The organism is Pseudarthrobacter chlorophenolicus, from assembly GCF_000962805.1.
Taxonomy (GTDB): domain Bacteria; phylum Actinomycetota; class Actinomycetes; order Actinomycetales; family Micrococcaceae; genus Arthrobacter; species Arthrobacter chlorophenolicus_A.
In genome coordinates, this window is sequence record NZ_JZTW01000001.1 from 169594 (window position 1) to 284936 (window position 115343).

Annotated in this window: 99 protein-coding genes (2 of these 99 only partly in view); 66 read left to right on the forward strand and 33 right to left on the reverse strand. The window is 66.6% G+C overall.

Features of this window, described 5'->3' with window-relative positions; translation table 11 throughout:
* A protein-coding gene (locus UC32_RS20175; protein ID WP_082071845.1) for a tyrosine-protein kinase domain-containing protein crosses the window boundary here: on the reverse strand, window positions 1–102 show its start. It extends 1413 nt beyond the left edge of the window; the window shows 102 of its 1515 coding nt (coding positions 1–102); it begins with the start codon at window positions 100–102; its stop codon lies off the left edge, out of view.
* 941 nt (window positions 103–1043) lie between these two features.
* Between UC32_RS20175 and UC32_RS00795 the strand changes: the two genes are divergently transcribed.
* The 7 genes from UC32_RS00795 to UC32_RS20665 all read left to right on the forward strand — a co-directional run bounded on the left by UC32_RS00795 (window position 1044) and on the right by UC32_RS20665 (window position 9831).
* Window positions 1044–2291, forward strand: a complete 1248-nt coding sequence (locus UC32_RS00795) for a MinD/ParA family ATP-binding protein (RefSeq protein WP_082071846.1) — start codon at window positions 1044–1046, stop codon at window positions 2289–2291.
* A 486-nt stretch (window positions 2292–2777) separates the two neighbouring features.
* On the forward strand, window positions 2778–4805 hold the full coding sequence (locus UC32_RS00800; RefSeq protein ID WP_045729400.1) for a cellulose biosynthesis cyclic di-GMP-binding regulatory protein BcsB: 2028 nt from the start codon (window positions 2778–2780) through the stop codon (window positions 4803–4805).
* Complete coding sequence (locus UC32_RS00805; RefSeq protein ID WP_045729401.1) at window positions 4795–6492, forward strand: glycosyltransferase family 39 protein; 1698 nt, start codon at window positions 4795–4797, stop codon at window positions 6490–6492. The genes UC32_RS00800 and UC32_RS00805 overlap by 11 nt, the downstream gene beginning before the upstream one ends.
* Window positions 6492–8486, forward strand: coding sequence for a glycosyltransferase (locus UC32_RS00810; RefSeq protein WP_052690489.1), 1995 nt, complete (start codon window positions 6492–6494; stop codon window positions 8484–8486). The genes UC32_RS00805 and UC32_RS00810 overlap by 1 nt, the downstream gene beginning before the upstream one ends.
* Window positions 8483–8872, forward strand: a complete 390-nt coding sequence (locus UC32_RS00815) for an Hpt domain-containing protein (protein ID WP_045729824.1) — start codon at window positions 8483–8485, stop codon at window positions 8870–8872. Before UC32_RS00810 ends, UC32_RS00815 begins: the two co-directional genes overlap by 4 nt.
* A gap of 95 nt (window positions 8873–8967) precedes the next feature.
* The gene (locus tag UC32_RS20660; protein WP_161797251.1) at window positions 8968–9114 is read left to right on the forward strand and encodes a hypothetical protein; all 147 of its coding nucleotides are present in this window, start codon (window positions 8968–8970) and stop codon (window positions 9112–9114) included.
* A gap of 564 nt (window positions 9115–9678) precedes the next feature.
* Window positions 9679–9831, forward strand: coding sequence for a hypothetical protein (locus UC32_RS20665; protein WP_161797252.1), 153 nt, complete (start codon window positions 9679–9681; stop codon window positions 9829–9831).
* A gap of 114 nt (window positions 9832–9945) precedes the next feature.
* On the opposite strand, the gene UC32_RS00820 is transcribed toward UC32_RS20665, so the two are convergent.
* A complete protein-coding gene (locus UC32_RS00820; protein ID WP_045729402.1) occupies window positions 9946–10344 on the reverse strand; it encodes a hypothetical protein in 399 nt (132 codons plus the stop codon).
* Between the two features lie 191 nt (window positions 10345–10535).
* Between UC32_RS00820 and UC32_RS00825 the strand changes: the two genes are divergently transcribed.
* Window positions 10536–11333 (forward strand): response regulator transcription factor, encoded by a 798-nt coding sequence (locus UC32_RS00825; RefSeq protein WP_045729403.1) that lies wholly within the window; start codon window positions 10536–10538, stop codon window positions 11331–11333.
* A 17-nt stretch (window positions 11334–11350) separates the two neighbouring features.
* On the opposite strand, the gene UC32_RS00830 is transcribed toward UC32_RS00825, so the two are convergent.
* The 3 genes from UC32_RS00830 to UC32_RS00840 all read right to left on the reverse strand — a co-directional run bounded on the left by UC32_RS00830 (window position 11351) and on the right by UC32_RS00840 (window position 13142).
* On the reverse strand, window positions 11351–11746 hold the full coding sequence (locus tag UC32_RS00830) for an Hpt domain-containing protein (protein WP_045729404.1): 396 nt from the start codon (window positions 11744–11746) through the stop codon (window positions 11351–11353).
* Window positions 11743–12426, reverse strand: a complete 684-nt coding sequence (locus tag UC32_RS00835; RefSeq protein WP_045729405.1) for a signal peptidase I — start codon at window positions 12424–12426, stop codon at window positions 11743–11745. Before UC32_RS00835 ends, UC32_RS00830 begins: the two co-directional genes overlap by 4 nt.
* A 95-nt stretch (window positions 12427–12521) precedes the next feature.
* Window positions 12522–13142, reverse strand: coding sequence for a TasA family protein (locus UC32_RS00840; protein WP_045729406.1), 621 nt, complete (start codon window positions 13140–13142; stop codon window positions 12522–12524).
* A gap of 405 nt (window positions 13143–13547) precedes the next feature.
* On the opposite strand from UC32_RS00840, the gene UC32_RS00845 reads away from it, so the two are divergent.
* Window positions 13548–14231, forward strand: coding sequence for a hypothetical protein (locus UC32_RS00845; protein ID WP_045729407.1), 684 nt, complete (start codon window positions 13548–13550; stop codon window positions 14229–14231).
* 6 nt (window positions 14232–14237) lie between these two features.
* The gene (locus tag UC32_RS00850) at window positions 14238–16721 is read left to right on the forward strand and encodes a hypothetical protein (protein ID WP_052690490.1); all 2484 of its coding nucleotides are present in this window, start codon (window positions 14238–14240) and stop codon (window positions 16719–16721) included.
* A gap of 407 nt (window positions 16722–17128) precedes the next feature.
* Here the strand turns inward: UC32_RS00850 and UC32_RS00855 are convergent, their stop codons facing one another.
* The 6 genes from UC32_RS00855 to UC32_RS00880 form a co-directional block, all read right to left on the reverse strand.
* Window positions 17129–19225 (reverse strand): Ig-like domain-containing protein, encoded by a 2097-nt coding sequence (locus UC32_RS00855; protein WP_045729408.1) that lies wholly within the window; start codon window positions 19223–19225, stop codon window positions 17129–17131.
* Complete coding sequence (locus UC32_RS00860; RefSeq protein WP_045729409.1) at window positions 19222–19713, reverse strand: hypothetical protein; 492 nt, start codon at window positions 19711–19713, stop codon at window positions 19222–19224. The genes UC32_RS00855 and UC32_RS00860 overlap by 4 nt, the downstream gene beginning before the upstream one ends.
* Window position 19714: 1 nt before the next feature.
* Window positions 19715–20851 (reverse strand): COG1470 family protein, encoded by a 1137-nt coding sequence (locus tag UC32_RS00865; RefSeq protein ID WP_045729410.1) that lies wholly within the window; start codon window positions 20849–20851, stop codon window positions 19715–19717.
* A 79-nt stretch (window positions 20852–20930) separates the two neighbouring features.
* Entirely contained in the window at window positions 20931–21383 is a 453-nt protein-coding gene (locus UC32_RS00870; protein WP_045729411.1) for a hypothetical protein, read from the reverse strand.
* Between the two features lie 290 nt (window positions 21384–21673).
* A complete protein-coding gene (locus UC32_RS00875; RefSeq protein WP_045729826.1) occupies window positions 21674–22138 on the reverse strand; it encodes an Lrp/AsnC family transcriptional regulator in 465 nt (154 codons plus the stop codon).
* 161 nt (window positions 22139–22299) lie between these two features.
* Window positions 22300–22764, reverse strand: a complete 465-nt coding sequence (locus UC32_RS00880) for an Hpt domain-containing protein (RefSeq protein WP_235423549.1) — start codon at window positions 22762–22764, stop codon at window positions 22300–22302.
* 454 nt (window positions 22765–23218) lie between these two features.
* Between UC32_RS00880 and UC32_RS00885 the strand changes: the two genes are divergently transcribed.
* Entirely contained in the window at window positions 23219–24439 is a 1221-nt protein-coding gene (locus UC32_RS00885; protein ID WP_235423550.1) for a DUF4832 domain-containing protein, read from the forward strand.
* Between the two features lie 39 nt (window positions 24440–24478).
* Here UC32_RS00885 and galE read toward each other — a convergent pair whose 3' ends face one another.
* From galE to UC32_RS00905, 4 genes are all read right to left on the reverse strand, one after another.
* Window positions 24479–25507 (reverse strand): UDP-glucose 4-epimerase GalE, encoded by a 1029-nt coding sequence (gene galE, locus UC32_RS00890; RefSeq protein WP_045729829.1) that lies wholly within the window; start codon window positions 25505–25507, stop codon window positions 24479–24481.
* Window positions 25503–26585, reverse strand: coding sequence for a putative glycoside hydrolase (locus UC32_RS00895; protein ID WP_045729412.1), 1083 nt, complete (start codon window positions 26583–26585; stop codon window positions 25503–25505). Before UC32_RS00895 ends, galE begins: the two co-directional genes overlap by 5 nt.
* On the reverse strand, window positions 26582–28288 hold the full coding sequence (pelF, locus tag UC32_RS00900; protein WP_152642523.1) for a GT4 family glycosyltransferase PelF: 1707 nt from the start codon (window positions 28286–28288) through the stop codon (window positions 26582–26584). The genes UC32_RS00895 and pelF overlap by 4 nt, the downstream gene beginning before the upstream one ends.
* A gap of 68 nt (window positions 28289–28356) precedes the next feature.
* Window positions 28357–29772 carry a hypothetical protein gene (locus UC32_RS00905; RefSeq protein ID WP_045729413.1) on the reverse strand — a complete coding sequence of 472 codons (1416 nt, stop codon included), beginning with the start codon at window positions 29770–29772 and terminating at the stop codon, window positions 28357–28359.
* A gap of 827 nt (window positions 29773–30599) precedes the next feature.
* On the opposite strand from UC32_RS00905, the gene galU reads away from it, so the two are divergent.
* The 6 genes from galU to UC32_RS00935 all read left to right on the forward strand — a co-directional run bounded on the left by galU (window position 30600) and on the right by UC32_RS00935 (window position 37352).
* The gene (gene galU / locus UC32_RS00910) at window positions 30600–31490 is read left to right on the forward strand and encodes a UTP--glucose-1-phosphate uridylyltransferase GalU (RefSeq protein ID WP_045729414.1); all 891 of its coding nucleotides are present in this window, start codon (window positions 30600–30602) and stop codon (window positions 31488–31490) included.
* Window positions 31491–31663: 173 nt separating this feature from the next.
* Complete coding sequence (locus tag UC32_RS00915; RefSeq protein WP_045729415.1) at window positions 31664–32497, forward strand: response regulator transcription factor; 834 nt, start codon at window positions 31664–31666, stop codon at window positions 32495–32497.
* Window positions 32498–32500: 3 nt separating this feature from the next.
* Window positions 32501–32788: a S1 family peptidase gene (locus UC32_RS21140; protein ID WP_082071847.1), complete on the forward strand. Its 288-nt coding sequence runs from the start codon at window positions 32501–32503 to the stop codon at window positions 32786–32788.
* Between the two features lie 642 nt (window positions 32789–33430).
* A complete protein-coding gene (locus tag UC32_RS00925) occupies window positions 33431–34660 on the forward strand; it encodes a thiamine pyrophosphate-dependent dehydrogenase E1 component subunit alpha (RefSeq protein WP_045729417.1) in 1230 nt (409 codons plus the stop codon).
* Complete coding sequence (locus tag UC32_RS00930; RefSeq protein WP_045729418.1) at window positions 34657–35769, forward strand: alpha-ketoacid dehydrogenase subunit beta; 1113 nt, start codon at window positions 34657–34659, stop codon at window positions 35767–35769. The genes UC32_RS00925 and UC32_RS00930 overlap by 4 nt, the downstream gene beginning before the upstream one ends.
* A 5-nt stretch (window positions 35770–35774) precedes the next feature.
* Window positions 35775–37352, forward strand: a complete 1578-nt coding sequence (locus UC32_RS00935; protein WP_045729419.1) for a dihydrolipoamide acetyltransferase family protein — start codon at window positions 35775–35777, stop codon at window positions 37350–37352.
* A 204-nt stretch (window positions 37353–37556) separates the two neighbouring features.
* Here UC32_RS00935 and UC32_RS00940 read toward each other — a convergent pair whose 3' ends face one another.
* A complete protein-coding gene (locus UC32_RS00940; protein ID WP_052690492.1) occupies window positions 37557–38891 on the reverse strand; it encodes a NosD domain-containing protein in 1335 nt (444 codons plus the stop codon).
* Between the two features lie 274 nt (window positions 38892–39165).
* Here UC32_RS00940 and UC32_RS00945 point away from each other — a divergent pair, with 274 nt between their 5' ends.
* The 12 genes from UC32_RS00945 (at window position 39166) to UC32_RS01000 (ending at window position 54411) form a co-directional block, all read left to right on the forward strand.
* Entirely contained in the window at window positions 39166–40443 is a 1278-nt protein-coding gene (locus UC32_RS00945) for an ABC transporter substrate-binding protein (protein ID WP_045729420.1), read from the forward strand.
* Between the two features lie 66 nt (window positions 40444–40509).
* Window positions 40510–41397, forward strand: a complete 888-nt coding sequence (locus UC32_RS00950; RefSeq protein ID WP_045729421.1) for a carbohydrate ABC transporter permease — start codon at window positions 40510–40512, stop codon at window positions 41395–41397.
* Complete coding sequence (locus UC32_RS00955) at window positions 41397–42347, forward strand: carbohydrate ABC transporter permease (RefSeq protein WP_045729422.1); 951 nt, start codon at window positions 41397–41399, stop codon at window positions 42345–42347. The genes UC32_RS00950 and UC32_RS00955 overlap by 1 nt, the downstream gene beginning before the upstream one ends.
* Before the next feature lie 31 nt (window positions 42348–42378).
* The gene (locus UC32_RS00960; protein WP_045729423.1) at window positions 42379–43431 is read left to right on the forward strand and encodes a LacI family DNA-binding transcriptional regulator; all 1053 of its coding nucleotides are present in this window, start codon (window positions 42379–42381) and stop codon (window positions 43429–43431) included.
* A 38-nt stretch (window positions 43432–43469) separates the two neighbouring features.
* A complete protein-coding gene (locus tag UC32_RS00965; protein ID WP_045729424.1) occupies window positions 43470–45050 on the forward strand; it encodes a glycoside hydrolase family 32 protein in 1581 nt (526 codons plus the stop codon).
* 31 nt (window positions 45051–45081) lie between these two features.
* The gene (locus UC32_RS00970; protein WP_045729425.1) at window positions 45082–46032 is read left to right on the forward strand and encodes a carbohydrate kinase family protein; all 951 of its coding nucleotides are present in this window, start codon (window positions 45082–45084) and stop codon (window positions 46030–46032) included.
* A 23-nt stretch (window positions 46033–46055) separates the two neighbouring features.
* On the forward strand, window positions 46056–47408 hold the full coding sequence (locus tag UC32_RS00975; RefSeq protein WP_045729426.1) for a NosD domain-containing protein: 1353 nt from the start codon (window positions 46056–46058) through the stop codon (window positions 47406–47408).
* Between the two features lie 55 nt (window positions 47409–47463).
* On the forward strand, window positions 47464–48516 hold the full coding sequence (locus UC32_RS00980; protein ID WP_045729427.1) for a LacI family DNA-binding transcriptional regulator: 1053 nt from the start codon (window positions 47464–47466) through the stop codon (window positions 48514–48516).
* Between the two features lie 217 nt (window positions 48517–48733).
* Window positions 48734–49549, forward strand: a complete 816-nt coding sequence (locus tag UC32_RS00985) for an MBL fold metallo-hydrolase (protein WP_045729428.1) — start codon at window positions 48734–48736, stop codon at window positions 49547–49549.
* A gap of 160 nt (window positions 49550–49709) precedes the next feature.
* The gene (locus tag UC32_RS00990) at window positions 49710–50468 is read left to right on the forward strand and encodes a hypothetical protein (protein WP_152642524.1); all 759 of its coding nucleotides are present in this window, start codon (window positions 49710–49712) and stop codon (window positions 50466–50468) included.
* 475 nt (window positions 50469–50943) lie between these two features.
* The gene (locus tag UC32_RS19990) at window positions 50944–53133 is read left to right on the forward strand and encodes an RCC1 domain-containing protein (RefSeq protein WP_161797253.1); all 2190 of its coding nucleotides are present in this window, start codon (window positions 50944–50946) and stop codon (window positions 53131–53133) included.
* Window positions 53134–53478: 345 nt separating this feature from the next.
* The gene (locus tag UC32_RS01000; protein WP_045729430.1) at window positions 53479–54411 is read left to right on the forward strand and encodes a lipid kinase; all 933 of its coding nucleotides are present in this window, start codon (window positions 53479–53481) and stop codon (window positions 54409–54411) included.
* 83 nt (window positions 54412–54494) lie between these two features.
* On the opposite strand, the gene UC32_RS01005 is transcribed toward UC32_RS01000, so the two are convergent.
* Window positions 54495–54779: a hypothetical protein gene (locus UC32_RS01005; protein WP_045729833.1), complete on the reverse strand. Its 285-nt coding sequence runs from the start codon at window positions 54777–54779 to the stop codon at window positions 54495–54497.
* A gap of 191 nt (window positions 54780–54970) precedes the next feature.
* On the opposite strand from UC32_RS01005, the gene UC32_RS01010 reads away from it, so the two are divergent.
* The 4 genes from UC32_RS01010 (at window position 54971) to UC32_RS01025 (ending at window position 58028) form a co-directional block, all read left to right on the forward strand.
* Window positions 54971–55345, forward strand: a complete 375-nt coding sequence (locus UC32_RS01010; RefSeq protein WP_045729431.1) for a GntR family transcriptional regulator — start codon at window positions 54971–54973, stop codon at window positions 55343–55345.
* A 22-nt stretch (window positions 55346–55367) separates the two neighbouring features.
* Window positions 55368–56315, forward strand: a complete 948-nt coding sequence (locus UC32_RS01015; RefSeq protein ID WP_045729432.1) for an ABC transporter ATP-binding protein — start codon at window positions 55368–55370, stop codon at window positions 56313–56315.
* Window positions 56312–57052, forward strand: coding sequence for a hypothetical protein (locus UC32_RS01020; RefSeq protein ID WP_045729433.1), 741 nt, complete (start codon window positions 56312–56314; stop codon window positions 57050–57052). Before UC32_RS01015 ends, UC32_RS01020 begins: the two co-directional genes overlap by 4 nt.
* Before the next feature lie 133 nt (window positions 57053–57185).
* Window positions 57186–58028, forward strand: coding sequence for an SGNH/GDSL hydrolase family protein (locus tag UC32_RS01025; protein ID WP_235423552.1), 843 nt, complete (start codon window positions 57186–57188; stop codon window positions 58026–58028).
* A gap of 485 nt (window positions 58029–58513) precedes the next feature.
* On the opposite strand, the gene UC32_RS01030 is transcribed toward UC32_RS01025, so the two are convergent.
* A complete protein-coding gene (locus tag UC32_RS01030) occupies window positions 58514–59755 on the reverse strand; it encodes an amidohydrolase (protein ID WP_045729435.1) in 1242 nt (413 codons plus the stop codon).
* Window positions 59756–59858: 103 nt separating this feature from the next.
* Between UC32_RS01030 and UC32_RS01035 the strand changes: the two genes are divergently transcribed.
* From UC32_RS01035 to UC32_RS01050, 4 genes are all read left to right on the forward strand, one after another.
* Window positions 59859–60077, forward strand: a complete 219-nt coding sequence (locus UC32_RS01035; protein ID WP_235423553.1) for a three-helix bundle dimerization domain-containing protein — start codon at window positions 59859–59861, stop codon at window positions 60075–60077.
* A gap of 591 nt (window positions 60078–60668) precedes the next feature.
* Window positions 60669–63494: a S8 family peptidase gene (locus UC32_RS19995; RefSeq protein ID WP_052690494.1), complete on the forward strand. Its 2826-nt coding sequence runs from the start codon at window positions 60669–60671 to the stop codon at window positions 63492–63494.
* Window positions 63495–63558: 64 nt separating this feature from the next.
* Window positions 63559–64794: an acyltransferase family protein gene (locus UC32_RS01045; protein ID WP_268747939.1), complete on the forward strand. Its 1236-nt coding sequence runs from the start codon at window positions 63559–63561 to the stop codon at window positions 64792–64794.
* A 127-nt stretch (window positions 64795–64921) separates the two neighbouring features.
* Window positions 64922–65467, forward strand: a complete 546-nt coding sequence (locus UC32_RS01050) for a YceI family protein (RefSeq protein ID WP_015938040.1) — start codon at window positions 64922–64924, stop codon at window positions 65465–65467.
* Between the two features lie 80 nt (window positions 65468–65547).
* Here UC32_RS01050 and UC32_RS01055 read toward each other — a convergent pair whose 3' ends face one another.
* Entirely contained in the window at window positions 65548–67224 is a 1677-nt protein-coding gene (locus UC32_RS01055; RefSeq protein ID WP_235423555.1) for a sensor histidine kinase, read from the reverse strand.
* Between the two features lie 179 nt (window positions 67225–67403).
* On the opposite strand from UC32_RS01055, the gene UC32_RS20670 reads away from it, so the two are divergent.
* A complete protein-coding gene (locus tag UC32_RS20670; protein WP_161797254.1) occupies window positions 67404–67541 on the forward strand; it encodes a hypothetical protein in 138 nt (45 codons plus the stop codon).
* A 343-nt stretch (window positions 67542–67884) separates the two neighbouring features.
* On the opposite strand, the gene UC32_RS01060 is transcribed toward UC32_RS20670, so the two are convergent.
* Window positions 67885–68646 (reverse strand): ANTAR domain-containing protein, encoded by a 762-nt coding sequence (locus tag UC32_RS01060; RefSeq protein WP_235423556.1) that lies wholly within the window; start codon window positions 68644–68646, stop codon window positions 67885–67887.
* Between the two features lie 203 nt (window positions 68647–68849).
* Here UC32_RS01060 and UC32_RS01065 point away from each other — a divergent pair, with 203 nt between their 5' ends.
* Window positions 68850–70118: a glycoside hydrolase family 26 protein gene (locus UC32_RS01065; RefSeq protein ID WP_045729440.1), complete on the forward strand. Its 1269-nt coding sequence runs from the start codon at window positions 68850–68852 to the stop codon at window positions 70116–70118.
* A gap of 112 nt (window positions 70119–70230) precedes the next feature.
* The gene (locus UC32_RS01070) at window positions 70231–70947 is read left to right on the forward strand and encodes a hypothetical protein (RefSeq protein WP_152642526.1); all 717 of its coding nucleotides are present in this window, start codon (window positions 70231–70233) and stop codon (window positions 70945–70947) included.
* 6 nt (window positions 70948–70953) lie between these two features.
* On the opposite strand, the gene UC32_RS01075 is transcribed toward UC32_RS01070, so the two are convergent.
* Window positions 70954–71700, reverse strand: a complete 747-nt coding sequence (locus UC32_RS01075) for an SDR family oxidoreductase (RefSeq protein WP_045729442.1) — start codon at window positions 71698–71700, stop codon at window positions 70954–70956.
* 111 nt (window positions 71701–71811) lie between these two features.
* Here UC32_RS01075 and UC32_RS01080 point away from each other — a divergent pair, with 111 nt between their 5' ends.
* Window positions 71812–73194 (forward strand): MFS transporter, encoded by a 1383-nt coding sequence (locus tag UC32_RS01080; protein WP_045729443.1) that lies wholly within the window; start codon window positions 71812–71814, stop codon window positions 73192–73194.
* 8 nt (window positions 73195–73202) lie between these two features.
* Here the strand turns inward: UC32_RS01080 and UC32_RS01085 are convergent, their stop codons facing one another.
* From UC32_RS01085 to UC32_RS01100, 4 genes are all read right to left on the reverse strand, one after another.
* On the reverse strand, window positions 73203–78365 hold the full coding sequence (locus UC32_RS01085; RefSeq protein ID WP_052690495.1) for a peroxidase family protein: 5163 nt from the start codon (window positions 78363–78365) through the stop codon (window positions 73203–73205).
* 103 nt (window positions 78366–78468) lie between these two features.
* Window positions 78469–78993: a hypothetical protein gene (locus UC32_RS01090; protein WP_045729445.1), complete on the reverse strand. Its 525-nt coding sequence runs from the start codon at window positions 78991–78993 to the stop codon at window positions 78469–78471.
* A gap of 112 nt (window positions 78994–79105) precedes the next feature.
* The gene (locus tag UC32_RS01095) at window positions 79106–79804 is read right to left on the reverse strand and encodes a response regulator transcription factor (protein WP_045729446.1); all 699 of its coding nucleotides are present in this window, start codon (window positions 79802–79804) and stop codon (window positions 79106–79108) included.
* Window positions 79789–81339, reverse strand: coding sequence for a sensor histidine kinase (locus tag UC32_RS01100; protein WP_045729447.1), 1551 nt, complete (start codon window positions 81337–81339; stop codon window positions 79789–79791). Before UC32_RS01100 ends, UC32_RS01095 begins: the two co-directional genes overlap by 16 nt.
* 390 nt (window positions 81340–81729) lie before the next feature.
* On the opposite strand from UC32_RS01100, the gene UC32_RS01105 reads away from it, so the two are divergent.
* Window positions 81730–83082 (forward strand): BTAD domain-containing putative transcriptional regulator, encoded by a 1353-nt coding sequence (locus tag UC32_RS01105; protein ID WP_235423557.1) that lies wholly within the window; start codon window positions 81730–81732, stop codon window positions 83080–83082.
* A 16-nt stretch (window positions 83083–83098) separates the two neighbouring features.
* Window positions 83099–84508 (forward strand): sensor histidine kinase, encoded by a 1410-nt coding sequence (locus UC32_RS01110; RefSeq protein WP_052690496.1) that lies wholly within the window; start codon window positions 83099–83101, stop codon window positions 84506–84508.
* Between the two features lie 138 nt (window positions 84509–84646).
* Here the strand turns inward: UC32_RS01110 and UC32_RS01115 are convergent, their stop codons facing one another.
* Window positions 84647–86971: a fibronectin type III domain-containing protein gene (locus UC32_RS01115; RefSeq protein ID WP_235423558.1), complete on the reverse strand. Its 2325-nt coding sequence runs from the start codon at window positions 86969–86971 to the stop codon at window positions 84647–84649.
* 144 nt (window positions 86972–87115) lie between these two features.
* On the opposite strand from UC32_RS01115, the gene UC32_RS01120 reads away from it, so the two are divergent.
* The 4 genes from UC32_RS01120 (at window position 87116) to UC32_RS01135 (ending at window position 90453) form a co-directional block, all read left to right on the forward strand.
* On the forward strand, window positions 87116–87628 hold the full coding sequence (locus UC32_RS01120) for a hypothetical protein (protein WP_045729449.1): 513 nt from the start codon (window positions 87116–87118) through the stop codon (window positions 87626–87628).
* A 114-nt stretch (window positions 87629–87742) separates the two neighbouring features.
* Window positions 87743–89353, forward strand: coding sequence for a multicopper oxidase family protein (locus UC32_RS01125; RefSeq protein ID WP_045729450.1), 1611 nt, complete (start codon window positions 87743–87745; stop codon window positions 89351–89353).
* A complete protein-coding gene (lepB, locus tag UC32_RS01130) occupies window positions 89350–89910 on the forward strand; it encodes a signal peptidase I (protein WP_235423559.1) in 561 nt (186 codons plus the stop codon). Before UC32_RS01125 ends, lepB begins: the two co-directional genes overlap by 4 nt.
* Window positions 89911–90048: 138 nt before the next feature.
* The gene (locus UC32_RS01135) at window positions 90049–90453 is read left to right on the forward strand and encodes an Hpt domain-containing protein (protein ID WP_045729451.1); all 405 of its coding nucleotides are present in this window, start codon (window positions 90049–90051) and stop codon (window positions 90451–90453) included.
* A 31-nt stretch (window positions 90454–90484) separates the two neighbouring features.
* Here the strand turns inward: UC32_RS01135 and aztA are convergent, their stop codons facing one another.
* Window positions 90485–91138 carry a zinc ABC transporter ATP-binding protein AztA gene (gene aztA / locus UC32_RS01140; RefSeq protein ID WP_045729452.1) on the reverse strand — a complete coding sequence of 218 codons (654 nt, stop codon included), beginning with the start codon at window positions 91136–91138 and terminating at the stop codon, window positions 90485–90487.
* 47 nt (window positions 91139–91185) lie between these two features.
* Between aztA and aztB the strand changes: the two genes are divergently transcribed.
* From aztB to UC32_RS01170, 6 genes are all read left to right on the forward strand, one after another.
* A complete protein-coding gene (aztB, locus tag UC32_RS01145; RefSeq protein ID WP_045729453.1) occupies window positions 91186–92091 on the forward strand; it encodes a zinc ABC transporter permease AztB in 906 nt (301 codons plus the stop codon).
* Complete coding sequence (locus UC32_RS01150) at window positions 92069–93286, forward strand: hypothetical protein (protein ID WP_045729454.1); 1218 nt, start codon at window positions 92069–92071, stop codon at window positions 93284–93286. The genes aztB and UC32_RS01150 overlap by 23 nt, the downstream gene beginning before the upstream one ends.
* A complete protein-coding gene (gene aztC / locus UC32_RS01155; RefSeq protein ID WP_152642527.1) occupies window positions 93283–94260 on the forward strand; it encodes a zinc ABC transporter substrate-binding protein AztC in 978 nt (325 codons plus the stop codon). Before UC32_RS01150 ends, aztC begins: the two co-directional genes overlap by 4 nt.
* 67 nt (window positions 94261–94327) lie before the next feature.
* Window positions 94328–95539: a zinc metallochaperone AztD gene (gene aztD, locus UC32_RS01160; RefSeq protein WP_045729455.1), complete on the forward strand. Its 1212-nt coding sequence runs from the start codon at window positions 94328–94330 to the stop codon at window positions 95537–95539.
* A gap of 149 nt (window positions 95540–95688) precedes the next feature.
* Complete coding sequence (locus UC32_RS01165; protein WP_045729456.1) at window positions 95689–96519, forward strand: alpha/beta fold hydrolase; 831 nt, start codon at window positions 95689–95691, stop codon at window positions 96517–96519.
* Window positions 96516–98294 carry a GGDEF and EAL domain-containing protein gene (locus UC32_RS01170; RefSeq protein ID WP_045729457.1) on the forward strand — a complete coding sequence of 593 codons (1779 nt, stop codon included), beginning with the start codon at window positions 96516–96518 and terminating at the stop codon, window positions 98292–98294. The genes UC32_RS01165 and UC32_RS01170 overlap by 4 nt, the downstream gene beginning before the upstream one ends.
* Window positions 98295–98428: 134 nt before the next feature.
* On the opposite strand, the gene UC32_RS01175 is transcribed toward UC32_RS01170, so the two are convergent.
* Window positions 98429–98752 (reverse strand): hypothetical protein, encoded by a 324-nt coding sequence (locus UC32_RS01175; protein ID WP_015938013.1) that lies wholly within the window; start codon window positions 98750–98752, stop codon window positions 98429–98431.
* Window positions 98753–98906: 154 nt separating this feature from the next.
* Entirely contained in the window at window positions 98907–99272 is a 366-nt protein-coding gene (locus UC32_RS01180) for a hypothetical protein (protein WP_045729458.1), read from the reverse strand.
* A 186-nt stretch (window positions 99273–99458) separates the two neighbouring features.
* Here UC32_RS01180 and UC32_RS01185 point away from each other — a divergent pair, with 186 nt between their 5' ends.
* From UC32_RS01185 to UC32_RS01225, 9 genes are all read left to right on the forward strand, one after another.
* Window positions 99459–99884: a hypothetical protein gene (locus UC32_RS01185; RefSeq protein WP_045729459.1), complete on the forward strand. Its 426-nt coding sequence runs from the start codon at window positions 99459–99461 to the stop codon at window positions 99882–99884.
* A 65-nt stretch (window positions 99885–99949) separates the two neighbouring features.
* Window positions 99950–101167 (forward strand): MFS transporter, encoded by a 1218-nt coding sequence (locus UC32_RS01190; RefSeq protein WP_045729460.1) that lies wholly within the window; start codon window positions 99950–99952, stop codon window positions 101165–101167.
* A gap of 87 nt (window positions 101168–101254) precedes the next feature.
* Complete coding sequence (locus UC32_RS01195; protein WP_045729839.1) at window positions 101255–102469, forward strand: FAD-dependent oxidoreductase; 1215 nt, start codon at window positions 101255–101257, stop codon at window positions 102467–102469.
* A 53-nt stretch (window positions 102470–102522) separates the two neighbouring features.
* Window positions 102523–103239, forward strand: coding sequence for an esterase/lipase family protein (locus UC32_RS01200; RefSeq protein ID WP_045729461.1), 717 nt, complete (start codon window positions 102523–102525; stop codon window positions 103237–103239).
* Window positions 103240–103410: 171 nt separating this feature from the next.
* Window positions 103411–103956, forward strand: a complete 546-nt coding sequence (locus UC32_RS01205) for an alternate-type signal peptide domain-containing protein (RefSeq protein WP_045729462.1) — start codon at window positions 103411–103413, stop codon at window positions 103954–103956.
* Between the two features lie 70 nt (window positions 103957–104026).
* The gene (locus UC32_RS01210; RefSeq protein ID WP_045729463.1) at window positions 104027–104632 is read left to right on the forward strand and encodes a hypothetical protein; all 606 of its coding nucleotides are present in this window, start codon (window positions 104027–104029) and stop codon (window positions 104630–104632) included.
* On the forward strand, window positions 104622–105275 hold the full coding sequence (locus tag UC32_RS01215) for a signal peptidase I (protein WP_045729464.1): 654 nt from the start codon (window positions 104622–104624) through the stop codon (window positions 105273–105275). The genes UC32_RS01210 and UC32_RS01215 overlap by 11 nt, the downstream gene beginning before the upstream one ends.
* Entirely contained in the window at window positions 105276–105761 is a 486-nt protein-coding gene (locus UC32_RS01220; RefSeq protein ID WP_045729465.1) for a hypothetical protein, read from the forward strand. It abuts the gene before it with no gap.
* Window positions 105762–106224: 463 nt separating this feature from the next.
* Window positions 106225–106551, forward strand: a complete 327-nt coding sequence (locus UC32_RS01225; protein WP_045729840.1) for a hypothetical protein — start codon at window positions 106225–106227, stop codon at window positions 106549–106551.
* 23 nt (window positions 106552–106574) lie between these two features.
* Here the strand turns inward: UC32_RS01225 and UC32_RS01230 are convergent, their stop codons facing one another.
* From UC32_RS01230 to UC32_RS01245, 4 genes are all read right to left on the reverse strand, one after another.
* The gene (locus UC32_RS01230; protein ID WP_045729466.1) at window positions 106575–107465 is read right to left on the reverse strand and encodes a phosphatase PAP2 family protein; all 891 of its coding nucleotides are present in this window, start codon (window positions 107463–107465) and stop codon (window positions 106575–106577) included.
* Between the two features lie 68 nt (window positions 107466–107533).
* Window positions 107534–108703: an MFS transporter gene (locus UC32_RS01235; RefSeq protein ID WP_045729467.1), complete on the reverse strand. Its 1170-nt coding sequence runs from the start codon at window positions 108701–108703 to the stop codon at window positions 107534–107536.
* A gap of 21 nt (window positions 108704–108724) precedes the next feature.
* Window positions 108725–109234: an SRPBCC family protein gene (locus tag UC32_RS01240; protein ID WP_045729468.1), complete on the reverse strand. Its 510-nt coding sequence runs from the start codon at window positions 109232–109234 to the stop codon at window positions 108725–108727.
* Window positions 109235–109246: 12 nt separating this feature from the next.
* Window positions 109247–109588 carry an ArsR/SmtB family transcription factor gene (locus UC32_RS01245; RefSeq protein WP_045729469.1) on the reverse strand — a complete coding sequence of 114 codons (342 nt, stop codon included), beginning with the start codon at window positions 109586–109588 and terminating at the stop codon, window positions 109247–109249.
* A 126-nt stretch (window positions 109589–109714) separates the two neighbouring features.
* On the opposite strand from UC32_RS01245, the gene UC32_RS01250 reads away from it, so the two are divergent.
* The 4 genes from UC32_RS01250 to menD all read left to right on the forward strand — a co-directional run.
* Window positions 109715–110731 (forward strand): magnesium and cobalt transport protein CorA, encoded by a 1017-nt coding sequence (locus UC32_RS01250; protein WP_045729470.1) that lies wholly within the window; start codon window positions 109715–109717, stop codon window positions 110729–110731.
* Window positions 110732–110793: 62 nt separating this feature from the next.
* A complete protein-coding gene (locus UC32_RS01255) occupies window positions 110794–111795 on the forward strand; it encodes an o-succinylbenzoate synthase (protein WP_045729471.1) in 1002 nt (333 codons plus the stop codon).
* A gap of 165 nt (window positions 111796–111960) precedes the next feature.
* On the forward strand, window positions 111961–114030 hold the full coding sequence (locus tag UC32_RS01260) for a PhoX family protein (RefSeq protein WP_045729472.1): 2070 nt from the start codon (window positions 111961–111963) through the stop codon (window positions 114028–114030).
* 106 nt (window positions 114031–114136) lie between these two features.
* On the forward strand, window positions 114137–115343 hold the 5' portion of the coding sequence (menD, locus tag UC32_RS01265) for a 2-succinyl-5-enolpyruvyl-6-hydroxy-3-cyclohexene-1-carboxylic-acid synthase (RefSeq protein ID WP_200896290.1). The gene runs 584 nt beyond the window's last position; the window shows 1207 of its 1791 coding nt (coding positions 1–1207); the start codon lies at window positions 114137–114139; its stop codon lies off the right edge, out of view.

Genomic DNA, 115343 nt, shown 5'->3' on the forward strand with positions numbered 1-115343 from the left:
CATTATTGAAGCAACGCCCCCTGCTAGCAGCCCCGCTAACGCTAATGCAACGATCAGCAGCCAGTTGCGCCGCAAGATGCGCAGGTAGTCGCTAAGATTCAATCTTGTCCCCCTGATTACAATGCCTTGGCCATGCTCGCAGCTCGAGCGCCAGTAGGTGTCCGGTCTGGCCAATTGTACCGGCGCGATTGGTCGCGGCTGTACCGTCCGCCGTGCGCTTCCACAGATATGTCAAGATACGACCCTAGCCCGGGCTATTCGCTGATGAATACCGCCCGTGCGTGTGGATTGCGAGGCAATCGTAATCCAGTGGCTCATGGCGAGCGACCATGGCGGCTGCGAAGTAAGCGGGCGGAGCATGTTCTGCTCTAGATTCTCCGCCGCGGGCCAGACGGATCGAACGGTGAGTGGTGAAGTCGAGAGAAGCCTCGGCCAGGGGGGCGCTGCGGCGGTCTGAAAGGAGTCATCCATAGCTACTTTCAAGCGTTTCTCAGTCAATATTTGCTTTAGTTCACCCGCGACCTGCCCTCAACACCGACATGACATAACTTGTCAATTAGGATGTCACGTGCTTAGGTGACGTCAGTGAGGGGCCGGCGAACGAGGGGAGCATCCGTTCGCCGTTTGTTGCCACATGCTGCGGCTCAAGCGCCGTCCACTCGGGATCCCCACCCGTCCTGAACTCAAAAAGAAACAGAGCTGACATGCCGTATGTCGACATCAATCCGCACAAGGGCCGTCCGAAATGGGTTGGCTACACAATTTTGTGCGTCCTCCTATTTCTGAGTATTGGCGTTGTGACGGCGGCTTTGACGGTCCACTGAACCGACAGCCTTGCTGTTCACGCTGCAGACAGCACCTAGACTTACTCTTTGAACTAGTGCTGCATAACAGTTTGCCGATCGTCCGGGGGGACAGACATGCCACAACCGGCGGATCAGAATGCAGGCGCCCCAGGAGAAGATGCAGGGCAGCCGCAACTGCGCCGACGCCGCGACATTCGTCGTGCCGATGGCTCGCTTGAGGATGCCTGGACAGGAACCATGCCAGCCGTAACCCCCAACACGCCTCGCAAGAACGACGCCGGAGGGCCTGCGACGCGCCGCTCGTCCTGGGCGGAAGCAGCCGCAGCGGCCGACGCAGCTAAGCCCGCTGCGGCCGGGCCTGCGGCGCCGACGCGGCCACCGGTTTCCGCGCTGTCTGCAATCCAATCGGACGCGCCTATTTCCGCCGTTCCCAATGGTTCCACTGCTACCGATGCCGTTCAGGAAGTCTCCTTGCGGTCGTCAGATGCTACTCCTGAGACTCCGTCATTTCGTCGAAGCCGCCCAACAGTGGCTGACGCCATCGCAGGCAGCCCTGCGCCGGACTTCATCAGCTCGCCCGGGCTGTTCGTCAAGGAGCAAAAACCGCGGCCTGTGGGCGGTTTCCGCGGCGCCATGTACAAGCTGACCGGGGGTTCCTGGAACATGGGACCTGGGCCCAAGCAGCGCCAGGAAGACGAATTGGCCCGCCGGATTTCACGTCAGCTGCAGGGCAGCTACAATACCGCCATCCTGAGCCTCAAGGGCGGCATCGGCAAGACCTCCACCACAGTCGGAGTCGGCCTCACACTTGCTGAGTTCCGCGGCGATGCGCCCTGTGCCATCGATGCCAACCCGGACTCGGGCGACCTCGTGGAGCGCGCCTTGGGAGAGGGCATTTACCAGCAGGCCAGTCCGCGGACCATCACAGACCTGCTCGACAACATAGAGTCCATCGACTCCTTGACCGCGCTTGCCCGGTACATGCACCACGCCGGCCGGCTGCACCTCATTGCGGGGGAGCAGGACCCGGAAGTCTCGGACTCGCTCACCGCTGAGGAGTACCTGCGGATCCGCAAGCTCATCTCCGGCTACTACTCCGTGGCTCTGACCGACTGCGGCACGGGCGTGACGCACAACGCTATGAGCGGAATCCTGCAGTCGGCGGACAACCTCGTCATCGCCGCAGGCTACGCGGTGTCAGGTGCGAAGCGTGCCCGCAGCACCCTGCAATGGCTGGCTGGCCACGGGTATGAGGACCTGGCCCGGAACGCCATCGTGGTGATCACCGACAAGGACGAAGTATCGTCCCGCGTGGACAAGGACGCTATCGAGGACCACCTGGCCGGTATCTGCCGCCAGCTCATCGCGGTTCCCCACGACCGGGGCGTTGCTGACGGAGACCTGGTGACCCTCGACGTCCTCAAGCCCGAAACCCGCCGTGCGTACAAGGAAATCGCCGCCGCCATCGTGGACGGGTACCGCTAGGACTCAAAGCCGCAACTTCTCCGTAAGGCCCTGTCTCGTTGCTTGCTATCTTCCTGCGTCATGTGCTCAGCAGGTAGTCCGGAACTACAAATACAGGTAGCTTCTACGGTTCAAACCTGCCGAAGCAGCAACATACCCTGCGGGAATGCTGCTTACGCTAATTCGAATTATGGGGCTAGGGCCGAAGTGTCGGTTCTGTGGTGAAGCGTTCAGGCGTAACCCGCCGCCCACCTTCTGCTCTCGGGCTTGCCTAGAGACGTGGCAATACCAGCAAGCCCACTTTCCCGACGGAATAAAACTACCTAGCAAAGGGGAACTCAAGCGGATGACGAATAATACGCATTCCGCTCCCATCGCGAAATAGTGCACGTCCACGTTCCAGACATTCAGAAGCTAAGCCACGTGACCAGCCCCGCCACAGCTTCTTGACCAAGTCTTGAGCGTAGGCACGGCCCTCCCTTGAACTGGCCCGCCGAAGCTTAGGGGATGCTCTCACGTCTCAGGGCAGGGAGCGCCGTGCTCACCTGCGCCTCCCTGCTTGCCACCGGCCTCCTCCTCGCGGCACCTGCCGCGAATGCCGCCACCCCCGCAGCGGCCAAAGCCGGCGTCCCCGCCTCGCACACCGACGGCACGGCAGCCCCGGCGTCCACCGCTTCCGTCTCAGCCCTGCCCGGCCAGACCGGGCAGCAGCTCTCCCTGCACTTGGCAGACGGACTCAACCCCACCCGCGTCACCGGCACCATCGCCGTCGCCGGGCAGGCCGTCCAGGGCACCATCCGCGTCACCGCCAAGGGACGCACCCTCCTCGAAGCCCCCGCCGGCGCGGCCCTCACCCTGGACGCCCCCGTCACCGCGGCGGACCTCACTGACCACGAGCTGGTCCTGAATCTGGACTACCTCCCCGCCGTCCAGAACGTCTGCACCGCCGCCCAGTCCGCCGCCACCCTCAGCAAGGTGGCCCTCACCACCAGCGGCGCCGAGGCCGCCCCCGCCACCGTGGCCGAATTCCTGGCCCCCTCCGCGCCTGCCGTCCTCATCCCGGTGCCGGCCAATCCGCCGTCGGACGTTTCCGCCGCCATCCTGGCCGCCGCCGCTGCCATGGCCCACCGCTACCCGGACGCCACCCTCACCCTGGTCCCCGAACCGGACGCCGCTGCCCGGGCAGCCGCCCTGCCCTCCGGCTCCCGGATTATCACCATCGCCGCCGCGACGCCGGAAGAGCAGGACGCCGTCAGCACCACCCTCACCACCGAATCCGGCCGCCCCGCCCTGGCCCTCACCGGCCATGGCGAGGAACTCCGCAGCGCTGCCCAGGCACTGGCCAACACCAAATCAGCCCTGGCCGATTCCACTACCGTCACCGGCATGACCGCTACCGTCCCCGCGGCCGCCGGGCCCGAACAGACCCTCGCGGACCTCGGCGCCAACACCATCAAACTGGCCGGCTACGGCACCCAGGAAACCTACCTGGGCGTCAACCAGTCCCAGTTCGGCGGCCCCGTCTCCGCCGTGACCCTCCACCTCAGCGGCACCCACACTGCCGTGCCCGCCGGGGGACAGGCAGCCCTCTCCGTCTACTGGAACGACTACCTGCTCAGCTCCCACACCCTGGACGGCGACTCCTTCGACCTCACCGCCAGCGTCCCCGCCGGGCAGATCCAGTCCCGCAACGGCCTGCGCCTGCGCCTCACCGCCCTCCCCGCCGGCGGCGACTGCTCCGGCCCCGCCGGCCTGCTCCCCATGGAACTCACCGTGGACACCACCGGCAGCAAACTCACCGCCGAACGCGGCCACTCCCTCAAGCCCGGTTTCGCCCGCTTCCCCCAGGTCCTGGGCAGCACCCTCCCCATAGCGTTCGACGACGGCGCCACCGCCCAGGAGAACACCATCAGCGCCGCCGCGCTCGCCTTCGCCCTGCAGCGCGACTCCGCAGGGCTCCTGGACGTCCGCCTCACCGACGCCGCCGGCCTCCTGGACTCCAGCGACTCCGGCCTCCTGGTGGGCGCCACCGCGGAAACGGCCGAGAAAGTAGCGGCACCGCTCCGCCTGGCCGGCTTCCGCACCGTAGCTGCCCGCGACATCGAATTCGGCGTGGGCACCACCGCCCCCTACGGCGTCCTGGAAGGGTTCGAACAGAACGGCCGCAACCTCCTGCTCCTGGGCGGCTGGGCCCCCGAGAACGCCACCGGCGCCACCACTGCCGGTACCCTGCAGGGCAGCCTGGCCGCCCACGTGCAGCAGCAGCCCGGGGGCTGGAGCGCTCTCTCCCGGAACCTGCTGGTCACCCAGACCACCGGCGACCCTGTCCTGCTCGAAAGCAACGCCATCACGCCCCAGGCCGAAGTGACGGACGGGTTCCGGCCCCTGGCCCTCTGGATAGTTGCGGCCGCCGCCGTGCTGCTGCTCGCCTTCACGGCACGCGTCCTCCTGCGCCGCCGGCACAAGCGGCACGCCGGCGCCTACGCCGAGGCCCGGGAACAGGCCGCCGCCGCGGACACCCCCAGTGGCCAGTAGCCTCCAGGCCCCGCCGGCTAGGCGGGCCGCCCCGGTCACGGACGGTGTGGGGGAGCGGGCCCCGTGGCCGGCCCGCACCTGGGCGTCCCTCGGTGCCCCGGTGGCCGGCCGCCACGTCCCCGGCACCGCCGTGATCGCCGGGGCCGCGGCCGTGGTGGGCTTCCTCGCCTGCCTCTACACCACCAGCTCCGGCAGCAACCTGGACTACTCGGACGCCCAAAGCCACCTCACCATCGCCCGCCGCGTGTTCGACAGCAAAGCCCCCGGCTTCGAACAGCTGGGCACCGTGTGGCTGCCCTTGCCGCACCTGCTCCTGATGCCGTTCATCATCAACCTCTGGATGTTCAGCACCGGCTGGGGCGCCTGCATCCTGGGCATCCTGGCCCTGGCCGCCACCACCTCCGGGCTCTACCGGATCTCCGCGCGCCTGGGCTACGGCCGGGCCGGGCGGCTCGCCGCCGTGCTGGTGGTCCTGGCCAACCCGGCAATCCTCTACACGTACACCACCGCCCTCACCGAACCCGTGCTTCTCATGTGCCTGGTGGCCGGCATGGCCGGGCTGGCGCACTGGGCCACCAGCCGCCGCCGGATGAGCGCCGGCGAGCTCGCCGTGTTCGCCGGCATCCCGTCCGGCGCCGCGGTGCTCTCCCGCTACGAGGGCTGGGCGCTGGTGCTCACCGGCACCCTGTTCGTCCTCATCACCGAGCTGCGCCGCTCCGGACAGGTCCCCGAAGCCCTCAAAATGGCATCCGGCTACGCCATGGTCCCCGCCGCAGCCGTGCTCTGGTGGCTCTCCTACAACTGGGCCATCTACGGCAACCCGCTGGAATTCATGTTCGGCCAGTACTCCGCCTACGCGCAGCAGAAGAACATCACCGACGGCGGACTGCTCCCCACCAAGGGCAACCTGGGGCTGACCCTCTGGACCTTCCACTGGTCACTGTTCGAAACCCTGGGCGTGGTGGTGCTCGCCGCAGCCGCGTGCGGAGCCGTAGTGGTGGTGTTCCGCCGGGGCCTCGCCACCGGCACCCTGCTGATCGCCGTCACGGGCAGCGCCTACGCGTTCGCTCTGGTGAGCCTGTACCTGGGGCAGACCGCCATCAACAATGACCACTCCCTCCCCAGCACTTGGTGGAACAACCGCTTCGCCCTCACCGCACTGCCCCTGGCCGCCGTGCTGGTGGCGGCGTTCGTGCACGAGGCGACGCGCCGCCGTCGTACGCGTTCCCTGGTGGCCGCCGCACTCCTGCTGGCCCTTGCCGCGCAGAACGCGTGGTGGCTGCAGGATCCCGCCGGCCGCCTGGCCATCCTGGCCGAGGGGCGCATGTCCCACGAGTCCAACACCGATTCGTTCGCCGCCGCCCGCTGGCTGAAGGACCATTACCGCGGCGGCGGGATCCTCATGGACGAAAGCGCCCGCGGGAACGCGGTCCTTCCCACCATGGGCATCCCGCTGGGCAACATCTACAACCGCGCCTCCGGCGACCACTTCGCCCCGGCGCTCGAGGAACCCGCCCGGTACGCCGAATGGGTGTTCGTGAACGTGGAGGCCGGCGCCGGGCCGCAGGACTCCGGCTTCACGGACCTGGTGTACCAGGCCATCAGCGCGGACCCCACCTTCAACTCCCGCTACGCGGTGGCATTCAGCAGCCCCACCCACCGGATCTACGAAAGGACGGTGGACTGATGTCCGAGGCAGTACCGGTTCTCGACCCGCCCGGATCCGTCCCCGGGCCGCTGGCTGCTGGCCCGGGGCGGCAGTCGCTCGCGCTGGGCCAGACCCTGCTCCAGGCCGGTCTCATCACCCCGGAGCAGCTGGACCGTGCCCTGCTGCGCGCCGCCACCGAGGGCGGCCTGCTGGGCCGGCACATCATCCTCGAAACCGGGCTGAACCGCCGGCACGTCTACGAGGTCCTGGCCGAGCAGTGGGACGCGCCTCTGGTGGACCTGGTGTCCCACCCGTCGGATGATGCGCTGCTGGAACGGTTGAGGTTCAGTGAGGTGTCCGAGCCCGGCTGGCTGCCGTGGCACCTGGCGGACGGCGTGCTGACGGTGGCCACCGCCGTGAAGCCCAGTGAGGAGATCCGCGCTGCCGCCATGCGGGCCACCGGCGCCACGGACGTGGTGTTCCGGACCACCACCGACTGGGACATCAACCACTCCATCCAGCGGGCCTTCCGCAACCACCTGCTTTACGAATCCGCCGAACGGCTGGCCGAAGAACTGCCGGACGGCTCGGCCCGGACCGCGCTGACCCTGTGGCAGCGGCTCCTGCCTGCCGTGCTCCTTAGCGCCCTGCTGGCCGGGCTGGCGCTGAATGCCTTGCTGACCACCATCGTGCTGCTCACCGCCGTGAACGTGGTGTTCCTGGTGAGCATCGGGTTCAAGACCGTCGCCAGCCTGCGGCAGCCGTTCGACGCGCTGCATGACCGGTCCGCGGCGAAGGCCCGTGCCCGGGAGTTCCGCCGCCGCGGACTGCCCGTGGAGGAGGTTGCCCGGATTGCTGACGCGGACCTGCCCGTGTACACCATCCTCATCCCGGTGTTCCGTGAGGCCAACATCATCGACAAGCTCCTGGGCAACCTGGGCCAGCTGGACTACCCCCGGTCAAAGCTGGACGTGCTGGTGCTGCTGGAGGAGGACGACACCGAAACCATCGAGGCCGCCAAACGCTCCCGGCCGCCGGAGTACGTGCGGATCCTGGTGGTGCCCCGCGGCGAGCCGCAGACCAAGCCGCGGGCCTGCAACTACGGGCTCACGTTCGCCCGGGGCGAGTACGTGGTGATTTTCGACGCCGAGGACCGGCCCGATCCCGGCCAGCTCCGCGCCGCCATCGATGCTTTCCGGCAGGACGCTTTCGAGCGGCAGTACCTGGACCCGGACCGCCGGCCGCTGATCTGTGTGCAGGCCGCCCTGAACTACTTCAACGCGGACCAGAACGTCCTCACCCGGCTGTTCACCATCGAGTACACCCACTGGTTCGATTCCATGCTCCCGGGCCTGGACCGTTCCGGCATCCCGCTGCCGCTGGGCGGCACGTCCAACCACTTCGATACCCGGCTGCTGCGGCTGGTGGGCGCCTGGGACCCGTGGAACGTGACGGAAGATGCGGACCTGGGGCTGCGCGCCGCCGTCGAAGGCTACCGCGTGGGCGTCATCAACTCCACCACGTGGGAGGAGGCCTGCTCGCAGGTGCCTGCGTGGATCAAGCAGCGCACCCGCTGGATCAAGGGCTACATGGTCACCGCCGCCGTAAACACCCGCAACACGCTCCGGTACGTCCAGCGCACCGGGGTGGCCGGCGCCGTGGGGTTCCTGGGCCTGATCCTGGGGACCCCGCTGGCGTTCCTGGCCTACCCGCTGGTGCTGGGCTTCACCATCGTCACCTACGTGGGGTACAACTTCGTGGGCCTGGTCCTGCCGGAGTGGCTGCTGGTGGGCGGGGTGGTGTCCATGCTGTTCGGCAACGCCATGATGATCGTGGTGTCCGGGGTGGCCACCTGGCGGCGGCACGGGTGGCGGATCGCCATCTTCGCACTGCTGAACCCGGCGTACTGGGTGCTGCACTCGGTGGCTGCGTGGCGCGCCGCCTGGCAGATGCTCACCAGCCCGCACAAGTGGGAGAAGACCCCGCACGGGCTGGACGAGGAGTATCACGACGACGGGCGGTGGTCCGCATGAACGGGCACCTTCTCGTCCATGGCCTCCCCGTCCTTGACCCGGCGTGCATCCGGGAGATGGGGGAGGAGCTGGACCACGCTTCGGCCCTGACGTTCCTGTCCGCCTACCTCGACTTCCTCCCGGAACGGCTGGCCACCCTCTGCGCCGCCGTTGCGCTTGAGGACGGAGCGGCCGCCATGGACCGGGTCCTGAGCCTGAAGGTTTCCTCCACGATGGTGGGTGCCTGCCGGCTTTCGGCGCTCGCCGAGGCGCTGCAGGGGCTGGTGTGCACGGGCAACTGGGCAGCCGCGGAACCACTGCTGGCTGAGCTGGCAGCCTCCGTGACGGCCGTGCTCGCAGCCGGCCGGGCCGCCGTCGGGACCTTTCAGCCCATCCGGACGGGATAACGATATCTGCCAATCGAATGACTAGATTTGTCAAAAGTGCTGTCACGTGGTTGGGTACTTTCAAATGAGGATCACTACAATCAACGGAGTCTGCCGTGGCTTTGACTGACTATGCCCTCGCGCTGGCCGCACTGCTTGGCACGCTGCTGGTCCCTTTCGCTGTCCTGTACCAAGTGCTGCGGCTCAAGCGCCGCACGCTCCGGATCCCCGTCCGGACCGCGCCCCGAGGCAAAAACCGCTGACCATGCCGTATGTCGACATCAACCCCCACAAAGCCCGCCCCAAGTGGATCGGTTACACCATCCTCACCGTCCTGCTGGTCCTCACCGTCGCCGTGGTGACGGCCGCCCTCACGCACCACTGAACACCGAAGGCACCGCCCTCCCTCGAACTGGCCCGCGGAACCACTGCTGGCTGAGCTGGCGGCCTCCGTGACGGCCGTGCTCGCCGCCGGCCGGGCCGCCGTCGGCCGCTCTGACTCCCTCGGGTGACGCTCCCGGCCGTTCCCCTAGGGTGCCTGGGGCCTCCCCGTTTTCGACGCGCTACCTCGTTTTCGACGCTGTGATGCGCTGGCGCCCCGGATATCTGGGGCGCGATGGCGCAGATGCGCATCGAGAATGGGTCTGCGCGTCGGAAAAGGGACTGCGCCTGCCATGGTGCGATGCCCCTGCAGCCGTTGCGCCGCCGTCGGACATCCTGCCGTCAGGAACCGTGCCGGGGCCGGGTGCGAGTAGGTATTACTTGCCTGGAAAGTGGGGTATCGCTCCACTGGTCACAGACGCGGACCGGGCGCTTAGCCTTCATCCATGCTGAGAATCGTGAAGCAGATTCTGCGACCCAAGCCCACCTGCCGGTACTGCGGGCTGGCCCTGCTCCCCACGCCGGCTGCGGTGTTCTGCTCCCGCGACTGCTATGACAGCTACCAGTACTGGGGCGACGCGTCAGCGCACCGGCCATAGCCCGTAGGGCGCACCTGCGTTTGCGCTGCCCATGCCCGTTTTCGCTGCGGAAGTTCTTTGACGCACCCCCTATCCGGGCCGCGGTCTCGAATGTGCGCGTCGATGGCCGCAAGGTCAGCAGGTGTAGGTACCCCGGTAGGGCGAGCCGGTCCAGGTCCCCACGAGGGCGCTGAGTTCATAGGTGAACGTGCCGTTCCGGAGCGAGGAGGCTTTGGTCATGCTCACCGTGTTCCCGGTGAAGGACTGGGTCTGTGAGGTGCCATCTGGTGCGATGACGGTGAGCTGGTAGGCCGTGGCCCGCGCAACCTTGCCGTAGCTGGTGACGTTGATGGTGGAGCCGAACGGCCGGGTGGTATCGCAGGAATACGTGCCGGCAATGCTGCCCGGGGCCGGGATGACGTAGGTGGACGCGGAGAGCGGCGCCGTGGCGGTGGCCCTGAACGCGGCCTGGGCCATGGCCGGGGTGGCTGCCAGGAAAAGGGCCACAATCAAACCGGCAAGCAGACGGCCCATATGCCGTGCTGCGCCTGAATGCCTTGACCTGCCCATGTCCCGCTGGTGCCTTCCGTTGTGGTTGCTTGATTCAATTCTGGGCCACGCGCTTCAACACCGGCCGGGGGATAGTTCAAGGTTTCTTCAAGAATGCCCGCGAGTCCCCGTCATCGTGGCAGGTTAGGGCCGCCTTATCTGGAATGCTAGGCACCATGGGACATGAATCCGCCAACCGCAGGGCCGTTGTTGTTGAAGACGACAAAGACATCCAGATGCTGCTGAACAGGACACTCAGCATGCAGGGCTTTGATGTGGTGGTGGCCGGAAACGGCATGGACGGTCTGGCCCGGATCCGGGAACATCAGCCGGAACTGATCACCCTGGACCTCAATCTCCCGGACCTGGACGGGACCGAAGTGTGCCGGCGCCTGCGCGAGTTCTCCGACGCCTACGTAGTGATGATCACCGCCCGCGTGGAGGAGATCGACGAGCTCCTGGGGCTGCAGATCGGCGCCGACGACTTTGTGACCAAGCCCTTCAGCCCCCGGTCCCTGGGCGCGCGCATCACCGCCATGTTCCGGCGTCCCCGGAACGGAGCGCCCGACGGCGGCACTGCAGCGGTTGCCGGGCCGGCGGCCTCGGAAGTGGATCAGTCAGCGACGCCCGCCCAGGCTGCCACGGTTGCCGAGGGGGATGCGGCGAGCGTTCACGGGTCCGTGAGCGTGGATACCGAGTCGCGCACCGTCCACGTGGCCGGCAACGAGGTGGTGCTGACCCGGACCGAATTCGACCTGCTGGCCGCGTTCATGGGGGCGCCACGCAGGGTGTGGACCAAGGAATCCCTGCTGCGTCGGGTGTGGGGGGATGAGTGGGCCACGGACGAACACCTCGTGGAAGTGCACATCGGCAACCTGCGGCGGAAGATCCGCGCGGGAGGCTCCGAGGCACAGATTATCCGCACTGTGCGGGGCGTGGGCTACGGCCTGGTGCCGCCGTCGTCCCTGTCCTGACGCTCCCGTCCTGACGGCTACTGCCCGGCGAGCATTTCTTCGATGGCGGCGGACACTGCTGCGGCGTCCGCGCTGAGCCGTGCCGCAACATCCCGGGCTGCTTCCAGCGATCCGGTTTTGAGGTGCTGGTTAATGAGCCCGGCATCGCGGACCAGCTGGCGGGCTCCGACCATCGCGGCCGACGAACCCAGGGACAGCGCTGCCGTGCGTGCGGCCTGCACCCGGGTGTCCGCCAGCGGGGCTTCGATGGCCTCCACCCTTCCCGGCAGCATCTCCACGAACACTGCCGCGAATTCGGCGGCCGCCTGCGGTGAGGCGAGCTGATCGGCCAGGTCGGTGAGGCAGGACCTGTCCAGGATGGCGCCGTCTGCCTGCCCGGTGGGGTCCGGGGCGTCCGCAGCGACTTTACTCATGAGGGGATAGTAGCGGGAACCGCCGTGCCCTGCGCAGGACTGGAGGATTCTTCTTTGGGCTCCTTGGGCTTCGACCAGATGCTGGTCAGCAGCAGCACGACCAGCACTGCCGGCGCGCCGTAGAGGAGTACCTTGCCTACCACCGGGGAGCGGAGGGCGCGGATGGCATCGCCAAGGTGCGGGATGACGGCCACGGTGGTGAACGCGTGGTCCTCGGCCAGCGTGGCGTTCCAGGGGTCCGCGCCGTTGTTGGCGTCGCCCTTGGTCTGGATGGTGGTGGAGACGCCGGCGCGGGTCACGTCGGTGATGCGGTGGGTCTCGATCCGCTGGTCCTCCACGGGGATGTGGTATGTGACGATGTCGCCCACCTTGAGGTCAGCAACGGGGGTGGGAACGCTGACCACCACGTCGCCCGGGTTGATCAGCGGCGACATGGAACCGGTCAGCATGGTTGAGGTCTGGTAGCCGAAGACGCGGGGCCCGACTGCCAGGAAGAGGAAAGCGGCCGCTGCCACCACCATGATGCCCACCATCAGGACCCTGCCGGCCAGTTTGGCGGCTTTCTTCGCTGCGCCGTTTACGGAACGGGCCGTTGCGGTGCTGCTGGTGCTGGCGCTGCGGTGCGAGGGCGTGGCGGCGGCGCGTCGCCGTCCGGGGTAGGACTGTGCTTGCGTGGTCATGATGCCCTCGGTTCAGGTGTGGTGGGGTTATTGATTCCGCGGCGCGGATGCCTGGGCATCCGCGCCGCCGTGCGGAACGGCTTTGTGCGGAGTGGTTACTTGCTGGTGGCGGTGCGCTGGGTGCCGGTGAAGCTGAAGCCGACGGTGCTGGACAGGCCCTGGAAGGAGTTGTCAGCGGCGGCCGGCAGCGTGACGGTGACGCGGAGGTTGTCAGCAGCGGCCGAGGTGACGGAGTTCAGGCCGGTCAGCGCCATGTTGGCACCCACCACTGCGCGGGGAGCGAGGACCTGGGTGACCGTGCCGGAGCAGGTGTAGGTGAAGGCGGGGGAGGTGCCGGCTTCGGTCCACGGGACGGAGCAGGCGTCGACGGTCAGCTGGAGGCCTGCCGCGGTGTCCGTGTCCAGCTTGGACGACGGCGTCGCTGCCGTGGTCAGGGTGATGGCGGAGAGGTTCTGGTTGCCCGTGTTGGAGAGGGTCACGGCGCGCTGGACGGTGTCGCCGGCAACCAGGCCACTTGCTGCGACGCTGAGGCGGTTCGCAGCGGTGCCGGTGGCGCCGAGGGCCACGTTGACGGTGCCGGAGGCCACGGTCTCGCTGGCGCTGGTGGTGGAGGTGAAGGCACCGTAGGTACCCAGGCCTGCAACGGATGCTGCGGCGGCAACCAGGGCGGTGGAAGCGAGGACCTTGCCGGTGGTGGACTTGAGGTTGAGACCCATGATGGTGATCCGTTTCGTGATGGCCGGCCTGTGCGGCCTGCGGACTGTTTGCCAGCCCCATCGGCTGACAACAACAACTTTCCCGCCCCAGTTTCAAGGCCAACCGGGCACCACTGACAAGAAAAGTTCAAGACTCGTTCAAGTTCCCGGAAGTCCCTCAGGTTGTCCTCAATGAGGGCCGCCGGCCGTGCCGTTTCCGCTGCTCAGGGTCGTTTGCGCTGCGCGTGTGCGTTGACGCTGCGCAGATTCGTTGACGCACCCCCTATCTGGGCCGCGACATCGAATATGCGGGTCGAAAGTGGATACAGCTTCCCTTCGCAAAACTGCTAATCATGCTTACTATTGTGGAGCGCGGGCTGCCCGCTGGGGGCAGAGCCCCCGCGCTGCACCGGAGGTTTTTCAAGCATGGACAACCAGATGCGTCCCCTTACCGACGACGAACTGCTGCAGGAGCAGGCCACCGCCCTGCCGGACAAGGAAGTGGCATCGGTCCTCGACCTGAACGCTGACCTGGATCTGGGCATCAACGCCGCTGCCCCCATCGACCTGGCAGTCGCCGCCAACGCCAACGTTGCCGCTCCCATCGACGCCGCAGCCTCGGCCAACATCCTTTCCTACGGTTCGGACGCGCAGGCCCTGTCAACCCAGGACGCGGCCATTGACCAGGGCATTACCGCTGACGCCAACGCCGACTCCCAGCAGGACAGCGTGATCGGGCAGGGCGACGGCGCAACAGACACGGGCGCAGCGGGCGCCACCGACGCCGGCACCACGGATGGCGCGGTGTCTGCTCTGCCCGGCACCGATGCCGTCACCGACCCCGTGACCGATGCGGCCGGCGCCCTCAACGGCAACCTGCTGAATGTGGACGTGAACCTGGACGCAGACGCAGCCATCGCCGCTCCCATCAACGGCGCTGTGGCAGCGAACGCCAACGTGGCCGCACCAATCGACGCCGCCGTGGCTGCCAACATCGGCTCCATCGACAGCCAGGCGTACGCCATCTCGGATCAGAGCGCCACCATCTCGCAGCACATCGACGGCGCGGCCAATGCCACCGCCGGCCAGCAGTCCGACCTGCAGCAGTAAGCCAACGTGACCCAGACCCACGGCGGGCCGGCTCCCGAAGCCGGCCCGCCGCCGTCGTACGCTGCCGTTGCCCAGGAACCGTCCGGCCAACGGACGACGGCGGGCGCCCACCTTCCCGCCCGCGCCGACGGCGTCCAGCTGCTGGGCACCGCAGAGGGGTCCGGCTACCGCGAACCGCCCGCCCTGGTGCGCCGCGCCGACGGCCAGACCCTGCAGCTGACCAGGCTCCTGTACCTGGTGCTGGAGGCTGCCGACGGGACGCAGGACCTCGAGGGCATCGCCCGGCACGTCAGCGAAAGCTCCGGGCGGCTGGTCAGCGCGGACAACGTGCGGACCCTGATGGACTCGCAGTTGTTGCCGATGGGCGTGCTCCGGCTCGCGGACGGCAGCCAGCCCGAGGTCAGGAAGTCCAACCCGCTGCTGGGCCTGCGGTTCCGCTACATCGTGTCCGATCCCGAGCGCACGCGCAGGATCACCGCCCCGTTCGCCGTGCTGTTCCACCCGCTGCTGATGGTGGCCGTGACGGTTGCGTTCCTGGCCGCGTGCTGGTGGGTGCTCATGGTCAAGGGCCTTGGCTCGGCCACGCATGAGGCTTTCGAACAGCCCGCCCTCCTGCTGCTGATCCTCGCCGTCACCATCCTGTCCGCAGGATTCCACGAATTCGGCCACGCCGCCGCCACCCGCAAGGGCGGTGCAACACCGGGAGCCATGGGCGCCGGGCTGTACCTGCTGTGGCCGGCGTTCTTCACAGACGTCACCGATTCCTACCGGTTGGGCCGCGGCGGCAGGATCCGCACGGACCTGGGTGGCCTCTACTTCAACGCCATCGTTGCCGTGGCCATCATGGGGCTGTGGTGGGCCACCGGTTTCGACGCGCTGCTGCTGGTGGTGGTCACGCAGATCCTGCAGATGGTCCGCCAGCTGATCCCGCTGGTGAAGTACGACGGCTACCACATCCTGGCCGACGCCACCGGCGTCCCGGACCTCTTCCAGCGCATCAAACCAACGCTCCTGGGGATCCTGCCCTGGCGGTGGGGGAACCCTGAAAGCAAGGTACTCAAGCCGTGGGCACGGGCCGTGGTCACCGTATGGGTGCTGGTAACCGTCCCTGTGCTGCTGTTCAGCATGGTGATGATGGTGCTGTCCCTGCCGCGGCTGCTGGCCACAGGATGGGCCAGTGTGGGCAAGCAGCAGGAGATGCTGCTGGCGTCGCTCGCCGATGGGGATGTTTTAGGCGCAGCCGTGCGGGCTGTGGCCATAGTCATCGTGGCCATCCCGGTACTGGGCCTGCTGTACATCGTGGTGCGGCTGTTGCGGCAGCTGGTCACCGGGTTGTGGACGAAAACCCGCGGCAAGGCGCTGCAGCGGACAGCTGCCATGGCTTTGGTTGGTGTGTTGCTGGGCGGGCTCGCCTGGGCATGGTGGCCCGACGGCGGGACGTACCGTCCGGTGCAGGCGTACGAACGCGGGACGCTGGGCGATGCCACCCGCGCCATCCTGCCTGCCCGCGACTTGGGTGAGCTCCGGCAGGGCGGAACCGGGCAGACCGTTGCGCTGTGGCCGGCCGGCGCCGCGAAGCCCACGCGGGACAACCCGCAGCTGAGCATGGTGCTGGTGCCGGTACGGGCGGATTCGTCCGGGACTGCTGGGAGTGACGGCGGTGGGGCTGACGCTGCTTCGGATGCTGCGCCCGCTGCACCGTCCTGGGTGTTCCCGTTCGACCGGCCTGCCGCCCCGGAAGCCGACGGAAACCAGGCGCTCGCCGTCAACACCACGGACGGCTCCGTTGCCTACAGCGTGGCGTTCGCGCTGGTGTGGGCGGAGGACGGGGCTCCCGTCACCACAGCCAACGAGGCCTACGCGTTCGCCAACTGTTCCGGCTGCGCTGCGGTTGCCGTGGGATTCCAGGTGGTGCTGGTGGTGGGGCAGACGGATGTGATCGTGCCGGAGAACCTGTCGGCGGCGGCCAACTACAACTGCCTGGACTGCCTCACCTACGCGCTGGCCAGCCAGCTGGTCATCACGCTCGACGGGCCGCTGGACGGGGACAGCAAGCAGCAGCTTGAAGCGCTGTGGGCGCAGATTGCCGAGTACGGACGGAACCTCCGCAACGTCCCGCTCTCCGAAATCCAGGCCACCCTCAACGGCTTCAAGGAGCAGATCACGGCCATCGTGAAGGGCTCTCCGGCTGCGGACGGAACGTCGGTGGCCACTACTCCGCCGACTGGTGGGGCCAGTGCTGGGCCCAGTGGCGGCCCTTCTTCCGGGCCCACGGTGTCACCCGGCTCCGGCCGCCCAACGGCACCGGCCGGTGCACCTGCCGAAACGTTCGCCCCCGCCCCGGCCGCGACACCCGTACCCACGGCCCCAGCGACCCAGCCGGCGGGAGGCGGGCAGCCGACGTCGTCCGTGGACAATGCGCCACCTGCACCCACCGTGGCGCCTGGGGAAGGAGCGACGCCCGTGCCTGTACCTACCGCCAACGGGTGACGACGCACTACCTCACTTTCGACGCGCATGTTCGTTCTCGCACCCTCTATCTGGGCCGCGATGACGAGTGTGCGGGTCGAAAGTGGATACAGCTTCCAGCCAACGCCGGGCGCAACAGGATCACGCCACCGTGGCGTAGGGGTCCTAACGGGACCGGCGACTGGGGGAGTCATCGCGGCGCATATTCAGTTACGCTGCGCATGTTCGTCCTCGCACCCCCTATCTGGGCCGCGATGACGAGTGTGCGGGTCGAAAGTGGATACAGCTTCCAGCCACAGCCGACTGGACGGCGGATCTACACGCAGCCCGCCCGGTTAAAGGCGGGTGGCCCTGCAGTCTTTGGGACTGCAGGGCCACTGGTTTTAACGGTCCGTTAGAGTGCTGAGCCCGTTGCTGGCACGAGTCGGTCAGAACGTGGTTTGGGCAATCGTTGGGTTGCTGGTGCCCAGCGGGTTCCCGGCCAGGTCTGTGAGACCGGACAGCGGCGGGGAATACGAGGGGGACCCTTGGGTCGGGTTGGCGACATTTCCGGAGGCGACGCCAAATCGCAGTGTCAGTACTTTGCCCGAGGAGTCCCATGAAAGGGTCGAAACGTTATTGCCATTGCCGGAGAACGTGACAGCCGTTGATCCTACGTAGTCGGCCCCCAGCAGGACGGTTCCCAAGTCAAGGCCCGTGCAGCTGCTGCTTGTGAAGCTGACCGCGTCGTTGGCTGTATTGGCGCCGTTGGACAGGGTTATCGTCCCTGTCAGGGAGCCCCCATTCCAGCCGGGGCAGAACTTGGCGGGATCCATGGCCTCGGAGAACGAGATCGCTAGAAGGTCTCCTCTGTCCAGACCGGCTTTGTTTCCATTTGTGCCTGTGATGCCGGTGAGAGTTGGCGGCACGGTGTCCTTAGTGGTGGTGCCCGACGCGGTGGCTGTGGTGTTGTTGCCCGCCGCGTCCGTGGCGGACGCCGTGTAGGTGAGGGTGCCATCGGCCAGAGAAGAAATGTCCACCGTGGTGGACCATGCTGTCCCCGAGGGCGTGACCTGGGACATCACCGATTTTACGGCGGAGTCCCTGACGGTGACCGTCACGGCAATTCCGGCCTCCACAGTGCCGTTTACCTTACTGCTGCCGCTGGCAAACAGCGGTGCTGTAATGGTCACAGCCGGCGCCACGGTGTCCTTCGCATTAGTGACGGTGGCGGCCGCACTGGTGTTGCCTGCGGAGTCGGTGACCGTGACCGTGTACGTCACGGTGCCGTCCTTGAGCGACGCGAGGTTGAGGTTCGCGGACCAGGTGCCGTCGCTGGCCGTGGCGGTGCCCGTGGCAGGCTGGGCCGAGCCCGGGCTGGTGGCGGAGACCTTCACTGTTGCCCCGGTCTCCGCGGTACCCGAAATCCGCACCGAGGAGGCGGTGGCAATGTTCACGTAGGCCGGCACGCCCAGGGACTGTGCCGCCGCCGGGGCCACGGTGTCCTTCACGCTCGAGGCCGTCCTTGCAGCGCTGACATTGCCAGCTGCGTCGGTTGCGGTAGCCGAATAGGTAACTGTGCCCTGGTCCAGGCTGCCGAGGTTCAGCGTGGCGGACCAGTTGCCGCTGCCGTCCGCCGTGGCGGTCACGGGCGCTGCGGAGTGCACCACCCCCGCATCGGCGGCCGTCAGCGTGATCTTCGCCCCCGGCTCCGTGGTGCCGGAAACGGGCACCGCGGCGGCGTTGGCCAGGTTCACGTAGGCCGGCACCGTCAGGACCGGTGCTGCCGGCGCCTGCGTATCGATCCGCACGGTCAGGGTCCGGGCGGACCCGGCGTTGCCCACCTTGTCGGTCGCGAAGTATGACACGGTGTGCGTCCCGTCCCCGCTGACCGGGACGCTGGTGACGGCGCCGCCCACCGTCTGCTGCGCGCCGCCGTCGACCACATACGAGATGGAGGCGACGCCGGAACCTGACGCGCCGTCGTCGGCCGTGATGCCCACCGTGACGGGGCTGGAACTGTTCCATCCCGCGGTGTTGGGGGTGGGCGAGATGCCCGAAACGGTGGCCACGGGGGCGTTCGCGTCGTTGCTGGTGCCCGTGCTGCGGGGGCTTTCGACGCCGGTCCACAGGGCGATGGCCGGGGTGACCGTGTAGTACCAGATCCCGCCCTGCACGTTCTGTTCCGTGCAGCTGAGAGTGGTCACCGTGCCGGCGCAGCCGCCGGTGCCCGGGATGCCGGTGCCGCCCGAAGCTGCCGCGTAGCGGGTGACGGTGTAGCCCGTGGCGGCCCGCCCGTTGACGGTGGTCCCGCCTGCCCACGTGACGGACAGGGAAGATCCGCTGGCGGACACCGCCGGCTTGGAACCGGGCGTCAGGGCGTCGGCGGCTGCGGCGGCGTTGCTGGTGGTGGTGGAGGCCCAGAACGCGTAGGCCGCTGAGCCGGTGCCCAGCAGCAACAGGAACGCAGCGACAAACCAGGCCACGGTCAGCTTCCGCGGCCGACGGCCCCGGAGCAGCGCAGGGACGCGTGTTGCGAGGCTCATTTGCGCACCTCCACCGTCACGGGAAGGTTGAACGTTGCGCCCTGGCAGGCTGCAAGGGAGGTGGTGTCCATGGCGGCTGCTCCGGGGAGGGTAATGAGCGCTGACGAGTTCGCGGCAACGGAGGGGGCGGGGGAGATTGGCGCTGCCGGGCCGGTGAAGGTGACTCCGGTGATGGTGCAGCCGGAATGGGCGGCATCGGCCACTGCGGGGCCCGTGCCGGTGACGCGGTAGACCTGCACCGCATACGGGTTGGGGTTGGTGAGCCGGAGGACGACGTCGGCGCTGCCGCCCGGATAGAGGGCGTTCTTGGGGTTGTCGCCGGCCACGAGGGCATCCACGGCGACCGTTTGCATGGCGGCAGCCGCTGCGGACCCGTTGCCGGTTCCCGTGGTGGTCCAGTAGGCGTAGGCCGTTCCTGCGCCGGCGGTAATCAGGATTCCGGCGAGGGCCGCCGTTTTGAGGCGCTTTGTTCTTGTGGTGGTCCTCATCTCAGTTCCCCTGTCCTGATCCTGAGTAGGCGAGCTGGAGGGTTGCGCCTTTGCAGCCGTCCTGGTTGGCGGACGTGTCCAGCATTCCCACCCGCGGCCAGGCGGACTGCGCCACGCGGAGCCCGGACAGGGTTCCGCCGGCGGCGGGGACGGTCAGCGGGTAGGGCCCGCTGTACTGGGCGACGGCGAAATCGGCCGGCGTGCAGGCCAGGTTCCTGGCAACGGCGTCCGCGTTCCGGGTAACACCAGCGACGGCGACGGACAGGTTGGTCAGCGACAGCGACTTGTTGATGGGATTGCTGATCTGCAGGTCCAGGGCCGCTGACGTGCCCGGGGAGAGGGTGCCGGGGACCTTCCCGGAGATGGCGAACTGTTTGACGGTGGAGTCCAGGACCAGCTGGACGTTTGCGTAGGCATACTGTGCTTTCCCGGCGGCGTCTTTGCCGGTTCCCACCAGGTAGAGGTTGGACGTTCCGGTGGGGGAGGCTGCGGTGGTGGCCACTTGCAGGGTGGTGGAACTGCCGGTGGCCGGGTTGGGTGAGAACTGGGCCGTGGCGCCTGCCGGGAGGCCGCCAAGGACGCTGAAGCTGACCGGGCCGCTGAAGTTGTTGCGGGCCAATTGCAGGCTGTACACCGCGGTGGCTCCGGGCGGGATGGTCACGGAATCCGGCGTGGCCGCCACGGAGAAGGCGCTGGTCATCTTGTAGTTCACGGTGAGGCTGGCGTCCACGTTGCCGGAGACTTTTCCGCTGCTGCCGGTGATGGTGACCGGACTGGTGCCGGCCGGGGTGGTGGTGGCGGTTGCTGCCGTCAGGGCGGCCGTTGCCGTGCCGCCGGAGGCCAGTGTGACGGATTGCGGTGTGAAGGCACCGCTGGCGCCTGCCGGAAGTCCCGCCGCCGCCAGGTTGACCGCCCCGCTGAAACCGCCCGTGGACGTGACAGTCACGGTGTAGGCGGCGGACTGTCCCTGTTGGACGGACTGGCTGGCGGGGGAGACCTGTACGGTGATGCCCGGCTTCGGGTTGTTCGAGGCTGCAATGAGCGCCCCCGCGCTGCCCAGCAGCAGCACCAGCGCAATCAGCGCTCCCTTGACTGCCGCCCGCCTGCGGCGCCGCGGCCGTCCGTCCTGATTGTGCACCCCGTGCCCCTTCCCATTCGGTGCAAATGACGGCAAGCCGGGGACGGGGTTTTCACCCATCCCCGGCCCGCTCGCATGCTTACTTGCTGGTGACGTTTACGGTGATCGTGGCGCCCTTGCAGGCATCCTGGTTCGTGGCGAGATCGTTGAACGTCAGGGTGCCCTTGCCCAAGTCTGCTCCGGTTGCCCCAGCGCTGACCGCGGTGGAAGCAGCCGGGGCTGTGATATCGAACCAAGCAGGAAGGCAGGCCGCATTACTCGTTGCAACGGTTGCTGCGAGGGAACCGACAACGGTGCTGGAAGTGTTGGGGTTGTCCGCCGTGTACGTCACTTCCCGTGTTTCTCCGGGTGCGATGTCCTTCGAGAACGCGGTGTGCAGGACCACGTCCTTCGTGCCGGAGGACGCTGCTGCGGAACCCGTACCGGAGCCGTTGGTGCTCCAGTAGGCGTACGCGGCACCACCGCCGGCTGCCAGCAGGGCAGCGGACACGGCAACAGCGGCGACTTTGTTCTTCTTGGTCATAGGGCGCATGGAAAGACTCCTTGTGAATGTGATTGAGAACCCGTTCCCCCATTGGTGGCTCCATCCAGGTGCCTTCCGGTGGATCGATGACCCAATATTTGCCGGGCGCCCCGGGGCCCAACAACACGTACCGGTACGCGATTATTTGGGCGCGGTCCGGCACGGGTACTTGATTCCTGGCCCGGCTACTCGCGTTCTCCGCTGTACTCGGACTGGCCCGCCGAACCCCGCGCCCCGCCGTTGTTGGGCTCCAGAGGCGAGCAAGTAGCGCCCCGGTGCCTTCGGCGCACGAGCCCGGGCTAGCGCGTATCCACGTCCTCGAACACCAGGAACGTCTGGGTATCCAGCACCCCCGGCATGGACTGCAGTTGGTCAAAGATGACCCGGCGGAGGTCGATGTTGTCCACGGCGCGGACCAGCAGGATGACGTCGAAGTCGCCGCCCACCAAGGCGATGTGGTGCACCTCCGGAATGGCGCCCAACTGGTCCCGCAGTTCCCGCCAGGAATCCTGCTTCAGCTTCAGCGTGACGTACGCCGAGGATTTCAGCCCGGCCTTGATGGGATCCACCAAGGCCGTGAACCGGGACAGCACGCCCTCGGACGTGAGCCGGTTGATCCGGGTATAGGCATGCGCCCGGGAGATGTGGACGTTCTCCGCCACCTGCGTCACGGACATCCGGCCGTCCCGGGTCAGCTCCGCAATGATGCTCCGGTCAATGTCATCAAGCTCCGCCGGTTCATCTCTGCCGTCCCTTGCCGCCATCCCGTCCACAACCCCTGCCGTAAGCCAGCTCACATGTACAAATCGTCTCCCAGTCTAGGCATTCACTAAGCAGCTCTGCACGGTTGCCGGTGATGCGGGATACGAAACCTGCCACCGGTCCGCCGCCGGACGGAATAGTGACTACCCAGGAACCGGAGCTGTCAGCGTCGAAGCGGGTTCGCATGCCGGGACGTGAGGCTGTGGACGGTCTCCCTGCTGCCCCGGGTGATGGGTGCCAGGAACGTAGCTGCAAGCTGCGGCAGCGCCACCGCCGGGTCGGCAGCCACGGCCTTACGACGCAGCCCGGTTTCCAACTGCCTTGCCAGGAAGGCCAGCTGCTCCGCGCCCACCATCTGGCTGGACGTCTTCAGGCTCAGGACCGCATCGAAGGAATCCGCAAGGTCACCCGAGACCAGGGCAGCGCGCAGCCGTTCCACCCTGTGGGGGAGGCATTGGATGAAGTTGGCCACGAACACCGGGGTGTACACGGCGTCTTCCTCCAGGTCTGCCTCTAACCGGTCCAGCACCGAGTGGTCCACCGCCGGCCGGGCATCCGCCACGCGGGCCAGGGCTTTCTGCTCCAGCTGGGACTTCAGGCCGGGGGACTGGGATTGTGTGGGGGTCATGCGTACTGCCTCGGGGTAGGTGTGGGTCCGGAAAAAAGTTCCCGGAAAAAGATCGGGAAACCCATGGGGAAACGGTGGTCTGCGGCTTTAGGATCAGTGCCACGTAGTGAGTTTGAAGCGCCGCACTGGGAGTGGCGTTGGAGGTACCTGGTCTTACTGATGTTTTTCACTGCTTGGTCTCATTGGGTGCTTGGCACCGGGTTTTCAGGGGGAAATTCAATTGGATACATTGACGTACCGTGTGCGCGGTAAAAGGCGTGGCCACAGGCTCTTCATTGCGGTGTTCCTCTCCTGCGTTGCGGCGGCAGCGCTGTTGATCATTCCTTCCAGATCAGCGGCTCCTCCGGCCGAAGCAGCGGATCCGCCGGGTGAGTGGGCTACCCTGGCCGCCGGACCTGTCCCGGCGAGCAGTCCCCTTGCAGGTTTCGTTCCGTACGCCGGCAGTTACACCGGGGTGCCCCATTCCATGGAGTGGTTCTACGTGCCGGTCAGCTCCGTAGTGACCGGACCGGGCACGTACAACTGGTCAGGATTTGAATCGCAGCTGAACGCCATCGCCGGGCGCGGCCACCAGTCGGTCTTCAGGTTCTACCTTGACTATCCGGGAAAGCCTTCCGGTGTCCCCGCGTACCTCCTGAACACCGGCCTCGCCACCCACACCTACTGGGACCACGGGAACGGCGGGATCAGCGTCTCCCCGAACTACGACGACCCCCGCCTGCTGGACGCCATGGACGGTTTCATCGCCGCCCTGGGGTCCCGTTACAACGGCGATCCGCGGATCGGGTTCATCCAGATGGGCCTCCTGGGCTTCTGGGGCGAATGGCACACCTACCCGCACGACGGGTGGGCGTCCCCCGAGAACTGGCTCGCATCCCCCGCCTCCCAGCAGCGCGTGCTGCAGGCCTACACGAAGGCCTTCACCAAAACCAAGCTCCAGGTCAGGTACCCGGACGCCGCCAACAGCAGCCTGAACGTGGGCTACCACGACGATTCCTTCGCCGTGAGCACGTTGCCGGGGCCAGGGTGGCACTTCATGGACAAGATGGCGCAGGCCGGCGCCACCCAGAAATGGCTCACCCAGCCGGTGGGCGGAGAACTCCGGCCCGAAATCCAGCACTGCATTTTCGACGCTCCCATGCTCTGCCCCGTGGTGGAAAGCGGTGCCGACAACAAGTTCACGGACAGCGTGCAGGCCACCCACGCCTCCTGGCTTCTCAACCAGCACGCCTTCAGCCCCGGTTACTCGGGACAGGCGCTCAGCAACGCCACCGCCGCGGCCCAGTCCCTGGGCTACCGGTTCCACGCGACATCCTTCGCCGTCACCCGCGGAACCGTGGCCGGCCAGAGCGACGTCAGTGTCATGGTCAGCAACGTGGGGGTGGCACCTTTCTATTACGACTGGCCGGTGCAGATCGCAGCTGTGGACGACGCTGGAAACATAGCCAGGACCTGGTCCACATCATGGAAGCTCACCGCCGTGAAGCCCGGGATGACGGTCCAGTGGAAGTCGCCGGTCAGTGCCAGCGGGCTGGCCCCCGGCAACTACACCCTGCTGGTGCGCGCCGTAAACCCACTCGCCAACGGAGTGCCCCTGCGCTTCGCCAACGCCTCGCAGGACCAGACCAAGGCCGGCTGGCTGACCCTGGGCCGGAAGTACCTCCCTGCTCCCTGAACGCCCGACGGCGGCAGGCAAGTTACGCCGTCGGGCGCCTCATGCAGGCAGGGCCTTCGCCCGGTACCCGTCCGGGTTGTGCTGCTGCCAGCGCCACGCGTCCGCGCACATGCTCTCCAGCGTCTCCGACGCCTTCCACCCCAGGTCGCGGAAGGCGCTGGAGGGATCGGCCAGGCTGACCGGCGCGTCGCCCGGGCGGCGGTCCACCAGCTCGTAGGGCACGCTGGTGCCGGAGGCGGCCTCGAATGCGTGGATGATTTCCAGCACCGAGTAGCCGCGTCCGGTCCCAAGGTTCCACGTGTGCAGCCCCGGGTGCCCGGACAGGTAGTCCAACGCGGCTGCGTGGCCTGCGGCGAGGTCCATGACGTGAATGTAGTCGCGGACCCCTGTCCCGTCAGCGGTGGGGTAGTCGTTGCCGAAGACGCTGACCTTGTCCCTGCGGCCCACCGCCACCTGGGTGACGAAGGGGAAGAGGTTGTTGGGCGGGCCCTGCGGGTCTTCGCCGATGAGCCCTGAAGGGTGGGCGCCCACGGGGTTGAAGTAGCGCAGCAGCGCAATCCTCCACCGGCTGTCCGCCGCCTGCAGATCCACCAGGATCTCTTCAATGTGCTGCTTGGTCCGGCCGTACGGGTTGGTGGCCCGCAGCGGGAAGTCCTCGCGCAGTGGCATCTGGGGGTTGGCGCCATACACGGTGGCGGAGGAACTGAACACCAGGTTCCGGATGCCGTAGGCGTCCATGGTCTCCAGGAGGGTCAGGGTTCCGCTGACGTTGTTGCCGTAATAGCGCAGCGGCTGGTCCACGGACTCGCCCACGGCCTTGTACCCGGCGAAATGGATGACCGACTCAATATCGTCCTGGTCGAAGATCCGCTCGAGGCAGGACCTGTCGGCGATGTCCCCTTCAACGAAGGCGATCTCCCGTCCGGTCAGTTTCTCTACGCGCAGCAGTGATTCCGAGAGGGAATTGCTGAGGTTGTCGATGACGGTGATGTCGTGCCCGGCTTCGAGGAGCCGCAGGATGGTGTGCGATCCGATGTACCCGCAGCCGCCGGTGATGAGAATCCTAATTGTTCTGTCCTCGCTGATAGATGACGCCCCGCTGTGCCTGCAGGACCACTGATGACGGGGCCGGGTTCCCGGCGGCATCCGCTAAGCCGGCCGGCACCTTGACCTTGTGGCGGCGGCGGCCGTCCTGGTTGAAGTTCACGGCCGCCCAGCCGTTGCTGAATTCCCGGGACCAGACGTGGTTGCGGCCCTTGGGCTCTTCCGCCGGACTGCCCAGGCTCCAGTCGAGCTCGGGGATGTGCTGGGTGCGGCTGTAATCGTCATGGGCTGTTGCCGAATACGATCCGCGGCCGGCGCCGAAGATCCAGAAGGCCGCCAGCCCGTACGTGAAGTTGGGATGGGAGTCATCCCCGTCGGTGGGAACGCGCAGGATGGACAGGCCGGGGCCTTCCACCTGCGGCAGCTGGGCCTCGGCGGTCCGGGGATCGAAAAGGTTCTTCGGTCCGTAACCCAGCCATACCTCTTCGAAACCCCCGCCATAGGCGGCGTGCGAGGCCCAACGCCCGGGCCGCCGTCGTGATTCCGCAATGTTGGGCACCAGGATTTTCCCCACGCCGTTCAGTGACCGGCCGGCGGCATGCACCAGCAGGTCCAGCCCGTCCCTGAGCTCGGCCATGGACGTCGCTTCCCGGATGGGAAGGTTCAGCTGGTAGTAGTCCTCGAAGACGTCGTTATCAGCCATCACCCCGTCGAACGGTGAATCCGCAAGCTCCGCGGTGACATTCCGGACCCAGCGCTCGCGGTACCCGGCGTCCCGGACATTCATCTGCCAGTGCCCGCCGTAGCCGTTCCACTGGATCCGGGAACCGTCCAGCCGGGTGGCGAACCAGTCCCCGCCCTGGTCCTCGGCCTCCTGATGGCTGACACCGGAGCTGTACACCGGGCCGGGCTCGTAATCGCGGGTGGAGGACAGGCATTTGTAGCACAGCACTGTCATATCCGGGCGGAGCCGCTTCAGCTCCGCTGCCGCGTCCGTCTCCCAGGGCTGCAGGATGGCCGCGCGGTAGTGTTCCGCCGCGAAGGCCAGCTGGTCCGGGGTGATCGGATCGCCGTACCTGATCCAGGCGCCGACCCCGCTCACAGCTCTGCCGGAACCTTGTCGTCGATGAGCTCAGCCATATCGTCGGCGACCGGGAGATCGCCCAGGGCACGGTAGATCTGGTTGTACGAGGACATGACCTCGTGCATCTGGAAGAGCTCCTGGACCCGGGTGCGGGCATTGGCTGCATACGCGGCGTACTCGTCCAGGTTGCCGATCACTGCCTGGATCCCGTCAGCCATCTGGTGGACATCGCCCGGGGTGACGGTTTCGCCGCAGGGGCCGATGGTGCGCCCGTCCGGGGTGATGAGGTTGTCCGCGATCTGCTGGGCAACGCCTCCCACGTCCGAACCCACGGTGGGGATGCCGGCCGCCATGGCCTCGAGGATGACGATGGGCTGGCCCTCGTTGTAGCTGGGCAGCACCAGGAGGTCGAACTGGTCCAGCATGTCCCGCACGTGGACCGTGCCGTGGATGGTGACGTGGTCCATGAGGCCCAGCGCCTCGATCTTTGCGAGGCACGCCTCGTAGTATTCGGGCACGTGCTCGGTGGGGCCCAGGACGTCCAGGTGGATGTTGGGGTAGCCGCGGTCCCTCAGGATTTCGAGGCTGGAGAGAAGGTCAAGCAGACCCTTGATGGGCACCACGCGGGCGATGTAGACAAGGTGCCAGACGTAGTCCGAGCCTTCCTTTTCCATCGTGGCCAGCGCCTGCCGCCGGGCACGGTACTTGTCATCGAACTCCTCGATGACCATGCCATTGGGCACCACCACTGACTTGTCGATGTCCGTGCCCAGGCGGGCAGCCTCGGTGATGGCACTGGGGTACAGGTAGGTGATCAGCCGGGCGCTGGGATAGCAGAAGCGGCCCATTTCGGTCCACCACGCCATCCAGGCGCGCTGCTCCGCGGTGACGTCGAAGGTCCGGTAATCGTCTTCCGTGATGGACAGGGCCATGTTCCGGTCCAGCAGGGTGTTGACGGTGTCGCGGACGTAGAGGTTGTGTTCAGTCAGCAGGAAGGACGTGTCATGGTCCCGTGCCGCTGCGGCCCCGAGCAGCGAGGCGTAGCCGGTGGTGTGGGCGTGATAGACGCTGGCGCGCGGCATGGTCTCACCCAGCACGGCGAACGCCAGCGAGAAGAAGTTCCGCAACGTCCAGAACGAGTTGGCCAGGGAGAGATCCAGTTGGGGCATGCGCACCTGCAGCGCCTCCATGAATTCCCGGGACCCCAGCAGTGCCCAGAGCGGGTACTTCCGGGTGCGCTCGTTCAGGCCCTCATCGATCAGCTCCCACAGTCCCTCAACGTCGCCGTATTCCGAGAGCGCATAGATGGAGTCGAAGAGCCGGTGGGAGAGCTGCTCGCGCTGCTGGGACGTCATGCCCAGGTCCTTGGCTGACACCGAAAGGAAATCCTGCCGGTGCTCTTCCATGCTGAGGAACACGGTGCGGACCCAGCGGACGTTGGGCGGCATGCCGTAGAGGTCTGTCGACGGCGACTTGGAATCCCAGGCGATATGGATGATGCCGTAGCTCAGGTCCGGGTTATGGGTCACGATGTCGTGGACCACTGCGGACACCCCGCCCTTGAGGAAAGGGTAGGTGGACTCCATGACGATGGCTACGTCAACGTCTTCGTACTCAGGCTTTGCGGCCGGCGCCGGTCCGGAAGCCCGCAGCGGCAGGACGTCCTTGGGCAGTGTCTTCGGGCTTTTCAGTGTCGAGTACAAAATGTTCCCCTTATGCATTCTGGTAATCAGGCGTTTGGTGGTGCTGCTGGGTGGTTGGTGCTGGTGTGTGGTGACCGTTGCGGCGGTTACCAGGTGGTGGCGTGGCGCCAGAAGAGCGTGTACTCCGGCTGGCTCCAGTGCTGCCTGTAGAACATCCAGGCAATGACAATCAAGATGAAGTCCACGGCGCCGAGCAGCAGGTAGCTTCCTGATGCTCCGGTCAGGGGACCGAAGAGTCCGCCTGCCACGAACGCGAGGACACAGACGGCCAGGTGGACGGCCCCAAGGAGCTGCGGTGTCACCTTCTCGCCGATGAAGTCGAGTTCGTAGCTCAGGAGGGTGAGGACCATGAAGCCCCAGGACGCAGCCGAAGCCGCCACCGCAAGCACTGTCTGTGCCGGGTCGACGCCGGCCATCACCAGTGAGACGGCCAGCGTCAGGAGCGCGGCGATGGCGCCCGTGAGCAACACGGACCGGTCAACCACACGGGTGAGCCGGCCGGAACTGCCCTTGAGGGAGCTGATGGGGGCTTCGGCGATGTCTTTGTGGAGCCGGCCCAGGGCCTTGTCCACGGTGGGGGCCAGCTGGACGAAGTAGTAGTTGTAGGCCACCACGGCGGGCAGCATCGCGGCGAACACTGCGACGACGTTGAAGTCGCCTTTGGTCACGGCGAACAGGGCGAACTTGTCAGCCCACAAGACGGCGCCCATGAAGATGCCGCGGACCAGGTCCTGGCCCACCACGCGCATGCTGAGGCGCTGGACGAAGCCAAGGTGGCGGAGTCCGCTGCGCATGGCAATGATCTGGGTGAGGGTGCCCACCAGCGGCGGCAGCCACCAGGTGGTGGGGGAGATAAAGAGGGCAGCAGCGTAGCCGGACCAGGCGATGGCCCACAGGCCCCGGCGGTTGGCCACGTTGGCCAGGACGAGCGACTGGACGAACAGCAGGTGGAGGACACACAGGATGACGTAGTCCAGCATGACTGTTGCGGACCACCCGGTGGCCAGCCACATGGGAACGGCGAAGGCGGCAATCAGGGGCAGCGTTTGCAGGAAAATGGTGGGCCAGTACTGGCAGAACCGCTGGGTAATGGCGGCAAGGTCCCGCGCAGCCATGAGGTCACCCAGCACACGGTAGATGGGAAGGCACGCTGCCTGCGCCATCCACGGGACGGTAATCGAGGACGCGAGCACCACCAGGGTCAGCGGCACCCCGTCCACGTCCACGGCAGCCATGGTGGGGCTGACCAGCGGGTAGACGATGTTCAGCAGCAGGACGGGGGACAAGTACAGGAGTAGCTGGGCGCCCAGGCGCTCAGTGGCGCGCTGGTTGCCGTAGCGGTCCCGCCCGGCGACGCCCGGCCTGAGGATCAGGGCCAGGGCCAGGAGTGCCGGGAGGACGGCTGCCAAGAAGACGGGCAACTGGGAGCCGGTGGCAAAGAACTGGACGGCGAAGGGTACACAAGCCGACAACACCAGTCCCGCGAGAATGATCATGGACATTTGACGGGCATACGTATCTTGCAGCAAGGACTTCAAAAGATGTGGTTCTTTCCTCTAGGTCTGGCAATGACGGCCTGGGGGCCACGGCGGCGGACCGCAGCGGTGCTGCGGCCTTGTTGTTCAGGGCATGAAAATGCCCGCCCGTCTGTCTTCAATGACAGGCCAGGCAGGCGCTTGACGATTCAACTGATGGTCACCGGCAGGTAGGGCAGGTGACGGAGTCGACGACGGACTGGGGGGCCAACCCGGTCTCAGGGAGCTGGCTTCCGCCGTCGACTCCAGCTGGAGCCCGGCCACTGCGGAGGAGGCCGGAAAATGAACAATCCCAATTACACAAGCGAACGCAATGAATTCGCACGGGTAGCGGGTACTCAATTTTCGAAATGGCACTACTTGGTTCCCTGAATACCCAGCAAACCAGTGAATTCTCAGCTTCTTCTCTCAAGCGGCTCAAGAATTGATAAACGTGCGGCCTACTTCTCAGGATTTCCTCAGCGAGCTGGCAAAACGCAGTCAGAGCCACATCGCCGCAGGTCAGGCTGGTTTGATGGGCTCCAGCGCAGTCGCGGCCGCGCGCAGACTGTACTGCATGGCATCAATCTGGCCGAATTCGCGTCCATATTATTCGGCGTGATTAAAATCTCTTAATGTGTGGTTCGACGGCGCGCGGAAGGTGCCTCCGCGGTGGGATAAGCCGCCTGACAAGGAAAAATCTATCGACTTTAGTAGTTGCCATGAGGCGGCAGTGAGATTAAATGTGAAGTAGTTCATTTTCAGGCCATTGTTTGACTTTGCCGTCCTGCCGGATGCGTTTATAGGGTTCTCCCATGACTAACGGAAGAGCTGTTACCAAAGCCGTCATTCCTGCTGCCGGATTGGGAACTCGCTTCCTTCCCGCCACCAAGGCGATGCCGAAGGAGATGTTGCCGGTGGTTGACCGTCCGGCCATCCAGTACGTGGTGGAAGAGGCCATCAAATCCGGCCTGGACGATGTCCTGATGATTACGGGCCGCAGCAAGCGCGCCCTCGAAGACCACTTCGACCGCGCACCCGGCCTGGAGCGCCTGCTGGAACAGAAGGGCGACAAGGACCGGCTGCAGTCCATCCAGGCCGCTTCTGAGCTGGGTCCCATCCACTACGTGCGCCAGGGGGAGGCCAAAGGCCTCGGCCATGCGGTGCTGTGCGCCAAGCAGCACGTAGGCGATGAGCCGTTTGCCGTGCTGCTCGGGGATGACCTCATAGATGAGGCTGAGGACCTGCTGACCACGATGATCGAGGTGCAGCAAAAGACCGGCGGCTCGGTGATTGCCCTGATCGAGGTGGACCCGTCGCAGATCAGTGCCTACGGCTGCGCGGACATCACGGCCGTTGAGGGTGAGGACTTTGTCCGGGTGAACAGCCTGGTGGAGAAGCCGGCTGTTGCCGATGCGCCCTCCAACCTGGCCGTCATCGGCCGATACGTGCTGCACCCGTCCGTGTTCGGGGTGCTGGAGAACACCGCGCCTGGGCGTGGCAACGAAATCCAGCTGACGGATGCGCTCCAGACCCTGGCCGCCGGCGAAGGCGAAGGCTCCGGCGTCTACGGTGTGGTGTTTAAGGGCCGCCGCTTTGATACCGGCGACAAACTCAGCTACCTGAAGGCCGTCATCACCCTTGCATCAGAGCGGGTGGAATTCGGTGAGGACCTGAAGGCCTGGATGAAGGATTTCATTAACTGAGACATCCAAAGTAGTAACCATCCGCAGGAAGCGCGGCGCCGAATGCGTATGGAAAGGCCGGCAGCGGGCTCAGCCCCTGCCTGCCTGTATGTTGAGGCGGCAGCCGAAGGCAGCAGGGAAGGACGCGTTTGATCAGACCCTAGCCAGGGGCTCCATGACATAGGGGGGGGATTTTGGGGGAGCGCGGCGTTGCTGTGGTTATCGAGGATGATGGCGCTATCCGGGCATCGTTGACGGAGGTTCTGAGGCAGTCCGGTTTTTCCGTGCATCCGACGTCATCGGGCTCTGAAGGACTTGCAAGGGTTGTTGAGTACAAACCGGACATCGTCACCGTTGATATTGGCCTGCCCGACTTTGACGGCATAGAGGTCTCCCGGCGCATCAGGACCTTCAGCGACGCGTACGTGATCATCATCAGCAGGCGCGCGGACGAAGCGGACGCGCTCATGGGGTTTGAGGCAGGTGCCGACGACTACCTCATTAAGCCCTTCCGGACGCGCGAGCTTAAAGCACGCGTCAGGGCGATGTTCCGCAGGCCGAGGATCATTGTCCCTCCCGCCAGGCAGCAACTTCCCGCGGCCCGTCAGGTTCGCCCCGGGGCCGCCCTCGTTCCGGAGGTCCTGGGTTTGGTGGCCGCTCCTGAGGGGGCGCGTGATCTCGGGCATCCCGCCCAGCCCACGGGCAAAATCGATTTTGCACACCGTGGACTGACCCTTCACGAGGGCACCCGGCAGGTTGCGGTTGACGGTGTTGCCGTCAGCCTGACGCGGAGCCAGTTCGACATCCTCCTGGTCCTCATGGAAAACGGGCGGACCATCCAGACCAAGGCGGACCTGGTCCGGCGGCTCCGCAACGATCCCTACCACACCGGGTCTTTTGTTAGTGCGAAAGAGGAGCGCGCCGTGGAGGTGCAGGTCAGCAACCTCCGCAAGCGGCTCGGCGAGACCACCAGGAGGCCGCGGTGGATCGAAACGGTGCATGGTGTGGGATACCGCATGACCCCCTAGCGGCTGGTTACAGCCGTCGGATACCCACTTGGCGGCGAGCTCACCACCACTAGGGGCAAAGTGGTGAGGTACGGGACCGATCCGTTCAATTCGTCGCCCTTTCAAATGATGTGCAACAGCGCACCGATTGAACACGGGAGCTCAGGCAGTCCGCTCGTCGACTCTTCAGGAAGCATCGTGGGCGTTGCGTACGCGGGTGGAGGCGGGGACTTCGTCGCCGTTCCCGTGGAAGCGCTCAATGAAGTTCTCAGGGATCCGTCCAAGTTCAGCAACAAAACGTCCTGCGAATGAGCGCGTGTCCGTACTGGGCGAGATGCGGGCAGACTGCCGCCGTACTGGGGGACCCTGGGGCAGGCCTTCCCGAACGCTTGAATACAGCTCGTGATGGCTGTGGTCAGGACGCTATGTCAGGCTCTCGAATACCATCGTGGCCTGGATGCGGTCACCGCCGCCAAGTCCCTTACTGCCGCTGCTGGACGTGGTTATGGTGTGAAGCCGGTATCCCTTAGCTGCCTGAGCATTGATGGTGCTCTCCAATGAAGTGAGGTTCCCGGATCCGGTTCCCCAAAGCTTCTCCTTGAGGATTACTTGCAGGACTACATACTGCATTGCGCTAGGTCCTTTCTCGACGGTGCGTTGGTTGTGCTGTTCGACGACGTCGCCGTTCCACGTAGCGTAAGCGAGGTAGGAAGGGGCAGGCTGTCAACGTGCCGCTGCCCGTCTAGAACTTTTGGAAACAGTGGAACCCCCACCCGCGCTCAGGCCCGGCGCCATTTCGTCCACAACCCGGCCCGTAAGCCAGCTCACATTTACAGATCGTCTCTCAGATCACTGCTCCAGATGCATCTTCTCCACGATTCCCGCAGGTGCTGGATACGAAACCAGCCACAGGTCGATACTTGGAAGGAATAGTGGCAACAGAAGGACGGACCAATGACGATCTCCGCGAACCACACGGCCCCGGATACCGCCCGTAACACCGGGCCGGACAACGCCCTCACCGAGGCGGTCAAGAAGTTCGGTATTACGGTGGAGGACTACATGCTCCCCGCCCGGCACCAGATCCAGATGGTGGATCCGGAGGGCAGGCTCAAGCCCGAAGGCGAGCAAGGCACCCAGCCCGGCCACGAATACCCTGTGCCCGGCGACAAGGAACTGCTCGAAGCATACGAACAACTCGTCGTCGGCCGCCGCGTCAATGACCAGAACTCCGCCCTGGTGCGGCAGGGCCGCATGGCCGTCTACCCCTCCAGCCACGGCCAGGAAGCCTGCCAGGTGGCCGCCGCCCTCTGCCTGGGTGACGGGGACTGGATGTTCCCCACGTACCGCGACGCCGTGGCCGTGATGACCCGCGGCGTGGACCCGGTCCAGGTGATGACCATCTTCCGCGGCGACTGGCACGGCGGCTACGATCCGCTCCAGTACAAGGTGGGCATCCAGTCCACCCCGCTGACCACCCAGCTGCTGCACGCCGTCGGCGTAGCGCACGCCGCAAAGCTCCGCGGCGAGGACACCGTGGTGCTGGCCATGTGCGGCGACGGCGCCACCAGCGAAGGCGATTTTCATGAGGCGCTGAACTTTGCCGCCGTCTTCCACCTGCCCGTCATCTTCTTCGTCCAGAACAACAAGTACGCCATCTCGGTGCCGCTGGCGCACCAGTCTGCGGCGCCGTCGCTCGCTCACAAGGCGGTGGGCTACGGCATGGCCGGCGAACGGGTTGACGGCAACGATGTGGTGGCGCTCCTCGCAGTGTTGGACCGTGCCGTGGCCCTGTGCAGGGACGGCTCCGGCCCGCTGCTGGTGGAAGCCAACACCTATCGCATGCAGGCCCATACGAACGCCGACGACGACACCCGCTACCGGGAGAGCGCCGAGGTTGCCGAGTGGCGGGCCAAGGACCCGGTGAACCGGATGCGCACCTACCTCACCGGCCGAGGAATTTTGGACGACGACGGCGAGGCCCGGATCCGTGCGAAGGCTGAGGCGGTTGCCGCGCAGCTGCGCGAAGGCCTCGGCGAGGACGTGCCCGTGGACCCGCAGGAACTCTTCCGGCACGTGTTCGCGGTGCAGACGCCGCAGCTGAAGGAACAGTCTGCGTTTTTAGCCGACGAACTCGCCCGCGACGCAGCATCCGATTCTGACTCGAAGGAGGCCGGCAAGTGAGCCCCACCATCACCACCTCGTCCGAGGCCAACGGCAACGTTTCCGCCGCCACCGCCCGGGCCGCAGCCTCCGCCGCGGCGTCCGCTGACGCTGCCGGCCCGCAGCCGGTCACCATGGCCAAGGCCCTCAACACAGCCCTGGCCGACGCAATGCACGCCGATTCCTCCGTCCTGGTGTTCGGCGAGGATGTCGGACTCCTGGGCGGCGTCTTCCGCATCACCGACGGACTCACCGCCACCTTCGGCGAGCAGCGCTGCTTCGACACTCCGCTGGCCGAGTCCGGCATCGTGGGCATGGCCGTGGGCATGGCCATCAACGGCATGCGCCCGGTCATCGAGATGCAGTTCGATGCCTTCGCCTACCCTGCCTTTGAGCAGATCGTCAGCCACGTGGCCAAGATGCACAACCGCACCCGCGGCGCCGTGAAGCTGCCGCTGGTCATCCGTATTCCCTACGGCGGCGGCATTGGGGGAGTGGAACACCACTGCGATTCCTCCGAGGCCTACTATGCCCACACTGCCGGCCTGAAGGTCTACACGCCCGCCACCGTGGCCGACGGGTACCGGATGCTCCGCGAAGCGATCGACTCGGACGATCCCGTGGTCTTCATGGAACCGAAGAAGATGTACTGGACCAAGGACTCCGTGGACCTCGGCGAGCTGCGGCGCCTTCATGAGGAAGGCACGACGGCGGGAGAAGGCTCGGAGGGGAGGGCCGCCGTCGCGCGTCCCGGCACCGACGCGACGCTGATCGCGTACGGTCCGTCCGTGCCTACTGCTTTGGCCGCCGCCGAGGCCGCTGCGCTGGAAGGGCGCTCGCTGGAGGTGATCGACGTGCGGACCATCGTGCCGTTCGACGATGAAACAGTTGCTGCGTCGGTTCGCAAAACTGGCCGTGCCGTAGTCATCGCCGAGGCCCACGGGTTCGCGTCCGTGTCCTCCGAGATCGTGGCCCGCGTGCAGGAGCGCTGCTTCCACCACCTGGCCGCACCGATCCGCCGCGTCACCGGGTTCGACGTCCCGTACCCGGCGCCGAAACTCGAGAAGTATTACCTGCCCGGCGTGGACCGCATCCTCGACGCCGTTGACGACCTGCAGTGGGAGGACTGATTTATATGAGCGAAACGCGTGTGTTCCTGCTGCCGGACCTGGGCGAAGGACTGACCGAAGCCGAACTGGTGTCCTGGCATGTTGCCGTGGGCGATTCGATCGAGGTGGACCAGCCCATCGCCGAGGTGGAGACCGCCAAGTCCGCCGTCGAGGTGCCTTCCCCCTACGCCGGCATCGTGGCCGAGCTGCACGGGAAGCCGGGGGAGACCCTGGACGTGGGGAAGCCGCTGATCTCGGTGACGCCCATCTCTGTTGGTGCCGCCGCGGATGATGCCGCCCCCGCCCCTTCGCCGGACAGCATTCGTCCTGCGGACGATGCTGCCGGCTCAGGAAGGCCCGATGCCACTCCCGGGGCGGCATCATCTGCGGCGGCTGCGTCCGAGGCGGCAGCCGAGACCTACCGGGAAGAGGAGAAAGCTGGGTCCGGGAATGTGCTGATCGGGTACGGTACCCCCGGCGGGCATGGCCAGGCGCGGCGCACCCGCGCCCGCAAGTCTTCTGTCTCGGTGGTTGAGCCTGTCGAAACCAAACTGTCCAAGGAGGACGAGCTCACCCTGCTGCGGACCCGCGTTCCCGGAAAACTGGGTGCCGTCATTTCGCCGCTGGTCCGTCGGATGGCGAAGGAGCACGGTGTGGATCTCGGTGACATCTCCGGTTCCGGTGACAGCGGCTTGATCATGCGCCGTGACGTCGAGGCAGCCATCCTCCCCACCCGCTCCCTAACCTCGCAAGCTCGGCCAGGGAACCCTGCGGGCGTGGCCCCACCGGTGGTTGAGTCTGAGTCGTTGGTTGAGCCTGTCCAAACCCCTGTGGCTGAGCCTGAGATTCCTGGATCTCGACAGGCTCGATCACCGGAGGATAGGGACGCCCGCACCGGCCTCGCTATTTCGTCGCGCACCCCGGTCCGTGGTGTCCGCAAAGCTGTGGCGGCGAACATGTCCCGCAGCAGGGCGGAGATCCCTGAGGCAACGGTGTGGGTGGACGTGGACGCCACCGGACTGCTGGAACTCCGTGCCGGTATGAAGGCCAGCGGGGCCGAAGTTCCGGGCCTGCTCGCGTTCATCGCCCGTTTTGTCACAGCCGGGCTAAAAAAGTACCCGGAGCTGAACACCCGGATCGAGACTGCTGAAGACGGGTCGCAGGAGATCGTCGGGTTCGACGGGATCAACCTGGGCTTCGCCGCGCAGACCGACCGGGGCCTGGTGGTCCCGTCCGTCCGCGGCGCCGAAAAGCTGAGTGCCCGAGAACTGGACGCAGAGATCCGCCGGCTGACCGACGTCGCACGCCAGGGCAAGGCGACCCCGGCGGAACTGGGCGGCGGCACCTTCACGCTCAACAACTACGGTGTGTTCGGCGTGGACGGTTCCGCGGCGATCATCAACCACCCGGAGGTTGGCATCCTGGGCGTGGGCCGGATCATCGACAAGCCGTGGGTGGTCAACGGAGAGCTGGCGGTCCGCAAGGTCACCGAGCTGACCCTGACCTTTGACCACCGGGTCTGCGACGGCGGCACTGCGGCCGGCTTCCTCCGCTTCGTAGCCGATGCGATCGAAAACCCGCAGAGCCTCCTCGCCGACATCTAACGGGACCATCCGGTGGTTGAGCTCGTCGACCGGTGATTGAGCTTGTCGAAATCCGGGGTTCCGACAGGCTCAACCACCGGCGGATTCCCGACGCTGATATTCGATTCCGACGCTCCAAAAAGATGGCGCTACCCAGATCCGGGTAGCGCCATCAACTATGCGGGTCGAAAACGGATGTGCGCGTCGGGGAACGCAGTTCAGCAACTAAGGGGTTGGGCGGACAGCGCTATCGGCACTGTAGGACGTGACCCTTGAAGCAGGACCGCTGTCGAGCACCTTCGAGCGGACGGTGGAAGCGTCCAGGACGACGTTCTGCGCCTCGACGCTGCTCACCACATGATTCGTGGCTACGACATTGCTGTCGCCGCCGGCGATGAGGACCATGGTGGGCCGGGCGCCTGCCGGCACAATCCTGTCCGGGGCAACGTCGTAAGCGATGAGGTTGTTGGAGAAGAGGTTGTTGTCGCCTGCAATGCTGACCACTCCGTACAGATCGTCCAGACCGTTGGATTTTCCAATGAACGGCGGGAAGCCCTCCATGCCCCGCCGGAAATGGTTGCCGGTGACCAGGTTTTCCTTGCAGTTGTTGACGAGCCGCATCATCCCGGGGAAGAAGCCCTGGAACCTGTTCGACGTCACCGAGCATCTGTTGCAGCCGGTCATTTCCACCAGGCTCCTGCCCCGGGGGAACAGGTTGTTGCCGGTAACCAGGAGGCCCTCGTGGTTCTCCGCCAGGAGGGTGACCCCGTCCGGTCCGGCACCCATGAGATTGTCACTGACGATGGTGGCCTGTCCCGCGCCGGTGAGTTCGACGCAGTTGCCGCACTCGGCGATCATGTTGTCGTGTACACGCAGGGCATCGGCGCCGCGGACTATCAGCGCGTGTTCCAGATACACAAAGCCCATGCCCGTGATGTGGAAGGAATCGTTGTCCGATGCGACTTCGATGCCTGTCCTGCCGTTGCGGTAACTGTTGCCATCCGGCGGGAACTCCACACCGTCAAGGCAGAAATCGCGGAAGACAACCCCGGACAGGCGGGGGCTTCCGTCCCGCCGCACCAGGAAGGCCTGCGGAGCTGTTGGCCCAGTAAGCACACGGATGTGGCTGCCGCCCGGCTGCAGGTCCAACCAGCCGGACGTGTCCGCATTGTCCGTGATGCTCCGGGAGAAGAACCCGTGGCCGAAGCCGGCAATGGTCAGGTAGCTGATGTCCACCACCACCTGGGTTCGAAGGTCGTAGTCGCCCGGAGGGATGGTGATGACGGCCCCCGGCCTGGTGTCCGCTGTGGCCTGGCGCTTTTTGATGTCCGCGATGATGTCGTTGATCACCGCGCCGATATCCGCCTGTGCCGTCACCGCGGGCCGGCCTTTGATTTTCCAGGAGGTGACATCGTAGATGTTCGATTCCTGTGCCTTGTCCGCCGCCTGCGCAGGTCCTGTGGTGCCCAGGGTTAGAGCCCCGGCAAGGGCGGCAACAGCGCCGGCTCCCAGGAGCCTGCGTCGGCCCGGGTCAGTGGTTTCCGCACTCTTGTTGGTCACTCGTGTCTCCTCAATGAGCCGTTGGATGGGTAGGTGTCCGGGTCTGTGGCAGGGAAAGTGCCAAAACGTTTTGTGACGTCGGACGTACCGAGGCTAGGAGGGCGCAATGGCCGCTGTCAACGCCAAAATTTCACCCGGTTTTTTGGCACGACAGTGACTCTTGACACTCCAATACGGCCAGGCCTATGGTGAATGCCAAGTCGTTTTGGCAAAACGATTTTGCACCCCAGATCATTCTCACCACTTCCGTTCGAGAGAAAGTGAGTCGACAGAGATGTCCACTCGTACATTCATCAGCAGGATCGCCGTTGGCGGCATCTGCACCGCCGTCGCACTGGCAGCCTCAGCGTGCGGCGCAGGGGGCCCGGCGAACACGTCGGGAAGCGCCGGCACCAACACCGTCAACGTCCTGGTGGAAGCCGGCGGCCACGCCGAACTGACCGGCGTCGCCGAACAGTGCAAGGCCGAAACCGGCGTCACCGCCAACTTCGTCGAACTGCCCTACGACGGCATGTTCAACCGGCTCTCCAGCGAATTCTCCTCCGGCAACGTCTCCTTCGACGTCGCAGCCCTGGACTCGGTCTGGCTGCCCAGCTTCAAGGACGCCGTCCAGCCGATCGACGAGCTCTTCACTGATGAGGCCAAGAAGGACATCTTCCCGGCCCTGGTCAAGGAAGCCAACGTGGACGGCCACTTCATCGGCATGCCGGCGTGGACCAACGCCGAAATCATCCTCTACCGCAAGGACCTGTTCGAGGACGCCAAGAACAAGGCGGACTTCCAGGCCAAGTACGGCTACGCCCTGGCCGCCCCCACCACGTGGAAGCAGTACCAGGACATCTCCGAGTTCTTCACCAAGGACGGCATGTTCGGCACGGATGTCAAGGGCGCAGTGGAAACCGAGTGGCTGGCCCACGTCCTGCAGGCCGGCTCACCCATGGTCCTGGACGGGGACAAGGTGGTCATCGACAACGCCGCCCACAAGGAAGCCCTGGACTTCTATGTGGGCCTGGCCAAGGACGCCCCGTCCGGCGCAGCCCAGGTGGACTGGGCCGCGGCGCAGAACCTGTTCAACCAGGGCAAAACGGCCATGACCCGCTTCTGGGCCCACGCCTACCGCCAGATCCCCAAGGACGCCGCAGTGGCCGGCAAGGTGGGCGCCGCCCCCATGATCGCCGGGTCCGCCGGTGTCGGCGGGGTACCCGGCCCCTGGTACCTCACCGTGCCGAAGGCCACCAAGAACGCCGAGGCCGCCAAGAAGTTCGTCAAGTGCGCCTATGACTACAACAGCACGGGCATCGAATCCAGCCTGGGCCTGGCCGCCCGCATCTCCGCCTTCGAGAAGTACCAGGACCAGCCCGGCTACGAAAGCTTCAAGCCGCTGATCGAAACCCTCAACGGCAAGGCCACGGCCACCCGCCCCGCCACCGAAAAGTGGCAGCAGATTGTGGACACCGTCCTGATCCCCATGCTGCAGAATGCCGTGGCCGGCGGTGACTCCGCCACCCTCCTCGCCGATGCCAAGAAGCAGATCGAGGACCTCCTCAAGTAAGACCACCGCGGCCGGCACCTGACTCACCGGTGCCGGCCGCGGCCCCAACCAGCGGAAGAGAAACCCGTGCGCATCTCCGATCGCCGCTTCGCCCTGTTCCTGATGGCGCCAGCGGCGCTGTTCCTGGCAATATTCGTAGCCTTTCCCCTGTTCCGCCTGGTGGCGGACAGCTTCTACAAAATCTCGCCGATCGCCGGCGGCCCCCGCGACTTCGTGGGCCTGGATAACTACGTCCGCGCCTTCGCCTCCGAGGCCTTCACCGGCGCCGGCTGGCGGACCCTGGCCTACACCCTGGTGGTGGTAACCCTCGAGTTCGCCCTCGGCCTGGGCATGGCACTGCTGTTCACCATGCTGGGCAAGAGCTCCCAGATCTGGCGGACCGTATTCATGTACCCGCTGATGATCGCCCCCATCGTGGCCGGCCTGCTGTGGAAGTTCCTGATGATCGACAACTTCGGCCTCATCGGGACCCTCCTGCACCAGGCAGGCATCCTGTCCGACCCCAACCAGATCGGCTGGCTCTCGGACCCCAACATCGTGCTGTTCTCGGTGGCGATCCCGGACATCTGGCTCACCACCTCCTTCATGTGCCTGGTGCTGTTCGCCGGGCTGCAGAACATCCCGGGCGACCTCATCGAAGCCGCCCGGCTGGACGGCGCACGGGCCCCGGACCTGCTTTTCCGGATCATCCTGCCGCTGCTGCGCCCCGTCATTGCCGTGGCCCTGGTGGTCCGCGGCATCGACGCTGCCCGAGCCTTCGACACCATCCTCATCCAAACCAACGGCGGCCCGCAGTCCGCCTCGGAAACCATGAGCCTGCTGATTTACCGCACCATGATCCGCTTCGGCGATCCCGGGCTGGCCAGCGCCATGGGCACCATCTACCTGCTGGCGATGCTCGCCGTCGCGTTCTTCGCGGTGGCCACCATCTGGCGGCCAGGAAAGGACAACTGATGCGCGTCGCCGAACGCATGAAGCACGACGCCGGCACCCCGGCCCGGGCGGCTGGGGCACCTTCCGCAGCACCCGCCGTCGTCCGTCCCCGCAAGCGCCGCGGCGTCAACCGCGAAGGCCTGGAAGCGGGCCGGCGCAGCACCCGGACCCTGCTGTGGGTCCTGCTGGCAGCGGCCATGGTGCTCTACGGGTTCCCGTTCCTGTACCTGCTGTTCACGTCCTTCAAGACGCCCATCGACACCATCGCGGTGCCGCCCACCATCCTCCCCAGGGAATGGACGCTGGAGAACTACACCAACGCCCTGGGCCGCAGCGGGGTCCTGGCCTCGTTCATCAACAGCGTCCAGACAGCCATCATCAGCACCGTCCTGTCCCTGGCCCTGGCCGTCCCCGCGGCCTACGGGATCACCCGGTACAAAACCCTCAGCGGCCGGATCTTCATCATGGCCGCGCTGGTGACGCGCATGGTGCCGCCGGTGGCCATCGGCATCCCGCTGGCCTCCATGATGGGGACGCTGGGCCTCTCCGATACCCCCATCGCCCTGTCCATCGCGCACACCACCATCTCGCTGCCGCTTTCCATCTGGCTGATGTCCAGCTTCTTCGAGGCCGTCCCGCAGGACCTGGAGGAGGCGGCCACCGTGGACGGATGCAGCAGGCTCGGCGCGCTCTGGCGGGTGGTGATCCCTGTAGTGTCCGGCGGCATCGCCGTGACCGCGATCTTCGCCTTCCTGGCCTCCTGGAACGAGTTCCTCTTCGCCCTCCTGATGACGGCCATCCGCTCGCAGACCACCCCCGTGGTGATCGCCAACTTCCAGACCCAGTTCGGCCTGGACTGGGGTTCCATGACCGCACTGGCGGCCGTCTACTCCATCCCGGTCATCCTCCTGACGCTGCTCCTGCAGCGCAAGATCGTGGCCGGCATGACGCTCGGCGCCGTCAAGGGCTGAGCACCACCAACCAACCAGAAGGACGCGCGAGATGAGCAACAGGAACATCGGGATCAAGGACGTGGCGGTGGCCGCCGGCGTGTCCGTGACCACTGTTTCGCACGTCCTCAACGAGGTTTCCCACGCCCGGGTCAGCCCCGCAACCAAGGACAGGGTCAGGTCCGCTGCCGAGCAACTGGGCTACGGTCCCAACCGCCTGGCCCGGGCCCTGCGCACCCAGCGGACGGGCATGCTGGGGCTGGTGAGCGAGGACATCGCCACCACGCCCCACGCCGGCCGCATCATCCTGGGCGCTGACGAGGCCGCCAAGGCCCGCGGCTACAACCTCATGATCATCAACACGTCAGCGTCGGCCAGCCTGGAATCCCGGCAGGCCGACGTCGAGGCCCTCCTGGAACGCCGGGTGGACGGCATCCTCTACGCCACCATGTACCACCGCAACGTGGAGCTGCCGGCCAACCTCGGCAGCGTGCCCTCCGTCCTGGTGGACTCCGTGGCGGCCGGAGGCGACATCACGGCCGTCATCCCGGACGAAGAGGGCGGCGCACGCGCAGCCGTGGCCGCGCTCCTCGAAGCCGGGCACACCCGGGTTGGCTTCATCAACAACACGGACGACGTCCCCGCAACCCACCAGCGGCTCCGCGCCTTCCGGGCCACCCTGTCGGATGCAGGGCTCGACGGCGGCGCGGCACCCGTCGAGTCTGCGGTCTCCGAGGTGCAGGGCGGCTACGAGGCAGCCCTCCGGATCCTTGCACGCGACGACCGCGCGGAGGCGCCCACGGCCCTGTTCTGCTACAACGACCGCATGGCGATCGGTGCCTACCGCGCCGCCGCAGAGCTGGGGCTCCGGATCCCGGAGGACCTGTCCGTGGCCGGCTTCGACAACCAGGAACTCCTTGCCGCGAACATCCACCCGGGCCTGACCACCGTGGCCCTGCCGCACTACGAGATGGGCGCCTGGGCCACCGAACACCTGATTGACGCCGTCGAGGGCAAAACCGACCTGGCCCTCATGGCACTCCACCCGACCATCCTGGGCTGCCCCCTGGTACGCCGCGACTCCATCGCGGCCCCACGGACCTAGCAGCCAGTACCTTCCACGTCCCCAGAGGAACGCCTTACATGTCCAGCAGCGTTGAAGCCGCACTCCCCGAAACCGCCCCCGCCACCACCGGGTGGAGGCCTGCCCTGCACTACACGGCACGGGACACCTGGCTGAACGATCCCAACGGCCTGGTGTACTACGGCGGTCAGTACCACCTCTTCTACCAGAACAACCCGTTCGGCAACGTCTGGGGCAACATGTCCTGGGGCCACGCCACCTCCCGCGACCTGCTGCACTGGACCGAACACCCCGTGGCCATCGCCTGCGACGAGACGGAAGACATCTTTTCCGGGAGCGTGGTGGTGGACCACGGCAACACCTCCGGCCTCGGCACGGCCGAATCACCGGCCCTGGTGGCTATCTACACCAGCGCGTTCAAGGCCGGATCCGAGCACGGCGGCACGCAGGCGCAGTCCCTGGCCTTCAGCACGGACGGCGGCATGAGCTGGAGCAAATTCGGGGGAAACCCTGTCCTCAGCAGGAACTCCGCGCACTTCCGCGACCCAAAAGTCTTCCGTTACCAAGGGGAGAACGGCGCTTACTGGGTTATGGCCGCTGTTGAAGCGCAGCACCAGAAAGTGGTCCTGTACCGCTCCGAGGACCTCAAAGTTTGGGACTATCTCAGCGACTTCGGCCCCGCGAACGCCGACGCCGGTGAGTGGGAGTGCCCGGACCTCTTTCCGCTCGCCGTTGACGGGGACCCGGGCAACACCAAGTGGGTGCTGATTGTCAACGTCAACCCCGGGGCCGTGGCTGGTGGTTCCGGCGGCCAGTACTTCGTGGGCCATTTCGACGGTGCCAGTTTCGTTGCGGACGAGTCCTCGCTTGCTGCGCCGGCCGGGATCAGCGCGCTGGGTGACGCAGCCGGGGCGACGGCGGCACTCCGGTGCTGCCTCTGGCTGGACTGGGGGAGGGACTGCTACGCGTCCGTATCCTTCAGCAACGTCCCGGACGGCCGGCGCATCATCATCGGCTGGATGAACAACTGGGACTACGCCAACCAGCTGCCCACTGCCCCCTGGCGCTCCTCGATGACCCTGGCGCGCGAGCTGCGGCTCACAGCGGATGGCGGCTCCGCCCGCCTGGTCCAAGAACCCGTACTGGGCGGCGGCAGCTCCGGAACCAGCCTGCCCGGCACCGGCGAATGCGTCCGTTCCGGCACCTTTGACCTGGCGGACGCTGCCTTCCGGTTGCCGGATGCCGTCCCCGGCGCAGCCCAGGTCATCGACGCCGAAATCCTCCCCGGAACCGCAGGGCAGGTGTCCTTCCACCTGCTCGAAAACGAGGACGGCAGCGCGGGAACGGTGCTGAGCTACCACCCGGCCAGCGCAGAGCTGGTCCTGGACCGCCGGCAGTCGGGCAACACCAATTTCCACGCAAAGTTCCCGTCGGCGGAAGCAGCCCCGCTCAACCTGGCGGACGGCGTGCTCAAGCTGCGCATCGTCGTCGACCATTGCTCGGTGGAGGTGTTCGCGCAGGACGGCCAGGTGGTCCTCACCGACCTCGTTTTCCCACTCGCCGGCCAGACGCGGAACCGGCTGACGGCCACCGGCGGCCCGGCAAGCATCCGGACGCTGACCGTCACCGCGCTCAGCTAAACCGTCCCTCAACACCTACAGGAAGGCCACCATGCCAGCAGACCAGTACACAGGCGACGACGCCACGGAGCACCTTGACGTGGTGGTGGTCGGCGAAGCCCTCGTGGACATCGTCGTCTCACCCCGCGGCACCGAAGAGCACCCCGGCGGATCGCCCGCGAACGTCGCCTACGGGCTCGGAAGGCTCGGAGTGGGTACCGGCCTGATGACCTCGATCGGCAGCGACCCCCACGGCGCCGCCATCGAACAGCATCTCCACAGCGCGGGTGTCCGGCTCCTGCCGGGATCCCGGGGGACAGGCACAACGGCCACGGCCACCGCTGTCCTGGCCTCGGACGGCTCGGCCCGGTACGACTTTGACATCCGCTGGGACCTGTCCCGGACTGCCCCGGCGGCCCTCCCGAAGATCCTGCATACCGGCTCCATAGCCACCTTCCTGGAACCCGGCGCCTCCGTGGTGCGCGAGCTGCTGGAGCAGTCGCACCGGCGCTGCATGGTCACATACGATCCCAACGTCAGGCCGTCCCTGCTGGGCAGCCACTTTGAGGCTGTAGCCATCTTCGAAGAGCTCCTGCCGTTCACCGAGGTGGTGAAACTCAGCGACGAGGACGCGCGGTGGCTCTACCCCCGGCTGACCCTGGACGAAGTTTCCCGGCGGATCCTCTGGCTGGGGCCGGCCCTGGTGGCCATCACCAGGGGAGCGGATGGTTCCCTGCTCACCACCCGTGACGCACAGGTGGCCGTGCCTTCCCTCAAGTCCGTTGTGGCGGACACCATCGGCGCCGGCGATTCCTACATGTCCGCCCTGATCTACGGGCTGTTGATGCGCGGAGCCGACGGGCTGGCACCATCGGTGCTGGAGGCACTGGGGCGGATGGCAGCCAAGGCCGCAGCCATCACCGTCCGGCGGCCCGGCGCCCATCCGCCCACACTGGAAGAACTCCGGGCAGACCTCCCGGAGCACGAACCGGCAGCCCGCTGAGCAACCACACCAAGGAAGAACCAATGCCAAGCAACAACCGCTACGACGTAACGGAATGGCCCGTGGGCAACCCGGCCAAGGACATCGGCGAAGTCATCAACAGCATCATCGCCGATATCAAAGGCCGGCAGACCGCCGCCGACGTGGAACACGGCGGGAAGCCCGGCGCGGTGATCTACCTTCCGCCGGGGGACTACCACCTCCGCACCCAGGTGCTGATCGACATCAGCTTCCTGCGGATCGAAGGCTCGGGGCACGGGTTCACGTCCTCCAGCATCCGCTTCAACGTCCCGGAGGAGGAATGGCCGGACCTGCACGAACTGTGGCCCGGCGGGAGCCGCGTCATTGTGGACCTTCCAGCCGCCGGTGGCGAGCATGCCGCCGCCGGGGAGGAGTCCGCCGGCGCGGCGTTCCTCGTGGCGCGGGAGGGCAGCCCCCGGATCAGCTCGGTGGAGTTTTCCAACTTCTGCATCGACGGGCTGCACTTCACGGCCGACGGTTCCGGCAGGCACCCGGAGAACACCTACGCCAACGGGAAGACCGGCATCCACGTGGCCAGCGCCAACGATTCCTTCCGCGTTGCGGACATGGGTTTCGTCTACCTGGAGAATGCACTGACCATCCACAAAGCGGATGCGCTGTCCATCCACCACAACTTCATCGCCGAGTGCGGCAGCTGCATCGAGCTGCGCGGCTGGGGGCAGGCCTCAAAGATCACCGACAACCTGGTGGGGGCAGGCCCCCGCGGGCACTCCATCTATGCCGAAAACCACGGCGGACTCTTGGTCACCGCGAACAATGTCTTCCCGCGCGGCGCCAGCAGCGTCCACTTCAAGGGGGTCACACGGTCCAGCGTCACCAACAACCGGCTGCATGCGTTCTACCCCGGGATGGTGCGGTTGGAGGAGAACAGCTCGGAGAACCTCGTGGCCACCAACCACTTCCTCCGCGACCACGAGCCCTGGACGCCGTTTTTCGGCGTGGACAACGGGCTGGATGACCTCACCGGGCTGCTGAGCATCAGCGGCAACAACAATTCGGTCATCGGGAACCACTTCTCGGAGGTGGTGGACGCGAACGAAATCCGGCCTGAGGGCGCCACGCCGGTGATCATCCGGCTGAAGGAAGGCACCGGAAACTTCGTCTCCACCAACCATGTGGTGGCGATGGATGTGGACTCTGCGTCGAGTGACTCCTGCTTCGAAGCCCAGGTGGACGCACTGCTGGCAACCGAGGCCGCGGATCTCGCCGTGACCGCCGTCCTGGTGGATCCAGGGTCAGCCAGCAACACCATCCTGGACTCCGGAAGCGACACCCAGGTGGTTGCGGACAGGGCAGTCAACGCCATCAGGGCCACACCCACGGTAGGTTTCTAGGAGACACATGCCCGGTGGCGCGGGCGGCATCAGACCATGAGGGCGTGGGAGACGGATGGGCAACAAAAACGTGGGAATCAAGGACGTGGCACTGGCTGCCGGGGTGTCCGTGACCACCGTCTCCCATGTCCTCAACGAGGTGGCGTATGCCCGCGTCAGGCCCGAAACCAAGGAGAAGGTCAGGGCCGCAGCAGAACAGCTCGGCTACGAACCCAACCGCCTGGCCCAGGCGCTGCGGACCCAGCGGACCGGGATGCTGGGGCTGCTGAGCGAGGACATCGCCACCACGCCGCACGCGGGCCGGATCATCCTGGGCGCGGACGAGGCCGCCAAGGCCCGAGGCTACAACCTGATGATCCTCAACACCTCAGCCGCGGCCACCCTGGATTCGCGGCAGGCCGACGTCGAGGCCCTCCTCGAACGGAGGGTGGACGGCATCCTGTACGCCACCATGTACCACCGCAACGTTGACCTGCCGCCCAACCTCGGCAATGTGCCGTCGGTCCTGGTGGACTCCGTTTCCACCGGTGGAAACATCACCGCGGTGATTCCGGACGAGGAAAGCGGCGCCCGGACTGCGGTGTCCGCCCTGGTGGAGGCGGGCCACACCCGGATAGGTTTCCTGAACAACACCGATGACGTCCCGGCCACCCACCTCCGCCTCCAGGGCTTCCGGAACACGCTGGACGAAGCAGGGCTCGACGGCGGTGCGGCACCGGTGGAGTCCGCGTCCTCCGAGGTGCAGGGCGGCTATGAGGCGGCACGCCGGATCCTCGAACGTGGCGCCGGCGCTGACGTGCCCACGGCCTTGTTCTGCTACAACGACCGGATGGCCATGGGCGCCTACCGGGCAGCCGCCGAACTGGGCCTTGCCATTCCTGCTGACCTGTCCATCGTGGGTTTCGATGACCAGCAGCTCATCGCCGCCAACCTCTACCCGGCCCTCACCACCGTGGCGTTGCCGCACTACGAAATGGGGGCCTGGGCCGTGGAGCAGCTAATCGATGCCATCGAGGGCAAGACTGACCTGGCCCTGATGGCGGCTGCCCCCACCGTGATGGACTGCCCGCTGGTGCGGCGCCATTCCGTGGCACCTCCAAGGGCCTGACCGCCTGGCGTGCACTTTCGCTGCGCAAACCCGATTCCGACGCGCAAATCCGACGGCGCGGCCGCTATATCGTGGGCGCCATCGAACATGCGGGTCGACAACAAATGTGGGTGTCGGCAGGCTGCCCCGCGGGTTATTACAGGCCCGGCCAAGGACCCATGGGTACAATCGACGACTACACGAACGCACACTGCTTTGCCGGAGGTACGGAGAAACAATGTCGGAATGGCTTGAGGTCGGCGCGGACAACTATGTGCTGGTCACCGAGGGATCGCTGCTGAACACCGGACTGATCGTCGGGACCGAGCGGGCCATGGTGATCGACACCGGCTGCGGCCCCCGCCAGGGCAAGGAGATCCTGGACGCGGTGCGGGAGAAGACCCAGCTGCCGCTCGTCGTCGTCAATACCCACGCCCATTACGACCACTTCTTCGGCAACGCGGTGTTCGCCGAAGCGGGCGTCACGGAATTCTGGGCGCACGAGAACTGCGCCACCGAGATCGACCAGCGCGGTGACCTGCAGCGCCGCTTCGTGGGCACGCTGGAACCGGAGATGTCCACCGGTGAGGGCGAGAACGTGGAGCTGGTGGTGCCCAACGCGATCGTCCGCGACCAGCCGGTCCTGGTGGATCTGGGCGGCGTAACGGCCACGCTGTTCTACCTGGGCCGCGGCCACACCGACGGCGATCTGCTGGTGGGCACCTCCACCACCCTGTACGTGGGGGACCTGGTAGAGCAGGGCGCGCACCCGTCCTTCGAGGACTCGTTCCCCGAGGAGTGGGCGGACGCGCTGCGGCACATCTCCGCGCTGCGCCACCGCTACGAATTCCTCATCCCCGGGCACGGAAAGCCGTGCAGCGACGGGTTCGTCAAGACCATGGCCAACACCCTGACCACAGCGGTCCGCCAGGCCCGCCAGTCCATCCGCGACACCCCGGACGACGCCACCAAGGCCATCCCCGTGCTGCCCTACGGCCCGGAACAGTCCCGCTGGTTCATCAAGCGGCTCCAGGAAACCCACCGGGAAAGCTAGCGGGCGGCGTCTACCTTTGACGCATGTGCTGGTGCTATTTCGGGGGTGACGTTCGCTCAGATTCCAACGACCAGAGCGCGGGCAGGATCGGGTCCGAGTCTGCCAGCGTGGAGTCCGTCTGGCCGGCACGACAGGCACACCCCTCCTTCGAAGGACAAAGATGGCAAAGCAAGGAATGGCGGTGGAAGCGCTACCACCGGTCATCGTCTACGCGGCGATGAACCCGCTTGCCCCCGTAAGAGAAACCGCCGTTGCACCGATGCTTAACGCCGGTTTGTCCGCCGCCGAAACTGCCGGCGTCACAGAACCGGTGCGCAACGAAGATGGTTGGAACTGGGGGACGAAGACGGCCTTAGGGTTGGGGCTCCTGCTGCTGGTCGCCAATTTCATCTCACGCGAGATTATGCCAGGTTGGCTAAACACGGTTCCGCCGTGGCTCGTCTACGGATATCTGTTCGGCCTCATGCCTGGCGTCGCTTTGGCCGGGATGATTACCGCCAGGATCCGGGGCGCTGAACATCAGCGATGGCTGGTTCGGGCCCGTGAGATAGTCCTCAGGAGCGGCGACAAACTCGTCTACATGGGTGAAGCCGATGGCGACGACCAGACATACACGTCCCATCTGATCGAGCGGATCCAGAGAGCCAGGACAGCGCTGCTGCTCCGGGCGGACGACGATGCCGCATTGAAAGTCCAGGCAGCGCTCAGCTCCCTGGCCGAGTACATCACGCATCCGTCGCCTGAGCCTCTCCCGGCCACGGCCGGGATGCTCGACACCGCTGTAGTGGAGTTGCGCGAGCGCCAGTCGGCCACTGCTGCTTCCGCAGAGGCGGCCCACGCGCGGATGGTGAAGTCCCTTGAATCTCTGGAGTCCATGGCCCGAATCACCGACGACCGGGGTGAAGCGGTTCAGCTGTAGGTGTCTACTGAAATAAGCCTCCGGCTCCCGAAAGCAGGTCCCGGGTGCAACATGAGCAGTACGGGGTCACTGCCTTCACTAATCCGAAATGCTCAACTGCGCCCCCTGCGTGGTATCTTGCGCAGGAACTAGTGGGGGTTTGCCCACATTTTGCGGCAGGTCAATTGGGGGCAGCGTGGTCTTTTCGAGTGCACGGATCAAGAGGGGAACTGCCCGTGTGGCGGCCACCATGGGTCTCCTTCTGGTCTTGTGTGGTGTGGCCGCGCCTGGTGCGCGGGCGGATACAGCGGCGGCCCCAGCCCCTACGCCTGTGGCATTGGTGGGAACCACAGCGAAGGCCACCACAGAAGGTGCCTTTGTTTCGGTGGCGCCGGCTCGGTTCCTGGATACACGAAACAGTGCGCCAGCGGGTCCGGACAGGACGGTTTCCTTCCAAGTAGGCGGCGTAAACGGGATTCCGGCAGACGCTTCCGCAGTGGTTTTTAACCTCACCGTCACCGGCCCGCAGTCATACGGCTTCGTCTCCGCCTATGCATCGGGAAGCAACCGGCCCGACGCGTCCAACCTGAACTTCGCCGCGGGCCAAACTGTTGCGAACTCCGTCACCGTCCCGGTCGGTGCCGACGGCAAGGTAACCCTCTTCAACCGCTCCTCCGGCAGTACCCAATTAATCGCGGACGTCTCCGGCTACTACCTCGCCGGACGTCCGACAGAACCCGGAGCCTTCGTCCCTGTTGACCCCGCCAGGCTCCTGGACACCCGGACCGGCGCGCCCGTGGGCCCGGACGGCACCGTATCCTTCCAAGTCGGCGGAGTGGGCGGAATTCCGGCGACGGTCTCGGCAGTCACCTTTAACCTCACCGTAGCCAACCCGACATCGTTCGGGTTCATCACGGCCTATGCCTCCGGTTCTGCCCGCCCGAACTCCTCCAACCTCAACTTCGCAACAGACCAGACGGTTCCGAACTCCGTTACGGTCCCTGTGGGTCTCGACGGCAAAGTCACCCTCTTCAACCGCTCCTCGGGCAACACACAATTGATCGCGGACGTCTCCGGCTACTACCTCGCTGGGACGCCGACCGCGGCAGGCACATTTGTTCCCGTATCACCGGCCCGTTTTCTGGATACCCGCAACAGGGGCGCTGCGGGAGCCGACGGGGTGGCCTCATTTCAAGTCGGTGGGGTGAAGGGAGTTCCAGCGAACGCTGCGGCCGTGACTTTCAACCTCACGGTCACCAGCCCGGCGTCGTTCGGGTTCATTTCGGCCTACGCGTCGGGGTCAGGCCGGCCCAATGCCTCGAATGTAAACTTTGCCGCCGGACAGACGATTCCGAACTCTGTCACAGTCCCGGTGGGCATCGATGGAAAGGTGACCCTTTTCAACCGGTCCGCAGCCACCTCCCATCTGATTGCGGATGTGTCCGGATACTACCTCCCCGGAATGACAACGAGCTCAGCGGTCGTCTGGGGCGCCAACGGCTCCGGGCAGCTTGGCAATGGCAACTTTCAAAGCAGTCTCGCACCGATCGGCGTAGCGGGGTTCACGGATGTGGTCATGTCCGCCCAAGGTCGCGACAGCAGGTACGTGTTACGGGCTGACGGCACGGTTTGGGCCTGGGGCCAGAACAACATGGGCCAACTGGGCGACGGCACCACCCACTACCGCGACGCTCCGGTCCAAGTGGTTGGACTCAGAGGAGTGACCTCGATTGTTGCCGATACCGACACCGCATATGCGTTGTTGGCTGACGGGACAGTCCGGGCCTGGGGCAACAATTGCGACGGCATGTTGGGTAACGGCACCTCGGGCTGCAGCCCCACCACGCCCTTTAACAGTGCCACCGCCTACATCAGCACCCCGGTCAAGGTAGTCGGCCTGACGGGAGTTACCTCCCTCAGCGCTACCTTTCTCGCCACTTATGCGGTGCTAGCCGACGGGAAAGTATGGGCCTGGGGTCACAACTACAACGGTCAATTGGGCGATGGCACTACGACCGACAGGAATGCGCCGGTCCGGGTCAGGGGCCTCACTGGCGTAGAGTCGATCGCTGTTGCTTATCAGAACGCCTACGCGCTGCTCACCGATGGAACGGTTCGCGCCTGGGGGTCCAACCTTGACGGCCAGACTGGTTCCGGCAGCCCAATATGGACCAACAGCATTCCGGCCCCCGTCCCGGTCTCCGGGCTCTTCGGCGTCACTTCCATTACGACCGCAGGTGGAGGTGCCTATGCCCTGCTCAGCGATGGCACAGTTCGTGCTTGGGGCGGAAACCGTTCCGGCGGATTGGGTGACGGCTCAATCAGAGAAAACAGCAACGTTCCGGTTACAGTGGCTGGCCTGACCCGAGTAGCTTCGATCTCGGCCGGTTACGGCACGGCCTACGCTGTGTTGGCTGATGGGACGGTCCGTGCCTGGGGATACAACCCCAACGGCCAGGTTGGCAACGGCACCACAACGGTTACCCGTTCACCTGCCCAGGTTATTGGTCTGGCACGGGTTGCCGCGATTACGACGAATGGATTCAGCACGTACGCGCAGCTCACCGATGGAACGGTACGGGCATGGGGTTACAACGGCGAAGGCCAGCTCTGCAATGGCACCACGACGAGCAGCAGCACTCCCGCGGTGGTCCAAGGGCTCACCAATGTAAGGCGCCTGGCGTAGCGGGCCACGGATCTGACGCGAGAAACCCCGCGGGGGATATCACTTTCCGCGGGGTTCTCTGCTGCTCCCTTACCCAGTTGGATCTGCCCCCAAACGCCAAAAAATGGCGAACGGTTGAGTACCACTTGGCCGCCCCGGCAGGCATCCCAGCGGAAATTGGCGTAATAGCTACTGGTGCCGCAACTGCCGCAAAAGCGTCTACTTGTATGTGCCGGCGGCGCCGGGCCCGTCCGTGAGACCGCCGGGCCCTCTACCCGGAAGGCGTCGCCGGCCTTAGGCTTCAAGATCACCCTGCACAGGAAACACGCAGGGTCCTCCCAGCTCCATCACCCTAGGATGGAGCCCATGAAAGCCGCCCGAGACGCCCAGTCCGTTGCCGTGGTGATCAACGCCGGCGCACGCCTGGGAGCGGTAGCGGCGGACCAGGCGGTGGACATGCTGCGGAACGCCGGCCTGTCCGTCACAGCCGTCCACAGGATCCAGTCCGGCACGGACCTGTCCGGGACCCTTGACCAGGTGATTGCCATGGGCCACGACCTGGTGGTGGTGGGCGGCGGCGACGGAACCGTGTCCTTTGCCGCTGGCAGGCTCGCCGGAACCGGGACGGTACTCGGTGTCCTGCCGTTGGGAACAGCCAACGACCTCGCCCGCACCCTGGAGATCCCCGGCACTCTACCTGCCGCCTGCGCCGCGCTCGCCGACGGCAAAGTGGTGGACATCGACCTCGGCCGCGTCAACGGCCAGCCCTTCCTCAACGTGGCCTCCGTCGGTCTTTCGGTGGGAGTCACCGAAACCCTCAGCCCGCGCCTGAAACGCCGCCTCGGCCCGCTCGCCTACGTTGTCGCAGCCGTCCGCGCCTACGCCCGGCACCAGCCGTTCCAGGCGCGACTCGAATTCCCCGACGGCGACCACCAGGCCATCGAGCTTGAGAACCTGCTGCAGGTGGCCGTGGGCAACGGCAAGCACTACGGGGGAGGAAACGCCGTCTCACCCACCGCCGGCATTGACGACCACACCCTCGACATCTACGCCATCCCCGGCGCACCGCTGCGTGAACACGTACGGATCGCCCGGCTGCTCAAGGACGGCAGCTTCGTGGAGCGCAGCGACGTGCACCACCTCACCACCCAGCGCGTCCGGCTGGTCACCGATCCGCCCATGCCGGTCAACCTCGACGGCGAGATCGCCACTGTCACGCCCGCAGACTTCACGGTTGAGCGCAATGCCGTCCACGTCGTGGTGCCGCAGAACAGCACCGCCGCGGTACTGGACGGGTAGCCCGCCCGCCGCCGGCTTTTTGAGGCGGCCAGCGTCAAACGGAAGCGTACGACGGCGGCCGCGCGCCGCCGTCGTACGTCTTCTCACGGGAGGGTGGGTCCGCCGCCCGCGGCCAGGAAGGCGTCCAGCTCCGCCGACTGGTGCGCGGCGAAAGCCTTATCCGCGTTGGCCTTGGTGCTGGCAAGCACCGGTATCTCGAGGCGGGCGTGGCAGCCGCGGCAGCGGATCTCGTGCGTCCACACCCAGCTGTACGCGGAGTGGACTTCCCGGACCTGCTGCAGGGCGGACGTGATTGCTTCCGTTGTGGCCACAAAGTGGGCCGCGTCCTCGCTGCTGAGGCTGCTACCAATTCCGATGTCGATGCTCATCGTCGCCTCTTTTCCGTAAAGCCGGATGGTGCTGTTGACAGTAGTGGCTGTGGCCCCGCAGCGGAACTGCCGGGAGGTCACGGTTGCCTAACACCGTTCCGCGGGCCCCGGCCGGAGCTATCTCCCCTTGACGGAGCAGCCGCTTCCATGGTTAGTTAGTCAAGTAAGTAACCAACTGGCCGGGAGGTCGCCTGATGGACGAAGGCAAACCACTCTTCGTGCAGATCGCCGAACAGGTCGAGGCATCGATCCTGGACGGCAGCATCGCCGAGGAGTCGCAGGCGCCGTCAACAAACGAGCTCGCCGTGTTCCACCGCATCAATCCGGCTACTGCGGCCAAAGGCGTGAACATGCTCGTGGACAAGGGCGTGCTGTACAAGCGCCGGGGCATCGGAATGTTCGTCGCCCGGGGTGCCCGCGACCTCCTGCTCAAGGAGCGCCGCAGCGATTTCGCCGAGCGGTATGTGCAACCACTGCTGGCCGAGGCCCGCAGGATCGGGTTGGGGCCCGAAGACGTCGCGGACCTGGTCCGCACCGGTGCCGGCGTTTCACCGGCAAAACCATAAACCTGCCAGATCGAAGGACGCGATGAACTCCGTAATACAGGTCAGGAACCTCACCAAGCGATACAAGGACGCCCTCGCCCTGGACGGTGTCAGCTTCGACATCGAGCAGGACGCCATCTACGGTCTGCTGGGACGCAACGGCGCCGGCAAGACCACCGCCATGTCCATCCTCACGGCCCAGAACCTGCCCACCAGCGGCGAGGTGCGCGTGTTCGGCGAGAACCCGTACGAGAACGCCCGCGTCCTCAGCCGCATGTGCTTTGTCCGGGAAAGCCAGAAATACCCGGACGACGCCACCCCGCGCCACGCGTTTGCGGCCGCCCGGCTGTTCTTTCCCCGGTGGGACCAGGGCCTGGCCGATGAACTGATCGACGATTTCCAGCTCCCGCTAAAACGCACCATCAAGAAGCTCTCCCGCGGGCAGCTCTCAGCCGTGGGGGTCATCATCGGCCTGGCATCCCGGGCGGAAGTCACCTTCTTCGACGAACCGTACCTGGGGCTCGACGCCGTGGCCCGGCAGATCTTCTACGACCGGCTGCTGGCCGACTACGCCGAAGTCCCGCGGACCATCCTGCTCTCCAGCCACCTCATCGACGAAGTCTCCAACCTCATCGAACGGGTGCTCCTGATCGACGCCGGACGCATCATCATGGACGAATCGGCTGAGGACGCCCGGGCATTGGCCACCAATGTGGTGGGCGACGCCGCCGCAGTGGAGCGGGCCGTGAACGGCCGGGAAGTCATCCACCGCGAAGGCCTGGGCCGGGTGGCATCGGTGACCTTCCTGGGCCGCCTGGACGGCGCCGAACGCGCCGCCGTTGTTGCCGACGGCCTCGAACTCGCGCCCGTCTCACTGCAGCAACTCATTGTGCGCCTCACCCAGCAGCGCTCCGGCCGCGACCGCTCCACCGGCGACGCTTTCGCATCAACCGGCTCCGACGCCGATACCCAGGAAGGAAGCCTGCGATGACAACCCTTGATTCCGGCGCAGCCCTGCAACACCAGGTGCCGCGCAACCGCATGCTCAACGTTGTCCGGCTGCAGTTCGTCAACACCCAAACCTTCATCTGGGTACCGGCGCTGGTGCTGGCTGGCTCGTGGGTCCTGTCGATCATGATTTTCTGGATCATCGGGGGCGCCGGCGTCACCGAGGTCAAGGCCGGCGGCGGTTCGCAGGCGCCCCTGTGGTACTTCCTCGCCATCGGCATCCAGGCCATGACAATGACGTTCCCCTTCTCGCAGGCCATGAGCCTCACGCGGCGGGAGTTCTTCCTGGGCTCGCTCGCGGCCGCGGCGGTCAGTGGGGTGGGCATGTCCCTGGTGTTCGTGCTGCTGGGGCTGTTCGAGCAGGCCACCGGCGGCTACGGGATCAACGGCTACTTCGCCTACCTGGACTGGGTGTGGGCGGCCGGACCGTTCGCGGCCGCGCTGGCCTACTTCACGGCCACCATGTTCTTCTTCACCATCGGTTTCTGGTTCGCCACCATTTTCAAGCGGTTCGGCGCCCTGGGACTGACCATCGTCCTGCTGGCGTTGGGCCTGGCACTGGTCGGCTTCATTGCGCTGGTGACGTTCCAGCAGGCCTGGCCGGCCGTGGGCCAATGGTTCATGGCCACCGGAGCGCTGGGCCTGACGTTGTGGGCCATCCCGGTCACCGGGCTGCTGGCGGTCGGTTCCTACCTGACCCTGCGCAGGATGCCCGCCTGAGTCCGGAGCGGCCTGAACCAGCGCAAGAGAAGGACGTACGACGGCGGCCGCGTGCCGCCGTCGTACGTCTTTCCTGTGTGGGGAGTCGTCTTGAGCGCGGCGACGGCAGGTGCCGGCAAGTAAGATTTTGCGGGTGAGGGGAAACGGTCGGCGCCCGGGCGCGCCTGTGGGGGAGTGGATCAAGTACGCGGCACTTTTGGTGCTGGCGGTTGCGGCCTTCGGGGTTGCCGCGCTGGCCCTCATGGGCCCACGGGACCCGGGCGGGACCGCCCCGGTGGCGGCGGCGAGCACCCCTGCGGCATCGGCCGCCGGTTCGCCTGCTGCCGTTTCACCCTCTCCTACTCCCACGTCCACCTCAACGGGCAGGCCCGCAAAGATCGAGCTGCCCGCCAGTCCCGTCCTGCTCATCATGGGGGACTCCTACACCGCTGGCGACGGCGCGGACCAGCCGGACGAAAGCTGGGCGAACCTCGTGGCGGGCTCGCTGGGGTATCCCACCAACATCGACGGCCGCGGGGGAACCGGGTTCGCTTGGGGCGGCGGAGCCAGGGATGACCAGGGCGGCGAATACGAGGTCCGGCTGCGGCAGACCGCTGCCAACAACCCTGCGTTCGTCCCCAACCTGCTGATCCTCCAGGGCGGGCAGAACGACGCCCAGATCACGGACAGCGGTGAGATCACTGCGGCAACCCGCCAGACCATCGAAGCGGCCCGCCGGTTCTGGCCGGGGGTGCAGGTGGTGGTGCTCGGGCCGTCGGCGCCGCAGCCGCTGGGGGAGGACCTGCGGGATGTGAATAGTGCAGTCCGGGCCGGTGCCGATGCGGCAAACGCCCCGTTCATTGACGCAGTGGAGGGCCGCTGGTTCACCGCCGCGAACAGCCCAGGATTCGATGCCGACGGCGCGCACCCGAACACCGCCGGGCACGCCTACATCGCGGACAAGTTCCTGGAGTCCTGGGCAGCGCTGGTGGATTAGGGCTGCCCTTGCGAGCTGGTGATTAAGAAGTGTGGGGGCCGGCGGCTATTTGCGGATCAACGCTGATCCGCCGCCTCCGCCGTCGGCCCCGGTCTTTGTGAATTTGTGGTGGACCGCCTGGCGGCGCCGTAACGACGCCGCCAAGCGATCGAGACCATCGGGTTTTACGCCGACTGCAGGAATGGGCTGACTGGGCCTCAGTTCCCAGGTGCACCCCCATGCATTCCCATCCTTCACTGCAAACTGTGCGGGAACCGGCTCAACATCTGCGCCAATTAGGGTCAAGAATTCCTCAAGACTGGCGCGGCCGGGAACTTGCCCGCGGCTGGTTGTTGGGAATGGTCAGCCTGGGATTGTGTTCGCCGCGACGCGCAACGGCAATTTCGACGCGCACATTCGCTGGCGCACGGGGTATCTGGAGGTCGGGGTCGAATTTGCGGGTCGAAATCGAAGACGCGAATCGGGTTCGGAGCGGGGACTGGCGTTTACGGGCGGTTGGTGTCCGGGGCGAGCCACGACAATGCCGCCACCACCTGGGCCTGGACTCCCATGGACAGGGTGGGGTCCAGCACCGGGGCGAAGAAGGGCGAGTGGTTGCCGGGGATGTCGCGGCTTACGGTTCCCTGCTGCACGGCCTCTGCATACGCTGCCGGGTCCACGCCGCCCAACAGCCAGAAGGTGTAGGGCACCCCGAAGGCATCCGGGATGTGGCTGAAGTCCTCGGACGCGGTTTGGGGCTGCGCGCGGCCCACCGCAGCGGCGCCGAAATAGGATGTGAAGGCGGCGGTGACCTGTTCCGTCACGGCGGCATCATTGTCCGTCAGCGGGAACTGGTCGTAAAACTCGAAGTCCGGCTCGCGCGGGGACTCCGCGGCCAGGCATTCCCCTCTGACAATCCGCTCGATGGCCGCCAGAATTGTGGACCGCACCTGGGGATCGTAGGTGCGGATGTTCAGGAGCAACTCGGCCCGGTCCGGGATGATGTTGGACTTGGTTCCGGCGTTCAGTGCCCCGACGGTCAGGACGGCAAACTCGCCAGGCCGTATTTCCCGCGACACGACGGTCTGCAGCCGCAGCACGATGGCCGCCCCCAGCACTACGGGGTCAACGGCCATGTGCGGCATGGACCCGTGGGCGCCCTTGCCGTACACGGTGATCCGAAGGGAGTCGCCGGCGGAGAGCACCGGGCCGGCCGTGGTCGAAACAGTTCCCGCCGGGGCCGGCATCACATGCTGGGCCAGCGCGACGTCGGGCCGCGGCACCTTGGCGGCCAGGCCGTCGTCGACCATTGCCCTGGACCCGGCACCCACCTCCTCGGCGGGCTGGAAGAGGGCGATGTAGGTGCCGGACCAGGCGCCGCGGCCGTCCGCCATCAGTTTGGCGGCGCCCAGAAGGGTACTGACATGCACATCGTGTCCGCAGGCGTGCATGACGCCGGCCACCTCAGACGCGTAGGAAAGTTCGGTGGCCTCGGTAACGGGAAGCGCATCCATGTCCGCCCGCGCCAGCACAGTGGGCCCGACGCCGTTTTCCAGCACGCCCACGACGCCGGTGCCTCCCAGACGGACCACGCGGTAACCGAACGCGGCGAGTTTGTCCTCCACCAGCCCGGCGGTCCGGTGCTCCTCAAGGCTCAATTCGGGATGGCGGTGCAGGTCCCGGTACGTCTCCCGGATCCAGCCCATCTCCGCCTCAATGCCTGCCAGTACTTTCTCCGCATTGCTCATCAGGCCAGTATGCAGTCCGTTTGCCCGGCCAGGTATGGGCCGCCGTCGTTCGTTCTTCGCCTGCAGGCGCCGGGATAAGTCAAGACTTGAACCACTGCGGGCGATGCCTGATCCTGTGCCGATGGGCGTCAGCGAAGAGGTGCGGGCACTGTCCGCCGTAGTGGACCGGCTTGCCGAACGGCACCCCGGCGTGTCCCGGCAGGTGATCGAGGACGTTGTCCAGGAGGAGCACCGGTCACTGGACCGCGGCAGGGTGCGGGACTTTGTGCCCATCCTCGTGGAGCACGCGGCGCGGGACCGCCTGCACACCCTGAGCCGGTAGCCGGCCGGCAGGGTCCGGGACCTCCCCGCGTCTCAGTCGGGCCTCTGTTCCCGGGCCCCGCTCGGGAACATAATGTGAGCAAGGGCGGACGCTGGAATCCTGCGGGAGGAGAACGCTGTGTTGTGGGCCCTGCTGTGCAAGCTGAACATCCGCCATGAGTGGCATCTGGAACACGCTGAGGACGGCCGACGCTATAAGCAGTGCCAGCGGTGCCGCCGAATCGATGACTGGGGCGGAAGCTGGACACACGCTCCCGTCGGCTGGCCTGACTCGTAGGAACGGGGCGGACTGATGTTGCGGGTGCTGTTGTGCAGGCTCAACGTGGGACACCACTGGCTGGCGGAAGTGGCGCCGGATGGCGGCTACCGGCGCCGCTGTGCACGTTGCGGGAAATACCACCGGCGCAGTGCCGGGTGGTCAGGGCATCTGGCCCCGGGAGACCACCCTCAAAATCCCATGGGTCCGGTTCCGTAATGTCCTCCGAATAGTCAACTCGATGGCTATAATCAGGGCGGGGGTCAGCTGGTGATTCCCGGCTGTCCGCGCTAGGCCCCCGTTCGTGGCTGGCGCCCGTCTCAAGGATGCCCGCCCATGTTCAACCCCCGGCCCTTCGCTGCCGCTGCCCTCACGCTGGTCACCGTGCTCGCCGGTGCTGCCCTGACGGCCCTTCCCGCCCAGGCCACCGAGCCACCCCAGCCCGCCAAACCAACCGCGGCCGCCGAGCTGCCCCTGCGGGACCCGAGTCCACGGTCCGCTTCGGCTGCCGTACCAACGGACCAGTTCATTGTGGGCCTCAAGAGCCGCGGCAACATTGCTTCCGAAGCAGCCGTGACGGCCCAGGCAGCACGGTCAGCCGCAGGCCGCGTGGGCACTGCCGCCCAGTACGTGCGGGCTACCGCGACCGGCGCGCAGGTGGTGAAGACCGGCAAGTCACTTCACGGTGCCGAGGCTGACACCTTCCTGGCGGCACTCCGCTCCAGCCCCGACGTGGCCTACGCTGAGCCGGACACTGTCGTCCAGGCAACCGCTACTGCCCCCAACGACCCCGGATACCCGTCCCAGTGGAACCTGTGGGACGATGCCGCGGGCATCCGGGTACCTGGCGCCTGGGACTACAACAGCGGCGAAGGCGCCGTGGTGGCCGTGGTGGACAGTGGCATCACCTACCATTCGGACCTGGCTGCCAATGTCCTCTCCGGCTACGACATGCTGTCCAACCCGGGCTGGGCCCGGGACGGCGACGGGCGTGATCCCAACCCGCAGGACCAGGGGGACTGGGCCAGTGACAACCAGTGCGAGCCAGGCTTCCCGGCGTCCCGCTCATCTTGGCATGGCACACACGTGGCCGGAACCATCGCCGCTGTCGGCAATAACAACAACGGCATCATTGGTGCCGCACCCGCCGCCAAGATCCTCCCCATTCGCGCCATCGGCCCCTGCGGAGGCTACATCTCGGACGTTGCGGACTCCATCATCTGGGCCGCCGGCGGCGCCGTGTCCGGAGTACCCGCCAATCCGAGACGCGCCCACGTAGTCAACCTCAGCCTCGGCGGAACCGCTGCCTGCTCGCTTACCGAACAAAACGCCATCAACTTTGCCCACAACGCCGGCACGGTAGTTGTGGTGGCCGCCGGGAACTCCGGCCAGCCAGCAGCGGAAATCAGCCCGGCCAACTGCCAGAACGTCATCACTGTGGCGGCCTCCGGAGTAGACGGCGCCCGTGCCGACTACTCAAACTACGGGTCCGCCGTGGACATCACCGCCCCCGGCGGCAGCAACATGACCAGCGAGAACCCCTGGACCGGCATCGTCTCCACCTCGAACTTCGGCTTCACCGTGCCGGAGGGCGAAGCCTACGAACTCTTGCAAGGCACCTCGATGGCCGCCCCGCACGTATCCGCAATCGCGGCCATGCTCATGTCTGAAGTGGGCAGCACCTACACCCCGGACATGGTGAAAGCCCGGCTCAAAGCCACGGCCCGGCCTCTACCGGTCGCCTGCCCCGAAGGCTGCGGTGCCGGACTGGTGGACGCCGCCAAGGCCCTGGCCTTGACGAACCAAGACCTGCCGGCGAAAACGGTCATTCCGGCCGCGGTGACATTCTCCGACAAGGATGGCACTGCCAATGACACCTTGACGGTGCCGGAAGTGCAGGGCGTGGAGTACGTCGGTTTCGCTGGGTCAGTCCTTCCCGCCGGAACCCACGCAGGGTCAGGAACTGTCAGCGTGTTTGCACGGTCGATCCCCGGCTACACGCTGATGGCCGGTGCCAATATCCAGTGGTCCCACACCTACGCCACCACCTTTGCACCGGTTGCCGGATCGCTGATCACCGTCACCCCGTTCCGGGCCCTCGACACCCGGAGCAGTTCCATCGTGGCCAAAGATTCCACCGTCTCCTTCCAGGTGGCAGGGCGCAACGGTATACCGGCCAAGGTGTCCGCAGTGGTCTTCAATTTGACGGTCGCGGAGGCGCGGTCCTTCGGGTTTGTCACTGCCTACGCTTCCGGGACCGCGCGTCCGGACGCATCCAACCTGAACTTCGACAAGGGCCAGATCGTGGCCAACTCCGTCACTGTGCCCGTGGGCGCCGACGGAAAGGTGACACTCTTCAACAGGTCCGCGGGGGCCACTCACCTCATTGCCGACATCTCCGGCTACTACCGCGAGGGCGAGGTGACAGCGCCGGGCGCCTTCAAGTCGATAGCACCCAAGCGCTTTCTGGACACACGAAGCACCACCGCCGTCGCACCCGATACAGCCCGGGCCTTCCAGGTGGCAGGAGCCAACGGATTGCCTGCCACCGTCTCCGCCGTCGTACTGAACCTGACGGTGGCGGAAGCGAAGTCCAACGGCTTCGTCACCGCGTATCCCACGGGGGTTAACCGGCCTAACGCCTCCAACATCAACTTTGCCGCCGGACAGATCATCCCCAACTCCGTGACCGTCCCGGTGGGCCCGGACGGGAAAGTGATGCTTTACAACCGCTCCAACGGGGCCACCCACCTGATCGCGGACGTCTCCGGCTACTACCTGTCCGGAACCCCGACGGCGGGCGGCACCTTCCAGCCGCTGGCCGCCCCGACGCGCTTCCTGGATACCCGCTCGATTTACCCGCTCGCGCCGGATGACACAACGTCCTTCCAAGTTGCCCGGGAACACGGCATTCCCGCAGGTGCCACGGCGATGGTAATGAACCTCACCGTGGCCCAGGCGACGTCGAATGGATTCGTCACTGCTTTCCCTGTGGGGGTAACCCGTCCGGACATCTCCAGCGTCAACTTCGACAGGGGCCAGATCGTTGCAAACTCGGTTACGACACCGATTCTCCAGCACGGAGGGGTGGCCCTGTTCAACCGCTCGGCGGGGGTCACGCACCTGATCGCTGACGTCTCCGGATACTTCCTTCCGGGGTGATCCATGGAGGCTTTTCCCAGCTCCCGTTTAGCCTAGTTACCGAAACGTTATATATGCTTGCTTAGTGGTTCTTAGGTCAAGCAGTGGAAATTTGTCGGTTGCGGAGGGCGCGTCCGCGCATAAAACAGCGCACAAGCCAGGGCACGAAACGAGCATCCTTTCCGGGCGGAAACACTCCCTCGACGGCCTCCGTACGGTGGCCGTTGTGGGGGTGTTCTTCTTCCATACCCTCACCGCCCAGATGCCCGGCGGCTTCATCGGCGTGGACGTTTTCTTCACCCTCAGCGGCTTCGTTATCACGCTGCTGATCATGAAGGAGAGGCTCGCGACGGGCCGTGTCCGCATGGGCATCTTCTACGCCAAGCGGCTGGCCAGGCTCTGGCCGGCGCTGCTGGCACTGTGCGCGGCGATAGCCGTCGTCGGCTTCGTCTTCCCGGCTTCGGGCTGGGGCGGGCAGGCAGGATTCATCCTCCCGGCCGTTGCCTACGTGATGAACTTCGCGCACGTGGGAGCGTTCGGCGACTCGATTGCCGGCGAGACGCTGGGCCCCACTTGGACGCTCGCCGTGGAGGAGCAGTTCTACCTGGTGTGGCCGGTGCTGCTTCTAGTCATGCTGCGGTACTGCAGGCTGCGGACTGCGGCATGGGCCACTGCCGGACTCGCCGCAGCCTTCATGCTGGAACGCTTCGCCCTGGTGATGTCCGGTGCGCCGCTGAACCGGCTCTACAACGGGCCGGACACCCGGGCCGACGAACTGCTGATCGGCTGTGCCCTGGCCCTGCTGTTCACCGCCGTCCGCAGCGGCTCCCGGGTGCATGCCTCCCTTGTCTCGGCTGCCCGCTGGGGCGCCCCGGCCGCGGGCACGATGCTGATGGCGGCGCTGTTCCTGCTCAAGGAACCCGACACGCCCGGCACCTGGTTCACCGTGTTCTGGACAGCGGGCCCCACCACGCTCTCGCTGCTGGCAGCGGTGCTGATCGGCTCGCTGGTCCTGCAGCCTGCGGGCTTTCTGGGCCGGGTGCTCAGCCACCCCTGGCTCGCCTGGCCGGGCCGCGAACTCTCCTACGGCATGTACCTCTGGCACATTCCCGTCTACCTCCTGTTGCTGCCGCTCGTGCCGTCGCTGTCCCTCCGCGTCGGGCTCGCCGCCGTCCTCACGGTGGTGCTGGCGTTCGCATCCTCGCGGCTGGTGGAGGTACCCATCCGCCGCTGGGCAAACCAAAGGCTGGAGCCCGCCGTCGTACGTCCTGCGCCCAAGCCTGAAGCCGAGAAGGCGCGTGAACTGGTGACTGCCCGGTAGCCGGCAGATGAACTATGGCCCATCGGCCCTGCCCAGGCGGCGCTGCGCGGAATAGGCTGGCCACGACGGCACACGCCGGCGGCGGGCTGCCCGTGCCCGCAGACCTTCGAGCAAGAGGAGATAGGCCATGACTCTTCCCCAGGAACTGACCCCCGGAACGTGGACCCTGGACATGTCCCACAGCGAGATCGGGTTCAGTGTCCGGCACGCAGGCATCAGCAAGGTCCGGGGCCGCTTCACCCAGGCCGAGGCCGAAGCCCGGGTGGGGAACTCCCTGCAGGACTCAAGCCTGCACGCCACGGTGTCCACCGCCAGCTTCGACTCGGGCGACGCCAACCGTGACGGCCACGTCCGCGGCCCGGACTTCTTCGACGTCGAAAAGTACCCGGAGATGACCTTCCGCGGTACATCCATCGAGGGCGACGGCGAGGATTACACACTCACGGGCGACCTCACCATCAAGGGCGTCACCCAGCCCGTGGAACTGGAGGTCGAGTTCACCGGCGTCGCCGTGGACCCGTTCGGTGCCACGCGGGCAGGGTTCTCCGCCGAAACGGAGATCAGCCGGAAGTCGTTCGGCCTGACGTGGAACGCTGCCCTGGAAGCCGGGGGAGTACTGGTCAGCGACAAGGTCAAGATCAACCTTGAGGCGGCACTCGTCAAGCAGGGCTGAGCCGGCGGTGCTGCTTCGGCTGCAGGCCGGGTGCCGGGCTTCATACCGGAGTGCCCGGCCTGGCCTGTGCCCGGCTCTTGCTACTTTGTGGCGGCGAGGGAGGCATCCGCCGCATGCGATTCGGGAAGCGTCAGCTTGGCAGTGGTCCCTTCGCCGTGGCTGCTGGCCAGCGTGACGCTGCCGCGGTGGTTCTCCAGGATGGACCGGGTGATGGCCAGGCCCAGGCCTGCGCCCGGAATGGCTGACGAGTGGGCGGTGGCTGTCCGGAAGAAGCGCGTGAAGGCGTTCGCCAGGTCCTGGTCCGTCATGCCAACTCCGGTATCAGCCACCTCGCACACCAGGCTCCCGTCCTCAGTGCGCACGCGGACTGTGACCCGGCCACCCTTTGGGGTGTATTTGATGGCGTTCGAGACCAGGTTGTCGATGGCCTGGCCCAGCCGGTCGGGATCGAAGCGGCCCGGTGCGGGCCCTTCGGTTTCCAGGGTGAGCGTGATGCCGCCGGCCGCGGCCCGTGGCTGCGCGGCGTCCACGCTCTGCGCGGCAACCTCCCCCAGGTCCGACTGGCGTGGCCGGACGGTGAGCGTGCCGGAGGCGATGGTCAGCAGGTCCGCCACCAGGTTCAGCAGGCGCTCGGCGTTTCGCTTGGCAACCTCCAGGCAGTGCTCCAGTTCCGGATCCAGCCCTTCCTCGTCCATGGCGATGGAGAGGTAACCCAGGATTGAGGTCAGGGGCGTGCGCAGTTCATGGGAGACGCTGGCCACGAACTGGTCCTTGGCCGAGAGGGCTTCCACCAGTGCAGTGACGTCGGTGAGGGCCAGGACAGCTCCCGCCTGCCGGCCGTCGGAGCCAGGGATAAGCCGGCAGGTTGCAGAGTAGGCACGCTGGCTGTTGCCCGCGCCGATCCATACGAGCTCGTCGGTGAAGGACTGCCCCTGTGCTGCGCGTGCCCGGGGGTGCTGTTCGGGTGGGAGGGTATCCTTCCGGTCGATGCCGAAAACTGGCATGTCAGCCTCCGCGGGTACGGGGTCCTGCCGGACGGCGCCAGCGGACAGGCCACCGCGGTGGCGGTTGGTGAGGATGGTCCGTCCCTCCCGGTCAAGCGCCCAGACATCCACGCTGACGGTGTCCATCACGGTGCCGAGCAGCTGTTCCCGGTCCTCACTGGCCGCGAGGAGTTCCCGGACCTCGGCCTCACGTTCCTCCAGCCGCTGCCGTTGCAGGCGCAGTGCGTTGGCCACACCAAAGGTGGTGAAGGCGATGGCGGCCAGGATGACCGGCAGCAGCACTGCCCGGATGAAAGAAGCACTGGTAAAGCCCGAACCGAGGATGATGGGCGGGAGGGCCACACTGAGGATGGCAGCGATCACCGCCAGTGCCACACCGCCGCGGTGCGGTCCATGGGACAGCCAGACCACCGGGAAGACCAGCAGGAAGCTCAGCACGGACAGGTACTGGTCACCGGCTTCACGTGAGAGCCCGATAGCCAGGCAGTCCAGTACGGGGATTGCCAGGACCGCACGCTCCGGGAACCGGTCCCAGGGGATAGCGGCGCACGCGGCCAGCAGGACGGCGTGGAAAGCCAGGGAAGAAACGAACGCTGCGGACCACTTCAGGTCAGGATGCAGGACCGATGCCAGGAGCACGACCAGAAGCATGGTGCCGGTGAGCGGCAGTTGGAACAGGACCGTGCGGCCCCTCCTTCCGAGCGTGCGGAAGTAGCGGGCTCCCCAGTCGAATAGCATCGTGCCCCCAGCCATGCCCCGGTTACGTCAACGTTCCTGAAGCATACTGCCTACTTCGTGCGCGAGGCGGAAGGTTTCCTTTGCGGGCACCCGGGTTCGCGGCGCCAGGCAGGTGCTGAATCGAGTAGTGGAATTAACCAAGACAAGTACGCAGTTCTCGTGTGTGGGGGATTGCCGGACCGTACATTCGGTGCATGGCTGAAGTAATTATTAGGAAGCGTGGACGCCGCCGGCTGCCCGGTGCCGCCAAGGGAAGCGCCCAGGGGTACGTATTCCTCGGAATCGCGCTGTTGGTGGCCGTGGGAATCGCCATGTTTGCGGTTGCGGGTTAGGCGGTCCGCCATGCGTGTGAGGCTGCCGTCATCGGACGGCCAGGACCTGGATTGCCCGCATCAGTTCGTGGGGCGTTGTGAGGCATGCAGTGCGTCAGCGGGCAGCCAGGCCTTCTGGTCTGCACCAATCTTGACCCAACCCGCGGGCGATCCTTCGGGGAACCTTGACTGTTGACGCGTACGTTGGGCTCATCAGGCAGTTCTGAAAGGGAGTGGACGCGATGAGCATTACCGAATACGTTGCAGCACTGGGCGGCATGCTGGCCTCACTCGGCGCCGTGGGGCTTTTCGCCGCCGGCGTCATTCGGGCCAAGGCCCGCCACTAATCTGAGGTTCTGCCCTCCTACGCCAGCGCGGGCGGCTCAAACCGGGTGGCCGGCGATCCGCTCGGCAGTGCCTTGAGTACGTTCTCCGCCACGCTGCGCACCTTGAGGTTCCGCTGCCGGGAGACCCCGGCCAGCTTGCCGAAGGCCTCCGTGTAGGAACAGCGGTTTTGCGCCATGATCACGCCGCACGCAACATCAATGGAGGTCCGGCTCTCCAGCACGGCCTTGAGGTTGTCGCCGGCGGACCGGACACTGCGCACCTCGATGGCCAGCTTCATGCTTTGGGACGCCACAGCGGCAAACCAGGTGGCCTCGCCTACCAGCTCCGGCGTGAATTCAAACCCGGCGGGACCAAGGAACACCAGCGCGCAGGATGACCGGGGATCCAGGGCGAGCGGCACGGCCAGGGCAGTTCCGTAGCCGGCACCCACCAAACGGCGGCGGTATGGTTCCCATCGCTGCGATGAGTTTTCTCCGGTGACCTGGACCGGTGTGGCGGAGGCGGCGGCCTGTGCCATGGGTCCGTCGCTGTACCTGTCTTCGGACGAGGCCACGTTGTAGGCAAGCGTGGCGCTGCCGGCGGTGGCAGGCAGGTTTCCCGCCCGCGTAAGGGTTGCGGCGGCGTCCACGGGCACCCCGGCAGACGCTGCGAGTGCCACAGCCGCGCTGTCCGCGAGCTGCTGGACGGAGTCCAGGTCAGTGTCCGCGCCCGTGATCAGGTCCAGCAGGAACCCCGGCCGGTCCATGCGCCTGCTGCCAACTGCCGGTTGTACTGTCACCTGGTTTCCCCCGTTACGCTCCGTGCCGCGCGGCGATGTGCGGCTTTCCTCGAATGTAGGCGGCGCGGATGTTGGGGACACGAGTAGTGGGTACTCTACTTTCGCCGCGGCGCCGTTCCGCACCACCTGTTTACCGGGCAGGTTCCCGGGCCACCCCCTAGGATGGGGGTAAAACCGCAGGTCAGAAAGGCAGCCCACCCTTCATGTCCGGTGAAGAAACCACGTCCAAGGATCCCGTGCAGCGCCGGTTCACGCGCTCGTCGCTTAAGGACTTCGCCCTGCCCGTGGTGATCGCCGTGGCAGCGGCAGGCATCGGCATTGCCAGCATCGCCAACGGGCTGGCCTCCCGTGACCAGGCGGGCCAGGACAGCGCTGCCCAGGCCACACCCGCCTTGCCGCGCTGCGAGGTGCCGGACCGCAAGAGCCAGGTGCCGGCGTCGGGCGCGCTCTTTGGCGTGAACCTGGACCTGCACTCCAAACCCCTGTCCCAGTACGCCGCAGACCTGGGCCACAAACCCGCCGTCAGCGTGTCCTTCGCCGGATTCCCCTACACGGCGGAGGAGAAGGCGCACCTGGACCAGGCAGTCAGCCAGATCCGCGCCGACGGCCAGACGATGCTGCTCACCCTCGAACCCATGCAGGGCCTGGGCGCCGTCACGGATGAGGCAGTGGCCGGGCTCGCGGCGGACCTCGCATCGTTCAACGACGACGGCGTTCCCGTGATCGTCCGGTTCGCCCACGAGATGAATGGCTCCTGGTACCCGTGGTCCCAGCAGCCAGCCGCGTACGTGGACGCTTTCGCCCGGATGGCAAAGGCCGTCCACGCGACGGCGCCAGGCTCTTCGATGATGTGGGCGCCCAACTACGGCGGCGGCTACCCGTTCGCCGGCGGCCAGTACGAGGCCAAGCGTGGAACTGCGGACTTCGCCGCCCTGGACACGGACGGCGACGGCACCGTCACCATGGCGGACGATTCCTACGCACCGTACTATCCGGGCGACGACGCGGTGGACTGGGTGGGCATGTCCCTGTACCACTGGGGCGCGAAATATCCGTGGGGCGAGAACGAACTGCCCGAGGCCAACAAGTTCAAGGACCAGCTCACCGGCAACTACGTGGGCGCCAACGGCGATGACAGCCTGCTGACGGATTTCTACCACGTCTACGGGCAGGACCACGGCAAACCCGTAGCCATCCCCGAATCCGCTGCGCTGTTCGCTCCCGGCGCCGCCGGTGCGGCCGAGCTGGACATCAAGCGAGCCTGGTGGGAGCAACTGTTCAGCCCGGACCTGGCCACCGAGTTCCCGCAGCTCAAGATGATCAACTGGTTCGAGTGGGATAAGAACGAGGTAGAGGTCAAGGGCCGCGTGGACTGGACCGTCACCAACACTCCCGCCGTTCGGGAGGCCTTCACCGCCGCACTGCCGGACTGGTTCCGCTACGGCCCGGCCGAGTCCTGCCAGCCGGGCTGAGAATTAGTCAGCACACTTACGGAACAGGTAGTGACCACTCTGTTGGGCGGTTGCCGGTTCTCCTAGGTTGGCCCCATCACGTAAGACGCTCAAGTGAAACGGGGATCAGTTTATGCGCAGGCGCCCAACCCATGCAGCCCTCCTGGTTACGGTATTCCTGGCCCTTGCGGGGTGCGGAACAGACACAGGAACCCAGACCGCAACGTCCTCGCCGCCGGCGCCCAGTCCAAGCCCAAGCCCCGCGAAAACCTACACCGATGCTGACCTCAGTTCAATTGTGGGAACCCTGAAGGACTCGCAGGGGCGCGCGCTGACAGTTGTTCCGGCGGCCCAGATCGACCAGGGCATCATCAAAGCCAAGGAAATCCTGAAGGGAGCGGTCTTCACCCCGCCGGAGTGCAACGTCTTTACCGACAGCAACTCCCAGATCCCGGAGGACAGCACCTATGCGGCGGGCACCACCATTTCGGCTGCGGACGAGACGGCGATTGTGGTGACGGCCATCGCCCTCAAGGATGCCAAAGAGCTGACCGGCCACCTGGAAGCCTCCCGGAAAGCGGTGGCGGCCTGCGGAAAGTTCACCGCTGAACTGGCGGGGCAGAAGGTCACCACGGAAGTTCAGGAAATAGACGCTGCCACGGGCGGGGATCAGTCGTTCGCCGCACTGGCCAAGGAGAGCCTGGCCACGGGCGAGGCGCAGACCTCACTGACCATGACCGGCATCAAGGGAAACCTGGCTGCCACAGCAGTGAAAGCCGGACCTGATGTCACTCCGGCCGATGCGGCCGAGCTGGTCCAGTTGATTGACACCATCCTTGCCCACGGCTGATCCGGGTCAGCGGGGTAAATCGTCCAGCCAGTCCAGGAACGTTTGGCGCCCGACGGCGGCACCCGCCGCCGGGATCAGCGCACCGCTGCGCATTGCCTTGCCCATGGGGCCGGGGAAGGGAGCCTCCACGACCTTTTTGCGCTGGCCGGTCCTCTGCAGGTAGGTGCGCACCAGGCCGGCCAGCTGCTCGGTGCGGGGGCCGCCCAAATCGGGGATCCGTCCCCGCGGCCCGGCCTCCGCAGCGTCCACCAGGGCCTCTGCCACCTCGCGGGCGGCCACCGGCGCGGTGAACATCTTCGGCACCACGACGACGGGGCCCGCCGAGGCGACCTTCACCACCAGCGGCACAAACTCGTGGAACTGGGTGGAACGCAGAAGAGTCCACGGCACGTCCCCGTGCCGGACGGTGTCCTCCTGCACCAGTTTCCCGGCGTAGAGGCCGGAGCGTGCATCGTCGATGCCTGCGATTGACAACACCACGTGGTGCTTCACTCCGGCTTTCTTTTCCGCGGCCAGCAGGTTCTGGGACGCGTTAGTGAAGTAGTCCACGGCCTTCTTGGTGGCCGTGCTGCTGATGCCGGCCACGTCGATCACCGTCTCAACCCCTGCCAGCGCCTGGTCGAGGCCGCGGCCGGTTGCCAGGTCCACGCCGCCGGAACGGCTCATGGCCACCACCTCGTGCCCGCGCTCCAGGGCAACGGCCACCACGTGGCGGCCCACGGTCCCTGTCCCACCGGCGACGGCAATCCTCATGACAGCATCCTAGGCGTCCGCGAACCAGATGGCCCTCCGGGCGGCGGAAGGAGTGAGGCAGGGGAGGGTCAGCCATGTCCGCGGCAGCTGGTTCTCAGTAGACTGGGACCCATGTCTGGGCAGGAAGCTGCAGTCGACACGTCCCTTCGAACCCCTGAGGAGCGGTCTCGCACGTTCGCGGGCATCCTCATCAACACGGCACTGGCCAACGTCACCACCAGCTACCTTTGGTTTGCCCTGACGTTCTGGGTCTACCTGGAAACCCGCAACGTGATCGCCACGGGCGTGGTGGGTGGCGCCTACATGCTGCTGATCGCCCTCTCCAGCATCAGCTTCGGCACCTTCGTGGACCGCTACCGCAAGCTGGCCGTCATGCGTTTCGCCGCTGCGTTCACCCTGGTGATGTTTGTGTTGTCCGGCGTGATATTCCTGCTGACCCCCGGTGCGGGCCTGCTGGACCTGGGGCAACCCTGGTTCTGGATCTTCACGTTGATCATCCTGGTGGGCGCGGTGGTGGAGAACATGCGGAACGTTGCCCTGTCCACTACCGTCACCATCCTCATCGACCCGGACCGGCGCGCCAACGCCAACGGCCTGGTGGGGATGGTCCAGGGACTCGCCTTCATCGTGACGTCAGTATTTTCCGGGCTATCCGTGGGGATCCTGGGCATGGGCTGGACCATCGCCATCGCCGTGGCCCTCACCGCGCTGGCTTTCCTGCACCTGCTGACTCTCCGCCTGCCGGAGGAAACCCAAGTGGCAGCCAGCGACGCCCAGGGCGGCTTCGACCTCCGGGGTTCCATCGCCGCCGTGCTGGCCGTGGCAGGGTTGTTCGCGCTGATCATCTTCTCCACGTTCAACAACTTCATCGGCGGCGTCTACATGGCCCTGATGGACCCGTACGGGCTCGAGATGTTTCCGGTGGAGCTGTGGGGCCTGTTCTTAGCCCTAGGCTCCACCGGATTCATTGTTGGCGGCGCCCTGATCGGCAAATTCGGCCTGGGCGCCAACCCACTGCGGACCATGCTGATCGCCGTCGCCATCATGGGAGCGCTCGGCGCCCTGTTCACCATCCGGGAATGGGCCTGGCTGTATGTGGTGGGAATCTGGCTCTACTTGGCATTGGTGCCGTGCATTGAGGCCGCCGAGCAGACCGTGATCCAGCGGGTTGTTCCGCTGAATAAGCAGGGACGGGTGTTCGGGTTCGCCATGGCCTTCGAATCCGCGGCGGCGCCCGTCACGGCCTTCCTCATCGCACCGCTCGCCCAGTTCTGGATCATTCCCTATGCCCGGTCCGGTGAAGGGGCGGCGCAACTCGCGCCGCTGCTGGGCGAAGGGACCTCCAGAGGCATCGCCCTGGTGTTCCTGGTGGCCGGGATCATCATGATCGTGGCGGCCCTGCTGGCCTTCCTCACTCCCGTCTACCGGCGGGTGTCCGCGTCCTACGCCCAGGCCCGGGCCGAGGAGACGGCCGGGGAGACGGCCGGGGCCTGAGGCCCGGATCACGCCCTGTCGCCGGCCCTCGTGCCGCGGGCTGCCCTGCCCTTGGAACGGGCGGAGTGGAACCGGAAAGCCAGCAAGGCGCCGGCTGCCAGCAAGCCCCCGATGACCAGGCCCAGCGTGGTGCCCCCTTCGCCGGTGGCCAGATAGTGCCCCAGGGCCGTCAGCAGGACAGGCGCGACGGCGGCCAGGCCACCGAGCGGGAGGGCCCCGGTGACTGCTGGCTGCTGCTCCGTTACGGGCTCCGCGGGGACCGGTGCCACGGCGCTGCCGCCCACTTGGCTGCGGCGTCCGGCTGCGGGGCCGGGGACGACAGGTTTGCTGGGTGCGGAGAATGACGGCGCGCTGCCGCCACTAGTGGGGGCCGCCTGGAACCGGTACGCCGTTCCGTTTTCCAGGCCGCGGACCACCACCCGGGAGGTGCCGGGCTCAGCGACGATGATTTCGCCAACCTGGGCCCCCGTGGCATCAACTGTCCTGACCGCAACGCCGCCGGAAGCTGGTGCGGGGTCAGCCGGAGCGGGATCTGCCGGTGCGGGATTGGCTGGCCCCTGGTTGGCCGGCGGATCGACCGGCGCGGGATTGGCTGGCTCTTGGTTGGCCGGCGGATCTGCCGGTGCGGGATTGGCTGGCGGGTCCACAGGTGCCGGGTCAGCCGGTGCGGGGTCAACCGGCGGAATGCCGGGACCCGTCCCTGGGTCTGGAACGGGGTCGATGATGACCACCACTTCGCCGTCGCCCGGGATGACTTCGCCGATGCCGCCGCCTGCGCCCTCGCCGCCTTCGACCGGCTCGTCCTCCGGCGGTTCGGTCACGCCGTCGTCGGCGCCGTTCCCTCCGTTGCCGGTCCCGGTGCCGTTGCCGAAGACGAGCAGTTCGACGTTGCGCAGGGTGTCCGTGCCGTCCCGGCCGCCGTTGTGCTGGACGGTGGTGACGGAGCCGGGGGAGCCAAGCGTGCCGTCTCCGCCGGTGGTGGTGATGGTGTAGTTGAACTCGGCGTCCGAGAACAGTGCGGTGTCGGTGCCCTCGTCCGAGCTGAGGATCTCCCTCACCGCCACGACGTCCGCCGGGTCGATGCTGCCGGCAAAGACTGCCTGCTGGAGCGTGGGTCCGGTCAGCGTGCCGTCCGCGGCACGCTGGAACTGGGCGGTCATGGACGTTGCGCTGCCCACCTCCGTGGCCGGGTCTGCGGGATCCGTGCGGACGCTGAGCCGGACGCTGAGGTACCGGTCGCCGTCGATGATGTCATTCCCGCCGCGGCCTTCGATGGTGTCGTTGCCGCCGCCGCCGAGGAGGATGTTGCCCTCGCCCCATACCTGGGGTCCGGTGAGGATGGGGCACTCCTTCGACGCCGACGCGTTGATGACGTCCTCTACCGCCGTTGGCAGGGAAGGAATCAGCTGGTCGAGTCCCAGGATCCGGTCGATGCCGGCCTGGTCCAGGACGTCACAGCCGATGAAGCCGCCGCCGCCCACCGTCCGGGGGGTCAGGTCGTCACCGCGGAGGGTGTCGGCGAACGGGCCGCCGGAGAGTGCTTCCACCTCGTTGTACCGGTCCCGGACGCCCACCTGCAGGATGTCCAAAGGTGCGATCGGCAGGTTCAGGTCGGCGTCCTGCGGCTGGGGATCGTAGGCACCGATTTCCCAGTCGAAGCCTGACGCACCGGCCACCTTCTCGATGCCCGGCCCGGCCAGGCCGATGTCGTCGCCGCCTTCCATGTCGTAGTCGTCGTCACCGCCCTGGCCGATAAGGATGTCGTGGCCGGGTTTCTGCGAATCGTCGAGGAAGAACAGGTTGCTGGAGTCGCCAATGAGCAGGTCGGGGCTGTCGCCGCCTTCGGCCCAGTCGTCCCCGCCGCCGCCGAAGACGCCGTCCAGGCCTTCACCGGCGATCACGAAATCGTCGCCTTCACCGGCGAAGGTCTCGTTCGAATTCGCCCCGCCGTTGACGAAGTCCTTGCCGTCTCCGCCGAGCATGAGATCCAGGCCCGGGCCGCCGTCGAGCGCGTCATTGCCCGGGCCGCCCTTGAGGATGTCGTCGCCGGCAAGATCGGTGACCACGTCGTTGTCCTCGCCGCCGAGGACCGTATCGGCGCCGTCGCCGCCTTCAATGACGTCGTTGCCCTCTCCGCCCCAGAAGGTGTCGTTGTCCACGCCGCCGTGGACGCGGTCGGCGCGGTCCGTACCGTTGTACACGGCCTGGCCGTTGATCCCCACGGGGTCCACGGAATTGGAAGCCCGGTACTTGATGGTGCCGTCGGGCATCCGGAGCAGCAACTCGGTCTCACTGCACTCGGTTCCGGCATCGTCCGCCACCCTGTTGCCGGAGGCTGCGAAACCCTCCGCAGTTCCCGCCAGGTTCTTCAGTTCGAACTTGCAGTCGGCGGTGGCGAACGCGTCAGCCTTCAGTGCTTTCGCGTTCGTGTTGCGCATGATCAGCTCCGCGAAGGAATTCCCTTCAAGCTGCGCCATCAGGTTCATCCCGGGGGTGCGGGCCAGGTAGTACAGGCGGTCACCGTTCTGAAGGTCCGTCATCTGGCTCTCGAAGACGTAGTTGAATGTGCTGCCCAGCAGGCCACCGAACATGTTGGTCCGTTCGGCCAGGCCGCCCATCCACAGGTCGATGTCATCCAGGCCGGTAGTTGATGCGGTGCCGTTGTTGGCCCAGGCATCGGTGCTGTTCATGAAGGCCACCGCATCATCAGGGGCCACCTCGCCGGCCAGGGCATCAGGGCTGACGATCAGGCGGGCGGCTTTCCGCTTGGCGTCCAGGGTGGTGGCGGAAACGATGGAGGGGTGGGTGCCGTAGGCGGCGATGAAGTTGATCAGCGAAGCGGGGTGCTTGATGTTTTCGCCGAAGTCGATCCAGTTGGCGTACGGCTTGAGCTGGCTGTCGTTGGTGGCGCCGTGGAGTTGCCGTCGGAAGACGTTCAGTGCGGGGATGCCCTCGGACCGGCCGCGGGCGAGGTTGATGGCAGCCAGGTCCATCGGCAGGCCCAGCAGCTTGCTGCGCAGGGTGTCCGTGACGAACTCATCAAGTTCCGCGCCCACCTGGTCCGACATTCCCATGACGATGCTGCCGGCGGCTTCCTCGGAGGTCAACGGACCCGCAGGGCCGCCGTCGGTGTAGGCGGGCGGGTTCAGGAATCCTCCCAGCAGCGGCAGGTCGTTCTGCGAACCCGGCACGTCGTCCTGGTTGCCCCACACACCGTCGGGCCCCGGGCTGTCCTCGTTGCGCCGTGAAATGGTTTCGGTGAGCATCGAGTGCCCGAAACGGTAGACCGAGTGGGCAAACTCCGCATTGATGGCCGGGTTGACGTCGGTCTGGGAGAACGCGAAGGGTTCGAAGATGTTCACCGCTGGCTGGATCTTGCGGGCAAACTCCTCGAAGACCAGGTGCTGGTACTCCATTTCCGCGATGAAGCGTGCCGCTTGGAAGAGGCGCTCGCCGTTCCAGCCGTCAGCGCCGGCCGTCGCCCGCCATTCGGTGAGGGCAGCAGCACCGCGGGAGGACTTGTCCGTGGTGAGGACGTTCTTTATGTCCCCCACCAGGCGGTCGTGCTCGGAGTGGAACACCTGGTGTATCGCCGTGAGCCCGATGTTCTCGTTGACCCGTCCGTCGCCGGCGATAAAGTGCGCACCCAGCATTTCGTCGTCGTACGTCCCGGGAGCCTGCGCGGCGAAGTCCGCAGACGCGGTGTTGTCCGCGTCCGGGGCCGGTGCCGCCGGGGGTGTTGCCGGGTTGTGGTCGGTGTCCTGCGGCGAAGGATCTGCGTTGTGCGCGATGTCCGTCAGGAACGGTGTGCTGAAGTACATGACGTCCTGCGGTACCAGCGTTCCGCTGCCGCCGTTCGCGGTCCGGTCCGCCTCCACCAGCCCGGACCGGGTGACGAACTGCGGCAGCCCGTCTTTGGGACCGGGGATGAATTTGCCGTAGGCGTCGGCCGCCAGCAGGGGAACGTTGAGGGCGTCCTTGTCCAGGAGTTGGATGCCGAGCATTTCCCGGGCCTGCTTCTTCGTGTCGGCCCAGGTGGCCATGCCGCCGGCTGCGGCCGTGCCCGCCGGGCCGCCCAGCAGGCCGCCGGTGGAGACCGGACGGCCCTCAGAGTTGTTGGTGTACTCGCGCAGGAAGACCTGGTGCGAGGAGTGGGACGCGTAGGTCTGGCTTTGATCCACCCACGGCGAGTTGGTGTTCAGCGCGTCCTGGACATCGTCGGAGGTGCCCAGGATGCCGTCCGGGCCCGGCTGGTTCTGACCGCGGGTGAGGACCATGAAACGCAGGTGCGGATTGAGGTCGTCGGCGGTGCCGAAGGCGTGGTCAGGACCGGCAATCAGTGGATCGTCGGCCTTCAGCGGCACATAAACGGTTCCGCCTCCCTTGACGGTCTGGTCGATGCCGTGGTCGAAAAACTGGCCGAACAGCGTGAAGAGTGAGTTGTAGGGCGGTGACAGGCCCACATCGGTGGTGACGTTGGGGATGTCCAGTGTGTTGTGCGAGGGGACGCAGCCTTCGGGTGCTGCCGCGACCGGGGGGAGTGCCCCGGGGGCGGGATCAGTGGTGCACGGCACCACGCCGGTGTTGCCCTGGGACCGGGCGGGGAAGCCGGCGGCCGCCACCGCCGCCGGGTTGGTGGACGTCTGGTCCGCGATGAGGTTGCTGATGGTCCGGGGACGGGAATCGAAGACGCTTCCCGATTTCTGCGTGTAGCTTGTGGCCGCGGGCGGTCCTCCGAACGAGCCACTCTCGGCGGGTCCGAAGGATTTCGGTGCCAGCCGCGGGAACACCTGGTCTGAGGCGCCGTAAGTGTCCTGGCCCGGCTGCAGGTTGTTGCAGCTGCCGTCCACGGTCCGCAGGCCGTGGGACAGCAGCGGGCTGGCAAGCTGGTTGGGTCCGGTGCCGATCAGCGCCCCGCACGGGCCGGTAGCGGACGTGGTGTTTGCCACGTGCGCTTCGGCGATCTTGATCTGCTTGAGGATGTAGGACAGGTCGGCCGGGGTGACGGTGAACCCCGACCCGACAGGGGCCTGAACGGCCTGGGCTGCCAGCGGCGGCAGGCCCATGGACGCTACCATCGCCAGCGCCCCTGCTGCAGCGAAGGTACGTAACCCTGCGCCGGTGGCTGTGCGGTTGCTTTTGCGCGCTGATACGCGAAGTACTTTCCCCATGCCGTGACTGCTCCCCAGTAGCGCCGGCTTCCCAGTTGAGCCGGCTACGCAAAGCCATGGTGGAGCACCGTTCTAGGGAAAAGCTTGGTGATTCCAAGGAACGCTAGCGGTCACCGCCTTTGTCGTCCTTGGAATCGTGGCCCTTGCCATCGTCGGATGCCTCCCGTTCACGGAGCCCGCCCTTGTCATCGTTGAGGTCGTGTGTGGGACCGTCGTCGGACACACCCGGTGCACGGAGCCCGCCCTTGTCATCGTTGAGGTCGTGGGTGGGGCCGTCGTCGGAGACGCCCGGTGCACGGAGGCCGCCCTTGTCGTCCACCGGACCGGGGGCGTGCGTGACCTGGACCGGAGGCAGGGTCAACGGCTCGGCCGGAACGATCTGGGTCTGCGGCGTATGCTCAGGCACCGCCGTGATGCTGGCGGTCGGTGTGGGAGTGGCCAGCACCGGCGACGAATCGTCGGGCTTGGGCGAGTCTTCGAACGTAGCCGGCTTGCTCCCGGAATCAACATTGGAAACCACGACGCCGGGGGAGACGGCGGGAGGCGGCCCGGCATTCGCCTGTGCCCAGACGGTCAGGCTTGCAGCGCCGAGGACGGCGGCGAGTGGGAGGTACCACAGCTTGGACATTGGTCTTCCTTTCATTTGATGGTTCCACCACTCTTCCTCGCCGCTGTGAAAGGGGAATGAATCTTCCATGAGAGACCTCTCATCCATGGTTCAGGGTTGTGATTCAGTGTGTTCACGGTGCTGGCTCGGGCCTTGTGGGGCCGGCCGGGACAGGGGTGAAGCGGTAGCCGGCTCCCCGGACGGACTGGAAGTGCTCCGGCCCCAGCTTGGTGCGGAGGTACCCGACGTAGACGTCCACCACGTTCGAGGACCCGTCGAAGTCGTAGCCCCAGACCCGGCTGAGCAGCTGTTCCCGGCTCAGCAGCTTGCTGGCGTTCTCCACGAACGCCCGCGCCATGGCGAACTCGCGGGCAGACAGCGGCACCGTGCGGCCCCGGACGATGGCGCAGCGGAGGTCCACGTCCAGGCTGACGTCGCCGCTTGTTGGGGCCGCGGCCGCCGGCGCTGCCGGAGCGTCCCGCAGCCGAAGCCGGATGCGCGAGAGCAGCTCTTCGAAACGGAACGGCTTGCTCATGTAGTCGTCCGCGCCGCCGTCGAGCGCTGCCAGCGTGTCCGGAAGGGAATCCCGTGCCGTCAGCACGATGACCGGGATGGTGCAGTTCATGGCGCGGAGGGCCGAGAGCACGCCGAAGCCGTCCATCCGCGGCATCCCGATGTCCAGGATCAGCAGGTCGAACTCACCGGAACTGCCGTAGTCCAATGCCCGGATGCCGTCCTCCACGGAGGACGTGGTGTAGCCGGCCGCCGTGAGGCCCTTGGCGATGAAGGCGGCGATCCGTGGCTCGTCGTCGGCGATCAGAATGCGAGCCACGAGGTTCCTGACGGAAGGGAGAGGACAAACCTGCTGCCCACGTTGACCCGTGATGACAGCCGCACTGAGCCGCCATGTGCCTCGGCGATCGCTTTGACGATGGGCAGGCCCAGTCCGGAGCCCTCGGCGCCCCTGGAGACGCCGGCCCGGGCGAACCGGTCGAAGATCCGTTCCTGGTCTGCGGCGCCGATGCCGCACCCCGTGTCGGCAACCCAGATATCAATCGTGGGTTCATGCTGCTGCTCGGATGCACCGTCCCCGGCCGGCACCCATGCCGCGCCAATGGAGATGATGTCACCTGGCTCTGTGGAGTGCACGGCATTAGCCGCCAGCTGCTCGATGGCCTGGGTAAGGCGGTTCCGGTCCGCCCGGAACCAGCCGCCGGGAAGCTGTTCAATCTGCCAGTGCCGGTCGCCCAGGACGCGGATCCGCTCCATGGCGGCTTCCAGGAAGGAATCGGCATCGATCCAGTCGGGCCGGACAAAGTCCGGACGGCCGCTCCGGGCCAGGACCAGGAGCTCGTTGACCAGGGACTGCATCCGGTCCACTTCCTCCAGGAGCAGCACCCGCGTTTCAGCGACGTCCAGGGCATCTGCCGGCTGCAGCAGCTGTAGGTGGCCGCCGATGATGGTCAGCGGCGTCCTCAGCTCGTGGCTGGCGTCGTCCACAAACTGCCGCTGGTCCTCGATGCCCACCTCCAGCCTGTCCAGCATGCGGTTGAAGTCTGTGGCCAGCTGCGAGACGTCGTCGTCACCGGGCGGCACCGATACGCGGCTGCTCACGTCCTCGAAGGTGGTGGTTTCGGTGGCTTGGCGCAGCCGGCGGATGGGGACGAACAGGCGTCCGGTGACGGCGTACCCCACCGCGCCGGCAAGCAGCAGGATGGCCAGCGAAACCATGGCGAAGGTTCCGAAGGAGGCCATCATCTGCTCCCGCTGCAGCCCGATTTCGTTCCCCGCCACGAGCACGCCGTTCGGGGAATCCCCGCCCAAGGACACCGGGGTGATGGCCAGCCGCACCAGGTGGCCGTCCATGACCACATCCCGCAGGGCGGTATTGCCGTCCAGGGGTACGGCGAGCGCTGTTTCGAGTACTTGCGGCTGGCCGAGGTCGCGCGCCTGGGCTCCGGCCGGCAGGAACGTGTCCCCTCCAGCAATGCTCGCCATCACGGACTCGTACCGGCCCAGGGTGCCGCCGCGCAGGAAAACGGTGAACAGATCATCGAGCGAGGGGTAGGGGGCGCCGCCGGCAAGGCCTTGGTCCACGATGTCCTGGAGGCGTGCCGATTGGTGCAGGAGGTCTTCGCTGACCCGGCTGTTGAGGTCCCGCAGGTCCAGCGCAAGCGTAGTGGTGCCGGCAACGAACAGCCCCACCGCGAGGAAGGCCAGCACCGTGGTGAGGACCCTGACCCGGACGGTCCTCAGGCCTGACCGGAAGTTCCGGAGTGATGCCGAGATCGCCCGCCACCAGCGGACCAGGAGACCTGCCTCCCACCTGCTGGAAGGGGCAGAGGCGGGGGTTCTACGCAGGTTCATGGGCGTCTCCAATCCTTTTCCGGCTGGCGGCTGCGGAGGGCGGGTTCGTCATACCGCGCTGTGGTGCCGTCTTCCTGCCAAATTAGGGGGACCCGCTTGGGGATTCCTTTGACAGCGGCGGCACGCGGACCGGGGGGACCACCTAGGGTTTCCCCAATGTTCACGGTGCCGACTGTCCACCGCTCTGACCTGCGGAAATATGGTGCGGACCTCGCCCCGGTTCCCGTCCGGCGGCGGCGGGGCGGTCTGGGGCGCCAAGTACCTGCTTCCGGCGGCCCAAGTAGTCGGGCGGAAAACCGGAAAACTGATGTGAGTACCTACTACTGTTGTCTGACTTTTGCCCGGGAACTGGAATTAACGCGGAAGGTTCGATCACGTATCGGGGGATTCATGGTGGCTACGTTGGAAATGGGTGCAGGGCTGATGAGTTCGGGATCCGGAGCGCCGTCGACGACGCCGGCGCTCCGCATCTCGGTTCTTGGCCCCCTGACTATCCGGCGCGGGGATGTAGAGCTCCGCGCCAATGACCTGGGCGGTCCCAAACCCCGCCAGGTCCTCGAGATCCTGCTCCTGAATCTCGGCTCGGCGGTGTCCAAGACCCGCATCATGGAGCTGCTGTGGGGCGGCAACCATCCGGCTGTTGCCCTTCCCACGCTGGAAAGCTATGTCAGCGTCCTGCGCCGGAACCTGCAGCCCGGATCGGGCAGGACGGGACCCTTGCGGACAGTGACCGGCGGGTACGCGATGGACCGTTCCCTGGTGGACCTGGACCTGGACCGTTTCGACTCGCTGACCAAGAAGGCCAGCCACGCCGCCCCGGCGGCCGCGCTTGCACTGCTCAGTGAAGCATTGGAGCTTGGATCCGCCCCGCTCCTGGGGGATGAACTCCTCCCTGCCTGGGCCGAGGAGGAGAGGGCGCTGCACACGGCGCGCGTTGCACTGGCCCGGGTCCAGGCCGCGGAATGCGCCCTTGCCCTGGGACAAGCCGACAAGGCTGTTGCGTGGGGACTGACGGCCACCAATGAGGATCCCCTCAACGAACGCGGATGGAACGTTTTGGTCCTGGGGCTTGAACGGAACGGGCAGGACAATGAGGCCCTGCGTGCCTTCGAACGCTGCCGAAGGATCATGGACGCCGAGCTGGGGTGCACGCCGTCTCCTGCCTTGAAGCAGGCACAGGCGCGGCTCCTGGAGCGGACGGCTGAGCCGGCGGTGGCTGCCAAGACCAGTGTTGCTCCCCGCCCGGCGCGCGATGCCCGTCCTGTGGCTGCACCCGCGGCGGAGACGGACACGCCGGTTGCTGACCGGTTGCGCATCCTGATCGTGGACGACCACACCATCTTCTCCGACCTGCTGGCCGGCGCGCTGGACCGGGAACCGGACCTCAAAAGCCTGGGCGCGGCCAAGTCCGTGGAATCGGCGGTGACAATGTTCCGGGAACTGCGTCCCGACGTCGTGATCATGGACCTGCACCTCGCCGACGGTTCCGGGCTGCACGCGGCCGAACGCATCCTGTCCGAGGCCCCGCAAACCCGGGTGGTGATGCTGACCGGCAATCCCTCCCAGGAAGCACTGCGGGAGGCTGCGGGCATGGGGATCTGCGGGTTCCTGCCGAAGGACGGCGCCTTGGGCGTCATGCTGGACGCGCTCCGGCACGCCCGTCCTGGCAACATGATTGTGCACCCGTCACTGGTGGCGCGGCTGGGAACCTCACCGGCATCCGCGCCGGAATCTGCTGCCTGACCGCAGGCAGCAGATCGTGAATGCCTTTCGCCGCGGCGTCCGCGGCAGTTCCGATGTTGCGCCGGAGGTCATCCAGCGGCGCGAGGTGCGGATGGCTGTGGCAAGGTTCCTCGCAGCAGGCTTCGCGGCGCTGGTCCTGGTGGCCACGCCGGTGACTTTCTGGATCCGCGATGCAGCGGAACAGCACGCCCTTGCCAACGCGAGGGACTTCACCCAACGCCTGGCCGACAACGTTGTTGGCCCGCTGATCACCCCGCAGCTCCTCGCCCTGGACTCCGCAGCCGTGGAGGAACTGGACCAGCGGGTGGCGCCGTGGCTGGCCAACGGAGGCGTCACCAGGATCAAGGTGTGGGACCAGCACGGCAAGGTGGTGTACTCGGACGTCCCGTCACTGATCGGGGAGGACTTCGAACAGGAGGAATGGGCGGAGCTGCTCCTGGCCGGCGGGCCGGCCACGGCCACTGTCGAGTCCCAGACGGCTGAAGAAAACGAGTTTGAGGCCTCGTCCGGGGAACTGGTGGAGGTCTACGTCCGCTCCGCCGCCAAGGACGGGTCGCCGATGATCTTCGAAACGTATTCCTCGGGCGCGGCCGTTCGCGCGGAACAGCAAGCGGTCCTCCTCAGCATGATCCCGCCCGTGCTGTTGTCCCTGGCAGTGCTGCAACTGGTCCTGCTGATCCCGGCGGTCCGCCTGGCCAAGCGGATCCAGTTCCACCAGGCGCAGCGCAACGCCCTGCTGCGCTGCGCCATCGAGGCCTCGGACCAGGAACGGCGCCAGATCGCCAGTGAACTGCACGACGACGTCATCCAGAACCTGTCCGGGCTGGCCTATGCCCTGGAATCGGAAGAGCGCCGCGGCCAACCCGGCCAGCGGCAGGTGTTCGCCGACGCACGGACCATGCTCCAGCGCGACATCAGGGCCCTGCGCGCCATGACCAGCGAACTCTATCCGCCGGACCTGGAAGAGCTGGGGCTGAAGGCATCCATCATGCGGCTGGAGGCACCCCTGGTGGAACGAGGCATCGCTTTCACCGCCAGCATCCCGGACCAGGTCTCACTGGACCGGGACCGGGCGGTCCTGGCCTACCGCGTGGCACGCGAAGCGCTGGTCAACGCCACCAAACATTCCGGGGCCTCAGCTGTGGACATCCAGATCCGCCAATCCGGCGAGCTCACCCAAATCACAGTCTCGGACGATGGCAAGGGATTCAACCCCCGCACCGCACACCGGGAAGACCATTTTGGCCTGCGGATCCTCAAAGACACCGTCCACCAGGCCGGGGGAACCCTCCACATCCGTTCGGCCCCAGGCCGGGGAACATTCGTCACGGCGACGTTCCGGGCTGCCACGCCCACGGTCCGGTGGGCCGGCCGGTACCCTGCCAGCCGCCATGGCAACCCCGCCATGGAAGCAGAAACCAGCTAGCACTTTGCCCGGTGGCTGCATGCAGCCCCGTGCCGCCACAAGGACGCGTGACCCCACAAGGGCCGGTGCCACAACAAAGGTCCGGCGTCCCCCGCACTGGGCGGGAGACGCCGGACCTGCCTGTAGGTTGAGCCGGTATTACTTGTTCGCCACGGTGATGGGTCCTGCCGTGCCACCCAGCGTGGATTCGATCCAGATGTTGCCGGGATTGGTTGCCGGTGCGCCGCCATCCCGCAAGCGGAGGGTGAAGACGCCGCCGGTTTCCGGTGCCGCGGCCGCCGTTACCGGTGCCGTGCCGATGATGGTTCCACCGGGGCCGCCAACCCGGACGGTGACCGTCCCGCCCACGGCACTGCTGGTGCCGTTGACCCGGAAGTCCCTGCTCTTCCACTGACCGGTCGCGGTAACCCGGTCCGGAACCGGAGTCACGGTGACCACATCGGTCTTGGTGACGCCGCCTGCCGTGACCGCCAGCTCGAAGGTGAGCGGCTTGTTGGTCATGGGGTACTTGAACACGGGCAGGTTGAACGTGGGCTGCAGCGTAGTGCTGCCGGTCAGTGTCACCCCGTCAGGATCGGTGGGGCCAGCCTGCACCTGCCGCCACTGGTACGTGGCGCCTGCGCTGGTGGAACCCGTGCCGTCAAGCGTTACAGAGGTTGCGGTGGTGCGGCGGGCAACGTTCTGGTCGGGTCCGGCGCTGGCCACAACATCGCCCTGGACAGTCACCGGATCGCTCATGGCGGATTCGGGGCTGTCGCCGTTGCTGTTGCCGGCCCGCACCGTGAAGCGGTACTGGGTGTCCCCGGCGAGGCCGTCGTAGACGAGGCTGGTCACGTCCCCGGCCACCTTCTTCGCCGATCCGAATGCGGCGCCATCTGCCGTGTAGGCCTGGACGGTGTAACCGGTGATGGTCAGGCCTTCAGCACCGGGATTGGGTGCCGTCCAGGAAACCGTGGCCGTGCCCTTCCCGGCCACCGGGGCTCCGGTGAAGGCGGGTGCGGCCGGTACGGGGTCGTTGGTGATGGTGAACTCCACAGTGCCCTTGTCAGAGACGTTCCCGGAGGGGTCGATGGCCGCGTAAGTGAACTTGCTGGTTGCCGTCACAGGGACCGGGTCCTTGTACAAGATGGCTCCCTCGGAGGCGACGCTGCCGCTGCCGACAGGGTCCGACCCGTCCAAGGTGTAGTAGATGTCGCTGCCCTGTTCGCTGGCGGTGAGCGTCAGCTCCTGCGCCGTCGGGAAGGTGCCGCCATTAGGCGAAGCGGTCACGGTGGGCAGCGTAGTGTCTGTCTCCGGGATGAAGGGAACGGCAGGGAACGTCTCGCCCGCGCTGCTCACGGACACCACATAGACGTCGTACTCCTCGCCGGAGGTGAGCCCCTTGATGGCGGTGCCGGCGGCCTTGGGGTCGCTGATGCGCACGCCGGATTCGGCCTGTTCGCGGCCGGTGACTGTGTGGCCGACGGCGGTGACGCGGTACCCGGTGATGGCGGGGGTCCCGGGGACTGCTTGAGCCGGCGTCCAGTTGACCTTCAGGTCGCCGCCCACTGTGGCCACCTTGACGTTGGTAGGCCCGGCGGGCCCGGACTGCAGCGGGCCGTTGGGGCAGCCGCCCATTCCGGGGCCGCCCAGCTCGCCGAACTCGGCGATGGTCAGGCCCTGGCGGTTCGCGTCGGCGTCCTCGACTTCCCACGCCATGGCGCGCTCGCCGGAGGCGGCGGCAGCTATCTCGGCAGTGGCAGCATCGTTGAACTCGTAGGTTGCCGTGAACGTGCCGTCAGTGCCAAACGTAAGGCTGGAGCTGTAACCGTCTTCGGCAGTGAGCGGTCCGGGGACCGCCCGGACGTCTCGGCGGCCCACACTGGTGTCCTTGAGGGCCGGCTCCACGATCCGTTGCTCCATCTGGGCGGGGTTGACTCCGGCTCCGGCATGGCCCTTGACGGTCAGCGTGGTGCCGGACAGGGAGGAATGCTCGGTGACGTAGGCATCCTGGACCGTGGTGGCGCCTGCCTCGGCGCCGTTGAACTTGATGGAAACCACGTCCCCGGGCTGGATATCGGGGGTGACGTTCAGCCCGGTGCCGGCGCCCCAGCAGTATCCGCCGGGGTGGTTGATTTCAAAGGCCACGTCCCCGGCGGTGACCACGCCCTTGGCGGACCCGATCACTCCGGCCCCCTTCCGGGTGACTTCCACCAGCGCGGTCTGGCCCACGCGGTCCTGGTAGCCCTCAATAGTGATGAAGTCCCGGTCCGGGAAGACCACAAGGTTGTCCGGGAAGTTGGGGACGGCCGCATTGGCGGAGGGGATGGCCATCAGGGACGTGGCGCAGAGTAAGGCGGAGACGCCGGCAATGGTGCCGGCCCTGCCGTAACTGGCGCGGAACCGCGGCCCTCCCGGTTCGTGCTGTGGTGATTTCATGAGAACCTCACTGATCCTGGGTGCTTGCGCAAGGTGTTCGCGCATGCCCTGACGGTAGGAACGTGACCTTGCGGAAACGCTGGTTACGCCACCCCGGAGTGGTGGAATCCGCCAGGGGAACGCCGGCCGGCAACAGATCCCCGCCGGACCCCAAGGAGTTCCCTAGAAACCCCGGGAACACTGTCCGGCATGGCATCAACAGCAACCATCAGGCGCATCCGGGTCCTTGTCCCGCTCATCCTCCTCACGCTGGTGGGGACCCTCGTGGCGGGCATTGTGACTGCTGCGCCGCGGACACCGCCGGCAATGCTGGGTGCTTCAGGAAGCCTCGACGGCGGGCTGGGACGAATCAACGGGGTCATACCCCTCGAGGCCGACGGCTGGGCGCCCCCATCAGCCCCGGCAGCACTCGCCAGCCCGCCGGACGGGGAAATGCACCGCGTCCGCATCCTCGTGGAACTGACAGCCATGGAGAAGGACGGCATTTCCTTCGACCCGTCCCGGTATGCCGTTTCGGCCCTGGGCACGGGCAGCTGGAAGCCGGTCTGGGCCACGCCGGCCCCGGCCCTGGTCCCGCAAGGCCAGAGCGTGAACGCCACGCTGGTGTTCGAGCTCCCGGACCGCGCCATCGACCTGACCCTGGAACTGCCCGGCGGGCCGGGACTGTCACTCGGGGCAGGACACCACCGCAGCGCCAAGTGAACCGTCCTGCCAGCTGCGGGACTTCCATGGATTTTCCAAGAACCAGGCAATCCGGGCAGGGAATCCCCAAGCTGGCCCCTGCACAGTCTGGTTATTGAACAAAGGAGACAGCCAATGTCCATTTCACGCCGCCAGGTCCTGTTGATCGGAGGACTGGGAGTCCTCGGGGCGGGAGCCGCCATGTTGCCCACGGGGTCCGTGGAAGCGAAGTCCGCCAGCCGGCTCAGTGACAAGGAGATGCCCCGTCCGTTCCAGTCCGCCTTTGTCCAGGCGCCGTTCCTTGCGCCCTACGCCACCGGCATTGATCCTGCCGACGGCTTGCCGGTCAACTACTACAAAGTGACGGAGAAAGCGGCCACAGCCAACATCCTTCCGCGGCTCACCACGCCGATCCTGGGCTACAACGGGATCTTTCCCGGGCCCACCATCAGCCTCGACCAGGGGACGAAGGCGGTGCTGCGGGTCCGCAACCAGCTCCCCGCCCAGCACGCGCTCGACGGGCATGCCCTGTCCACGTCCACCCACCTGCACGGCTCGGCGTCGCTGCCGCAGTACGACGGCTACGCTTCCGACATCACGCACCCGGGCTTCTACAAGGACTACCACTACCCCAACTTCCAGCCGGCACGCACCCTCTGGTACCACGACCACGGCGTCCACTTCACGGCCCTGAATGCGTACTCGGGCCTCGCGGCGCAGTACCACATGCACGATCCGCTCGAACGCCAGCTGCTCCCGCAGGGCCGCTACGATGTGGCGCTGACCGTCAACGACGTCATGTTCGCCGCCGACGGGTCGCTGGGCTACGACGACAACACCCATTCGGGCCTTTGGGGGGACGTGATCCTGGTCAACGGCAAGCCCTGGCCGGTGATGAAGGTCCAGAAGCGCGTCTACCGGTTCAGGATCCTCAACGCCTCCATCTCCCGTTCACTCCGGCCTACCCTCAGCACCGGCGATCCCTTGGTGGTGGTCGGGACGGACGGAGGATTGGTTCCCACAGCCCAGAGCGTGACCAGTTACCGACACGGCGGGGCGGAGCGCTACGAGGTGCTGATCGACTTCCGGAAGTACAAGACCGGGCAGCGGATCGAGCTCCGGAACCTGTCCAACAAGAACAACGTGGACTACGACTACACCAACAAGATCATGGCCTTCGATGTCACCGATGAGCCGGTGGACACCACGGACCCCACCTGGAATCGCATCCCCACCACCCTGGCGGGGAGCGAAGCGATGTCGCTCAAGGCGAGCCAGTCGGTAAAGACCCGCTCATTCCGGGTCAAGCGGAACGATGTCACCAACATGTGGACCATCAACGATGACAGTTGGCAGGACGTCATTGCCAGCGGTTACAAGAAGGTGGCAGCGGACCCGGCGCTGAACTCGGTGGAGATCTGGGAAATCGAAAACAAATCGGGGGGATGGTTCCACCCGGTCCACATCCACCTGGTGGACTTCCAAATCCTCAGCCGCAACGGCCAGCCGCCCATGCTGCACGAACGCGGCCCTAAGGATGTGGTCTATGTGGGAGAAGACGAAAAGGTGCGGCTGCTCATGAAGTTCACCCCCCAGCAGGGCCTTTATATGATGCACTGCCACAACTTGCCCCACGAGGATCACGACATGATGGTCCAGTTCCGGGTTGGCCTCAAGGAATCGGACCTGGACGTCAACGATCCCATGACGGCCGCTAAAGCCGAGTGGGACGACGAAGAGGATTGACCACACAACGCACGACGACGGGCGGCGGCCGGGGTGGAAAGCCCGGCCACCGCCGGTGGTTGCGGCAGCCGGGAACAGACCGGCGCGTTCCCCGCCGCATTGTGCTGGCGCTGCTCCCGGCGCTGGCGTTGCTGGGCGCCCGGGCCTGGTTGGTGGAGCCCTTCACTGTTTCGTCGGACAGCATGGAACCTGCCATTGCCCGGGGCTCTGTGGTGCTCATGTACAAACCTGCTGCGGCCCCAGGCACGGTGGACCGCGGCATGGTGGTGGCCTTCACAAGCCCGGAAGACGGCCATGTGGCCATCAAACGGGTCATTGCGGTGGCGGGGCAAAGCGTGGCCATCCGGGACGCCGAACTCTTTGTGGACGGCCTGCACGTTGATGAGCCGTTCATTGACCACAGCCGCATCGACGCCACGTATTTCGGCCCCGTGACCGTCCCGGCCGGAAGCATCTTCGTCCTGGGCGACAACAGGGGCGTGTCCGTTGATTCACGGGACTACGGGTCCGTGCCCCTTACCGCCATCCAGGGCACCCTGCTGACCGGCGGGAAGTAGCTCCATGGGGCACGGAATTTCCACCACCTTGGAGGAACCTTTGGCTCCCAAGACGCGCAGTTCTGCCGCCAAGCAAACCCCAATCCGCAGTGATTAGCCTGCTTGAAATTGGCGGCACCGCAGCCCGGAAGGACGGACATGAGAATCCCCGCAAACCCTAGGCCCCCTGTTGTGGACAAGGCATTCCTTCTTGAATTGGAGCTTGATCGCGAGCAGGGCGATGGGTGCCGGCAGGTCTTCGTGGCCGACTTCATTGCGGGACTGCCTCGCCGGGTGGACAGGCTCCGGCTTGCCCTGTCCACTGCTGACACAGCGGACGCCCTTATGGCGGCCCGTGCGCTGAAGGTCTCCAGCCAGATGGTGGGCGCGGAGCGTTTGGCGGGCCTGATGCTGGACCTTGAGGAGGAACTCCGGGGACCAGCGTACGAGGCGGAAACCATCAGGCTTCCCAAGCTGGCAGTTGCCTTCTACGCGCCGGTCAACCGGTGTGCGATGCGGACCATCGACCACCTGCAGGCGTCCCCCTTCGCCGCCGTGTCCTAGCAGGCCCCGGCCCCTCAACCCGCGCTCTCACTCACAGCTGTGAGGAGTCCCGCTCCAAAGCTCCCGCTTCGGTTGCTTGTCCGCCGGACACAGTGATCACGCGGTCCGCCCGGCCGATGTCCGCCGCGTCATGGCTGGCCTCCAGGACCGTGGCGCCACGCCGCAGCTCTTCCGCCACGGCGGCCCGGATGAGCCGGTGGGCGTCGGCATCGAGCCCGGCGGTGGGTTCGTCAAGGAGGAGGATGGGGGATTCCTGTGCCAGCCCCTGGGCAATCAGCGTGCGCTGCCGCTGCCCGCCGGAAAGCTCGCGCAGCTGGCGGCCGGCAAGCTCCATGATCCCCATCCGGTCCATGCTGTCCGCCACCACCCGGCGGTCCAAGGCACGGAGCGGACGCCCCCGGCGGTGCGGCCAGCGCCCCATCTCCACCGCCTGGCGTACCGTGCACGGCATGGTGCCAGGCGCCTCAATGTGCTGGATGACGTATGCGGGCCGGGCGTGGGTGGTGACGGCGCCACTGTCCGGCGCCAGCACTCCGGCGGCCAGGGCCAGCAGGGTGGACTTTCCTGAGCCGTTACGCCCGGTCAGGACGGTGTGCGTCCCCGGTGCGAACGCCAGGCTGACGCCCGCCAGCACCTGCCGGTCCGGATAGGCGTATCCCACATTGCTGAACCTAACGGCGTCCATGCTCCTCCTTTATTGATAATGATTCTTATTAAGATACAGTGGCGGCGATGGAATGGATACTTGAACCCCTTGGCGCCTCCTTCGTGCAGCGCGCCGTCCTGGCCGGCAGCCTGGTGGCTGTCCTCTGCGCCGTGGTGGGTACGTGGGTGGTGGTGCGCGGCATGGCCTTCCTCGGCGACGCTATGTCCCACGGGCTGCTCCCCGGAATCGCCATAGCGTCCTTGCTGGGCGGCAACCTCCTCCTGGGTGCGGCGCTCAGCGCTGCGGCCACGGCGGCCGGAGTCGCCGCGATCAGCCGCAACCGGCGCGTCTCCCAGGACACCGCCATCGGCCTGCTGTTCGTGGCCATGCTCTCGCTGGGCGTGATCATCGTGTCCGCCTCCGGTTCGTTCGCCGTGGACCTCACCGGCACGCTCTTTGGTGACGTACTGGCGGTGGGCATGGAGGACGTGGCGCTGCTCGCCGCCGTCGGCTGCCTGGTGCTGGCCGTGGCCGCGCTCTCCCACCGCGCCCTGGCGGCCGCCACATTCCATCCGCAGAAGGCGGCGAGCCTGGGGCTGCGGCCCCGGCTGGCACATGCAGTGCTGCTCGGCATGGTCACCGTTGCCGTGGCTGCCTCCTTCCAGGTGGTGGGAACGCTCCTGGTGTTCGGGTTGCTGATCGCCCCTCCGGCGGCGGCGCTGGTGTGGGCCAGGTCCGTAAGGGCGGTGATGGCCCTCGGTTCGCTCATCGGCGTAGCCAGCGTGGTGGCAGGGCTGTGGATCTCCTGGTACGCGTCCACTGCCGCCGGCGCCACCATCGCCCTGGTTGCCGCCTTGTCCTACTTCGCCTCCGCCCTGTGCCATGCCGCCACCCGCCCAACCGGCTCGCAGCGGCGCAGCCCGCCCGCCGCCGTCGTCCCTTCAACCCCACACCCGGAAAAGGAAACCCGTGCCCCGCACCACTACGCCTAGAACCGCAGCCCTCCTGCTCGCGGTGCCCCTCCTGCTGTCCGCCTGCTCGGCACCCGGCCCGGACGCGGCATCCGCGCCGGAAACCGCTGAACCGCACGGCTACATTGCCGGTGCGCAGGAGAACTCCGAACCGCAAACCGGCCTGCTCACCGTCAATGCCGCCACAGGGGAGGGGCAGCTGCTGTCACTCCTCACCGGTGAGTCATCCGCCGCGGGCACTGAAGGCCCTGTCAATGCCGCTTACCGCGACGGCCGGTACGCCCTGATGGCCACGGGAGCGGGGGTGGACCTCTTCGATACCGGCGCTTGGACCGTTGACCACGGCGAGCACAAGCATTACTACAGTGCCGAGCCCGGGTCCGTTGGCCTGCTGCAGGTACCGGATGCGGGCGCAGTGGCCGGGGATGGCACCTCCATCGCGGTGTTCTCGGAAACCGGCGGGTACGCCGCCGTGTACCGCCACAAGGACCTCGACGCCGGCAACCTGACGGAGTCCGCCCGGATCACCACCACCCCGCACGCCGGCGTGGTGGTGCCGTACCAAGGTCATTTCCTGGCATCCGTGGCCACCGGTTCCGCTGCCGCCAACGGGGTTGAAGTGCGCGACGCCGGCGATGCGGTGGTGCTCGGCCGGCAGGACTGCCCGGGCCTGGCCGGCCATTCCGCCACCAGGGCGGGCATCGTGTTCGCCTGCTCGGACGGGGCGCTGCTGGTGAGGGGGGACGGCGGCACCTTCAGTGGGGAGAAGATTCCTTATCCCGACGGCGGCGCCGGCCGTCCACCGGCCACGCACCTGGAACACCGCCCCGGGTCCAACGAACTGGCCGGGCCGGCGGGTGACGCCGGGGTGTGGCATCTCGATGCCGCCAAACGCAAGTGGACGTTCCTGCCCACACCGGTTCCCGTGCTTGCTGCCTCCGCGGTGGGCGATGGGCGCCGGGTCCTGGCTGCCGGCGTTGACGGGTCCCTGCTGGCCATGAACCCTGCCACCGGGGCCCTTGAGGCGCAGGTTCCGCTGCTTGCCCCGTCCACCCCGGCAGGTGCTGTTCCCCGGGTCCTGGTGGACACCTCCCGGGCCTACGTAAGCGACCCCGCGCGCTCCGCAGTCCACGAGATTGATTACGCGGACGGGCTGCGGGTGGCACGGAGCTTCGACGTTCCTGCTGCGGATATCGTGCTGGAGACCGGACTGTGAGGGGGATCCTGGCCACGCGACGGGACCGGGCCGCCGGGCGGAACCGTGCCGGGAAAGCAGGCTGGCCGGCCCGGCTGGGCGTGCTGCTGGTGCTGGGATTCGGCCTGGGGCTTGCGTTGGGCGGATGTTCAACCGCTGCCGCAGACCGCCCCACGGTGGTGGTAACCACCAACATCCTGGGCGACATCACCCGCAACGTGGTGGGGGAGCAGGCCGAGGTGGTGGTCCTCATGGCTGCCAATGCCGATCCCCACTCGTTCGGCATTTCCGCCCGGCAGGCCGCCGGCATCGAAAATGCGGCCCTCATCATCCACAACGGCGGCGGCCTCGAAGAAAACGTCCTCAACCATGTGAAAGCAGCCGAGGCCGAAGGTGTGCCGGCGTTGCCGGTGCTGGACGCCGTCGGGCCCCTCTCCTTCACCCAGTCCGGGCAGGGCGCTCCGGACCCGCACTTCTGGACCGACCCGTCCCGGGTGGCCAAGGCCGCGGAGGCCATTGCCGCGGCGGTCAACGAGCACGTGGCAGGCGCTGACGCGACGGCGGTGCACGCGCAGACAGCCGCCTACACCGGGCAAGTGCAGGAACTCGAGGCAGCCATGGAGGCCGGTTTCGCCGGCATCGGGCCCAACCAGCGGAAACTCATCACCAACCACCACGTGTTCGGGTACCTGGCCGACCGGTTCGGTTTCGAGGTGGTGGGTGCCGTGATCCCGAGTGGCACGACGCTCGCCTCACCCAGCCCCACGGACCTGGCCGACCTCACGGGCAAAATCCGGTCAGCCGGGGTGCGGGCCATCTTCGCCGATTCGTCGCAGCCCGCGCGGCTGGCCGAAGTCCTGGCCGCCGAGGCCGGCGAGGATATCGCAGTGGTCCCGCTGTTCACCGAATCCCTGGGCCCTGAGGGGTCCGACGCCGGAACCTACCTGGGCATGATGCGCGCCAACGCCGAACGCATCACAGAGGCCCTGGCCTGATCCGGCGCCACCATACAGACCCGGGCTCCAGTCACGGAGCCCCCCACCCACACAGAAGGAACAATCCATGTATCACCGCACCGCACCCGTCCGCCTGATGACGGTGCTGGCCGCCGCGGGCCTGCTGCTCTCCGGCTGCGGCACCGCCGCCTCGAGCCCCGCCAGCCCTCCGCCAACACCGGCTGCCACCGTGGACTCGGCAGCGCCGCGCCTCGTCACCACCTATGACGGCGGCATCCAGGTCCTTGACCCGGAAACCTTCAAGGTGCTGGCCGACTTCCCCATGGAGGGGTTTAACCGGATCAACCCTGCCGGCGACGGCCGCCACGTGGTCATCTCCACTGCCAAGGGATTCGAGGTCCTGGACACCGGGGCGTGGACCGACGGAGGCAGGCACTACGCCCAGGAGCCCGCCATGACGGACATCGTCTTCCCCACCACCAAGCCCGGCCACGTTGTCCGCCACCACGGAAAGACCATCCTCTTCAGCGATGGCACCGGCGAGGTGACCGTCTTCAACTCCGCCGACCTGGCCGCCGGACAGCCCCGGGTGGAAACACACCGCGCCGAAGAAGCCCACCATGGCGTCGCCGTCGAACTTGCCAATGGCGAGCTGGTCCTCACCCTGGGGAACGACAAGGAGCGGCCCGGCATCATGGTGACGGATGCCGACGGCAAGGAAATCGCCCGGAACGAGGACTGCCCGGGCGTTCACGGTGAGGCCACGGCAGCCGGGGAGGCAGTGGTCATTGGATGCCAGACTGGCGTCCTGATCTACGCCGACGGCGCCATCACCAAACTGGCGAGCCCCACTGAATACGGGAGGATCGGCAACCAGGCCGGCTCGGAGGAATCGCCGGTGACCCTGGGTGACTACAAGAAGGACAAGGACGCCGAACTGGAACGGCCGGAGACCGTCTCCCTGATCAACACCGAGACGAAATCCCTGGCCTTGGTGGACCTGGGCACCAGCTACAGCTTCCGTTCCCTGGGCCGGGGGGCGCACGGGGAGGCGCTGGTGCTCGGCACCGACGGCGCCCTGCACGTCATCGATCCCGCAACAGCGGCCGTCAAAAACGTCTTCCCGGTGACCGCGCCGTGGGAGGAACCGCTGGACTGGCAGCAGCCCCGGCCCACCCTGTTCGTCAACGGGCACACCGCCTACGTGACCGATCCGGCGTCGAAGTCCATTTCGGCCGTCGACATCGAAACCGGAAAGGTCACCGGTACCGGCACGCTGGAGACAGTGCCCAACGAGCTGACCGGGGTTACCGGCTAGGCGCTTACCCGGGCCTGTTCCCTGGGAGCCGCGGGCGGGTGCGTCCGCGGCTCCCAGGGCTCTTGCGCCAAATTTGTGGTTGGTTCCGGGGCTGCCACTACTAATATCTGAGGAAGAAGCCACCCTGCTGACTACCTAAGGGCCGGATCATGCTCGGAGAACTCACCGCAGAGACAGTTGCCAACCGCAACAACGTCACCACGCTTGGCCGTGCGGACGGGCCGGTGATGGTGTTCGCCCACGGGTACGGCTGCGACCAGGACATGTGGCGGCGGCTGGTGCCCTACTTCGCCAAGGACTACCGGGTGGTGCTCTTCGACCATGTGGGTGCCGGCCACTCCGACCTGGAGGCGTACGACCGGGAAAAGTACGGGGCCCTGGATGGCTACGCCACCGATGTCCTGGAGATCTGTGAGGCGCTGGACCTGGCCGACGTGGTCCTGGTGGGCCACAGCGTCAGCGCCATGATCGCCCTGCTCGCCGCCGCCCGCGAGCCGGAACGTTTCGCCCGGCTCATCCTGGTGGCCCCGTCGCCCAGATATACGGACGACGCCGACGACGGTTACGTGGGCGGGTTCTCGGACGAGGACATCCAGGGGCTGCTGGAGTCCCTGGACAGCAACTACTTCGCCTGGGCGGACGCACTGGCGCCGATGGCCATGGGCAACCCCGGCACCCCGGAGTACGCAGAGGAGCTCCGCAGCAGCATCTGCCGGACCAACCCGTCCATCGCCCGGCACTTTGCCCGGGTCACGTTCCTTTCCGACACCCGCCATGTCCTGCCGCAGGTCCAGTGCGACAGCCTGATCCTGCAGTGCACCGATGACCTGCTGGCACCGGCGGCGGTGGGTTCCTACGTCCACCGGCAACTCAGCCACAGCTCCCTGGTGCAGCTGATGGCAACCGGCCACTGCCCCCATGTGAGCGCTCCTGAGGCCACGGCCGCAGCCATCCTGCACTACCTCAATCCACGGCCGTGACGGACACCGCCGGCCGGCCCGTGGCCAATTTCGAGACGCTCTTCCACCAGGCTCCGTGCGGCTACCTCATCACGGACGACGACGGCCACATCACCGCGGTCAACGACACCTTCGTGCGGTGGACCGGCTACGGCCGGGCGAAGCTGCTCGGAATGAAGCTGCAATCACTGATGCCGGTGGGCGACCAGATCCTTTACGCCACCCACTGCATTCCGCAGCTGGGCATTACCGGCTCGGTGTCCGAGATTGCCGTGGACATCATTGGCTCCGACGGCGTTCGCCGCCCGGCGCTGCTCTCGGCCTCGCGGTTCGCGGCGACGGGGCAGGAACCGGACAGCGTCCGCGTAATCATCTTCAGCGCCCACGAACGCCGGCTGTACGAGAAAGAGCTGGTATCCGCACTGCGTGCCGCCGAGGAATCGGATGCCAGGCGGGCCCTCGCGGAGGAGGAACTGCAGCGGCTGGCCCTGCACGACGCCCTGACCGGCCTGCCCAACCGGGCCGGCCTGAAGGCACGGGTTGGTTCAATACCGGCTGGAGCAGCAACGGACAGCCCTGGTGAGGGGAATCCGCTGGCCGCCCTCTTCATCGACCTGGATCACTTCAAGGCGGTCAACGACAGCCTGGGCCACGGCGCCGGGGACAACCTGCTGGTGTCCGTGGCGGGACGGCTGGCCTCCGCTGTCCAGGCGCCCGGTGCGGTGGCGCGGCTGTCCGGCGACGAGTTCGTGGTGGTAGACGCGGTGGCCGGGACGGAGGAAGCGGCCGCCCTGGCCGCCCGGCTGCTGGAGGTCCTTGCGGCACCGATCCATCTCGAGGACCTGGAGATCGTCACGTCGGCCAGCATTGGCATCGCGGTTGCCCAGGGCGGGGACGACACCGTTGAAGACCTCATCCGCCGTGCGGACATCGCCATGTATCGGGCCAAGGAACGCGGCCGGAACCGCTGGGAGCTGCACCGGCCGGCTCCGTCGGACCCGGCGGTGGACCGCCTCCGTGCCCTCGGCGAACTGCGCCGCGGCATCGGCGAAGGCGCCCTCCGCGTCCACTACCAGCCCCGGATTGACCTGCACACGGGGCGGGCCAGCGGTGTGGAGGCCCTGGTGCGCTGGCAGCATCCCACCAGGGGCCTGCTCCCGCCGTCCGAATTCATTGCCATGGCCGAAGAATCCGGGCTGGTGCGTCCGCTGGGTGCGTGGGTGCTGGACGAGACCCTGAAGCTGGCCGAAAGCCTGCGGCGGGATGACCGGCAGGGTGCCGGACTGGAATTTGCCGTCAACCTTTCCGCCCGGCAACTCAACGATCCCGGGCTGGTGGACATGGTGGAAAGCGCGCTGGAGCGGCGCAACATGGACCCGGCGCTGCTGCTGCTCGAAATCACCGAAACGGCCCTGATGTCCGATCCCGTCGCGGCCGTGGAATCACTGACCGCCCTCAAGAACCTGGGGGTGGGGCTCGCCGTCGACGACTTTGGCACCGGTTACTCCAGCCTCACCTACCTGAAGAAATTCCCCATCAACGAACTCAAGATTGACCGGTCCTTCATCATGGGGCTGGGACTGGATACCGGGGACGCCGCGATCGTGGGCAGCTGCATCGATCTGGCGCACGCCGTGGGAATCCGCGCCGTAGCCGAGGGAGTGGAAACCTCCGGCCAGGCCCAGACGCTCCAGGACATGGGCTGCGACCTCGCCCAGGGCTACCTCTTCGCGCGGCCGCTGACCGAGCGGCGGCTCAGGGAATGGCTGGCATCCCATACCTGGGCACGCCCTTAAACGCACGTCGCCCCGTCCTCAGCCGCCACCCGTATGTGTGGGTTCAGCGGCAATGGGACAGGGCGAGGGGCGGAACTTGAGGAATGGCTGGCACGCGGGCCCGAATCGTGGGCTCTGTGGTGCCAGGGTCTTCGCTATGCGGCCAGGCGGGTGGCGGCGGCGGGTACCTTGCGGCGCGGTGCCAGGACACTGATGGTGCAGGGTGCCTGGAGCGGATCGATCCTGGTGGGAAGATGTCGGGTTTCTGACGCGGTCCGCAGCATCTCCAGTGCGGCTTCATCCACGAAGGCCTGCGAGATGTCCAGTTCCAGGTCCAGCCCTTCCTTCAGGGAGTTTGCCCGTTTTGCTACTACATAAAGGGCGTTGACGCTGTGGACGGTGATATGCCCCTTTGCAATCACCTTCGCACGTGCGTGGTCGAGATCAACACGGACAACAATGTGGAGCTTAGAGTTCAAGATGTAAAGCCTTCCCCGGCATTGGCTGCGACGCTGCAGCTTTTTGCGTGGCCGTTTTCATCAGCCTCATACAGAGTAGGGGTTGAATGTGATGCACGCAACAGTTTGACGAATTTATTACCGGAGGCTTCGATGCTGATCCTGTGACCGCCTGTCAGCCCACTGCTTCGGGGACCCTGCCCGCCAGTTCCGGAAGCCCGCCGGTCAACACCGCAACGGGGGCCGCGGACCAGCGCTGCCGCTCCGGTTCGAAGGACACCACCACCGAGTTATCGTTTTCGCGGGCCTCATCCATGGCAAGCAGCAGGGCGTCCTCCATGTGCCGGGCGTACTCCAGCCGATCGCCAAGGGAACCCTGGAGGTCTGCGTCGTCAATGAGCACATGGCCCTTGCCGTCCACGATGACCTTCAACGAATACCCCTGGTCCTCGTGCAGGGATCCGCGGGTGGATGAAATTTCCGTGACTCTGTCTGCCCGGACCAGCCCGTTGCCGAGCGTGCGGATCCACACTTCACCCATTACATTGACCTCCCCTTGGCTGGGGGCGCGGAACAGCACCCCTAAGGCGAAATGTACTCCTCCGCGACCCATTTGTGACCCCTGGATTAATTGCCTGGGGAAAGGGCGGCCAGTATTCCGGTGCCGTCCGCCCTGCGGGACCTTCGGCACTTCCGGCCCGCCGCGGCCCGATGTGACGCTGGTGGCATGGCTTCGACCAGCCGCAGCGGCGGCGTCGGCTCCGCCTTGGTCAATACTGTCCTGCTGTGGGCCATCAACATGTGGCCCGGCTGGCGCATGGTCCCGTTCCTGGCTCCGGACATGACCCGCGTCCTCGATGCCGTGAACGCAGCCCTCATTGCCGGCATCATCGTGAACCTTGTTTTCGTGGTGGTCCGGTCAAGGGGCCTGCAGGCGCTCGGAAACCTGGTGGTCCTGGGCTTCGGGATGGCCGCATTGCTCAGGCTCTGGGATGTTTTTCCCTTTGATTTCGGCGATGGCTGGTCCGGGTGGCCACTGGTGGTGCGGGTGTTCCTGGCGCTGGGACTGGTGGGCTCGGTTATCGGTGCAGTGGTGGAGGTGGTGGCCCTGATCCGGTCACTGGCAGGGCTGGCACCCCGGACCCGGCAGTAGCTTCTGTTGCGCGGCGCGACGTTGCGCGCCGGGACGAAGGAGGGCGCCGCCATAGGATAAATCTGATGACTTCCCCCGGTGGTTCCGAGCCCTTCAACCTGCGCAGCATTGCGGTGGCCGCCTTTGGACCCACCCTGCTCTTTGGCCTGGGGCAGGGGGCCATCCTCCCCGTGGTGGCCCTGACCGCCCGAGACCTTGGCGCCACTGTGGCGGTGGCGGCCCTCATTGTCACCCTGATGGGGCTTGGATCCTGGTTCTTCAACTTGCCGGCCTCGCTTGTGACGCTGAAGTTCGGGGAGCGCTGGTCCATCGTGGGCGCGTCCGTCGCCGCCGGGCTGGCGCTCGCCGCTGCCGGGTTGTCCTCCCTGGCGCCCAACGGCCTGGTGCTGCTCGCCGTGGCGATGACCGTCGTCGGGATGTCCGGAAGCGTCTTTGGCCTGGCCCGGCAGAAGTACCTCACCGAGGCGGTGCCGGTGGAATTCCGGGCCCGTGCGCTCTCCACGCTGGGCGGCGTGAACAGGATCGGTGTGTTCATCGGGCCGTTCCTGGGCGCTGCGGTGATGCAGTTTGGCGGCATCAACGGCGCCTACTGGGTGGGTGTGGTGGCCATGGCGGCGGCCGCGCTGCTGTCCCTTACCATCCCGGACCTGGCCGCTCCGGACGCGACCGACGGCGGCAATCCCGGCCCGCAGCCCACGCTCCGGAGCGTTGCGGTGTCCCATGCGGGGGTCTTCCTGTCGGTAGGCATCGGCATCCTGCTGCTGTCCGCCCTCCGTTCCTCGCGGCAGGTGGTGATCCCGCTGTGGGCCGACCACCTGGGCATGGACGCCACGTCCGCCTCGCTGATTTACGGCCTGTCCGGGGCCATCGACATGCTGGTCTTCTATCCAGCCGGGAAGCTCATGGACCGCAAGGGCCGGCAGTTCGTCGCCGTACCCTCCACGCTGCTGATGGGAGCGGCGCTGGTGCTGATCCCGCTGACCGGCTCGTTCACCGGGCTGCTGCTGGCATCGCTGCTGATCGGGTTCGGCAACGGCATCAGTTCGGGGCTGGTGATGACGCTGGGGGCCGATTTCTCGCCGGACCGCGGCCGCGGCCAGTTCCTGGGACTGTGGCGGTTCATGGCCGACGCCGGGTCCACGGGCGGGCCGCTGCTGCTCTCCGGGGTCACCGCTGCTGCATCCCTGGGCGTGGGGATCTCGGCCACCGGCATCCTGGGCTTCGCGGCGGCGGCCGTGTTCGCCGTCGTCATTCCCCGCCTGAAGCACCGCCGCAACTACTGACGTGCGCCATCACTTTTCGTTCCTAAAACCGCATTCTAGGGACGAAAAGTGATAGGGCAACGGGCTGTGGTGGTGGACACTGTTCCCATGAATACTCCCCGGAGCATCACGCGGGACTGCGTCATCGCCGGGGGAGGGCCTGCCGGAATGGTGCTGGGCTACCTCCTCGCACGGGCCGGCCTGCAGGTCACGGTCCTGGAAAAGCATGCCGACTTCCTCCGCGACTTCCGCGGTGACACCATCCACCCGTCCACACTCACCCTGTTGCGCGAACTGGGCCTGCTGGAACGGTTCCTGGACCTGCCACTGACCCGCATCAGCACCATGGATGCGGTCTTCGACGGCGAGCGCTTCACGATCGCGGACTTCGGCACCCTGCCGGCGCCGGACAACTTCCTGGTGTTTGCCCCGCAATGGGATTTCCTGAACTTCCTTGCTGCGGAGGCCTCGGCACTTCCGGGGTTTGAGCTCCGGATGAGTACGCGGGCAGATGAACTCCTTTACGACGGCGGCCGCGTCGCCGGGGTCCGGGCCACGGATCCGGACGGCGGCCTCGACGTCCGCGCGCCGCTGACCGTGGCTGCCGACGGTCGCGGATCAGCGCTCCGGAACGACGCAGGGCTGTACCCAACCGGCTCGGGCGTGCCCATCGACGTGCTGTGGTTCCATCTGCCCAAGCCCCGCGATCCGCTTCCGCCAACGCTTGGATACGTCTCCGGCAAGGGCATGGTGCTGACCCTGGACCGGGGCAGCTACTACCAATCCGGCATGATCATCCGCAAAGACAGCTTCGAGGCCATCAAGGCCGAGGGACTTGGCGCGTTCCGTGCCCGCATCGGTGCCGCAGCTTCCCACCTTGCCGTCCCGGCGGAGAGCATCGTGGGCTGGGACCAGATCAAACTCCTGTCCGTGAAGATCAATCGGCTAAAGGTGTGGCACCGGCCCGGGTTCATCGCCATCGGGGACGCGGCGCACGCGATGTCGCCCATGTTCGGGGTTGGCGTCAATTACGCCATCCAGGATGCCGTGGCACTGGCCAACGCCGCAGTGCCCGGGCTTGCCCGCGGAGAGGTGCGGGACGCCACGCTGGCAGCGGTGCAGAAGCGCCGCGAGGTACCTGTCCGAAAGATGCAGCGCATCCAGCGCCTGGGACACCGCGCCATCGCTCGGCGCCCCGGCCGGCGCGCCTTCGTTCCCCTGCCGGCCAAGTGGGTTTTGCGTGCCTTCGCCCCGCGGATACGCCGGGCGGCAGCCCGCTTCATCGGCGTCGGGTTCCGCCCGGAGCACCCGCAGGTCTTCTGAGTTTCGCCGGCAGCTTTGGTGGGTACCCGCCGGACCGCGGTTATCCTCGACACATGGGTGAAACGGGGACTCGGGTTCGGTCCAGCCCGCTGCAGAAGGCGCTGTGGTGGGTTCAGGACTATGAGTACGCGGCCATGTGCCAGGTGGAGGGCGTGCTGTCCCGGGTGCAGCCCGGGTCCTTCCACCAGGGCACGCGGAACCCCGTGGTGATCATCCCCGGTGTGTACGAAAACTGGCAGTTCATGCTGCCCCTGATCCAGCGGATCCACGACGCCGGCCACCCCGTTCACGTGGTCACGGTCCTGCAGCGGAACAAGCTGGAGATCCCGGCGGCAGCCCGCCTGGTGTCCCAGCACATCGAAGAGGCGGGGCTCCGTGACGCCGCCATCGTGGCGCACAGCAAGGGCGGCCTGATCGGCAAGTACGCGATGCTGATGATGGACCCGGAGCACCGGATCCGCAAGATGATCACGGTGTGCACCCCGTTCTCCGGTTCCAGCTACGCCAGGTATATGCTGCTGCCGAGCCTGCGGATGTTCTCGCCGCGGAATGCCCTGACCCTGGAGCTGGCCCGCGAAGAGGCCATCAACAGCAGGATCACCTCCATTTACGGTCCATTTGATCCACACATCCCCGAGGGAAGCATCCTGCCTGGCGCCACCAACATCGCGCTTCCCACGGCCGGGCACTTCCGGATCCTGGGCGACCCGGAAACCGCCCGGATCATCACGGAGCAGCTGGCCCTTCCGGAGCCAAACTCAACGCTGTGATCCTTCACGCGTTGCGGGTGGATAAAAGCCCAGCTCAGGCCGTGGTTTAACTTTCAAATAACTTGAGCGTTCTTTGCCTTTTTTCGCGCTATGTTCCTGCGTTTGGCTGTGCATTGTTGTTCCCAGCAAGACAACTTCCACCAAAGTAAGCAAAGTCTGAGGGGACACATCATGAAGAACAGCACTCTGATCAAGGGAACCGCAGCCATCGCCGTAGGCGCAGCACTGTTGCTGGGCGGCGGCGGAACTCTGGCCAACTGGAACGCCGAGGCAGCGGCGGCTCCCGGCACCATCGTCGCCGGCGACCTGAACGTCACAGCTGCCGCCGGTGTCTGGACTGACCGCACCGGCGCAACTATCAACATCAATACCTACAAGGTGGTTCCGGGTGACAAGCTCACCTACACCCAGGCCCTGACGGTGACGCTGGTTGGTGACAAAATGGCCGCCAGCGTGGTGCTCGCGAACGTTCCGGCCAACACCTTCACCGCTGACAACGTCGCCATCTCCCCGTTGAAGCTCACCAACACCGCAGGTGATGTCACGTCGAATACCGTTCTGAAGCCTGTCAACGGGAGCGCGACGCAGACCGTCACGGCATCGACTGTTTTCGAATTCAAGAGCACCACAACCGGCCGCAGCGATGTTGCCAAGAACTACGACCTCGGCAACGTGAGCTACACGCTGACCCAGCTGACCCAGACTGGTCTTTCCTGATCTGACCGGGCCGGGCGGCCTACGGGCCGCCCGACCAGCAGAGTTAGGAAACGGACCAGGAGGAGACACCATGCGCATCAAGCGCTCACTGCAGGCGGCGGCCCTGATCGCCGCTGCAGTGCTCCTGGGCCTCCTCACCGTCCAGGGCAGCTACGCTCTGTGGAACGCCACCACATCAGCGGCACCTGGATCCGTGTCCTCGGCTTCGTTCGACATGGCGATGACCGCGGTCAACTCGGGCCAAACCACCAACATGACCTTGGCCAACGGAACAGCAGCCACCCTGACGCTGTCACCGGCAGGCACCCTGGGCCCGGGGACACCGGTGTACGGCGGAGTGCAGGTCACCAACAACACCAACGCCGGCGGCCAGTTCAACACGGTCATCACGGCGGGCCAGCCCACCATCGCCAACGTCAGCGGCGGGACCCTGGCCAGCTACATCAGTGTGACCGCCAAGCGGGCCACCTCCACCGCCGACTGCAGCAACAGCGCCGGTTATGTGGCGATCGGCGCCGGCGGACTTGACTCGCCCACGGTGGCCAAGAACGGTTCCACCATCTTTTGTTTCCAGGCCAGCCTCAGCTCCGCGGCCCCCACCTCCCTGAAAGGACAAGCAGTGAACATCACCCTTCCGCTCACCGCCCGTCAGTGCGGGGTGTCCGGTGGCTGCTGACCTGACCGCCGGACCGGCTTTCCCGGCCCGCGCACCGCGCAAGAAGTCCCGCACCGCCGGCCCGTCGCCGTCGGCCGCTGACGAAAGCCGCCGCAAGGGCGCCGGGGCGTGGGCCGCCGTCGGACGGATCCTAAGCATGTCCGCCATGCTCGTGGCGCTGTTCGCGGCCGTGGTCCTGATCGTCATCCCCGTGGCAACCGGCTCGCAGTCCTACACCATCCTGACCAAGTCGATGGCAGGGAAGTTCCCGCCGGGCACGTTCATGGTGATGAAGCCGGCGGCGTTCGACGAACTCAAATACGGCGACGTCATCACCTTCCAGATGTATTCCGGCCGCCCGGACGTGGACACGCACCGGATTGTCGGTTTCGGGTCCACCCAGTCGGGGGAGAAGACGCTGATTACCAAGGGCGACAACAACGGCGCCAACGATCCCGAGCCCGTCCGGGCCATCCAGGTCAAGGGCAAGCTGTTCTATGCGGTTCCGTATGTGGGCTTCGTGGCCAACGCCCTGGGCAACTCGGACCGCGGCACCTGGACCGTCCTGGCCGCCGTGGGCCTGATCGGCTACGGTGCCATTACGGTCTACAAATCAGTCCGCAAGCCTCGCGGCAGCAACGGTCCGGCCGGAGCCGTGGCCTAGATGCGCACGTTCCGGAACCTTCCAGGTGCCGCGGTTGCCGTCGGTGCCTTCGTCCTCACTGTCATGCTGGGGCTCGGCGGAACTGCGGCGTCGGCCCTGTGGCAGCAAAGCGCCACCGCCACCATGACTGTCGCCTGGCCGCTGCAGGCCTTCACCGGATTCACCTGCGCCAACGACAACCCCCAAAAGGTCGCCACACTGTCCGCCGCGGGAACCAGCAAACCCACCTCGCTGACGTATTCGGCGCGGCAGGCCAATGGGACCTACGGCCCGTCCTACACCGAATCCGTGGTGCTGGGAACCACCAGCACCGTCACCCTGACCATCGGGTCGCAAATCATTGCCGCCAACCGCTCCACCTCGCAGCTCACGGTCCGTGTGGTGGCAACCTACGCTGACCAGACACAAGTCACGGCCACCGCTGTTGTCGGCCTCGAACAGGGAAACAACAGCAACAAAGTCACTTGCATCTCAGCCGCCGCCTAGCGTGTGGAAAGCCTCCGCCAGCTCGGCGGAAGCAGGCGCCGCCACCACCCCCCCGAGGGCGGCGCCAGCTTCTGCCGAGCTGGTTTTGGCTTAAGGGCCGTTAAAAGCGAAGAACCGCTGCCCTGCCGGGAACGGTTCAAGAAGACTGGGAATTCCAGAAGACTGGGAAGTGGGTTCCTGGCGGCGCCCACTTCAAGACGCCGCCAGGAGAATTTGGAGCGTCTCCAACAGGAGCCGCTATGCCGGGTCCCAGCGACCCGGTAGCAGCAACTATTCGGCATCTCGATCAACTTTCCGCCGGATCTGCCGCAAGGAACACTCAAATTCGAGTCATGATTTGAACCATTCAGCGCCCAAAAGCGTCCCACCAAGGGTAGGAAGGCCCTACCGTCCGGTCAGGGCCGGGATATTTTGGGAGCGAAGGTCCGTGGTTTCACCGCGATCACGGAGGGGAGGGGTGTTGGTGGAACTTTTCAGTGACAAGCCCGCCCTTGCCGCTGCCGCCCTGACCCGGTTGGCGGCCGCGGACCTCGAAAGCGGCGGGAAGCCTCCCGGGCGGATGCAGGTGTTCCTGGGCGATCTGGTGATGAGGAACGGCCCGGACATCCTTGAACGGGTGGCCATTGAGCTTGCCCGGCAGCACCTGGCGTCCCTCGAGGAACTGGCAGTGGCCACCGGGCGGCCGGCGGCCCGGTACCTGGACGGGATTGAGCTCGCGGCGGCCATGGATGAGGAGCCCGACGGCGGACAGTCCGGTCTGGGCATCCCGCCGCACCTTGACGAGGGGTAGGGGAGCTGCGGCCGGGCCTGGCGTCAGCGGCACCGCGCCGCGAAGGCGAACAGTGACGTGGTGGCCACCGTGGCCAGGTAGCCGGCAATCACGATCAGCGAGATCCCGGCCCAGAAGTAGTTGGTGGTGCTGGTTTCCTGCCATGGGCTCGGCGCAATCCGGACCAGCGAATAGGCTGCCACGGCCGCGGAGGCCAGCCCAATTAGCACGGGAAGGACCAGCCAGATCCTGGCGGAACCGATGTGCCGGTTGAAACCCTCCCAGGCGATCCAGGTTCCGCGCCGCAGGATCAGCCAGCCGGCCGGAATCATGAATGCCCCCACCAGCAGGAACGCGGCCACAACATCTGCCGGGCGGTGCCACTGGTTGATCAGGGTGGACACTCCGGAGGCGATGGCAAATGTGCCGCCCACAAACCCGGCCATGGGCCGCCAGCGGGGTGAGGCCATGAGGAACACGGCCGCCGCAGCGGATGCCGCCAGGGTGGTGTGCCCGGATGGCAGCGAGTTCAGTTCCAGGGTCACCACCCCCTTGTCCGGCCGGGCGGGGAGCAGGTCCTTGAGGACCTGCGTGGCCACGTTCGCGCCGATGCAGGCCGCCACGGCGATCCCGGCCTCGGTCCAGTGCTTCCGGATCACGGTGACGAACAGGATCACGACGGCGGCCATCACCAGGGAGATGGTGGGCAGCAGGTCCAGGAACCGGGTGGTTGCCTTGCCGGCGGGGCCGTGGACGTCCACCGCTTCCACCAGGGCGGACTCATCGATGAACTGGCCGGTGGTGGTCTGCACGAAGTAGTAGTAGGTGGCCACGAGCCCGGCAATACAGGCCAGGGTGGCCAGCACGAACAGGGCACCCGATCCCGGTGCGGGCCGGGCAGGCGTCCTGGGGTGCATTTGCCGTGAGGAAGTCATCGCCGTTAAGCGTGTCACAAAAAGCTGGGAGGCCTCTCCGCATCTGCTGGGCGCGCCGTCGGTGTTTGCTACCTGGACGGGCTGGCTGGGGGCAGCCGGGGGATGCTGGCCGCGGCCACCACGAGCGCTAGGGCGCCCAGCCCGAACGGGAGGGCGGTCAGCGTGGCCACGCCGCCCACCAGGAGCGGGCCGCCGGCGTCGCCGAGTTCCCTGCCGAGCTCGGCCGATCCCATGGTGCGGCCCATCCGTTCCGGTGGTGTGCTGTCCGCCAGGTGCGCGAAGCCCAAGGGAGTGGCGGCGCCGATGCCCACGCCTATCGCCGCAGCCGCAACGAAGATGGTGACAGCGGCGGGGGCGGCCGCCAGCAGTGCGACGCCGGCGGCAATCAGGAGGAGACCCGCCGTCGTACCCCTACTATCCGTGACCCGGCCCTGGTCCCGCAGCCTGCCCACCCACGGCTGGGTCAGCACCGAGCCGAGCGCCAGTACGCTGACGGCGGCCGTGCCCGCGAAGGCGTCCAGGCCGTGGCGGGTGGCGAGCGCGGGAAGAAAACCGATGGCCGCCCCGAGCGCACCGGTGGAGGCGGCGAGGACCAGCGTGGGAACCCAGAACCTGCGCTCACCCACCTGCCGGGCGAGGTCCATGACCGTGTAGCGCTGGCGGGGGAGCGGCTCGAGATGCGGTACCGCCGCCAGCACCCATCCGGCCGTGGCTGCTGCCAGCACGGCCAGGGCGCCGAACAGCAGGGCGAAACCGCCGGCCAGGATCAGCCCGGCCCCCAGGATCGGGCCGATGATGTAGCCAAGGCTCTTCCAGGAGCCGTAGCGGCCAAAGTAGGCGCCCGCCTTTCCTCCGCGGGCGAGCCTCGCCACCATGGCGGACGACGCCGGCGAGAAGGCTGAGGCGGCGGCTCCCTGTCCCAGCCGGGCCAGGGCGAGCATGAGCGGGTCCGCGGCCCACAGCCCGATGAGCGACAGGGCAGCGAAGGCCAGGAGCCCGCCCACGATGACCGGTTTGGGCCCCACCCGGTCGCTCAGGGCGCCGAAGACGGGTTTGAGGAAGACTTCGGCGACGTCGTACAGGGCCAGCAGGATGCCGAGGTTCAGCAGCGTCAGGCCGATGTTCCCGCTCTGCGCTCCCAGGCCTGCCGCGATGCTGTGGGCACCGAAGGCCGTCACAAACCCGGCGGCATACAGCGGTGCCGTGGCTGTGCGGGTGGCCGGTGCGGTCTGGGTCATGGACCTAATGTATTGGTTCCCTCAGGTAAGTGACGCTGCGATTTCCCCGATGATCTCGAACTGTTCGCGGACACCGCCGTCCATGCCGGACTGCGCAATCATGTCCCGGACTTCCTTGCTGCCCGCCCGGGTGCGGATGCTGACGGTGGTGGCGGCGCCGCCGTCGGCCGATTCAAAGGTGACCGTGTTGACCACCGCGCCTTCTTCGCTGTCCTGTGCCGCCCCCGGGAACTCCATCACCTCCGTGTGCACAATCCGCGCATCCGGCACGATCTCGCGGTAGGTGCCGTGGAAGGCCACCTCCGCATCGCCGTGCGCCAGCATGGCGTACCGCCACTTCCCGCCCACCCGGAAGTCCATCTCCACCACCGCCATTTCGCCGCGCCGTCCCGGCCACCAGCGCCGGACGAGCTCCGGCGTGGTCCAGGCCTTGAAGACGAGGTGCGGCGGGGCGTCCACCGTCCGGGTGATGAGGATTTCCTCGTCGCTGGGGAAGGTCACGTCCATGGTCCTGCCGCCTGCCTGTGCCATCGGTCCTGCTCCTTAGTGTCCGTCGTCCTGATTCCGGAGGTCATCCAGCACGCCCTCGAGGAGGTCGAAGCGCTCCGCCCAAAGGTCCGCGTAGCCGGACACCCAGTCGTGGATGGGCTTCAGCGCCCGCGGCTGGAGCCGGTAGACCCGTTGCCGCCCGGCGTCGCGGACTTCCACGGCGCCAACTTCCCGCAACACCCGCAGGTGCCGTGACACGTGCGGCTGCGCCAGCTCCAGCAGCTGGACCAATTCGTTGACGGTGCGTTCGCCGCCGGCCAGGACGTCCAGGATTTCCCGACGGCGGGGCTCGGCCACGGCGTTGAACGCATCTGCGGTTGTCGCTGCCCGTGCCATGGCCCCAATCGTATACCCATATTGATATGTAAAGAAGGGGCTGTTGGCGTGCCGGTCCCGAAGGTCTACCCTTCGTGCAAGGGGTCCGGCGCGGGCCCTGCGGTGGCTCCTTAAGGAGGCGAAGCCGTGACGATCGTCGACAATGCGGTTTACGTGAACGGGCTGCGGACAGCGGACCCGGAAAACCTGGACGAAACCTACTTCGTGTTGCGCCAGCGCGAAGGAATGGCCTGGATCGGCCTGTACCGCCCGGACGCCGAGGAGTTGCAGTCGGTGGGCGAGGAATTCGACCTGAACCCGCTCGCCGTGGAGGACGCCCTCGCCGGCCACCAGCGGGCCAAGCTGGAACACTACGGCGAATGCCTGTTCCTGGTGCTGCGGCCGGCCAGGTACCGGGATGACGTGGAGAAAGTGGACTTCGGCGAGATCCACGTCTTTGCCGGTGACGAGTACGTGGTGACCGTCCGGCACGCAGAATCGCCGGACCTGGCCAAGGTCCGGCGGCGCATGGAATCGATGCCGGAGTTCCTGGCCCTCGGTCCCGAGGCTGTGCTGTACGGGATCCTCGATCAGGTGGTGGACGAGTACGAGCCAGTGGCTGCCGGCCTGGAGAACGACATCGACGAAATCGAGGACGACCTCTTCGGCGCCGACCCCGAAGTCTCCCGGCGCATCTACGAACTCTCCCGCCAGGTCATCACGTTCCAGCGCGCCACCAGCCCGCTGGCCGGGATCCTGCAGGCCCTGATGGCCGGAACCCCGGAACGCCCGGCTGATGCCGACCTCCAGGACCACCTCCGCGATGTGCTGGACCACGTCCTGCGGCTCAATGAACGCGTGGCGTCCTTCCGGGCGCTGCTCCAGAACGCGCTGGCGGTCAACGCGGCCCTGGTGGCGCAGCGCCAGAATGAGGAGATGCAGCGGATGACCGAATCCAGCTTCGAGCAGAACGAACAGGTCAAGCGCATCTCCTCCTGGGCCGCCATCCTGTTCGCCCCCACCCTTGTGGCGTCCATCTACGGCATGAACTTCACCGCGATGCCCGAGCTGACCTGGACCTACGGCTACCCCTACGCCATCGGCCTGATGCTGGCCATGGGTTTGGGGCTGTACGTCACCTTCAAGCACAACAAGTGGATCTAGGTTTTTCCACGTAGGCATTCTGCGGATGCAAGGGTCCCGCGGGCCGCCGGTACAGTGAACCCATGCCTGCCCGCGACGCACAGATTCACCCCTTGGACGATCTGCTGGCAGGGACACACGTTGTCAGCCTGCCCATGCGGGTGAAGTTCCGCGGGATCATGGAACGGGAATCGCTGCTGATCCATGGCCCCGCCGGGTGGGGCGAGTTCTGCCCGTTCCCGGAGTATGGCGATGCCGAGGCTTCGCGGTGGCTGGCCGCCGCCATTGAGGCAGCCTGGCAGGGATTTCCGAAGCCCCTGCGCACGGCGATACCCGTCAACGCCACCGTGCCTGCCGTGGAAGCTGCCAGGGTGCCGGAGGTCCTGGCGCGTTTCGGCAGGGTGGATGCCGTCAAGGTCAAGGTGGCAGAGCGCGGCCAAACCCTGGATGACGACTCCGCCCGGGTGGAAGCCGTCCGCGCGGAGCTCCCCGGCGCCGCAATCCGGGTGGACGCCAACGGCGGGTGGGACGTGCCCGCCGCGGTCAGGGCACTGACCCGGCTGTCCGCCGTCGGCCTCGAATACGCTGAGCAGCCCGTCCCGGACATCGCTGGCCTGGCCGAGGTACGTTCGCGCCTGCGGGCTGCGGGAACGCCGGTGCTGGTGGCCGCGGACGAGAGCGTGCGCAAGGAGGACGATCCTCTCAAGGTGGCGCGGGCCGGGGCGGCTGACCTGATCGTGGTCAAGGTAGCGCCGCTCGGGGGAGTGCGGCGCGCACTGGACATCGTGGCGCAGGCCGGGCTGCCCGCCGTCGTCAGCTCCGCGCTGGACACCTCCGTGGGGATCCGCGCCGGGCTGGCACTGGCAGCGGCCCTTCCCGACTTGCCGCACGCCTGCGGGCTGGGCACGGTGTCCCTCTTCGAATCCGACATCACCAGGGATCCGCTGACAGCCGACGACGGCGCCATCACCCTCCGCGATGCCGTCGCCGATCCCGGGCTGCTGGAGCAGTACGCGGCCCCGCGCGAACGCCGTGACTGGTGGCTGGCCCGGCTCCGCCGCGTCCACGCTCTCCTGGCCGGATAGACGCGCGCTCATTTGTGGCGGCTCTGTCGCCAAGCCGTGTGCAATCTCCTGAAGTTTCTGCAGGTCACGGGCGGTTAACCTGCGCTTCACCTCTTCGATGCCGCCGCGTAGGACATGGCTGACAGTGTGTCACCGACCCCAGAGGAACATTTGGAAGGCACCCTCATGTCTGAAACGCCCACCCGCAAGTTCAACCTCCTGCCGATGCTCGGCCATACCAAGGGCAAGCGCAGCGCAGTTACTTGCGCCCTCAAGTGCGACAACGCCTGCGCCGGTGACGTCTGCAATACCAGCTCCAACAGCTACTTCCGCGACATCGCCTCGGCCACCATGTCCCGCCGCGCCGCCCTGGGCCTTGGCGCTGCCGGTGCCCTCGCCGTCGCACTGGGAAGCGCCGTTAGCTCGCCTGAAACCGCCAACGCTGCCGGACTGTCCAAAGCCGCGAAGGAGGGCTTCGGCAAGTCGAAGCTCAAGTTCACCGCCATCCCGTCGGTGGACGCCGCCGTGGACGCCGTCACCGTTCCGGACGGATTCACCTGGCAGCCGGTCATCCGCTGGGGTGACCCCATCTTCAAGGACGCCCCTGCGTTCGACCTGAACAACCAAACCGCTGCCGCCCAGGAAAAGCAGTTCGGTTACAACAACGACTACACCGACATCATCGAGGTCCCGGGCAGCAAGGGAAACCGTGCCGTCCTGTTCTCCAACCACGAGTACACCAACGAGAACATCATGTTCCCGGCCACGATGCCGGCGGCGCAGGTGCGCGCTGTGGGTGCAGCTGCGCATGGTCTCTCCGTGGTGGAACTTGAGCGCAAGAACAAGAACAAGCCGTGGTCCTACGTCAAGGGCGCAGACCTGAACCGGCGGTTCCTGAACAGCACCGTTTACGAACTCACCGGCCCCGTGGCTGGCTCCGCCCTGGTCAAGACCGTGGCGGATCCCAGCGGCCGCGCCATCAAGGGAACCCTGGGCAACTGCGCCGGCGGCACCACTCCGTGGGGAACCATCCTCTCCGGTGAGGAGAACTTCAACGGCTACTTCGCGGCCCCGGGCACCTCCGCCGCGGACAAGCGCTATGGCCTGACATCCAAGGCCACGGCCCGCCAGTGGGAACTCGACGATCCCCGCTTTGACACCCGCAACGCCGGCTATGCCAACGAGTCCAACCGCTTCGGCTGGATCGTGGAAGTGGATCCCTTCGACCCCACGTCCACGCCCAGGAAGCACTCTTCACTGGGCCGCTTCAAGCACGAGGGCGCCAACGTGATTGTCGCCAAATCCGGCCACGTGGTTGCCTACTCGGGCGATGACGAGCGCTTCGACTACCTCTACAAGTTCGTCTCCAAGGACAAGTACCGCGAAGGGGACCGCAAGCACAACATGACGTTGCTGTCCGCCGGCAACCTCTACGTGGCCAAGTTCACCGGCAACTCGCCCGCCGCCGAGATCACCGGTACCGGCGCTGTTCCCTCGGACGGCTCGTTCGATGGCATCGGCGAATGGCTGCCCCTGGTGGTGGACGGCAAGTCCGCCGTTGCCGGGATGTCCGTGGAGGAAGTCCTGGTCTACACCCGCCTGGCCGCGGACAAGGTGGGCCCCACCAAGATGGACCGCTGCGAGGACGTGGAGCCCAGCCTGCACACCGGCAAGGTCTACGTTGCCTGCACCAACAACTCCAACCGCGGCACCGGCACCAACGAGGCCGCCACCGAGGTCAACCCGCGCAACCAGAACCGCGACGGGCACATCGTGGAAATCACCGAAAACGGGGACCAGACCTCCACCACCTTCACCTGGAACCTGCTGATGGTCTGCGGCGACCCGGCGCAGGGCGACGTCACCTACTTCTCAGGCTTCCCCGCGGACAAGGTCTCGCCCATCTCCTGCCCGGACAACCTCGCCTTCGACTCCGTGGGCAACCTCTGGATCTCCACCGACGGCGCCCCCTCCGGCATCGGCCGGGCCGACGGCCTGTTCAAGGTCACCCTGGACGGTGCCGAGCGCGGCAAGGTTGAGCAGTTCCTCGCCGTACCCCAGGACGCCGAAACCTGCGGCCCCATCGTCCACGACGAGGAGCGCACCGTGTTCGTCTCGGTCCAGCACCCGGGAGAAGACGGCACATTCGAGGCACCCCGGTCCTACTTCCCGGACTACGTCGCAGCAGACTCGACGCCGGCGGCCGGCCAGGTCCGCGCGCCGCGCCCGGCAGTCATCCAGGTGTTCCGCGGCTAATTCCAGTTGCCCTATCACTTTGAGTCCCTAAAACCGGGCTTTAGGGACTCAAAGTGATGGCGCATCGTGGGAGGGCGGGGGCGTTGGAGGGTGGCAGACTGGGTTGGTGACTTCGCTGAACGACCCCGCCCACGACGCCGCCACTTCTGACGGGCACGACGCCGCCACATTCGATGCGCCAGCCGAAGCCGGGGACGCGCCCGCGCTGAGTGCCATTGCCTCGGCGCGCATCGCCGTCGGGGTCCTGCTCGACGGCGGTGTGCAGCACGTGGTGGTATGCCCGGGATCGCGGTCGGCACCGATGGCCTACGCACTGGCCGAGGCATCGGCAGCGGGCCGGGTGGAGCTGCTGGTCCGGATCGATGAGCGGGCCGCGGGCTTCACGGCCCTTGGACTCGCCCTCGCAACCGGCTCGCCCGCCGCCGTGCTGACGACGTCCGGGACCGCCGTCGGAAACCTGATGCCGGCGGTGATGGAGGCCAACCACGCCGCTGTCCCGCTGGTTGTCCTCTCCGCGGACCGGCCGGATGAGCTTCGCGGCACCGGGGCGAACCAGACCACCATCCAGCCGGACCTGTTTGGCGACCACGTCCGGTTCGCCGTCGACGTTCCCGCCGGCGTCAGCCCCGAACGGGCCGTCAGCACCGCGCTGTCCGCCGCGACCGGTGCGTTCGATGACATTCCGCCGGGCCCTGTCCAGCTCAACCTCGCCTTCCGGGACCCGCTGGTGCCGGCTGAGGGGGAGGGGCTTCCCGCGGACGCGGCACGCCGGCGCTTCCGGATCGGTGCCGAGCCGCTGGTCATGGATCTGCCCCCGGCCTCCGAAGACCTGCCGGAGCGCCGCACCGTAGTGCTGGCAGGGCACGACGCCGGCCCGGTGGCCGAAGCGTTTGCCAGGGCACACAACCTGCCGCTGCTCGCCGAACCGTCCTCCAATGCCCGGTTCGGCCCCAACGCCGTGGGCCCGTACCGGTTGCTGCTGGAGCACTTCGGCCCGGCGGCGGACCAGCCGGTGGAGCGGGTTGTGCTGTTCGGCCGGCCCACGCTGTCCCGGCCGGTGGCCGCGCTGCTGGCGCGCCCCGACGTCCAGTCCGCGCTGTACCAGCCGGTGCCCGTGGCCTGGTACGAGCCCGGCCGCCGCACTGAACTGCCGCTGGCGGACCTGGCCGATCTCGCGGACTTCGCAGGGCGGGGATCAGCGGCGTGGCTGGACACCTGGCTTTTGGCGGGCTCGGCAGCCCAGCACGCTGTGGACCAAGTGCTGGCTGCGGAGGCAATGGCAACAGGCCCTTCCGTGGCGTCCTTGGTGTGGA

Bases quoted from the DNA above. Each gene is read 5' to 3' on its own strand.
- UC32_RS00795 (WP_082071846.1), top strand. From the start codon at position 1,044: ATGCCAGCCGTAACCCCCAACACGCCTCGCAAGAACGACGCCGGAGGG.
- UC32_RS00800 (WP_045729400.1), top strand. From the start codon at position 2,778: ATGCTCTCACGTCTCAGGGCAGGGAGCGCCGTGCTCACCTGCGCCTCC.
- UC32_RS00810 (WP_052690489.1), top strand. From the start codon at position 6,492: ATGTCCGAGGCAGTACCGGTTCTCGACCCGCCCGGATCCGTCCCCGGG.
- UC32_RS00815 (WP_045729824.1), top strand. From the start codon at position 8,483: ATGAACGGGCACCTTCTCGTCCATGGCCTCCCCGTCCTTGACCCGGCG.
- UC32_RS20665 (WP_161797252.1), top strand. From the start codon at position 9,679: ATGCTGAGAATCGTGAAGCAGATTCTGCGACCCAAGCCCACCTGCCGG.
- UC32_RS00820 (WP_045729402.1), bottom strand. From the start codon at position 10,344: ATGGGCCGTCTGCTTGCCGGTTTGATTGTGGCCCTTTTCCTGGCAGCC.
- UC32_RS00825 (WP_045729403.1), top strand. From the start codon at position 10,536: ATGGGACATGAATCCGCCAACCGCAGGGCCGTTGTTGTTGAAGACGAC.
- UC32_RS00830 (WP_045729404.1), bottom strand. From the start codon at position 11,746: ATGAGTAAAGTCGCTGCGGACGCCCCGGACCCCACCGGGCAGGCAGAC.
- UC32_RS00835 (WP_045729405.1), bottom strand. From the start codon at position 12,426: ATGACCACGCAAGCACAGTCCTACCCCGGACGGCGACGCGCCGCCGCC.
- UC32_RS00840 (WP_045729406.1), bottom strand. From the start codon at position 13,142: ATGGGTCTCAACCTCAAGTCCACCACCGGCAAGGTCCTCGCTTCCACC.
- UC32_RS00845 (WP_045729407.1), top strand. From the start codon at position 13,548: ATGGACAACCAGATGCGTCCCCTTACCGACGACGAACTGCTGCAGGAG.
- UC32_RS00855 (WP_045729408.1), bottom strand. From the start codon at position 19,225: ATGAGCCTCGCAACACGCGTCCCTGCGCTGCTCCGGGGCCGTCGGCCG.
- UC32_RS00860 (WP_045729409.1), bottom strand. From the start codon at position 19,713: ATGAGGACCACCACAAGAACAAAGCGCCTCAAAACGGCGGCCCTCGCC.
- UC32_RS00870 (WP_045729411.1), bottom strand. From the start codon at position 21,383: ATGCGCCCTATGACCAAGAAGAACAAAGTCGCCGCTGTTGCCGTGTCC.
- UC32_RS00875 (WP_045729826.1), bottom strand. From the start codon at position 22,138: ATGGCGGCAAGGGACGGCAGAGATGAACCGGCGGAGCTTGATGACATT.
- UC32_RS00880 (WP_235423549.1), bottom strand. From the start codon at position 22,764: ATGACCCCCACACAATCCCAGTCCCCCGGCCTGAAGTCCCAGCTGGAG.
- pelF (WP_152642523.1), bottom strand. From the start codon at position 28,288: ATGCATAAGGGGAACATTTTGTACTCGACACTGAAAAGCCCGAAGACA.
- UC32_RS00905 (WP_045729413.1), bottom strand. From the start codon at position 29,772: ATGTCCATGATCATTCTCGCGGGACTGGTGTTGTCGGCTTGTGTACCC.
- galU (WP_045729414.1), top strand. From the start codon at position 30,600: ATGACTAACGGAAGAGCTGTTACCAAAGCCGTCATTCCTGCTGCCGGA.
- UC32_RS00925 (WP_045729417.1), top strand. From the start codon at position 33,431: ATGACGATCTCCGCGAACCACACGGCCCCGGATACCGCCCGTAACACC.
- UC32_RS00935 (WP_045729419.1), top strand. From the start codon at position 35,775: ATGAGCGAAACGCGTGTGTTCCTGCTGCCGGACCTGGGCGAAGGACTG.
- UC32_RS00945 (WP_045729420.1), top strand. From the start codon at position 39,166: ATGTCCACTCGTACATTCATCAGCAGGATCGCCGTTGGCGGCATCTGC.
- UC32_RS00955 (WP_045729422.1), top strand. From the start codon at position 41,397: ATGCGCGTCGCCGAACGCATGAAGCACGACGCCGGCACCCCGGCCCGG.
- UC32_RS00960 (WP_045729423.1), top strand. From the start codon at position 42,379: ATGAGCAACAGGAACATCGGGATCAAGGACGTGGCGGTGGCCGCCGGC.
- UC32_RS00965 (WP_045729424.1), top strand. From the start codon at position 43,470: ATGTCCAGCAGCGTTGAAGCCGCACTCCCCGAAACCGCCCCCGCCACC.
- UC32_RS00970 (WP_045729425.1), top strand. From the start codon at position 45,082: ATGCCAGCAGACCAGTACACAGGCGACGACGCCACGGAGCACCTTGAC.
- UC32_RS00975 (WP_045729426.1), top strand. From the start codon at position 46,056: ATGCCAAGCAACAACCGCTACGACGTAACGGAATGGCCCGTGGGCAAC.
- UC32_RS00980 (WP_045729427.1), top strand. From the start codon at position 47,464: ATGGGCAACAAAAACGTGGGAATCAAGGACGTGGCACTGGCTGCCGGG.
- UC32_RS00985 (WP_045729428.1), top strand. From the start codon at position 48,734: ATGTCGGAATGGCTTGAGGTCGGCGCGGACAACTATGTGCTGGTCACC.
- UC32_RS00990 (WP_152642524.1), top strand. From the start codon at position 49,710: ATGGCAAAGCAAGGAATGGCGGTGGAAGCGCTACCACCGGTCATCGTC.
- UC32_RS01000 (WP_045729430.1), top strand. From the start codon at position 53,479: ATGAAAGCCGCCCGAGACGCCCAGTCCGTTGCCGTGGTGATCAACGCC.
- UC32_RS01005 (WP_045729833.1), bottom strand. From the start codon at position 54,779: ATGAGCATCGACATCGGAATTGGTAGCAGCCTCAGCAGCGAGGACGCG.
- UC32_RS01015 (WP_045729432.1), top strand. From the start codon at position 55,368: ATGAACTCCGTAATACAGGTCAGGAACCTCACCAAGCGATACAAGGAC.
- UC32_RS01020 (WP_045729433.1), top strand. From the start codon at position 56,312: ATGACAACCCTTGATTCCGGCGCAGCCCTGCAACACCAGGTGCCGCGC.
- UC32_RS01030 (WP_045729435.1), bottom strand. From the start codon at position 59,755: ATGAGCAATGCGGAGAAAGTACTGGCAGGCATTGAGGCGGAGATGGGC.
- UC32_RS01035 (WP_235423553.1), top strand. From the start codon at position 59,859: ATGCCTGATCCTGTGCCGATGGGCGTCAGCGAAGAGGTGCGGGCACTG.
- UC32_RS19995 (WP_052690494.1), top strand. From the start codon at position 60,669: ATGTTCAACCCCCGGCCCTTCGCTGCCGCTGCCCTCACGCTGGTCACC.
- UC32_RS01050 (WP_015938040.1), top strand. From the start codon at position 64,922: ATGACTCTTCCCCAGGAACTGACCCCCGGAACGTGGACCCTGGACATG.
- UC32_RS01055 (WP_235423555.1), bottom strand. From the start codon at position 67,224: ATGGCTGGGGGCACGATGCTATTCGACTGGGGAGCCCGCTACTTCCGC.
- UC32_RS20670 (WP_161797254.1), top strand. From the start codon at position 67,404: ATGGCTGAAGTAATTATTAGGAAGCGTGGACGCCGCCGGCTGCCCGGT.
- UC32_RS01065 (WP_045729440.1), top strand. From the start codon at position 68,850: ATGTCCGGTGAAGAAACCACGTCCAAGGATCCCGTGCAGCGCCGGTTC.
- UC32_RS01070 (WP_152642526.1), top strand. From the start codon at position 70,231: ATGCGCAGGCGCCCAACCCATGCAGCCCTCCTGGTTACGGTATTCCTG.
- UC32_RS01075 (WP_045729442.1), bottom strand. From the start codon at position 71,700: ATGAGGATTGCCGTCGCCGGTGGGACAGGGACCGTGGGCCGCCACGTG.
- UC32_RS01080 (WP_045729443.1), top strand. From the start codon at position 71,812: ATGTCTGGGCAGGAAGCTGCAGTCGACACGTCCCTTCGAACCCCTGAG.
- UC32_RS01085 (WP_052690495.1), bottom strand. From the start codon at position 78,365: ATGGGGAAAGTACTTCGCGTATCAGCGCGCAAAAGCAACCGCACAGCC.
- UC32_RS01090 (WP_045729445.1), bottom strand. From the start codon at position 78,993: ATGTCCAAGCTGTGGTACCTCCCACTCGCCGCCGTCCTCGGCGCTGCA.
- UC32_RS01100 (WP_045729447.1), bottom strand. From the start codon at position 81,339: ATGAACCTGCGTAGAACCCCCGCCTCTGCCCCTTCCAGCAGGTGGGAG.
- UC32_RS01105 (WP_235423557.1), top strand. From the start codon at position 81,730: ATGGTGGCTACGTTGGAAATGGGTGCAGGGCTGATGAGTTCGGGATCC.
- UC32_RS01115 (WP_235423558.1), bottom strand. From the start codon at position 86,971: ATGCGCGAACACCTTGCGCAAGCACCCAGGATCAGTGAGGTTCTCATG.
- UC32_RS01120 (WP_045729449.1), top strand. From the start codon at position 87,116: ATGGCATCAACAGCAACCATCAGGCGCATCCGGGTCCTTGTCCCGCTC.
- UC32_RS01125 (WP_045729450.1), top strand. From the start codon at position 87,743: ATGTCCATTTCACGCCGCCAGGTCCTGTTGATCGGAGGACTGGGAGTC.
- UC32_RS01135 (WP_045729451.1), top strand. From the start codon at position 90,049: ATGAGAATCCCCGCAAACCCTAGGCCCCCTGTTGTGGACAAGGCATTC.
- aztA (WP_045729452.1), bottom strand. From the start codon at position 91,138: ATGGACGCCGTTAGGTTCAGCAATGTGGGATACGCCTATCCGGACCGG.
- aztB (WP_045729453.1), top strand. From the start codon at position 91,186: ATGGAATGGATACTTGAACCCCTTGGCGCCTCCTTCGTGCAGCGCGCC.
- aztD (WP_045729455.1), top strand. From the start codon at position 94,328: ATGTATCACCGCACCGCACCCGTCCGCCTGATGACGGTGCTGGCCGCC.
- UC32_RS01165 (WP_045729456.1), top strand. From the start codon at position 95,689: ATGCTCGGAGAACTCACCGCAGAGACAGTTGCCAACCGCAACAACGTC.
- UC32_RS01180 (WP_045729458.1), bottom strand. From the start codon at position 99,272: ATGGGTGAAGTGTGGATCCGCACGCTCGGCAACGGGCTGGTCCGGGCA.
- UC32_RS01185 (WP_045729459.1), top strand. From the start codon at position 99,459: ATGGCTTCGACCAGCCGCAGCGGCGGCGTCGGCTCCGCCTTGGTCAAT.
- UC32_RS01190 (WP_045729460.1), top strand. From the start codon at position 99,950: ATGACTTCCCCCGGTGGTTCCGAGCCCTTCAACCTGCGCAGCATTGCG.
- UC32_RS01195 (WP_045729839.1), top strand. From the start codon at position 101,255: ATGAATACTCCCCGGAGCATCACGCGGGACTGCGTCATCGCCGGGGGA.
- UC32_RS01200 (WP_045729461.1), top strand. From the start codon at position 102,523: ATGGGTGAAACGGGGACTCGGGTTCGGTCCAGCCCGCTGCAGAAGGCG.
- UC32_RS01205 (WP_045729462.1), top strand. From the start codon at position 103,411: ATGAAGAACAGCACTCTGATCAAGGGAACCGCAGCCATCGCCGTAGGC.
- UC32_RS01210 (WP_045729463.1), top strand. From the start codon at position 104,027: ATGCGCATCAAGCGCTCACTGCAGGCGGCGGCCCTGATCGCCGCTGCA.
- UC32_RS01220 (WP_045729465.1), top strand. From the start codon at position 105,276: ATGCGCACGTTCCGGAACCTTCCAGGTGCCGCGGTTGCCGTCGGTGCC.
- UC32_RS01230 (WP_045729466.1), bottom strand. From the start codon at position 107,465: ATGACTTCCTCACGGCAAATGCACCCCAGGACGCCTGCCCGGCCCGCA.
- UC32_RS01235 (WP_045729467.1), bottom strand. From the start codon at position 108,703: ATGACCCAGACCGCACCGGCCACCCGCACAGCCACGGCACCGCTGTAT.
- UC32_RS01240 (WP_045729468.1), bottom strand. From the start codon at position 109,234: ATGGCACAGGCAGGCGGCAGGACCATGGACGTGACCTTCCCCAGCGAC.
- UC32_RS01245 (WP_045729469.1), bottom strand. From the start codon at position 109,588: ATGGCACGGGCAGCGACAACCGCAGATGCGTTCAACGCCGTGGCCGAG.
- UC32_RS01255 (WP_045729471.1), top strand. From the start codon at position 110,794: ATGCCTGCCCGCGACGCACAGATTCACCCCTTGGACGATCTGCTGGCA.
- UC32_RS01260 (WP_045729472.1), top strand. From the start codon at position 111,961: ATGTCTGAAACGCCCACCCGCAAGTTCAACCTCCTGCCGATGCTCGGC.